The organism is Candidatus Roizmanbacteria bacterium CG_4_9_14_0_2_um_filter_38_17 (genome assembly GCA_002788855.1).
In the GTDB taxonomy this organism is placed as follows: Bacteria; Patescibacteriota; Microgenomatia.
In genome coordinates this window covers 1-101,864 of sequence record PFSB01000017.1, presented here as the reverse complement: position 1 = coordinate 101,864, position 101,864 = coordinate 1, and the positions used below count along the sequence as shown (strand labels likewise).

The 101,864-nt window shown below is 38.9% G+C and carries 118 protein-coding genes, 5 tRNA genes, 1 other RNA gene, 1 pseudogene and 1 riboswitch; of the genes and pseudogenes, 73 read left to right on the top strand and 52 right to left on the bottom strand.

Features of this window, described 5'->3' with window-relative positions:
* From CO050_04360 to CO050_04345, 4 genes are all read right to left on the bottom strand, one after another.
* A partial coding sequence (locus CO050_04360) for a hypothetical protein (GenBank protein PJC31239.1) occupies nucleotides 1-184 on the bottom strand: 184 nt, incomplete at its 3' end.
* 26 nt (nucleotides 185-210) lie between these two features.
* Nucleotides 211-525 carry a hypothetical protein gene (locus tag CO050_04355; GenBank protein PJC31238.1) on the bottom strand — a complete coding sequence of 105 codons (315 nt, stop codon included), beginning with the start codon at nucleotides 523-525 and terminating at the stop codon, nucleotides 211-213.
* The gene (locus tag CO050_04350) at nucleotides 522-935 is read right to left on the bottom strand and encodes a hypothetical protein (protein PJC31237.1); all 414 of its coding nucleotides are present in this window, start codon (nucleotides 933-935) and stop codon (nucleotides 522-524) included. Before CO050_04350 ends, CO050_04355 begins: the two co-directional genes overlap by 4 nt.
* Nucleotides 936-938: 3 nt before the next feature.
* Complete coding sequence (locus CO050_04345) at nucleotides 939-1,244, bottom strand: hypothetical protein (GenBank protein PJC31236.1); 306 nt, start codon at nucleotides 1,242-1,244, stop codon at nucleotides 939-941.
* Nucleotides 1,245-1,286: 42 nt separating this feature from the next.
* On the opposite strand from CO050_04345, the gene CO050_04340 reads away from it, so the two are divergent.
* The 9 genes from CO050_04340 to mvaD all read left to right on the top strand — a co-directional run bounded on the left by CO050_04340 (nucleotide 1,287) and on the right by mvaD (nucleotide 9,240).
* Nucleotides 1,287-1,928 (top strand): hypothetical protein, encoded by a 642-nt coding sequence (locus tag CO050_04340; protein PJC31235.1) that lies wholly within the window; start codon nucleotides 1,287-1,289, stop codon nucleotides 1,926-1,928.
* Between the two features lie 125 nt (nucleotides 1,929-2,053).
* Nucleotides 2,054-2,704, top strand: a complete 651-nt coding sequence (locus CO050_04335; protein PJC31234.1) for a hypothetical protein — start codon at nucleotides 2,054-2,056, stop codon at nucleotides 2,702-2,704.
* Between the two features lie 3 nt (nucleotides 2,705-2,707).
* A complete protein-coding gene (locus CO050_04330; GenBank protein PJC31233.1) occupies nucleotides 2,708-3,817 on the top strand; it encodes a 3-hydroxy-3-methylglutaryl-CoA reductase in 1,110 nt (369 codons plus the stop codon).
* Nucleotides 3,814-4,899 (top strand): hydroxymethylglutaryl-CoA synthase, encoded by a 1,086-nt coding sequence (locus tag CO050_04325; protein ID PJC31232.1) that lies wholly within the window; start codon nucleotides 3,814-3,816, stop codon nucleotides 4,897-4,899. The genes CO050_04330 and CO050_04325 overlap by 4 nt, the downstream gene beginning before the upstream one ends.
* Entirely contained in the window at nucleotides 4,896-6,053 is a 1,158-nt protein-coding gene (locus CO050_04320) for an acetyl-CoA acetyltransferase (protein PJC31231.1), read from the top strand. Before CO050_04325 ends, CO050_04320 begins: the two co-directional genes overlap by 4 nt.
* Nucleotides 6,054-6,072: 19 nt before the next feature.
* Entirely contained in the window at nucleotides 6,073-6,372 is a 300-nt protein-coding gene (locus tag CO050_04315; GenBank protein PJC31230.1) for a transcriptional regulator, read from the top strand.
* Nucleotides 6,369-7,301: a hypothetical protein gene (locus CO050_04310; GenBank protein PJC31229.1), complete on the top strand. Its 933-nt coding sequence runs from the start codon at nucleotides 6,369-6,371 to the stop codon at nucleotides 7,299-7,301. The genes CO050_04315 and CO050_04310 overlap by 4 nt, the downstream gene beginning before the upstream one ends.
* Nucleotides 7,298-8,266 (top strand): mevalonate kinase, encoded by a 969-nt coding sequence (mvk, locus tag CO050_04305; protein PJC31228.1) that lies wholly within the window; start codon nucleotides 7,298-7,300, stop codon nucleotides 8,264-8,266. The genes CO050_04310 and mvk overlap by 4 nt, the downstream gene beginning before the upstream one ends.
* Nucleotides 8,263-9,240, top strand: coding sequence for a diphosphomevalonate decarboxylase (gene mvaD / locus CO050_04300; protein ID PJC31227.1), 978 nt, complete (start codon nucleotides 8,263-8,265; stop codon nucleotides 9,238-9,240). Before mvk ends, mvaD begins: the two co-directional genes overlap by 4 nt.
* Here mvaD and CO050_04295 read toward each other — a convergent pair.
* From CO050_04295 to CO050_04280, 4 genes are all read right to left on the bottom strand, one after another.
* Nucleotides 9,237-9,593, bottom strand: a complete 357-nt coding sequence (locus CO050_04295; protein ID PJC31226.1) for a hypothetical protein — start codon at nucleotides 9,591-9,593, stop codon at nucleotides 9,237-9,239. The two genes, mvaD and CO050_04295, sit on opposite strands and share 4 nt — an antisense overlap.
* 358 nt (nucleotides 9,594-9,951) lie before the next feature.
* A complete protein-coding gene (locus CO050_04290; protein ID PJC31225.1) occupies nucleotides 9,952-11,268 on the bottom strand; it encodes a hypothetical protein in 1,317 nt (438 codons plus the stop codon).
* Between the two features lie 198 nt (nucleotides 11,269-11,466).
* Nucleotides 11,467-11,748, bottom strand: a complete 282-nt coding sequence (locus CO050_04285; protein PJC31224.1) for a hypothetical protein — start codon at nucleotides 11,746-11,748, stop codon at nucleotides 11,467-11,469.
* A 55-nt stretch (nucleotides 11,749-11,803) separates the two neighbouring features.
* Nucleotides 11,804-12,331: a hypothetical protein gene (locus CO050_04280; GenBank protein ID PJC31223.1), complete on the bottom strand. Its 528-nt coding sequence runs from the start codon at nucleotides 12,329-12,331 to the stop codon at nucleotides 11,804-11,806.
* A gap of 88 nt (nucleotides 12,332-12,419) precedes the next feature.
* Between CO050_04280 and CO050_04275 the strand changes: the two genes are divergently transcribed.
* The 6 genes from CO050_04275 to CO050_04250 are packed head-to-tail and all read left to right on the top strand — an operon-like array spanning nucleotide 12,420 to nucleotide 18,241.
* Nucleotides 12,420-13,058 carry a hypothetical protein gene (locus tag CO050_04275; GenBank protein ID PJC31222.1) on the top strand — a complete coding sequence of 213 codons (639 nt, stop codon included), beginning with the start codon at nucleotides 12,420-12,422 and terminating at the stop codon, nucleotides 13,056-13,058.
* Complete coding sequence (locus CO050_04270; protein PJC31221.1) at nucleotides 13,045-13,893, top strand: hypothetical protein; 849 nt, start codon at nucleotides 13,045-13,047, stop codon at nucleotides 13,891-13,893. Before CO050_04275 ends, CO050_04270 begins: the two co-directional genes overlap by 14 nt.
* Nucleotides 13,890-15,650, top strand: coding sequence for a hypothetical protein (locus CO050_04265; protein ID PJC31220.1), 1,761 nt, complete (start codon nucleotides 13,890-13,892; stop codon nucleotides 15,648-15,650). Before CO050_04270 ends, CO050_04265 begins: the two co-directional genes overlap by 4 nt.
* A complete protein-coding gene (locus tag CO050_04260) occupies nucleotides 15,647-16,237 on the top strand; it encodes a hypothetical protein (GenBank protein PJC31219.1) in 591 nt (196 codons plus the stop codon). The genes CO050_04265 and CO050_04260 overlap by 4 nt, the downstream gene beginning before the upstream one ends.
* Nucleotides 16,224-16,466: a hypothetical protein gene (locus tag CO050_04255; protein PJC31218.1), complete on the top strand. Its 243-nt coding sequence runs from the start codon at nucleotides 16,224-16,226 to the stop codon at nucleotides 16,464-16,466. Before CO050_04260 ends, CO050_04255 begins: the two co-directional genes overlap by 14 nt.
* Complete coding sequence (locus CO050_04250; protein PJC31217.1) at nucleotides 16,463-18,241, top strand: hypothetical protein; 1,779 nt, start codon at nucleotides 16,463-16,465, stop codon at nucleotides 18,239-18,241. The genes CO050_04255 and CO050_04250 overlap by 4 nt, the downstream gene beginning before the upstream one ends.
* A gap of 26 nt (nucleotides 18,242-18,267) precedes the next feature.
* Here the strand turns inward: CO050_04250 and CO050_04245 are convergent, their stop codons facing one another.
* From CO050_04245 to CO050_04230, 4 genes are all read right to left on the bottom strand, one after another.
* Nucleotides 18,268-19,005, bottom strand: a complete 738-nt coding sequence (locus tag CO050_04245; protein ID PJC31243.1) for a hypothetical protein — start codon at nucleotides 19,003-19,005, stop codon at nucleotides 18,268-18,270.
* 6 nt (nucleotides 19,006-19,011) lie between these two features.
* Nucleotides 19,012-19,443: a transfer-messenger RNA gene (gene ssrA, locus CO050_04240) on the bottom strand.
* Between the two features lies 1 nt (nucleotide 19,444).
* A complete protein-coding gene (locus tag CO050_04235) occupies nucleotides 19,445-19,879 on the bottom strand; it encodes an SsrA-binding protein (GenBank protein PJC31216.1) in 435 nt (144 codons plus the stop codon).
* A gap of 7 nt (nucleotides 19,880-19,886) precedes the next feature.
* Nucleotides 19,887-20,543: a peptidoglycan editing factor PgeF gene (locus CO050_04230; protein PJC31215.1), complete on the bottom strand. Its 657-nt coding sequence runs from the start codon at nucleotides 20,541-20,543 to the stop codon at nucleotides 19,887-19,889.
* Between the two features lie 120 nt (nucleotides 20,544-20,663).
* Here CO050_04230 and CO050_04225 point away from each other — a divergent pair.
* Both CO050_04225 and CO050_04220 read left to right on the top strand, forming a co-directional pair.
* Nucleotides 20,664-20,750: transfer RNA gene (locus CO050_04225), tRNA-Ser, on the top strand.
* A gap of 155 nt (nucleotides 20,751-20,905) precedes the next feature.
* Entirely contained in the window at nucleotides 20,906-21,247 is a 342-nt protein-coding gene (locus CO050_04220; GenBank protein PJC31214.1) for a hypothetical protein, read from the top strand.
* Between the two features lie 27 nt (nucleotides 21,248-21,274).
* On the opposite strand, the gene CO050_04215 is transcribed toward CO050_04220, so the two are convergent.
* From CO050_04215 to CO050_04190, 6 genes are all read right to left on the bottom strand, one after another.
* The gene (locus CO050_04215; GenBank protein ID PJC31213.1) at nucleotides 21,275-21,475 is read right to left on the bottom strand and encodes a hypothetical protein; all 201 of its coding nucleotides are present in this window, start codon (nucleotides 21,473-21,475) and stop codon (nucleotides 21,275-21,277) included.
* Nucleotides 21,476-21,477: 2 nt separating this feature from the next.
* The gene (locus CO050_04210) at nucleotides 21,478-22,956 is read right to left on the bottom strand and encodes an NADP-dependent glyceraldehyde-3-phosphate dehydrogenase (protein ID PJC31212.1); all 1,479 of its coding nucleotides are present in this window, start codon (nucleotides 22,954-22,956) and stop codon (nucleotides 21,478-21,480) included.
* Between the two features lie 64 nt (nucleotides 22,957-23,020).
* Nucleotides 23,021-23,602, bottom strand: coding sequence for a D-tyrosyl-tRNA(Tyr) deacylase (locus CO050_04205; GenBank protein PJC31211.1), 582 nt, complete (start codon nucleotides 23,600-23,602; stop codon nucleotides 23,021-23,023).
* A 34-nt stretch (nucleotides 23,603-23,636) separates the two neighbouring features.
* A complete protein-coding gene (gene groL, locus CO050_04200) occupies nucleotides 23,637-25,289 on the bottom strand; it encodes a chaperonin GroEL (protein ID PJC31210.1) in 1,653 nt (550 codons plus the stop codon).
* A gap of 6 nt (nucleotides 25,290-25,295) precedes the next feature.
* Complete coding sequence (locus CO050_04195) at nucleotides 25,296-25,604, bottom strand: co-chaperone GroES (GenBank protein ID PJC31209.1); 309 nt, start codon at nucleotides 25,602-25,604, stop codon at nucleotides 25,296-25,298.
* A 72-nt stretch (nucleotides 25,605-25,676) separates the two neighbouring features.
* Entirely contained in the window at nucleotides 25,677-26,609 is a 933-nt protein-coding gene (locus tag CO050_04190; GenBank protein PJC31208.1) for a hypothetical protein, read from the bottom strand.
* A 68-nt stretch (nucleotides 26,610-26,677) separates the two neighbouring features.
* Here CO050_04190 and CO050_04185 point away from each other — a divergent pair, with 68 nt between their 5' ends.
* Nucleotides 26,678-27,289 carry a superoxide dismutase gene (locus CO050_04185; protein PJC31207.1) on the top strand — a complete coding sequence of 204 codons (612 nt, stop codon included), beginning with the start codon at nucleotides 26,678-26,680 and terminating at the stop codon, nucleotides 27,287-27,289.
* A gap of 105 nt (nucleotides 27,290-27,394) precedes the next feature.
* Nucleotides 27,395-28,327 carry a hypothetical protein gene (locus tag CO050_04180; protein ID PJC31206.1) on the top strand — a complete coding sequence of 311 codons (933 nt, stop codon included), beginning with the start codon at nucleotides 27,395-27,397 and terminating at the stop codon, nucleotides 28,325-28,327.
* A 51-nt stretch (nucleotides 28,328-28,378) separates the two neighbouring features.
* Here the strand turns inward: CO050_04180 and CO050_04175 are convergent, their stop codons facing one another.
* Nucleotides 28,379-29,887, bottom strand: coding sequence for a hypothetical protein (locus CO050_04175; protein ID PJC31205.1), 1,509 nt, complete (start codon nucleotides 29,885-29,887; stop codon nucleotides 28,379-28,381).
* Between the two features lie 137 nt (nucleotides 29,888-30,024).
* Between CO050_04175 and CO050_04170 the strand changes: the two genes are divergently transcribed.
* On the top strand, nucleotides 30,025-31,626 hold the full coding sequence (locus tag CO050_04170) for a hypothetical protein (GenBank protein ID PJC31204.1): 1,602 nt from the start codon (nucleotides 30,025-30,027) through the stop codon (nucleotides 31,624-31,626).
* A 3-nt stretch (nucleotides 31,627-31,629) separates the two neighbouring features.
* Nucleotides 31,630-32,088, top strand: coding sequence for a glycerol-3-phosphate cytidylyltransferase (locus tag CO050_04165; protein PJC31203.1), 459 nt, complete (start codon nucleotides 31,630-31,632; stop codon nucleotides 32,086-32,088).
* 68 nt (nucleotides 32,089-32,156) lie between these two features.
* Here CO050_04165 and CO050_04160 read toward each other — a convergent pair whose 3' ends face one another.
* Nucleotides 32,157-33,680 carry a glutamine-hydrolyzing GMP synthase gene (locus CO050_04160; GenBank protein PJC31202.1) on the bottom strand — a complete coding sequence of 508 codons (1,524 nt, stop codon included), beginning with the start codon at nucleotides 33,678-33,680 and terminating at the stop codon, nucleotides 32,157-32,159.
* Nucleotides 33,677-34,825 carry a guanosine monophosphate reductase gene (locus CO050_04155; protein PJC31242.1) on the bottom strand — a complete coding sequence of 383 codons (1,149 nt, stop codon included), beginning with the start codon at nucleotides 34,823-34,825 and terminating at the stop codon, nucleotides 33,677-33,679. The genes CO050_04160 and CO050_04155 overlap by 4 nt, the downstream gene beginning before the upstream one ends.
* Before the next feature lie 53 nt (nucleotides 34,826-34,878).
* Between CO050_04155 and CO050_04150 the strand changes: the two genes are divergently transcribed.
* From CO050_04150 to CO050_04100, 11 genes and pseudogenes are all read left to right on the top strand, one after another.
* Nucleotides 34,879-35,442 (top strand): hypothetical protein, encoded by a 564-nt coding sequence (locus CO050_04150; protein ID PJC31201.1) that lies wholly within the window; start codon nucleotides 34,879-34,881, stop codon nucleotides 35,440-35,442.
* Between the two features lie 59 nt (nucleotides 35,443-35,501).
* Nucleotides 35,502-35,726: a hypothetical protein gene (locus CO050_04145; protein PJC31200.1), complete on the top strand. Its 225-nt coding sequence runs from the start codon at nucleotides 35,502-35,504 to the stop codon at nucleotides 35,724-35,726.
* A 54-nt stretch (nucleotides 35,727-35,780) separates the two neighbouring features.
* The gene (locus CO050_04140; GenBank protein ID PJC31199.1) at nucleotides 35,781-36,440 is read left to right on the top strand and encodes a hypothetical protein; all 660 of its coding nucleotides are present in this window, start codon (nucleotides 35,781-35,783) and stop codon (nucleotides 36,438-36,440) included.
* A 237-nt stretch (nucleotides 36,441-36,677) separates the two neighbouring features.
* Nucleotides 36,678-37,124, top strand: a complete 447-nt coding sequence (locus tag CO050_04135) for a transcriptional regulator NrdR (protein ID PJC31198.1) — start codon at nucleotides 36,678-36,680, stop codon at nucleotides 37,122-37,124.
* Nucleotides 37,121-40,633: a ribonucleoside reductase gene (locus tag CO050_04130; GenBank protein PJC31197.1), complete on the top strand. Its 3,513-nt coding sequence runs from the start codon at nucleotides 37,121-37,123 to the stop codon at nucleotides 40,631-40,633. The genes CO050_04135 and CO050_04130 overlap by 4 nt, the downstream gene beginning before the upstream one ends.
* A pseudogene (locus CO050_04125) lies at nucleotides 40,630-41,127 on the top strand (ATP:cob(I)alamin adenosyltransferase). The gene CO050_04130 and the pseudogene CO050_04125 overlap by 4 nt, the downstream one beginning before the upstream one ends.
* A riboswitch (cobalamin riboswitch) is annotated at nucleotides 41,113-41,235 on the top strand. It overlaps the preceding pseudogene by 15 nt.
* Before the next feature lie 9 nt (nucleotides 41,236-41,244).
* On the top strand, nucleotides 41,245-42,666 hold the full coding sequence (locus tag CO050_04120) for a hypothetical protein (GenBank protein ID PJC31196.1): 1,422 nt from the start codon (nucleotides 41,245-41,247) through the stop codon (nucleotides 42,664-42,666).
* 102 nt (nucleotides 42,667-42,768) lie between these two features.
* Nucleotides 42,769-43,044: a hypothetical protein gene (locus CO050_04115; protein ID PJC31195.1), complete on the top strand. Its 276-nt coding sequence runs from the start codon at nucleotides 42,769-42,771 to the stop codon at nucleotides 43,042-43,044.
* Entirely contained in the window at nucleotides 43,041-43,445 is a 405-nt protein-coding gene (locus CO050_04110; GenBank protein PJC31194.1) for a hypothetical protein, read from the top strand. Before CO050_04115 ends, CO050_04110 begins: the two co-directional genes overlap by 4 nt.
* 25 nt (nucleotides 43,446-43,470) lie before the next feature.
* Nucleotides 43,471-43,893 carry a hypothetical protein gene (locus tag CO050_04105; protein ID PJC31193.1) on the top strand — a complete coding sequence of 141 codons (423 nt, stop codon included), beginning with the start codon at nucleotides 43,471-43,473 and terminating at the stop codon, nucleotides 43,891-43,893.
* On the top strand, nucleotides 43,893-46,256 hold the full coding sequence (locus tag CO050_04100) for a hypothetical protein (GenBank protein PJC31192.1): 2,364 nt from the start codon (nucleotides 43,893-43,895) through the stop codon (nucleotides 46,254-46,256). Before CO050_04105 ends, CO050_04100 begins: the two co-directional genes overlap by 1 nt.
* A 2-nt stretch (nucleotides 46,257-46,258) precedes the next feature.
* Here CO050_04100 and CO050_04095 read toward each other — a convergent pair.
* The 3 genes from CO050_04095 to CO050_04085 all read right to left on the bottom strand — a co-directional run bounded on the left by CO050_04095 (nucleotide 46,259) and on the right by CO050_04085 (nucleotide 47,326).
* Nucleotides 46,259-46,334, bottom strand: a tRNA-Ala gene (locus tag CO050_04095).
* A tRNA-Ile gene (locus CO050_04090) sits at nucleotides 46,335-46,409 on the bottom strand.
* Between the two features lie 53 nt (nucleotides 46,410-46,462).
* The gene (locus tag CO050_04085) at nucleotides 46,463-47,326 is read right to left on the bottom strand and encodes a hypothetical protein (protein ID PJC31191.1); all 864 of its coding nucleotides are present in this window, start codon (nucleotides 47,324-47,326) and stop codon (nucleotides 46,463-46,465) included.
* A 109-nt stretch (nucleotides 47,327-47,435) separates the two neighbouring features.
* On the opposite strand from CO050_04085, the gene CO050_04080 reads away from it, so the two are divergent.
* Together CO050_04080 and uppS are read left to right on the top strand one after the other, a co-directional pair.
* A complete protein-coding gene (locus CO050_04080) occupies nucleotides 47,436-47,780 on the top strand; it encodes a hypothetical protein (GenBank protein PJC31190.1) in 345 nt (114 codons plus the stop codon).
* Nucleotides 47,781-47,849: 69 nt separating this feature from the next.
* Nucleotides 47,850-48,527 (top strand): di-trans,poly-cis-decaprenylcistransferase, encoded by a 678-nt coding sequence (uppS, locus tag CO050_04075; GenBank protein PJC31189.1) that lies wholly within the window; start codon nucleotides 47,850-47,852, stop codon nucleotides 48,525-48,527.
* On the opposite strand, the gene CO050_04070 is transcribed toward uppS, so the two are convergent.
* From CO050_04070 to CO050_04045, 6 genes are all read right to left on the bottom strand, one after another.
* Nucleotides 48,525-48,600 (bottom strand) — tRNA-Met (locus CO050_04070). The genes uppS and CO050_04070 overlap by 3 nt on opposite strands.
* Before the next feature lie 84 nt (nucleotides 48,601-48,684).
* Nucleotides 48,685-48,757 (bottom strand) — tRNA-Met (locus CO050_04065).
* A 122-nt stretch (nucleotides 48,758-48,879) separates the two neighbouring features.
* The gene (gene trpS, locus CO050_04060) at nucleotides 48,880-49,902 is read right to left on the bottom strand and encodes a tryptophan--tRNA ligase (protein ID PJC31188.1); all 1,023 of its coding nucleotides are present in this window, start codon (nucleotides 49,900-49,902) and stop codon (nucleotides 48,880-48,882) included.
* Between the two features lie 170 nt (nucleotides 49,903-50,072).
* Nucleotides 50,073-50,324 (bottom strand): transcriptional regulator, encoded by a 252-nt coding sequence (locus CO050_04055; protein ID PJC31187.1) that lies wholly within the window; start codon nucleotides 50,322-50,324, stop codon nucleotides 50,073-50,075.
* A gap of 62 nt (nucleotides 50,325-50,386) precedes the next feature.
* Nucleotides 50,387-50,611 carry a hypothetical protein gene (locus CO050_04050; protein PJC31186.1) on the bottom strand — a complete coding sequence of 75 codons (225 nt, stop codon included), beginning with the start codon at nucleotides 50,609-50,611 and terminating at the stop codon, nucleotides 50,387-50,389.
* A complete protein-coding gene (locus CO050_04045; protein ID PJC31185.1) occupies nucleotides 50,611-50,880 on the bottom strand; it encodes a HicB family protein in 270 nt (89 codons plus the stop codon). Before CO050_04045 ends, CO050_04050 begins: the two co-directional genes overlap by 1 nt.
* A gap of 105 nt (nucleotides 50,881-50,985) precedes the next feature.
* On the opposite strand from CO050_04045, the gene CO050_04040 reads away from it, so the two are divergent.
* The 6 genes from CO050_04040 (at nucleotide 50,986) to CO050_04015 (ending at nucleotide 57,956) form a co-directional block, all read left to right on the top strand.
* Nucleotides 50,986-52,818: a cell division protein FtsH gene (locus CO050_04040; protein PJC31241.1), complete on the top strand. Its 1,833-nt coding sequence runs from the start codon at nucleotides 50,986-50,988 to the stop codon at nucleotides 52,816-52,818.
* 3 nt (nucleotides 52,819-52,821) lie between these two features.
* The gene (locus CO050_04035) at nucleotides 52,822-53,751 is read left to right on the top strand and encodes a hypothetical protein (GenBank protein PJC31184.1); all 930 of its coding nucleotides are present in this window, start codon (nucleotides 52,822-52,824) and stop codon (nucleotides 53,749-53,751) included.
* A 22-nt stretch (nucleotides 53,752-53,773) separates the two neighbouring features.
* On the top strand, nucleotides 53,774-54,220 hold the full coding sequence (locus tag CO050_04030) for a hypothetical protein (protein PJC31183.1): 447 nt from the start codon (nucleotides 53,774-53,776) through the stop codon (nucleotides 54,218-54,220).
* Entirely contained in the window at nucleotides 54,217-55,326 is a 1,110-nt protein-coding gene (locus CO050_04025; GenBank protein PJC31182.1) for a glycosyltransferase family 4 protein, read from the top strand. The genes CO050_04030 and CO050_04025 overlap by 4 nt, the downstream gene beginning before the upstream one ends.
* 200 nt (nucleotides 55,327-55,526) lie before the next feature.
* Nucleotides 55,527-56,837: a UMP kinase gene (locus tag CO050_04020; GenBank protein ID PJC31181.1), complete on the top strand. Its 1,311-nt coding sequence runs from the start codon at nucleotides 55,527-55,529 to the stop codon at nucleotides 56,835-56,837.
* Between the two features lie 36 nt (nucleotides 56,838-56,873).
* Entirely contained in the window at nucleotides 56,874-57,956 is a 1,083-nt protein-coding gene (locus CO050_04015; protein ID PJC31180.1) for a hypothetical protein, read from the top strand.
* Here CO050_04015 and CO050_04010 read toward each other — a convergent pair.
* Nucleotides 57,934-58,638: a tRNA (guanosine(37)-N1)-methyltransferase TrmD gene (locus tag CO050_04010; GenBank protein PJC31179.1), complete on the bottom strand. Its 705-nt coding sequence runs from the start codon at nucleotides 58,636-58,638 to the stop codon at nucleotides 57,934-57,936. The genes CO050_04015 and CO050_04010 overlap by 23 nt on opposite strands.
* Between CO050_04010 and CO050_04005 the strand changes: the two genes are divergently transcribed.
* On the top strand, nucleotides 58,625-59,149 hold the full coding sequence (locus CO050_04005) for a 5-formyltetrahydrofolate cyclo-ligase (GenBank protein PJC31178.1): 525 nt from the start codon (nucleotides 58,625-58,627) through the stop codon (nucleotides 59,147-59,149). The genes CO050_04010 and CO050_04005 overlap by 14 nt on opposite strands.
* A 33-nt stretch (nucleotides 59,150-59,182) precedes the next feature.
* On the opposite strand, the gene CO050_04000 is transcribed toward CO050_04005, so the two are convergent.
* The 3 genes from CO050_04000 to CO050_03990 all read right to left on the bottom strand — a co-directional run bounded on the left by CO050_04000 (nucleotide 59,183) and on the right by CO050_03990 (nucleotide 60,477).
* Nucleotides 59,183-59,848, bottom strand: a complete 666-nt coding sequence (locus CO050_04000; protein PJC31177.1) for a hypothetical protein — start codon at nucleotides 59,846-59,848, stop codon at nucleotides 59,183-59,185.
* Between the two features lie 148 nt (nucleotides 59,849-59,996).
* Nucleotides 59,997-60,206 (bottom strand): toxin HicA, encoded by a 210-nt coding sequence (locus CO050_03995; protein PJC31240.1) that lies wholly within the window; start codon nucleotides 60,204-60,206, stop codon nucleotides 59,997-59,999.
* A gap of 1 nt (nucleotide 60,207) precedes the next feature.
* Nucleotides 60,208-60,477, bottom strand: a complete 270-nt coding sequence (locus CO050_03990; protein ID PJC31176.1) for a hypothetical protein — start codon at nucleotides 60,475-60,477, stop codon at nucleotides 60,208-60,210.
* Nucleotides 60,478-60,691: 214 nt separating this feature from the next.
* On the opposite strand from CO050_03990, the gene CO050_03985 reads away from it, so the two are divergent.
* From CO050_03985 to CO050_03960, 6 genes are all read left to right on the top strand, one after another.
* A complete protein-coding gene (locus tag CO050_03985; GenBank protein PJC31175.1) occupies nucleotides 60,692-61,357 on the top strand; it encodes a hypothetical protein in 666 nt (221 codons plus the stop codon).
* Nucleotides 61,358-61,453: 96 nt separating this feature from the next.
* Nucleotides 61,454-62,791: a glycosyl transferase family 2 gene (locus tag CO050_03980; GenBank protein PJC31174.1), complete on the top strand. Its 1,338-nt coding sequence runs from the start codon at nucleotides 61,454-61,456 to the stop codon at nucleotides 62,789-62,791.
* Nucleotides 62,788-64,383: a hypothetical protein gene (locus CO050_03975; protein PJC31173.1), complete on the top strand. Its 1,596-nt coding sequence runs from the start codon at nucleotides 62,788-62,790 to the stop codon at nucleotides 64,381-64,383. Before CO050_03980 ends, CO050_03975 begins: the two co-directional genes overlap by 4 nt.
* The gene (locus tag CO050_03970; protein ID PJC31172.1) at nucleotides 64,383-65,939 is read left to right on the top strand and encodes a hypothetical protein; all 1,557 of its coding nucleotides are present in this window, start codon (nucleotides 64,383-64,385) and stop codon (nucleotides 65,937-65,939) included. The genes CO050_03975 and CO050_03970 overlap by 1 nt, the downstream gene beginning before the upstream one ends.
* The gene (locus tag CO050_03965) at nucleotides 65,936-67,546 is read left to right on the top strand and encodes a hypothetical protein (protein ID PJC31171.1); all 1,611 of its coding nucleotides are present in this window, start codon (nucleotides 65,936-65,938) and stop codon (nucleotides 67,544-67,546) included. The genes CO050_03970 and CO050_03965 overlap by 4 nt, the downstream gene beginning before the upstream one ends.
* Nucleotides 67,494-68,363, top strand: a complete 870-nt coding sequence (locus tag CO050_03960) for an NAD(P)H-hydrate dehydratase (GenBank protein ID PJC31170.1) — start codon at nucleotides 67,494-67,496, stop codon at nucleotides 68,361-68,363. Before CO050_03965 ends, CO050_03960 begins: the two co-directional genes overlap by 53 nt.
* 21 nt (nucleotides 68,364-68,384) lie before the next feature.
* Here CO050_03960 and CO050_03955 read toward each other — a convergent pair whose 3' ends face one another.
* Both CO050_03955 and CO050_03950 read right to left on the bottom strand, forming a co-directional pair.
* Complete coding sequence (locus CO050_03955; GenBank protein PJC31169.1) at nucleotides 68,385-68,654, bottom strand: hypothetical protein; 270 nt, start codon at nucleotides 68,652-68,654, stop codon at nucleotides 68,385-68,387.
* Between the two features lie 235 nt (nucleotides 68,655-68,889).
* Entirely contained in the window at nucleotides 68,890-69,540 is a 651-nt protein-coding gene (locus CO050_03950) for an aspartate kinase (GenBank protein PJC31168.1), read from the bottom strand.
* Between the two features lie 104 nt (nucleotides 69,541-69,644).
* On the opposite strand from CO050_03950, the gene CO050_03945 reads away from it, so the two are divergent.
* The 7 genes from CO050_03945 to CO050_03915 all read left to right on the top strand — a co-directional run bounded on the left by CO050_03945 (nucleotide 69,645) and on the right by CO050_03915 (nucleotide 76,161).
* A complete protein-coding gene (locus CO050_03945; protein PJC31167.1) occupies nucleotides 69,645-70,496 on the top strand; it encodes a hypothetical protein in 852 nt (283 codons plus the stop codon).
* 11 nt (nucleotides 70,497-70,507) lie between these two features.
* The gene (locus CO050_03940; GenBank protein ID PJC31166.1) at nucleotides 70,508-71,341 is read left to right on the top strand and encodes a hypothetical protein; all 834 of its coding nucleotides are present in this window, start codon (nucleotides 70,508-70,510) and stop codon (nucleotides 71,339-71,341) included.
* Between the two features lie 7 nt (nucleotides 71,342-71,348).
* On the top strand, nucleotides 71,349-72,356 hold the full coding sequence (locus CO050_03935; GenBank protein ID PJC31165.1) for a thioredoxin reductase: 1,008 nt from the start codon (nucleotides 71,349-71,351) through the stop codon (nucleotides 72,354-72,356).
* A gap of 74 nt (nucleotides 72,357-72,430) precedes the next feature.
* Entirely contained in the window at nucleotides 72,431-73,114 is a 684-nt protein-coding gene (locus CO050_03930; protein ID PJC31164.1) for a multidrug ABC transporter ATP-binding protein, read from the top strand.
* Nucleotides 73,111-73,821 (top strand): hypothetical protein, encoded by a 711-nt coding sequence (locus tag CO050_03925; protein ID PJC31163.1) that lies wholly within the window; start codon nucleotides 73,111-73,113, stop codon nucleotides 73,819-73,821. Before CO050_03930 ends, CO050_03925 begins: the two co-directional genes overlap by 4 nt.
* A 4-nt stretch (nucleotides 73,822-73,825) precedes the next feature.
* The gene (locus CO050_03920) at nucleotides 73,826-75,307 is read left to right on the top strand and encodes a hypothetical protein (GenBank protein ID PJC31162.1); all 1,482 of its coding nucleotides are present in this window, start codon (nucleotides 73,826-73,828) and stop codon (nucleotides 75,305-75,307) included.
* A gap of 5 nt (nucleotides 75,308-75,312) precedes the next feature.
* Nucleotides 75,313-76,161: a hypothetical protein gene (locus CO050_03915; protein PJC31161.1), complete on the top strand. Its 849-nt coding sequence runs from the start codon at nucleotides 75,313-75,315 to the stop codon at nucleotides 76,159-76,161.
* 118 nt (nucleotides 76,162-76,279) lie between these two features.
* Here CO050_03915 and CO050_03910 read toward each other — a convergent pair whose 3' ends face one another.
* From CO050_03910 to CO050_03895, 4 genes are all read right to left on the bottom strand, one after another.
* Nucleotides 76,280-76,459 (bottom strand): hypothetical protein, encoded by a 180-nt coding sequence (locus tag CO050_03910; protein ID PJC31160.1) that lies wholly within the window; start codon nucleotides 76,457-76,459, stop codon nucleotides 76,280-76,282.
* 7 nt (nucleotides 76,460-76,466) lie between these two features.
* Complete coding sequence (locus CO050_03905) at nucleotides 76,467-77,495, bottom strand: hypothetical protein (GenBank protein ID PJC31159.1); 1,029 nt, start codon at nucleotides 77,493-77,495, stop codon at nucleotides 76,467-76,469.
* A 67-nt stretch (nucleotides 77,496-77,562) separates the two neighbouring features.
* Nucleotides 77,563-78,015 (bottom strand): hypothetical protein, encoded by a 453-nt coding sequence (locus tag CO050_03900; GenBank protein ID PJC31158.1) that lies wholly within the window; start codon nucleotides 78,013-78,015, stop codon nucleotides 77,563-77,565.
* Nucleotides 78,006-78,260, bottom strand: a complete 255-nt coding sequence (locus CO050_03895) for a hypothetical protein (GenBank protein ID PJC31157.1) — start codon at nucleotides 78,258-78,260, stop codon at nucleotides 78,006-78,008. Before CO050_03895 ends, CO050_03900 begins: the two co-directional genes overlap by 10 nt.
* 168 nt (nucleotides 78,261-78,428) lie before the next feature.
* Here CO050_03895 and CO050_03890 point away from each other — a divergent pair, with 168 nt between their 5' ends.
* The 4 genes from CO050_03890 to CO050_03875 are packed head-to-tail and all read left to right on the top strand — an operon-like array spanning nucleotide 78,429 to nucleotide 81,042.
* The gene (locus CO050_03890; protein ID PJC31156.1) at nucleotides 78,429-80,141 is read left to right on the top strand and encodes a DNA ligase; all 1,713 of its coding nucleotides are present in this window, start codon (nucleotides 78,429-78,431) and stop codon (nucleotides 80,139-80,141) included.
* The gene (locus CO050_03885) at nucleotides 80,138-80,560 is read left to right on the top strand and encodes a hypothetical protein (protein ID PJC31155.1); all 423 of its coding nucleotides are present in this window, start codon (nucleotides 80,138-80,140) and stop codon (nucleotides 80,558-80,560) included. Before CO050_03890 ends, CO050_03885 begins: the two co-directional genes overlap by 4 nt.
* Nucleotides 80,561-80,579: 19 nt before the next feature.
* The gene (locus tag CO050_03880) at nucleotides 80,580-80,894 is read left to right on the top strand and encodes a hypothetical protein (GenBank protein ID PJC31154.1); all 315 of its coding nucleotides are present in this window, start codon (nucleotides 80,580-80,582) and stop codon (nucleotides 80,892-80,894) included.
* Nucleotides 80,839-81,042, top strand: coding sequence for a hypothetical protein (locus CO050_03875; protein PJC31153.1), 204 nt, complete (start codon nucleotides 80,839-80,841; stop codon nucleotides 81,040-81,042). Before CO050_03880 ends, CO050_03875 begins: the two co-directional genes overlap by 56 nt.
* Nucleotides 81,043-81,070: 28 nt before the next feature.
* Here the strand turns inward: CO050_03875 and CO050_03870 are convergent, their stop codons facing one another.
* The 3 genes from CO050_03870 to CO050_03860 are packed head-to-tail and all read right to left on the bottom strand — an operon-like array spanning nucleotide 81,071 to nucleotide 82,244.
* Nucleotides 81,071-81,334 carry a type II toxin-antitoxin system RelE/ParE family toxin gene (locus CO050_03870; protein PJC31152.1) on the bottom strand — a complete coding sequence of 88 codons (264 nt, stop codon included), beginning with the start codon at nucleotides 81,332-81,334 and terminating at the stop codon, nucleotides 81,071-81,073.
* Nucleotides 81,335-81,341: 7 nt separating this feature from the next.
* Nucleotides 81,342-81,608, bottom strand: a complete 267-nt coding sequence (locus tag CO050_03865; GenBank protein PJC31151.1) for a hypothetical protein — start codon at nucleotides 81,606-81,608, stop codon at nucleotides 81,342-81,344.
* Nucleotides 81,609-81,659: 51 nt separating this feature from the next.
* Nucleotides 81,660-82,244, bottom strand: coding sequence for a hypothetical protein (locus CO050_03860; GenBank protein ID PJC31150.1), 585 nt, complete (start codon nucleotides 82,242-82,244; stop codon nucleotides 81,660-81,662).
* 48 nt (nucleotides 82,245-82,292) lie between these two features.
* Here CO050_03860 and CO050_03855 point away from each other — a divergent pair, with 48 nt between their 5' ends.
* The 4 genes from CO050_03855 to CO050_03840 all read left to right on the top strand — a co-directional run bounded on the left by CO050_03855 (nucleotide 82,293) and on the right by CO050_03840 (nucleotide 87,859).
* Entirely contained in the window at nucleotides 82,293-84,743 is a 2,451-nt protein-coding gene (locus tag CO050_03855; protein PJC31149.1) for a hypothetical protein, read from the top strand.
* A complete protein-coding gene (locus CO050_03850) occupies nucleotides 84,740-85,696 on the top strand; it encodes a hypothetical protein (GenBank protein ID PJC31148.1) in 957 nt (318 codons plus the stop codon). Before CO050_03855 ends, CO050_03850 begins: the two co-directional genes overlap by 4 nt.
* Before the next feature lie 62 nt (nucleotides 85,697-85,758).
* Nucleotides 85,759-87,024: a hypothetical protein gene (locus CO050_03845; GenBank protein PJC31147.1), complete on the top strand. Its 1,266-nt coding sequence runs from the start codon at nucleotides 85,759-85,761 to the stop codon at nucleotides 87,022-87,024.
* Nucleotides 87,017-87,859, top strand: a complete 843-nt coding sequence (locus CO050_03840) for a hypothetical protein (protein PJC31146.1) — start codon at nucleotides 87,017-87,019, stop codon at nucleotides 87,857-87,859. Before CO050_03845 ends, CO050_03840 begins: the two co-directional genes overlap by 8 nt.
* Here the strand turns inward: CO050_03840 and CO050_03835 are convergent.
* On the bottom strand, nucleotides 87,825-88,232 hold the full coding sequence (locus tag CO050_03835; GenBank protein ID PJC31145.1) for a hypothetical protein: 408 nt from the start codon (nucleotides 88,230-88,232) through the stop codon (nucleotides 87,825-87,827). The two genes, CO050_03840 and CO050_03835, sit on opposite strands and share 35 nt — an antisense overlap.
* A gap of 29 nt (nucleotides 88,233-88,261) precedes the next feature.
* Between CO050_03835 and CO050_03830 the strand changes: the two genes are divergently transcribed.
* Nucleotides 88,262-88,777 carry an aminoacyl-tRNA hydrolase gene (locus CO050_03830; protein PJC31144.1) on the top strand — a complete coding sequence of 172 codons (516 nt, stop codon included), beginning with the start codon at nucleotides 88,262-88,264 and terminating at the stop codon, nucleotides 88,775-88,777.
* A 4-nt stretch (nucleotides 88,778-88,781) separates the two neighbouring features.
* Here the strand turns inward: CO050_03830 and CO050_03825 are convergent, their stop codons facing one another.
* Together CO050_03825 and CO050_03820 are read right to left on the bottom strand one after the other, a co-directional pair.
* A complete protein-coding gene (locus CO050_03825; protein ID PJC31143.1) occupies nucleotides 88,782-89,204 on the bottom strand; it encodes a VapC toxin family PIN domain ribonuclease in 423 nt (140 codons plus the stop codon).
* Nucleotides 89,201-89,461 (bottom strand): hypothetical protein, encoded by a 261-nt coding sequence (locus CO050_03820; GenBank protein PJC31142.1) that lies wholly within the window; start codon nucleotides 89,459-89,461, stop codon nucleotides 89,201-89,203. The genes CO050_03825 and CO050_03820 overlap by 4 nt, the downstream gene beginning before the upstream one ends.
* A gap of 94 nt (nucleotides 89,462-89,555) precedes the next feature.
* Here CO050_03820 and CO050_03815 point away from each other — a divergent pair, with 94 nt between their 5' ends.
* The 3 genes from CO050_03815 to CO050_03805 are packed head-to-tail and all read left to right on the top strand — an operon-like array spanning nucleotide 89,556 to nucleotide 93,541.
* Nucleotides 89,556-89,870 (top strand): hypothetical protein, encoded by a 315-nt coding sequence (locus CO050_03815; GenBank protein PJC31141.1) that lies wholly within the window; start codon nucleotides 89,556-89,558, stop codon nucleotides 89,868-89,870.
* A 24-nt stretch (nucleotides 89,871-89,894) separates the two neighbouring features.
* A complete protein-coding gene (locus CO050_03810) occupies nucleotides 89,895-92,252 on the top strand; it encodes a hypothetical protein (GenBank protein PJC31140.1) in 2,358 nt (785 codons plus the stop codon).
* Nucleotides 92,249-93,541, top strand: coding sequence for a phosphoribosylamine--glycine ligase (locus CO050_03805; protein PJC31139.1), 1,293 nt, complete (start codon nucleotides 92,249-92,251; stop codon nucleotides 93,539-93,541). The genes CO050_03810 and CO050_03805 overlap by 4 nt, the downstream gene beginning before the upstream one ends.
* Here the strand turns inward: CO050_03805 and CO050_03800 are convergent.
* Nucleotides 93,529-93,912, bottom strand: coding sequence for a hypothetical protein (locus CO050_03800; protein ID PJC31138.1), 384 nt, complete (start codon nucleotides 93,910-93,912; stop codon nucleotides 93,529-93,531). The genes CO050_03805 and CO050_03800 overlap by 13 nt on opposite strands.
* A gap of 264 nt (nucleotides 93,913-94,176) precedes the next feature.
* Nucleotides 94,177-94,563, bottom strand: a complete 387-nt coding sequence (locus CO050_03795; protein ID PJC31137.1) for a hypothetical protein — start codon at nucleotides 94,561-94,563, stop codon at nucleotides 94,177-94,179.
* 283 nt (nucleotides 94,564-94,846) lie between these two features.
* Here CO050_03795 and CO050_03790 point away from each other — a divergent pair, with 283 nt between their 5' ends.
* From CO050_03790 to CO050_03780, 3 genes are all read left to right on the top strand, one after another.
* A complete protein-coding gene (locus CO050_03790; GenBank protein ID PJC31136.1) occupies nucleotides 94,847-95,206 on the top strand; it encodes an aspartyl protease in 360 nt (119 codons plus the stop codon).
* Between the two features lie 145 nt (nucleotides 95,207-95,351).
* The gene (locus CO050_03785; GenBank protein PJC31135.1) at nucleotides 95,352-95,636 is read left to right on the top strand and encodes a hypothetical protein; all 285 of its coding nucleotides are present in this window, start codon (nucleotides 95,352-95,354) and stop codon (nucleotides 95,634-95,636) included.
* A gap of 18 nt (nucleotides 95,637-95,654) precedes the next feature.
* Nucleotides 95,655-96,587, top strand: coding sequence for a hypothetical protein (locus CO050_03780; protein ID PJC31134.1), 933 nt, complete (start codon nucleotides 95,655-95,657; stop codon nucleotides 96,585-96,587).
* 4 nt (nucleotides 96,588-96,591) lie between these two features.
* Here the strand turns inward: CO050_03780 and CO050_03775 are convergent, their stop codons facing one another.
* Entirely contained in the window at nucleotides 96,592-97,398 is an 807-nt protein-coding gene (locus CO050_03775; GenBank protein PJC31133.1) for a hypothetical protein, read from the bottom strand.
* Nucleotides 97,399-97,473: 75 nt separating this feature from the next.
* Here CO050_03775 and CO050_03770 point away from each other — a divergent pair, with 75 nt between their 5' ends.
* Nucleotides 97,474-98,145, top strand: a complete 672-nt coding sequence (locus CO050_03770) for a hypothetical protein (protein ID PJC31132.1) — start codon at nucleotides 97,474-97,476, stop codon at nucleotides 98,143-98,145.
* A gap of 16 nt (nucleotides 98,146-98,161) precedes the next feature.
* Here the strand turns inward: CO050_03770 and CO050_03765 are convergent, their stop codons facing one another.
* Both CO050_03765 and CO050_03760 read right to left on the bottom strand, forming a co-directional pair.
* Nucleotides 98,162-98,536, bottom strand: a complete 375-nt coding sequence (locus CO050_03765) for a transposase (GenBank protein ID PJC31131.1) — start codon at nucleotides 98,534-98,536, stop codon at nucleotides 98,162-98,164.
* Nucleotides 98,537-98,538: 2 nt separating this feature from the next.
* Entirely contained in the window at nucleotides 98,539-98,778 is a 240-nt protein-coding gene (locus CO050_03760) for a type II toxin-antitoxin system prevent-host-death family antitoxin (GenBank protein ID PJC31130.1), read from the bottom strand.
* 236 nt (nucleotides 98,779-99,014) lie between these two features.
* Between CO050_03760 and CO050_03755 the strand changes: the two genes are divergently transcribed.
* Complete coding sequence (locus CO050_03755) at nucleotides 99,015-99,272, top strand: hypothetical protein (GenBank protein PJC31129.1); 258 nt, start codon at nucleotides 99,015-99,017, stop codon at nucleotides 99,270-99,272.
* Entirely contained in the window at nucleotides 99,256-99,645 is a 390-nt protein-coding gene (locus tag CO050_03750; protein PJC31128.1) for a hypothetical protein, read from the top strand. The genes CO050_03755 and CO050_03750 overlap by 17 nt, the downstream gene beginning before the upstream one ends.
* A 233-nt stretch (nucleotides 99,646-99,878) precedes the next feature.
* Here the strand turns inward: CO050_03750 and CO050_03745 are convergent, their stop codons facing one another.
* Nucleotides 99,879-100,550 (bottom strand): hypothetical protein, encoded by a 672-nt coding sequence (locus CO050_03745; protein ID PJC31127.1) that lies wholly within the window; start codon nucleotides 100,548-100,550, stop codon nucleotides 99,879-99,881.
* 36 nt (nucleotides 100,551-100,586) lie between these two features.
* On the opposite strand from CO050_03745, the gene CO050_03740 reads away from it, so the two are divergent.
* Nucleotides 100,587-101,684, top strand: a complete 1,098-nt coding sequence (locus CO050_03740) for a hypothetical protein (protein PJC31126.1) — start codon at nucleotides 100,587-100,589, stop codon at nucleotides 101,682-101,684.
* Nucleotides 101,685-101,864 lie beyond the last annotated feature (180 nt).

Sequence of the window (101,864 nt, the reverse complement as noted above, 5' to 3'; positions counted from 1 at the left end):
CATCTCCACCCGAAGTAATCCAGCCCAAAGCTCCTTGTAGTAGAAAGAAGAAAGCGGTAATAAAAGAGATAATAATAAAGAAACTTATCAAAGACGTTATAAGGACGCCTGCTTCAATGTCTTTAATAAATCCACCATCACCTGCTCCAATCACCAAATTTTCTGCAAAAACTTTTTCTATCATATGTAACTATAATTGCATATCCAAAATTAGTTGTCAAGTAGTGAAGGGATGGGTAAGTTTGTGGGGTCCAATCCCACAAAGTCTCCTACGAAGGTAAAAATCACCCAAACTGAAACTAAAAGCACCAATCCAATAATAGCCTGAGTAATCCTGTTGCGAGCTGCCTCAAGCTTGCCCTCATCTCCACCAGAGCTGATCCACGCCAATGCACCCCGAAGTAATAAGAAGAAAGTTAAGATAAAGCCAATTAATATGGCAAAAGACAAGACATCAGCAATTAAATCACCCAAGCTAAAGGGACTGACAACTGGATTTGTAATGGCTGCGTATGCTTTGGTCATGGTGTTTGGGCAGGTGTTACATCTGGATCAAGAAAAGACCCAGAAAAACTCTCTAAGTCTAAGAAATTTATTCCAAAGAATGACTGTACAAGACCCATTATCGCCATCACCCCCACCACTAAGACTAATCCTAAACCAGCGTTAGTTATCCTATTTCTGGCCTCTACCAGCTTGCCCTCATCTCCACCAGAGTTTAGCCAAGCGAAGGCCCCTGAGACAAACTGTAACAAGAACCATAAAAACGCCACAATTGTCACCACTCCCAGTAAACGACTAATAATATTGGAAATTTTACCCAGAACAGCTGCGCCTTGCTCAGGTCCACCAGTAATAGTAGCAGCCTCTTCACAAAAGTTCCCAAAAGGCCCTAGTCCCTTAATACATTCTGCCGCTAGAGCTTTAGTTATCATAAGTTATAGTATCTTAATGGCAAATATACCCTCAATGTATTGTATAAAGAAATAACTACCAAAAATTACTACCAACCCAATAATAGCATAGGTAATTGCGTGTTTCCCTTTTTCTAGTTTAGAGCTATCACTGCTGTTGGCCCCGGCGATCATTGTAAGTCCACCACCCACAAACAAACCAAAAGCAATAATACCCGCAATCAGATACACAAATCTCAGCAAGATATTAATAAAACTGCCAGGGTCGCTTATTACCGCTGCCGGTGGAAAAATTGACGGGTCCACTAAATTTACTGCATATACTTCCATATTTTAATAGTCTTTGACCTACTGGTATAATAGCAATTCAAAATGCAAAAGGCAAAAAAAGCGGATATTAAGCTAGTATCTCAGATACTAAATGGAGAAAGAGCAACTCTCTGGGAATACTATAAATCTTACACCCCCATCTTAAAGGGATTTATTAATCAAAAAATAAAAGACGAGAGAGACGTTGATGAGATCCTCCAAAACACATTAATTGCTTCTCTGGATGCATTTCGTGACTACGCTGGAGAATCCAGCCTTAAAACTTATGTTACTGCTATCGCCAAGTATAAAATTGCCGATTTTTATCGCAAGCGACGTATTAAAACCTTATTATTCTCCAGATTTCCAGCAATTGAACATCTTCTTCATGTCTTGACTACATCTGAGGATGAACTGGATAAGCTAATTACGAAAGAGAGAGTGCATGAAATATTGCATTCGTTACGACCAAAGTATAGTCAGGCATTACAACTGCATTACTTAAGAGAGCTGCCTGTGGCAAAAGTTGCCTTAAAACTCGGGGTGAGCGCAAAGAGTGCCGAGAGTATATTATTTCGTGCTAGACGTGAATTTGCCTTTAGATATGTCAAACAAGGATACGCTGTACCAACAATTAGTAAAAAAGCAGGACGAAGTTTCAGAACTTCCAATGCAAGATCTTGGGCTTCTAACAAAGAGCTATAAACAAACCACTGGTCTTATTAAGTCCTGGCCAATAAAAGCAATTCTTCCATCTGCCTTAATCTTAGCTCTTATTATCTATTTATTATTTCAGCTTAGAATTATTAGTTTAACTTCAGTATTGCAACATGGTTTTTGACAAATATATTAAAGGCAAGGCCTTTAATATGACAGAACTTATTAAAGGATTTATCTTGTTTATACAAAACTCTTATGGAGTTTTTGCCAAGCCATATGAAACCTATCGAGAGATTGTTAAAAGTGTTCACCCTGTGCAAATCTTTCCACTGTTTGTTTTTATCGGGTTATATTTTTTCTTCGCTGGCGTTGTAAGACACGGACTTCACCCATACATTGTAGCCAAAAGCGGGATAACTATTTCCATGGTAACACTTACCACTTACGCACTGGTGGTGTTAAGCATATATTCTGTGGGGAGGCTGCTTAAGGGTGAGGGAAAATTGTCTGGCGTGGCAATCGCCTGGGGTTATAGTCTCTGGCCAACGTTAATCTGGTTTTACATGACTTCCACTCTCTATTTTCTTATTCCACCACCTCGTACCTCTTCATTAGCTGGTCAGCTTTTTAGTTATGCATTTGTTGTAGCTAGTTTAATATTATTTCTATGGAAAGGCATTTTATATTACCTAACTCTCCGTTTCGCTCTCAAGCTTGACTTACAACGCATAATTATAGCTTCCATAATTATATTTCCCGCTGGTATTGGTTATGCATTGTTAATGTACAAGTTAAATATTTTCCGCATTCCGTTTATCTAAAATATGACAAAGTTACGCAACCTAAAATCAGCAAAAGAACGCAGAGAGTATCTAGAGACAAAGCTCAATGTTAATCTAGAGCAAATGGGTAAACATACAATTGGCGAACAGAACAAAAATTGTGAAAACGTTATTGGCTCGACACAAATTCCAATGGGTATTGCCGGCCCGCTTTTGGTTAACGGCAGAGAATATTTTTTACCTCTTTCCACAACTGAGGCAGCACTTGTAGCTTCTGTAAATCGTGGTTGCAAAGCGATCGCAAGATCCAAGGGAGCTGTTTCGATTGCATCAAGAGTGGGAGTAACTCGTGGGCCAGTTTTTAAAATTAAATCACTTAGAGAAGCGGGTTCTCTTGTAAAGTGGGTGGAGAGAAATTTAAAAAATTTAGACAAAATTGCCAAAACAATGTCGTCTCACATCGAGCTAACAAAAATAGATACAAGCTCTGTTGGTAATTACGTATTTTTACGTCTGTACTTTAATACCCAAGATGCGATGGGCATGAACATGGCAACAATTGCTACGGACAAAATAGCCAAAACAATTGAAGCCAAAACCAAATCCAGTTGCATCTCTATTGCCGGTAACTATGACATAGATAAGAAGCCGGCGTGGCTTAACTTCATAAATGGTCGCGGGTTTAAAGCCTGGGCTGAAGTTATTATCCCCGCCAATGTTGTAAGTGAAACACTAAAAACCACAGCTCCAAAGATCCAGGAAGTTTGGCTTGCAAAATGCATACTGGGATCCGCGTTAAGTGGAAGCATGGGTTTTAACGCACACTACGCCAACATTGTTGCTGCCATATTTATTGCTACCGGACAAGATCCTGCTCATGTTGTGGAAGGAAGCATGGGAATCACCGTTGCAAGAGGACTTGCTAACGGCGATCTACACTTTAGTGTTTACTTGCCAGCTTTGTTAGTGGGAATAGTTGGTGGAGGGACTAAACTTGCCACACAAAAAGAAGCACTTCAAATACTAAAAGTAGGTAGCTCGCAGGAATTAGCTGAAGTTCTTGCCGGAGCAGTTCTTGCTGGTGAATTATCTTTATTAGCCAGTCAATCAGTAGGGTCACTAGCAGTGGCGCACCAAAAATTAGCAAGATGAAACAAGCAGGAATTATTAGTTATGGATCATACATTCCACGCTACCGAATAAAGGTAGAGGAAATCTGTAGTGTCTGGGGTAAAAATCCCAATGATGTGATCACTTCACTGGGAATAAACGAAAAGGCAGTAGCGGGTATCGACGAAGACTCGGTAACTCTGGCAGTAGAAGCAGCCCAGCTTGCAATTGCAAGACTTAACCCTTTACGAAGTGAAAGGTTAAGTCTTAAGCAAGTTGGAAGTATTGACATAGTTTTTGTTGGATCAGAATCTCATCCATACGCAGTAAATCCCACATCTACAATTGTGGGAGACACCCTTGGCTTATCAAATAATTATCTTGCGGCAGATCTGGAATTCGCCTGCAAAGCAGCTACAGCAGGTATGCAGGCCAGCCTCGGACTTATTGAGTCAGGAAGATATCATCAGGCATTAGTTATCGGATCGGATAAAGCACAGAGCAGACCGCACGATGCGCTAGAGTATACAGCCGGTTCGGCTGCAGTAGCCTATATTCTAGGAAGCGAAAAAGTAATTGCCAAGCTTATCTGTATGACTTCTTATTCTTCCGATACCCCAGACTTCTGGCGCAGAGATGGAATTAAATATCCTTCTCATGGCGGTAGATTTACCGGCAAGCCTGCGTATCTAAGACACGTCAAAGAGGCAGCAACTCAACTATTAAAGATAAGCAAAACAGAACCAACAGACTATAAATACTGTGTTTTTCATATGCCAAATGGCAAGTTTCCAAGACAAGTAGCAAAAGAACTAGGATTTTCAAGCTCACAACTTGAGCCAAGTTTAATTATTAATCAAATAGGCAATCCATATTCTGCCTCAACCCTTATAGGATTTGCAGCAGTGTTGGACGTAGCAAAGCCAGGAGAACGAATTTTTGTTGTTTCATACGGCTCAGGAGCGGGGTCTGATGCTTTTAGTTTTGAAGTAACAAAGGAGATAGTAGAATACCGAAAACTACTGTTTCATAGTTTACCTAAAAATAATTCTGTATCCACACAGATTAAAGACAAAGAGTACATAAACTATATCCAGTATTTAAAAATGACAGGCATAATATGACAATAGGCATTGCAGGAGTATATACAACAAAATTTGGAGAACTCTGGAGTCAGGGATTTGCTTCTTTAATGAAAGAAGCTATTTATGGCGCACTTGAGGACGCTAACCTTGAAATAAAGAACCTCGATGCTATTTATGTTGGAAACATGCTTTCTGGTAATTTTGGTGATCAAGAACAGCTAGGAGCCGCCATCTCTGGAGAACTTGGTTTAAACATTCCAGCGATTAAAGTTGAAGCAGCCTGTGCTTCCGGTGGTATTGCCGTACACCAAGCTTGTCAGGCGGTAAAAAGCGGTTCATATCAAACCGTACTAGCTTTAGGTATCGAAAAAATGACTGACTATGCACCCGAAGAAGTCGCCGCGGGCTTAATGCAGGCAGCTAGTGAAGACGAGCGTATTGCTGGATTAACATTTCCAGCTCTTTATGCGTTAATGGCAAGAGCGCATATGCAAAAGTATGGCACAACAGAAAGCCAACTTGCGCTAGTTGCAGTTAAAAATCACTTTCACGCCAGCTTAAACTGCAAAGCCCAATATCCATTTACACTAACTAAACAAGATGTGCTAAACAGCACATGTATTGCCGACCCACTTAAACTATACGATTGCTCGCCGATCACAGATGGAGCGAGTGCTGTAATTCTTACAGCAAAAAATCAACAAGTAAAAATCCTTGCTTCACAAGTTGCCACAGATAGCACCGGGTTAGCAGGAAGAGAGTCTATTACTGAAATCAAAGCAACAAAACTTGCTTCTCAAAAAGCATTTGCCAGTGCAAATATTGATCCACAAGAAATAAACGTTGCCGAGCTTCACGACTGCTTCACGATAGCTGAAATATTAGCTCTTGAAGATATTGGATTTGTTAAAAAAGGAGAAGCGGGTCCAAGGCTGGAAAAAGGACAATTTAAGCTAGGAAGTAAGGGGCTAATAGTAAACACATCGGGAGGATTAAAAGCCGCTGGCCACCCAGTTGGAGCAACTGGCGTAAAGCAGGTTGTGGAAATAGTTGAGCAACTTAGGGGCTCGGCCGGTAAAAGGCAGGTCAAAGGAGAGGCTAAATTAGGATTAACTCACAATATTGGAGGATCAGGAGGAACTGCAGTAATTCACATCTTAACTAATAAAGGCAAGGCCTTTAATAAAAATTAAAGGCCTTGCCTTAAATAATATGATAAGTCCAATAAAACTCTGGCGCAGGCAAAAATACATTCCAGAACTCCTATTACAGGAAGGACAAGTGCTGTCTTGGACTATCGTGCGCACGCCACCTACCGGATTTAAGCAATTTGCTCCATACATTGTTGCATTAATAGAGCTTAAATCTGGAGTAAAAATGGCCGGTCAGCTAGTTGACTGTAATATTCTAAAGCTAAAATCCGGAGTAAAAGTAAAAGCCGTTTTACGCAAAGTCAGAGAAAGTAGCAAAGAAGGCATCATTCCTTATGGAATTAAATTTAAAATAAAGTGAAAGTAGTAATCAGTGTACCGGGGAAAATAATAATAACAGGGGAGCATGCGGTTGTTTATGGTAAGCCAGCTCTTGCAGCCGCAGTGGACAAGCGTCTAACTGTAACCCTAACCACATATCCTGAACTTCGAGAAGCGGGTTCTCGATATGCCATGACTAAGGGGAAGCTAGTAAAAAAGGCTGTTGAGATAATGCAAAACTATCTTGGCGCAAAGTTTCCCACGAATTTCAATCTTGAAATCATAAGTGATATCCCACGTGGTGCCTGCATGGGGTCATCCGCTGCTCTTGGTGTAGGAATTGTAACTGCATTTTTAGTAGCCACTTCCGGAAATTCTAAACTTGACCACAGATTAATAAACGAGCTAGCCTACAAGGTAGACAAGTTCCAGCACGGCAACCCCTCGGGAGTTGACACATCAACAGTTACATTTGGGGGATTTGTCTGGTACAGGAAAGAATTTGAATTCTTAAAATCCCTCTTTAAGTTTCAGTTTAAAGTAGCCAATTCGCTCCAGCATTTTTATCTTATCAATACTGGTAAGCCCAAAGAATCAACTAAAGAAATGGTTGAAAAATTCAAACCAAATTCGGTGGATGATTTTGAAATAGTTACTAAACAGATAACCCAAGCCATTCACGACGAGGACGAGCTGTCACTAATGAAGGGAATAAAAGAAAACGGAAGACTTCTGGAAAAAGCCGGTATGGTCAGCAACTCTACCGCTTCGATTATTCGCAGTATAGAAAAAAGCGGAGGAGTAGCAAAGATTAGCGGAGGGGGAGGATTTAAGGATAAATCAGGGGTATTACCTGTATATCATAAAAATCTTAACAAGCTTAAACAGAGTATTAAAAAATATGGCCTTGAAATTATGAAAGCCAATCTAGGAACAGAAGGAGTACGCATTGAAAAAATAGTTGTATGACGATTAAAGTTTCAGCTCCGGGGAAATTAATGCTATTAGGTGAACACGCAGTTGTATATAACCGCCCATGCCTTGTTACAGCCATAAACCACCGATTACAAGCTCAAATATCAAAGCTCAGAACCCAAAAAATAATTCTAAATGCTAAGGATGTAGAGTTAGAAAACTACGAAAAAAAGCTGGAAGAGCTTGGAAAAGGAGAGATTCCTAAACCTGCTCAGTTTGTCGAGATTGCAGTAAGAAATTTTCACAAAGTATACCCACTAAAACACGGTGTCAGCATAACTACCAAATCCCAATTCAAAGCAAAATTTGGATTTGGCTCCTCATCCGGCGCTGCAGTCTGCACGATAAAAGGATTAGCTGAATTAACTGGTATAAATCTATCTAAGCGTGAAATATTTGATCTTAGCTACCAGACAGTGTTAGACGTTCAAGGAGTTGGCTCGGGTTTTGATGTTGCAGCAGCTGTTTTTGGCGGCACACTTTACTTTGTAACTGGTGGAAAAGAGATTGAACCAACTACTAAAGCAAAAATATCACTGGTTGTGGGTTATTCAGGAATCAAGGAAGATACAGCTACAATTGTTAAAGACCTTGCAAAGCGTAAAGAAAAAAATCCAGCGATGTTTGATGACATTTTTAATACAATAGCAGAGCTAGTAAGCCAAGGAAAAATTTGTCTTGAAAATCAGGATTGGCAAAGCTTAGGCAATCTCATGCGCATCAATCATGGACTCCTGGTTCAATTAGGAGTTTCTACCGAAAAATTGGATGATTTGTGCGTAGCCGCGCTAAGTGCGGGAGCTTATGGGGCAAAACTCTCCGGCGCTGGTGGAGGAGATTGTATGATTGCACTGGTATCAGACAAAACTAAGCAACCAGTTGAGCAAGCGATCGTTGCTGCAGGTGGGGAATTAATTAATATTCAAACAGGAGCTCCTGGTGTACAATTGGAATTATGAAAGCAACAGCAATAGCCCCATCCAACATCGCCTTTATTAAGTATTGGGGAAGGAAGGACGAAAACTTACGCCTACCGGAAAACGGTAGTATTGCTATGAATCTAAGCAATTTAACCACAACAACAACGATTGAATTTTCACAAAAATATACCAAAGACGAAATAATTATTAATGGTAAAACGATCAAAGACGAATCTGCTCGTGCAATTACGCAGCTGGACCGCGTACGTACTTTAGCTCAAATTAATACACATGCAAAAGTCATATCAATAAATAATTTTTCCAGCTCAACAGGTCTCTCGTCTTCTGCCTCAGGATTTGCTGCCTTAACAGTTGCATCAGCAAAATCGGCAGGACTTAATCTAAGTGAAAAGGAGCTCTCTATTCTTGCCCGCCAAGGATCTGGATCCGCCTGCCGCTCAATTCCGGATGGCTTTGTTCAGTGGATGAATGGTGATACGAGCGAAACGTCTTTTGCCAAAACAATTTTTAATGCCAATCACTGGAACATTGTTGACGTTGTAGCACTTGTAAGTTCCAGTAAAAAAGACATCTCTACCAGTGAGGGCCAAACAATTTCAGGCTCAAGCCTCTTTATGGATACACGATTAAAAAATATAGATAATAAAATAAAAAAAGCCATCCAGTATATTAAAACAAAAGATTTTACGGCTTTTGGAAAATTGTTAGAGGTGGAAGCATTAGAATTGCACGCAATAATGTTAACCTCTTGGCCATCGCTGATTTACTGGCAGAATGGAACTCTTATCGTAATGAAAGCGGTTAAGAGTTGGCGAAACAAGGGACTGGAAACTTATTTCACAATTAATACCGGACAGGATGTTCACATTATTTGTCAGGAAAAGAATACAAAAATACTTGTCAACAAACTCAAGCAACTACCTGAAGTAAAAAGAGTTATCATCAACAAACCAGCAAAGGGAGCACGCTTAACCCAAAACCACCTTTTTTAACCAAACAGGTCGTTGATTCCAAAAACACTCGCCATCCATTGGGCTACAAAGTATGCCACAAATACAATAGCTATCCCCAGAATTGCATTGGTAATCGTGCCTTTTGCTTCTTCTATAGCTCCTTCATCTCCCATCGAGGTAAGCATCTTGTACCCTCCATAAATAAGATAAACAAATAACAAAATTCCGGCAAACCAAAACACCAAAGGCAGCAATGAGTTAATAATTGTCCCTATGTTAATCCCACCTTGCTGCAGCAAGCCATCCGGAGTTGGAGTCCCAGCCCCAACCGTAGGAACAGGAACATCTACATCAAACCCCCCCGGTAATGTTAATGCCAATTTATCATTCATAATGAAATTATATCAATATCTTTCATTGGATTTCCACCTATCCGGCCACTCGTCTCTTGTTTCTTTAAGCCATGTTTCAACGGCTTTTTTATCTTTATTGCTTTCATGCGTTTTTGTTTAGTATTTCTCATGATGTAATCATAATACACAATCAACTACCTGCCAAACCCTAGATTAGTAACTGTTCACAATTCAACAAGCGAGACAAGGCAAGACCCTACATGAAATGGAAGGTCTTGCCTTTAAGTTAAGCGGATAAGACAATCACTCGCTTAAGGCAAGGCTATCCACTAAAGTGAAAAGCCTCGCCTTGTCTCGTTTCTGTTATCTTTTGTCAACTTATTAACGGTTATAATCATTATCTACCAAATCCTGGTATATTTAATATTTCCACTCCAATTATCTCCAAAATTGCTACTGAAAGGATTATCACAACAAGTCCAGAGACTGCGGCAACTATCGTATCTCTTCCATCCGTAATTGACTCCGGATTTCCTTGTGAAAACATGATCTGATATCCACCCTTTAAGATCAACAAAAAGGCAATTCCTCCCGCAATCCCCATGAAAGGTCCCAATAACCACTTCACAAAGCCCGCTGTATCTGTTGGTATACACCCCAGCGCCGTCCAGGAACCAGGGGATTTAGAGCGTTCATTTGCATCAGAACCATAATTTTTTGGGTCAAAACACTTAAAACACGACGACTGATCATTACTATCTCCTAATTGCTCACAAATTGCCCTTGGATTAATCCCTGGCTGTCCTGGAGTAGGCTGAGGACACTGATGGCAACTAGAGTATTGCGACTGAGAACAAAAGCCACTAAGAAGTTCAGCTGCGGTCTTGCCAGAATTTTCAGACTTAGACAAGTAGTCATCGTAACCTTGGTTACAGACAGCTGTGAATTGAGGATCTGGTGTTGGAGTTGGTTCTAAATAACTATATAAATTAAATGAGCCAGTGCATAATTGATTACTATTTTTAATTAATTCAACTGAATATGTGCCAGGGTTAGAGAATTCTCCAAATTCATCCAAATGTCCTTTTATTTTACCATCATCATCCGCGATAATACCGGTAACATTGTATATAATTGTATTATCTTTATCTCTAAGTATAACTCCGTGAATTCCAGTAAATATATACCCATCTACGGGATAAATACGAAAGCCGGCGGTGCTCAGATCGAAATTAACATCGATATTGTCGTTATCAAATTCAACATTGCAGTAATTCTCTCTTGGCAAAACTTTGTAATTTTTTTGAGTTTTACCATTACTTCCCCATGTAAGAGTAACAGTGTGAACCTGGGAATCGTAGTTATTAGATTGAAAAGTACAATTCATTCCTTGCCCTGACTTGTAAATGTATAATTTAATAGATGTTGGGATCTCATCTAGCCAATAGGCCCTATCTAGACTCTTGGGCACAAAGCTATATTTGTAGTCAACTTGTGTACCTAAGCATTGGATATTTAATTTATACTCGACATCGGGATTTAGATTTGTGAGATCAATGCCAAACTCATCAACAGTTGTCCTAAATTCTTCTGGTTGAATTGAGATGTTTTGAGCATATGCTTTTGTTGGGCTAGCTAGATACAAGATGCACAGCAAAACCAAACTAAGTAATAAGGGACGGTTCTTAAATAAGCTCATTTTTGATAACTTCATATAATTAACTCCTTTATCCTATAAATCCAACAAATTCTAAATCCATCTTACCTATAATGTAGATTAATATCAATAATCTCTGCTTTGTTATCTCTTGTCACTATAAAAATAGCTCTCCATTTACGATCAATACGAAATGAGTAGATATTAAGATGTTTTGGCAACAGCTTTAAGCGGCAGAATTTGCATGAATTACGATTACTTATATACAGACGATTCCTTTAAGCCCTTTATCACACTATCCACAAAAACAGAATCATGACCTGCTTCTTTAAGTTCAGATTTAATATCTATTAGTGGTTTTTTTGTAAACGGAACTAATTCAACTGGATCCACTCTTTGCTCCAGCGTAAAAAATACTCTTAACGCTGTCCGTACCACTTCTGAGCGAGAAACAAACTCTTTTTGTGCTAACAAAACTTCAATTCGCTGAGCTAAATTTTCTGGTAGTGAAATATTTACTGTTCTCATATGTTTCATGGTTTACCCAATCTAAATTATAACACCAATTGCCAATATTTGCCAATATTTGCCATCATCCTCCAAATCCTGGTAACCCGAAGATCTCCAGGCCGATAAACTCTAATATAAATACCGCAAAGATCACTAGTAATACCCCCGCTACTGAAGATATAAGAATACTGCGTCCTGTCTCAACCCTTTCTGGTATCCCATTCGAGAAGAGAATTAGTCCTCCACCATAGAGAATTGCTAAGAAAGCAACGCCACCCACAATGGAGACAAATACACGCAATATTACCTGGGTAAATAACCCCGGAGACGTTGGCAAACAACCCAACGGCGTCCATTTATGCTCAGGTGGATGGCCAGCAGTATTTTTTGTTAAACACAAAACACATTGATCATAGTCTCCAGGTTCATCATTCACTTGCGTAGCTTGGTTATAGCAAGACCCACAAATATCACATCTTTGAGCCGCATCAGGTGTTGGTATAGCAATGGACACATGCGGAGCAGGAGCTATTTCGTGAGCATACACCAGAGAAACCTGAAAAAGCCACGGACTAATCAACAAAACAAAAAATATAAAAGCTTTCCTCATAGTTCAAGTGTAGCGCAAATTCGTAGGCGAAACAAGTTGAGCACGAATGCTTGACTTTCTCTAACATCTATTCCATAATTACTACACTATGATTAGCATATCTGGAATAAAAGATCAGGCTCAGCTTGAGCTGCTACCGTACTTCACTAAGTCAACGGCGGGGATGCTTATTGGAAAGGATGGTAAGAATCTTGATAAAAAAATTGAGCAGCTTGCTAATAAAGGTTATTTAATTAGTCTAAAAAAGGGCATGTACGTTACTGATCCGTATTATAGTTCTGTGTCTAATAAAGAACTCTACCTAGAATACGTAGCAAATATCCTGCGTTATCCTTCTTATCTTTCTCTTGAGTACATGCTTAGTAAATATAATTTAATTCCTGAAGCAACCTACCAAATCACAAGCATAACAAATAAATCAACCCGGCTGTTTCAAAACCAGCTAGGCAGTTTTGCTTATCGGAGTATTAAGAATAAATTATTTACAGGATATTCAATAGTAAGCGGAGATACATACACTATAGCAATCGCCACAAAAGCTAAAACACTATTTGATTTCTTATATCTAAAACGTAACTTAGGTAAAGACCTAGAAACAGAAATTAAAGCATCTTTACGAATTAACTGGAGTCAGCTACAGGATGAAGATATTAGAGAATTCAAGAGCTACGTGAAATTATCTAATTCTGCTAAGATGGAGAGGATAGCAAAATATGTTAATAAATAAACTTTCCAGCATAGTCCAGCTAAACAAAAAAAGCGCTAGTCCACCATATTTAAGGAATCTGCTAAAAGAAGCATTGCAGGGATATGTATTAAACTACGTCTACAGCTCTAGATATGGTAAAAGCTTTATTTTTAAAGGTGGAACAGCTCTGCGTTTCTGTTTTGGACTACCCAGATTATCAGAAGACCTGGATTTTGATGTAGCAAACTTTAATAATCTATCAATTTCTAGATTTGAGAGAGATTTAACAAACTACTTTGTTGGCAGTCTACAAGTGAAAGATTTTGAATTTAAGTTAGCAGGGAATAAGAGTCAGATGTACCTAAAGTTTCCCATGTTAGACCGGGTAGGTTTAAATATTACTCCTAGCGACAGCAATGTTCTTTTTGTGCGAATTGATCTGGGCCCACTGGATAGTAAGTATTATATGAAGGAAATTTCTATTAAGAACATCGGAGACTTTAATTTTATTATTAACAGATATTCTTTAGCCGATATGTGCTCTTCTAAAATTGCTGCTATACTTCAACGCACATTTCGCAAAGACAAAGGAGGTTTAATTACTTTTAAAGGAAGAGACTATTACGATCTTATCTGGTTTATGGAACAGAGAGTAGAGCCTAATCTAAAGCGATTGAAGGATATTACAAAAATTAGCAAAACAGCAGAAATACAAACATTGCTCGATAAAAACATTCAAGCCATAAAATCGAATTACTTAAAAGAAGATCTTCTGCCATTTTTCACCGATAGCTCATTTGTAGAAAATTTTGCTAATAACTTTCATAAACTATATCAGAATAATCGTCAACTTCTTGGTTTAATGAACAAATGAGAGCTATAAATAAAATTTTGCGACTAAAAAACATAGCAATTATAGCTATTCTTATTCTCTTTACTTTTCACTCTTTACTGTTTACGAACTTTGCTCAAGCTGGAGAACTGGAGGATATTGAAAAGGAGCTTGCTAATCTATCTAATAAGCTAGAACAAAGTCAATCTGCCACAGCTCCACTTGAAACAACCCTAAAGGGATTAGAACAGAACTTAGCTAATATTCAGGATGGTATTAAACGAGTTGAGGCCAGTTTTAAAGATAAAGAGCGCAAGATAGATGAGGGAGATAAGAATCTAACACAGAAACAAGTCTTACTTGAAAAGCGCATCCGCGAGTTCTTTATTAAAGATAAAAGGCTAGACAGTTTAACTATCCAGATGCTGTTCGGGACAAAAGCAAGCTTGGGTGAGACCATTCGTCTAGCTGGATATAACAAGCGAGTTCTCGAACAAGACCGTAACGAAATTGTGCAATTAGTATTGTTTATTAAAAACCTGGAAGAGAAGAAAGAAGAGCTTAAAAGTGAAAAAGTCCGACTTGCGATAGTAAAAGAAAAAACAGATGAACAAGCTGCTTTCTTTCGTAAAGAAGTAGCGGGAGCAAAAGCATACCAGTCGGATTTACAAGGCCAAATTGCCCAGCTTTCTGCCCGCCAACAAAGTATTTTGTCCGCAAGATTAGGAAACTTAAACTTACCAATAAGCTTAGGAGCAGGGGCACTATTTTGCACAGATGATAGAAAAATTGATCCTGGATTTTCTCCAGCACTTGCTTTTTATACTTACGGAATTCCGCACAGAGTGGGTATGAACCAATACGGGGCGTTGGGTAGGGCTCAAGCAGGACAAAATGCAGAAGCAATTTTAAATGCATACTACAGCTTTGATGGATCCCAACAAATAGAAACAACCATCAATGTTAACGATGGGAATGGATATGATGCTGGGAATGTTATCTGGAGTGGAAATCTAGAAGAATATATCAAAAGAATATACGAAGTCCCAGCAAGTTGGCCAAGTGAAGCTTTAAAGGCACAGGCAATTGCCGCTCGCTCATATGTTATAGCCCAAACAGATAGAGGACGAAAATCTATCTGTGCTAATCAATACTGTCAGGTATTTAAAACTGATCCAAAAGGTGGCGCATGGGAGCAAGCAGTAAATGATACTGCAGGTAAGGTTTTAACTAATGGAGGTGAGATTATAATAGCTTGGTATTCATCAACCGATGGAGGCTATACTTATAGTTCAGCAGATGTATGGGGATCAAACAAGAGTTGGACCAAAAGAACCCAAGATACAAACGGAAGCGCAAATAGTTTTGAAGATCTTAATAGTAAAGCATATGATAAAGATTCACCATGTTTCTATGCTGCTCAAGGTTCGCGCGGTGAATATGGTAAATCAGCATGGCTAAAACCAAATGAAGTTGCGGATATTGCCAATGTGATAATGCTGGCAAAGAAAGACAGTAATTTGGGCGATCATTTTTACCAAACTGACAAAGCACATCCTTATGGGGGTGAAGTCTGGAATGAAGACAAAGTGAAACAAGAACTAAGAAGTAGGGGAGGGTCGCCAATAGATAATGCTACTAGTGTTTCTGTCGGAGCAGATTTTGGGAACGGTAGAACAACGAGTGTGAATATTAATGGAATTAGTTTTAATGGAGATGAATTTAAAAGCTATTTCAATCTAAGGGCACCGGCAAATATTCAAATTGTAGGACCACTGTATAATATAGAAAGAAAATGATACTTGCAAGTTTTATACATAAACCACGGGGATTACGATTTGAGACACAAACAAGTGACGAAGATATTGTATTATTATTGCGTCGCCATCCCATTACTCAAATTTCCTGGATAGTCAGCGCAATTTTATTAGCGCTTACGCCTTTGCTCATCGTGCCACTAATACTTGAAATTGGTGTTCTGCCTACGTTTATAACTTTCAACCTAATTATCTATATTTTATTCATATGGTATATGAGTACATTTGGCTATGCATTTATGCGCTTCTTGCTTTGGTTTTATGACGTTGATCTGGTTACCAACCATAGGCTGGTGGATATTGAGTTTCCATCCTTACTATCGAAAGAAGAAACCGCGACGAGAATTACTCAACTGGAAGATATTACTTTCAGACGAACAGGTTTCGTCAGAACAACTTTTAACTTTGGAGATGTATTTATTCAGACAGCTGGCGCTAAACCAAATCTAGACTTTGAAGACGTTCCAGATCCGGCTGCTGTTGTCAGGAAAATTCTAGAAGTTTGGGAGCAAAACGAACCATCAAAAGCACAAGCATTTATAGCTAAACATAAAGATGAACTTGAATAGTAATTTATTTTTAGACTTATTGACAAGCATAACCCCAGGTGGTATTGCCAAATTTATGCTAATTACAATTGCTTTTATGTACATTTTTTTTGCATTCGCAGTCTGGAGGCAAGTTAACTTAATGATACAATCAATTAAGCTTGGGGCCTCTCCACTTTTTAACCTAATCAGTATTTTTCATCTTTTTCTAGCCATCGGTGTCTTTATTCTGGGCTTAATTATGCTATGAGCCTCAAGCTTCACTCTGCCTCATTAATATGTGGCCACCAGGTGTGGTCACAAGCGTATTTTCAGCATAACTATGGTGTTATTCTCAAACTCAAATCAGCTCCCAGCTCCGAAGGTCGGCACTTGTTAATAAATCAGATGTTTCATGGTTTATCCATTAACGGTTACTTGCAGTTTAATAATGGCACTCGCAAACAATTAATAGACAAACTATTAGCTTCATTTCAAGATCAGATCGAGACAATAGGCGCGCTACACGTATCTATTGACACTAATTCGGTAACTGTGCATACATCAAACGCCACAGTTCTTTTAATTCGCAATGGTCAAGCCATAGAGTTGCTGGATAAAAGTGGGCAGACACAAGGCAAGCTTCAAGATGGAGACAGACTGGCTCTCATTGATACCCCTGGACTCGAGTCTATGGGCAAAGCTAATTTTATTAGGCAGCTCGTAGATATTGATAGTATAGACGAACTTATTGACGAAATACAGCTAGTTCAGAATAAAAACAAAACTAAGCTTGAAGCTGTAGGGTTATTGCTACAGATCACAGGTATTGCAAAGGCAGACCAGCCAATAAAAATTAAACTACCAAGAATGAAGCTTGCAGCTGTTTTGCCAGGGATAACCAGAAATATTCATAGGATCACTAATTTCACACGTCAGTTGCGCCGCGCAAAGCGTTTAATTAGTCGTTATCCCATTAAAACCATGGCGTTTGTTATCATCGCTGCCACAATTTTTCTATTAGTCCGTTGGATAAGCACGCCAAGCGTTTCTCAAGATCAAGTTTCAACATCTATTGCAATGGCCGAGCATAAGTTAGAGGAGGGAACAGCTCTGATTGAATTAAATCGCATTCGCGCTCGCAGTGTTCTGGGCCAAGGAGAACAAGTGTTAACTGAGCTTCTACTTAAAATAGATAAAAATGATTCTGAATACAAGCAAGTTGAAGAGCTGCTTCAAAAATTAAAAGATGCCCAAGTAGCCGCAACCGCAACATACCAAGTAGAGCCCAAGCTTTTTTTTGAGCTCTCACTTTTGCGTGATAATCTCAGTGCTGATGAACTAGACCTAATAGGTTCAAATTTGTATTTATATAGCTCTAAGAACCAGCTTGTAGCAAAGTTGGATGCACAGACAAAGAAAAGCGAAGTTGTTGCCGGTGGGAGTTGGCTCATAAAAGCAAGCAACCTTACCGGAGCTAATTCTAGCTTATATATGCTCACAGACAAGGGTGTAAATATAGTTGGAATTAATGATCAAACTATTATTGAAAAGGATGAAGAGTGGGGAGAAGCTGTTGATCTAAAATACTTTGGTGGGAATATGTATCTATTAAGCAGCGATGGGTCTATCTGGAAATATCTTTCTGCTGGGGATACCTTTTCTTCTAAAAAATCATATTTATTGGGTGATTATAAAATATTGGAACCACAAACATTTGCTATTGATGGGGCGATTTGGGTTGTTTCGGGTTCACCTTCTGGCTCTCAGATTCTAAAATTTATTGGAGGTCGGCGTGATTCTTATTATATTCGAGGTTTAGAGCAAAAACTTGGGAGTAACATGAAATTGGTTAAAACTCCTGAACTAGACAATTTATATCTTTTAGATGGCAACAGAATAATAACACTAGGAGAAGACGGATTATATAAAGCGCAGTATAGCTGGAAAGAGCTAGATAATATACTAGATTTTACCGTCTCAGAATCAGCCAATACTGTGTATCTATTATCCAAAGACACAATCTACTCTTTTCAACTTGAATAACAACTTCGAGAAGCGGGTTCTCGAAGTTATGAGGCGAGAGCTATTCCCCAGACACGCTTTACACCCACGCGTTTTAAAGCAATTGCAGCTTCTTTCAAAGTAGAGCCAGTAGTAGTTACATCATCTACTAATAGAATATTACAAAGCGCTGGGTCAATTTTTCCTTGCTCCAGATAATCTGTATTTACAGAATATATATTTTTAGCATTTATTACCCTTTGTTTGCTTGTTAACTTTGTCTGACTCGATGATCTAAATTTGCGTCTTAGGACTCTTGGCATAACTGGGAGATCGTATTCGCTAGCGACTACTTCGCTTATAATCTCGGCCTGATTAAACCCTCTTTGTGCCAGTTTCCACCAATGCAGCGGTACGGGCACTACAATAGGACGCTTAGAAAAGATAAATTCCTCTAGATCATCTAGCGACTCAGCCTCGCCTTGTAGCAGTAAATTAGTTCCTATTAAATCTACAAGCTCGTCTTCAATATCTGTTAATTTTTGATACTTAAGCTTAGTTATTCCAGCTCTTATAGTTGTCTGGTATTTAAACAAGCAGAACAACCCATCAAGTCCATATCTTTTATTGCAGTCCCTATGAGTAGCTCCACCATGAGAAACTCTTTGGCACGCAATACATTTTTGATGAAAAACTGGCTTAATGCTTTTTAAGCAGTTAACACAAAAATATGCTCCAAATTTTCTACAACTCACGCACCGCTTGGGAGAAAGCAATTTTAAAAATACAAGTAGAGGATTAGCCATTTTACGTGGTGGAGATGGAGGGGGGTGACCCCTCGTCCAGAAAGCGAGCAAAACAACTTCATTCACAAGCTTAGTTAGTTTGATACTTAATGACATTAAACTAACAAATCGAAGATAGTTTACCTATCCTTATCATTAAGGATTGCCTTATTTCTCCGATAAAGATCAGGCTAGATTCTTTATCTGACGCCTCGACTTTGTTTGTGCCTATAAATCTTCATCGAGTGAAAGACCTATAAACAGCCTTTAAGCGTAAGCAAAAGCAGCGCGAGCTGCGAAGCGCTTTGCCATTAAGGCCTCTTCCATCCCGCGCAAACGGGACTTCAAAGCTGCAAGGGTTTTATCCTCTGCAATTAGATTTTTTGATAAGTTTAGCGAGTTAATCAGCTCGGCTTGCAAGTTGTTAAAGTACTCATCCTGTCAAATCAACACATCCCCGTTAGTAATTCTTCAATTCTCTTTCAATTTCTCGTTTGGAATCTCGCTTTTTTAGCTCGTCTCGTTTCTCATGCATTTTTTTGCCCCGAGCCAGTCCCAGCTTGATCTTTACCAAACCGCGAGAAGTATAGCATGAGAGGGGGATTAGGGTCAATCTCCCGCTCTGAATCTTGGACTGAAGAGAGATTATTTCAGACTTTTTAAGCAACAACTTTCTTGTTCGTTGCTGGTCGTAATCCTTTAGACTTGAATACTTATACTGAGGGATTATAGCTCCTACTAAAAACACCTCATTATTTCTAATTTTGGCGTAACTTCCATCCAGCTTCATTCTACCCGACTTTATTGACTTAGCCTCCGCTCCTGTCAGCACAATACCTGCAACATACTCATCGGTAATGCTATATTGTCTCGCTTTCCTATTCTTATACTCCATAAGAGGATTATAGCAACATAATCCCACAGGCAAAGCTGGACGCATCCCCCGTTGCTCTATAAGAGAAATATTTATCTAGATTGCACTTTGTGCAGATATTAGCCACTTCAATATTTTTCTTCTTAACACCACCCATTAATAACTGATCATAATTGGCCTTCCAGAGATCGATAGTTCCAGCTGTCTTATATTTATCCTCGAATTGACTGGCTACATCTTCTTTTACTTCAAAACAACAAGGGCCAATGGACGGTCCAATCCCAACTATAACATCACCCGGATTTACCATGTGCCTATTCTGCATATATTTAAGTGTATTAAAGGCAATCTGTTTTGCACTACCTCTCCATCCGGCATGGATAGCTCCAACAATCTTCTTTGTAGGGTCAAAAAGTAGCATAGGAACACAGTCTGCTACTCTCACAGCTAGGCATAGACCAGTTTTATTAGTTACTAAGGCATCTCCCTCTTGCAAATTCCCTATTTTAGCCTCAATAACTCCGTTTCCATGTACTTGTTGAATAACAACTACTTGCTTAGCCTCAATATTTTGCTCTTTTGCGAGCTTTTCTTGTCCGCCCTCAAGCGTAACTTCCCCAAACTCTCGATTTGTAACAAAATGAGCGATTTCTGGGTATTTACCTAAATTATCGAACTTAAACATATTCTTGCTATAATACTACAAGCTAACTGGAGGAGTCCGATAGTCTGGTCAATTCGGGGAGTTTGCTAAACTCCTGAGCTTTACAGCTCACATGGGTTCGAATCCCATCTCCTCCGCTAGGGAGAGGTGCCGGAGCGGCTTAACGGGCTGGTCTTGAAAACCATGCATGCTATGCATACGGGGGTTCGAATCCCTCCCTCTCCGCCAGTTGGGAAATGTCTTTGTTGGCTCATCGCCTCTCTCGAGGGCTCGCCAGCCGATTTTAAGCGCAAATTGGAATTTTTTATCTTTGCTCCGTATCTCGCGGGGCTGGTCAAAAGCGGGCTTCCCGAATTTTCATTTTTAATTTTTAAGGGGAAACTGTGAAATACTTTATCTACACCAGAAAATCAACGGACAGCGAAGAACGACAAATTTTAAGTATTGAATCTCAAATTTCCGAATTAAAAGAATTTGCCGCCAAAGAAAAACTTGTGGTTCGACAGGTCCTTCGGCCACGAGCTCAGGGCCGAGTGGCTCACCATCTCTTCGAGCCTGAGCCTCAGAGCCGAAGGCCTGAGCGAAGTCGAAGGAAAATCGTCCAATCCGAAAGGGTCGCTTCCGCGGGCGGGAGGAAGGGGGGTTTGGCCCGCTTCGTCGGAGCTAAAGCTACGACGAGCGACCTTGCTTTGCTTCGCTTGGGATTAAAAAGGGTTTGTGAGTAGGTTTAACTCCTTAAAATTAACACTATTTCATCGATAGTAAATATCATCAATATCAGTAGATAAAGTAACTTTTTTCTTACTCTTAACTCTAACTGCACCTACCAATTTATCAATTTCGGAGTAGTGACTTGGTGTGTGAGTTATAATAGAAGCTAGAAGATTACCAAGCCTGCTCGTAACAGTATCAACCGTTTTTTGAATAATTTTGGAATGCATAAAACTAGACATATTTAGTGGGGGCTGTTTAATACCACTGACTTTAACCTTGTCATAGCCTCTAGAGAATATCTTATTCCCTGCACTCCAATACCTGAGGATTTTACCCCCATAAATGGAAAGTGATCTGGCCCTCGCTGGGGATTCGAGTTTATCTGGACTGTTCCCGTATTAATCCTATCTGCTAAGGACAAACCAGTTCCTTCATCTTCGGTAAAGATAGAGGCCTGGAGACCATATTTTGAGTCATTTATCATCTCAATTGCATCATCAATATTATCAACTTCAATAAACGAAATAACTGGCCCAAAAGTCTCCATATGTGCTACTTCCATTTTTTCCGTTACATTACGAAGAATAGTTGGTTCTATATAGGGCCCATCAGCATTTCCTCCATATACAAGCTCTGCTCCTTGTTTTACTGCGTCATTAATACGACGCATGATAGTATGAGCTGCCTTCTCAGTTATAACTGGACCCATATTGATCCCCTTATTCATTGGATCTCCCAGCTTCATATTTGCCTTGGTATACTCCACGACCCTTGGAATAACTTTATCCAAAGTAGCACGCAGTCCATAGATTTTCTTTACCCCAGTACATCTTTGCCCGGAATATGAAAATGCCCCTTTTGAAATATGCTCGGTTGTAAGATCTAAATTGGCATCGGATAGTACTATTAACGGATTGTTACCTCCGCATTCAAATAAACAATCTGCCATGCCAGAATTATTACAGATAGTTTCACCAGCTTCAGAAGAACCCGTAAAAGCTACCATGGCAATATCTGGGTGACCAGTAGTTTTAGTTCCAATTTGGGAACCTGCTCCGGTTATAAGCTGAATAACTCCCTCTGGTAAACCGCTTTCAACAAAGATTTTGGTCAAATATGTTCCTGAAATTGATCCATAAGTTGGAGGCTTAAATACAACAGTATTACCTGTTAAAAGAGCTGGTGCTAATTTGGACACCGCTAGATTAATAGGATAGTTAAATGGAGCAATCGCTAATATTACTCCTCTTGGCACCCTTTTTACGATTGCTGTTTTCCCCAGCTCTACCCCAGGAAACTGGTCTGAAGGAATCTCTTCGCCCCGCAAACTTCTGACCTCACCAATAAACGCATCAATCATCTCCGCCGAGCGTACATATTCTTTAATTGCTTCATTAGCTGGTTTTCCAATCTCTACTGCTAATATTTTTCCAAGCTCCCCAGAATACTCTCGCAAGTAATCCGCTACTAGCATCATTGATGTAATTCTGGTGTTTAAGCTTGTATTACCCCAATTTTCTTGTGCTTTCTTTGCTGATTTAACAGCTCTATTAATTTCATCAGAAGTTGCAACATCAACTCTGCCCACAATCTTGCCATCAATCGGAGAAACAATATCATTTGTTCGATCACTAGAAGAAAACTGCCACTTACCTTCAATAAACATCTTGTAGGTAGGAATATCTTTATGATCAGAGATTTCCTTGAAGAAATTTTGCATATTAACATCATAGTGGGTAAAAGAAGGGGAGTCAAGCGCCTCTCAACATATAAAGGCGAAGCCTTTATATGTTGTCTAGGTCTACGCCAAGTTTGTCGAGCATGTCATCAAAATTTTCAGCATAATTATCATCCGTTTCTTCTATTTCTAATTCCCTTTCCATTTGGCCAATTAAGTCTGGCTCAAGAACTAAGGTTGCCGGCCCATCATTGGTGGCGGACACTTCCATAAACTCTCCAAACATACCTGTTTTAACAGTTACAGTCGTACCACACGTTTTCTTCAGCTGTTTTAAGAGCTGCTTATACAATTTTGCCGCCATCTCTTGCTCAGCAGCCTGTCCAAAGTATGGACGATTACCGTCATTGAGATCACCGTACAAAGTGTAGTTAGGTATTACTAGGATACTCCCTTTAATATCTATTATAGATTTTTGAAAGTCATGTGTTTCATGGTTTACCCGAACCTTATCTTTCTGTGGAAAGAATCGCAGTTTACCAAGTTTATCGACTAAGATAGTTACGTCATTCACAGTGTCTTCTTGGCCAACAGCAACATAGATTAGATAGCCACGATCGATTTTAATAGTAGCTTTATTTTGAACCTTAACAGAAGCGCGTTTAACTCTTTGCAAAACTAGTCTCATGAGGGTAATTATACAATGGGGGAGTAGTGAAAGATTACATCATGCCTGGCATACCCATTCCGCCCCCACCCATCCCACCAGGTCCGCCTGCTGGTTTGTCTTCTGGCTCTTCGGTTACCATTGCTTCAGTTGTTAACACCATTGCCCCAATTGAAGCTGCATTTTGTAGTGCTAGTCTGGTTACCTTAACAGGATCGATAACTCCGGCACTAATCATGGAACCAAACTTACCGGTTGTTGCGTTGTAACCATAATCTACTCCTTTATTATCTTCAACTTGGCGTACAACATATCCTGCGTCTTCTCCAGCATTTTTTGCAATCCAGTATAGAGGACGTGATAATGCTTTATAAAGAACATCTACTCCTGTCTTTTCATCAGCAAACTCCATTCTCTCTCTTACCTTTGCAAGTACCCTTCGGGCTCGCAAAATCGCCACTCCTCCACCAGGCACGATTCCTTCTTCAATAGCTGCACGAGTTGCTGAAACTGCATCGTTCACTCTCTCTTTTCGCTCTTTAAGCTCCACTTCTGTAGCTGCACCAACATGGATTTCTGCTACACCACCAGCCATTTTAGCTAGTCTCTCGTCAAGTTTTTCTTTATCAAAGTCTGAGTCACTTGCGTCTTTCTGTATTCTAATCTGCTCAATTCGTTTCTTAATTTCAGCTGCAATACCTTTTCCTCCAATTACACGAGTATTATCCTGATCAGCCCAGATTTTGTCTGCGCGCCCACAATCTTCAACAACTATTGTGTCTAAAGTGCGACCCATGTCTTCTGAAATAACAGTTGCGCCAGTTAATATAGCAATATCTTCCAAAATTTCCTTTCGACGATCGCCAAAGCCCGGAGCTTTAACTGCGAGAATATTAATGGTTCCTCTAAGCTTATTTATCACCATTGTTGCCATTGCTTCACCATCTATATCTTCAGCAATAATCACAAGGTTTTTAGAGATTTTCACGAAGCTTTCTAGGAATTTCAATATATCTTGAACAGAAGAGATTTTCTTATCTGTAATAAGAATATAGGGATCCTCAATTTCCGATACCATTTTTGCTGTATCTGTAGCAAAGTATGGAGAGACATAACCTTTGTCAAACTGCATACCTTCTTTGTGTTCAATCTCAATCTCAAGACCTTTACCTTCTTCTACTGTAACAACGCCATCTTTACCCACAGTTTTAAGCGCTTCTGCAATTTTTTGACCTATTTTTTCATCACCAGCTGAAATAGTTGCAACCTGAATAATACGCTCGTGATCTTTTACGTCTTTGCTCATTTTTTTCAACTCTGCTACAACCGCTTCAGCTGCCGCATCAAGTCCACGTTTTAAGGTCATCGCATTTGCTCCAGCTGCAATATTTCTCATTCCTTCTTTAACAATTGCCTGAGTTAATACCGTAGCAGTAGTAGTTCCATCTCCCGCGTCATCATTGGTTTTATCCGCCGCTTGCTTAATGAGCTGTGCACCCATGTTCTCAAATGGGTCTTTAAGATCAATTTCTTTTGCAACAGAAACACCATCATGGACAACTGTTGGAGCTCCCCATTTCTTGTCAAGTGCCACATTTCGTCCCTTAGGACCTAAGGTAGTTATTACTGCTTTGGCTAGCTTATCTATGCCAGCCTGCATAGCTAGTCGTGCATCGTCACCGAATTTAATTTGTTTTCCTGTTGCCATGATTAATTATTTTATAATAGCGAGAACATCCTTCTCTTCAACTAGTAATAGCTCAACACCTGCAATCTTAATTTCGTTTCCTCCCCATTTCTTGTAATACACCTTGTCTCCTACTTTTACAGACAGTTTAATAATTTTGCCGTTCTCGTCTAATTTTCCAGGTCCGACCGCTAAAACCTCACCAATAGTTGGTTTTTCTTTGGCATTTTCGGGTAAGTATATTCCACCAGGAGATTTTGTTTCTTCTTCTGCTGGCTCAATTAAGACGTTGTCTAAAAGAGGCTGTATTTTTGTGTTGTTTGTCATATGTTTCATGGTTTACCCATTTTTAGCACTCTTGCCTAGTAATTGCTTATTCTAAATAGAGAGTGACTATTTGTCAATAGCCTATAGCAAAATTGCCTTTTGAAGGATTTGCTCGAACCTACCAAACACAAATCGTCTGGCATCTGATGGGTGAAAACGCAAGTATCCATCTTCAAGAACCTCGTGAGTAACCCGCCCTTTCATATAAATTCGTTGAAAAAAACGAGCAACTTGTTCTGCAAATATTACAAGAGCGAGACTTGGTCGGACCCTATGCAAAGCAGAAGGTCCGAACTTAGTTGAATTGCTAGCATTAGGAAGATACGCGCTTACCCAACTATTTACCAGCAAAAACTTTTCATAAGTGTGTTCTTTGTTATAAACTGGTTTTAACTGAACTACCTCGTGAGCCGAAAACAAATCTCTTTCTGCTTTTGGTATCGCTAAGTGTGCTTCATCTATAAACATGTTTAAACATAGCTTGTTTTGTACGTCTGTAGCTTTTGGTCTTCTTCTTTGACCTAATCCTTCCGCCAGTAAAATACAAAGCATCCTTGTTAACCACGTGGTGCCTGAAGTTGTAACAATAAACAGATCAATATCGTCTTCTTTGTGTGCATTTTCCATGGCCAACGCGCCAGAGATGCCAATAAGTTTTATTGTGGGAATACACATTGCTAATGCTATGAAACGATTCAGCATCACTCTCTTATTAGCTGCAATTGGTTTTCTCTTTTCCCGCTGGGCTACGCTACTCTCAAACCCCGGCAAAAAATAATAACCATTCTTATGTTCGATAGAATTTGAATTTAATAATTGATTAAGTGAGTCACCAATTTCTAGTTCAGAAATTAAATACTGTTTAATCTCCTGGGCTGTAAGTGGATAATTAAAAACTGCAGAGTAAGCTATGGTTTGAATAACAGCTCTTTGGATCTTATTTGTAATTTGTAAACCTGTCCACCGATAGGCGCGGTTATAATTTGTAAATTGTGTTGAATATGGTACGAGCATAACTCAATATTATCACATGTTTCATGGTTTCCCCACTGGCATAAGCTTTTGTGGTATAAGTGTAGAACATGAGTTTTCAACTACCAAGTCTTCCATACGAATATAATGCGCTTGAGCCATACATTGATGAGGCTACAATGCATATTCACCACGAAAAACATCACGCTGGATACGTAGATAAACTTAACACAGCGCTTGAAGGACACACTGAGCTATCTTCTAAATCCATCGAGGACTTATTAAAAGACATAAACTCCGTACCGGAAGATATTCGCCAAGCAGTTATTAACAGCGGAGGAGGACATGCAAACCACATGCTTTTTTGGCAGATTATGTCTCCAAACACCACAAATGAGCCAACTGGAGAACTAGCAAAAGCAATTGGCGATTATGCCAAATTTAAAGAAAAATTTACTAACGCTGCCGCAACTCGCTTTGGATCTGGTTGGGCTTGGTTAGTAATAAAAGAGGACAAATCTACAGCCGTTTACAGCACGGCTAATCAAGATAGCCCTCTAATGCAAGGTGACACGCCAATCTTAGGGCTAGACGTCTGGGAACACGCTTATTATCTAAAATATCAAAATAAACGACCAGACTATATCTCCGCCTTCTTTAATATTATTAACTGGGAAAAAGTAGGAGAATTGTATCAAGCGTGTCAAACGTCCAGCGTTTGACACAGTCTACTCAATAACTTTTTCCTCATTTAAATTCTTGTAATTTGATTTTTTTGTTGTTAAGCTTGAAAGCAGATAGATTCTAAAATGAAATGAAGTAAAAATATGACACAAAAAGAATATTTTCAAGTTGTCTACGATGGCGATGCCCTACAGCACAATGAGATGGATGTGCGTGACCTTGCCCCTGCTTTACTTGCAATAAGTGACGTGTTGGATGAGACAAACAAGATAACCTACGGAGACAAAACAAAAGTTCAAGTTAATGTAAAAGGTACCTTTAAAAGTGGTTCTTTTGGTTTTGATTTATCCGTAGTTCAGGGTGGAATAGATGGTTTAACTTCGCTTTTTAACTCTGACCAAGCAAATGCTGCATCCAATCTTCTGCAAATTCTTGGATTTATTGGAGTACCTAGTGGCGGATTAATCGCTTTTCTTCTTTGGCTTAGAAACCGAAATATAAAAAATATAAAAAATATAAACAAAACAAAGACAATAATTGAAGTTGAGGATAAAGAAAAATATGAAACTAATCCAAGAGTAATTGCATTATTTTCAAATGTAAAAATTAGAACATCTATACAAAAAGTGATTACAGAGCCCTTATCACAAGAGGGAATAGATAGTTTTGCAATTAAAAAAAACAACCAAGAAATAGTAATTAAAAAAGAGGAAAAAGATTATTTCAAGCTATCTGAAATACCAGACGAGCTATTGCAAGACCAAGAACGAGAAGTGTTTTTAACAGTTACTACTATCTCGTTTATAGAAGGACATAAATGGAAATTCAGTGATGGGAATGTAGAATTTTATGCAACGATTAGCGATGAGGATTTTGTTAATAAGGTTCAGCAAAACAAAGACGGGTTTTTTAAAGATGATTTATTTAAAGTTATGCTACGTGAAAAACAATGGATTTCAGATACGGGAATAAAATCGGATTATGAAATAATTAAAGTTCTTGAACATAGGTCGGGAGCAAAACAAATAAGGCTTCCTTTTAGAGATGATGAAAAAAAGAAACAAAAACACAACTGATAATCTATTAAGAGATTAGAAGAGAGCACATTCTTGATCGAAGAATTAATATTACTCAATTACCACATTAAATCTCTCTAAGACCTGGGTGATTCCTTGTGCGGCAGTTTCCAAAGCTTCTTGGGGGCTATTACCAGAATCTAAACTATTAACTGCATTTTTATAGTACTGAATAATCCCATCATTAATTCCATTATCATACGTGCGCGATGCCATGTAAAAACTCTGGGCAAACTCACCCTGTTGAGCCAATGGCGCTAAGTAGTCATTTTGTCCTAGTGTTTCTACGAGGTCGCGTCTTGGATACGGCTCTCCAAATAAGACCCTGGTTTCCGCGGTTAGCTTATAGAATTTTTCCAGTGACTCTTTTTGTGCCATAAACTTTAGGAACTCCCAAGCTTGTTGTTGGTTGGGACTTTTTGCATTCACTCCCTCAGCCCAATAACTAGCCCAGGCAACTTGGCTTTCGGAGCCAGCAACCTGGGGTACAGGAGAAGTGGAGAAATTCAGATCTGGATTTATAGCAGCAATAGTGAAAGCTTCCCAAGAAGGCGCAAAAATCATGGCAACCTTCCCTCCTGCAAAAGCAAGAATATCATTATCAAATTCCAAACTCCAAACGTTATCTGGGGTCTGGGCGAATATACGATAAAACACCAGCCCACCCGCGCCAGCGTCGGTATTAGGACGAGCAGGATTGGCACCATTTTGCAACATTAATAGCCCGAGTATATCTGAAAAATGTTCAATATTGTCTGCTCGGCCAAGGGCAGCTCCCGCCGTCACAATCTTATTACCTTGTTTAACTGTCATGTTCTCTGCTTGTAGTAAAAACTCATTCCAGTCGCCAGAAGGAGCACTAAAACCAGCTGCCTGTAAAATATCTTTGTTATAAAAAACCACTAATCCATCGAACATTAATGGGAGGCCTACAGTTGTTTCTCCAACAGAGAGATCTTCTACTATTACAGGGTAATAAGCTTCTTTAAATTCAGCTCGTGTCATCACGCTATTTGGCATAGCTGATAGCTCGTCTTGGAGCATCGGAGTCCAGGTATTATGAAAGCGAAAGATGTCTGGTCCTTCCCCACGGGCAATATGTGTTTGTAGTCGCTCACGATATTGAATAACTGATTGTTTCTGCAATGTGACTGTAACTCCCAAATGCTGCTGCTGGTACTCCTCAATCAGAGGCTGGTAAACACTATCGTCTTCCCACAGCGTCCAATAGTTTAAGTCTGCTGGTCCACCCTTGCCATTACGTTCTAAAAAGTAGTTGTAGGCCAAATACCCCAGTAGGAGTAGAATAATTATTCCAATTAAGAAGGGAATTGCTTTTAAGATGCGCTGAAAAATTGAGGCAGGTGGTGGTGGGGGGAGTTCTGGCTCGATATACTCATCATCCATGATTGGGTCTCCATGAAATACATCGCTTTCATACGCACTCTCCAACGGATCTAGTGGATCAGTCTGCTTAGATTTCAATGGACCCTGTGGGTCTTTTTGTTCGTTATCAGCCATGCTTATGTTATCATAGCATAGGTGTTTCATGTGTCTCATAGTTTACCTAGTTTACCCAACCGTTTTTATAAGGTGTGAAACAAATAATAATCAGGTCATTAACAGTCATTTTTATCGGAATAATTCTAGGGTTTGGGGCGAGCTTCATTTACTTAAATGATCGTCTTTATCCTGGTATGAGTATTGCTGGAATCAGCATGAGCGCCTTAACCAGAGCAGAGGCTCAAGATAAACTTCGACTTTTAATTAATGAGAATACACCAGAAAGTATTGTATTAACACACCAAAACACCACTTGGGAATTATCCTTAAAGGAACTACAATATAATCCTCGCATCAGTAGCTCTATCGACGCTGCATTTAACCAACGCAGTATCGTAAAACTTTTAACCCAACAGTTTAACAATCAACCAGTGAGCTATGAAATTAATAATTTAGAACTTGAGGCATCGATTGCCACGATTTCTGCTCAACTCAGTTTTCCAGCACAGAAAACCGAAATACAGTTAGTAGAGGATACGCTAGAAACAATTCCAGGTCAAGATGGGCAAGAATTACCACAGCAAGAGGTTATTGACTTAATAAATAATCAACTTGCCATGCTAAATTTTAACCACATAAAGCTACCAGTAAAACTGGTTGAAGTAGCCATATCTAGCTCCCAACTGGAAAGTACACTAGCTCGTGGACAGAAATTCTTATCTAAAACATTATCTATTCACATTGCAGATAACATGGAAGAGTTGGACGGGGAACGGATCATTAGCTTATTGAATTTTAAGGGAGGCTATGACACAGAAAAAATAGCAGTACTTATAGATACTTATGCACAAAGTCATGATCATCCTCCTCAAAATGCTCTCTTGAAGTTAGAAAATGGGAAAGTGACGGCATTTAAACCAGCCGATGCTGGTCAAGAACTTAAAAAAGAACAAGCATCCGTAGAACTAACCAATGCCCTAATACTGTTAGAGAATCTCGACTCACAGACTCATGAAGTGGAGCTAAGTGTAGTCATTACTCAACCGGAAATTGTGAATCAAGACGCAAATAGCTTAGGAATTAATGATCTTTTAAGTCAAGGTGTTTCATACTTTACTGGTTCTGCAGTAGGCAGGATACATAATTTATCGCTGGCAGCAAGTCGTATTAATGGAACACTTATTCCTCCAGGTGAGGAATTTTCGTTTAACGATACAGTTGGAGATATTTCTTATTCAAGTGGTTATCAGGCTGCTTATGTTATCAAAGATGGGCGCACAGTTCTTGGTGATGGGGGAGGAGTTTGCCAAGATTCCACCACTTTATTTCGCGCTGTATTGGACGCGGGGCTTCCTATCACAGAACGAAAGGCTCATTCTTACCGTGTGGTGTACTATGAAAAAGGCAATTTTAAGCCAGGGCTTGACGCAACAGTCTATGCACCATCAACGGACTTTCGCTTTAAAAATGACACCACCGCATACATACTAATTCAAACAAAAGTTGACAGCGCCCAAGCTAAATTGACTTATGAAATTTATGGTACTTCTGATGGGAGAGAAACTACTATCTCAAATCACCGTGTCTGGGATCAGCAATCGCCTCCAGAACCACTTTATCAGGACGATCCATCACTCCCTGTTGGATCTGTTAAACAGGTAGACTTTGCCGCTTGGGGATCGAAAGTTGCCTTTGATTACACAGTTACCAGAAATGGTGAAACTCTTACCAGTAGAACATTTTTCTCTAATTTCAGACCTTGGCAAGCGGTGTATTTGCGGGGGACTGGAGCTTAAAGTATGAATAAAATTATTAAGCTTGATCAAATACCCAGTAATAAGAAGCTAGTTTTAGCTGGAGGTGTATTTGACCTTCTCCACTATGGGCACATAAAGTTTCTAAAAGAAGCCAAAAAATATGGTGACATATTAATTGTAGCGCTGGAAAGTGACACTACTGTGCAAAGACTTAAAGGAAAGAGTCGGCCAATTTTCAATCAACAAATTCGAGCTGAAATTCTTAGTGAACTTATATGTGTAGATTACGTAATTCTCCTAAACGAGATGAATTCAGATAAAGACTATTTTGATCTGGTTAAGGCGATTAAACCAGACGTGATAGCTGTTACAAAAAACGACCCGCAACTAGATAATAAGCGCAAGCAGGCCGCAGGTATTGGTGGTGAATTAAAAATAGTAACAGATCAAATCAATACTCCCTCCACCTCCAAGCTCGCCCAAATCCTCAAGGTAGAATAATCCCAAGTAAGGCTTAGCCTTACAATAAGCCCCAGTTTACGGGCTATTATAGGGGTCGACTCTATAATTTATTCCCATTCCATGGTAGCTGGGGGTTTGGTGGTGATGTCATACACAACGCGCGAGATCTCCGGTACTTCATTAACAATACGTGTAGATAATCTTGCGAGTACTTTATGCGGAATTCTTGACCAATCAGCTGTCATCCGATCTTTACTATCTACTATTCTCAATGCCACAACTTCCCCATAAAATCTCTCATCACCTTTTACACCAGTGCTATTTGTTCCAGTCATCACAGACCAACACTGAAACACTTTATCGTACCAGCCAGATTTTTTAAGTTCATCAACAACGATAGCATCGGCCATAATTTGTTGATCTAGTCTACTCTCTGTTACTTCTCCAACTATTCGCACAGCATGACCAGGTCCTGGAAAAGGTTGTTGAAAAACAATATCTTTAGGTAGCTTAAGCAATAATCCAATTTTCCTGACCTGATCGGTATAGTAGTATCGCAGTGGTTCAAGTAGCTTTAATTTCATGTTTTTGGGCAAGCCACCAACATTATGATGGCTTTTTATGTGTGCAGATTTTTCTTTTCCTTGTCCTTTTGCCTGTATAAAGTCTGCATAGGTTGTTCCTTGGAGCAAAAATGCAACGTTTTTGTATTTTTTTATCTCTCGCTCAAATAATTCAATATACAAGTTTCCAATAGTTTTCCGTTTTTTCTCTGGATCGGTGACGCTTTTTAAACGTTTTAGAAATTCTTTGCGGGTATTAATTACCTGTACTTTTATTCCCAAGACTTTTGGAAAATCACTCTTAATTCTCTCCAAAGTTCCCTCTCGCATTAGGCCACTATCAATGTAGATGGGTATAAACTGTTTCCCGATAGCCTTAGCCACCAAAGCCCCTGCAATTGCCGAATCTGTTCCTCCTGAAAATGCACCAATAACCTGTTTATCTCCTACTTTTTCTCTAATTTCTTGGATTATTGAATTAGTATTAATGCGAACTGGATGAACACCAATATTACATATTATTGTGATGAAGTTTTTTAAGATTTGTCTGCCTTGTTTCGTGTGGTGCATTTCGGGATGAAACTGGACTCCATAAATTTTGCGCTTATCTTCTCTTACGGCTGCATTCTCAACGCTTCCGGTCTTCGCAATAACCTTAAAACCCTTTGGCATTTTATACACTGTGTCTCCATGTGATTCAAAAACTCTTGTTTCACGTGGTAGTCCATAAAATAGATCAGAATAATCATCAATTTTTAATGTGGTTGGGCCGTATTCTTTTTTTCCGCTTTTAACTTCACCATTAAGCAGGTGTGCTGTAAGTTGCCAGCCATAACAAATGCCAAGAATTGGTATCCCCAGATCAAATACCTTCTTATCTATGGTTGGGGCGCTTCGTGCGTACACACTTGCTGGTCCACCTGACAAAATAATCCCTTTGGGCCGAAGGTCCTGAGCTTGTCGAAGGGCTCTTTCTGGTTCAATAATTGTTACATCAACTCCAAAATCACGAATACGTCTGCCGATTAAATGTGTGGTTTGACTGCCAAAGTCTACAATAACTATCATTGGTAATTACTCCCAGCGTTTGTAACTAAAATATCATGTGGATGGCCTTCAGTTAGCGATGCTTGGGTTATCTGAATGAATTTAGCTTTCTTTTGCAATTCGGAAATACTCTTTGCCCCAACATAATAAAGCCCCGATTTCATTCCTCCAACAGCTTGGTCAACAAGGTCTTTAACAGTTCCTTTGACAGGCACCAAGCCCTCAACTCCTTCTGCGACCATTACTCGATCCTTATAACTCTTACCATGGTACTCGTCTTCTGACTTAATCTTAGTACCTTTTTTCATCGCTCCTACCGACCCCATTCCCCGATACTCCTTAAACTTATATATTTTTATGCCATCTTTTAAGATACTCTTAAACCTAGCTGGTACTTGCAGAGCCTCAAGATCAACTACTTTTCCAGGTGACTCTTCCGCAGAGGCAAAGTAGCTGCCCATCATTACGCTTGCCGCTCCCGCCGCCAATGCCTTAACAATATCTCCTGAGTGGGCAATTCCTCCATCAGCAATTACTGGTACACTGTACTTGTCTGCTACTTCAACACAGTCTGATACTGCACTAATCTGCGGGACTCCCATTCCTGAAATAACCCGAGTGGTGCAGATTGCGCCAGGTCCCATGCCTACTCTAAGGCCATCTGCTCCTGCTTTGATTAAAGCCTCTGCGCCATCTTTTGTCGCAATATTCCCTCCAATTACTTGAAGCTTGGGATATTTGTTCTTTACCCACTTTATTGTGTCAATTACATTCTTTGCGTATCCATGTGCAGAATCAACCACTATCACATCTACTCCTGTTTTAACTAAAACTTCCACCCTATCCTCATACCCGGAGCTTGCTCCGATCGCGGCTCCAACTAAAAAGTTTTTTTGCTTAACTGCTTTGACTTCCATTGCTTGATCAGCCACAGTTAGATTTCGGTGAATAAAAGCAATCCCACCAAGTTTTGCTAGAGCTATTGCCAACTTGCTTTCAGCCACCGTATCCATGGGAGCTGCAACTAAGGGAAGATCAAGCCCGATTTTTTTGGTTAACTGTGTCCTTAGGTTAATATCTCCTCGGCTAAAATCCGTATATTCAGGTAAAAGGAGAACGTCGTCGTATGTGAGGTAACATTGTTGATTCTTGACGACCCTTACCATAACCTCTTTTATCATCCTTGTAATAATATGTCAACCAGAATATAATTCTTAACATGGCTGGCAAGAATTACAAATATAGCAATATCACTGTGTCTGGCAGAATTGCCACTGGAACCTCTACTTTAGCTAAGAATCTTGAGCGTGCCCTTGGCTGGAAAAGAATTAACGTTGGCGACCTGCAACGAGAATTTGACCGCAAGCGTGGTAAAAGTGAGCATTTCTCAGGTTCTGATACAAGAGCCGACCAATGGGAAAAGGACATTGAAGCGATGACAAAAGAGAAGCTTACCAATGAAGACAAACTCATCTACGAAGCCTGGCTATCTGGATTTGTAGCAAAGGATATTAAAGGAGTTTTACGAGTTCTTCTAACGTGTGACGACGCTTTGCGTATAGATAGATTAGTCAACAGAGATAATATGTCAGTAGATGAAGCCAAAAAGCAGATAGAGTCCCGTGAAAAGGGGAATATTAAAAAGTGGCAGGCACTCTACGGTAAATATGATTTCTGGGACCCCAAGTATTACAACTTAGTATTAGACACCTATACAACCGGTCCCAACGAGACCATGGGGATAGTCTTAGACAAGTTAGGCTTTGATGGAAACTCCCATTAGATTTTCTTTCGATAGGCCAGGTTGATATTCACCGGTAAGGATGTTATAACGGTTATAACATGAGGCAAAAAATAATCAGGGTTGGTAATTCTGCAGCGGTAACCATTCCTAAAGAACATCTAAAAGAACTTGGTTGGAAAATAGGGGATAGAGTTATTTCAACATTTGAAACAAAAAATAAACTACTTATAGTTACAAAAGTTAACGAAAAATTAGAACAATGGTTAAAAAAGATCGTAAAAAAGAACAGAAAAATGTTAACTGAATTGGCTAAATATGACTGACTGAATGAATAAATCAGTTGACAAACCAACTCAATTGAGGTAAAAACGAACTTAATGAAGCAGTCAGTAATTGGTTTTATTCTCATTCTGGCATTATTTAGCCCCCTGTTTTTTAATAACAGCGTTAGCACGACTACTGCAGAGGAGCTTCCTAATTCCATGTTGGCAACGACGGAGGCGGACAGGTTAGATGTTTTACAAGCCTCAATGCAGGCCCAACCAATAGACAATCCAGGTATAATGGTCATGGAGGAAATACAGGACAAAACGGTTTATAATTTACCATATCCAGGCATCCTTCCTGACCATGCACTATATCCACTCAAACTTTTTAGAGACAAGTTGTTAAATCTTTTTATTCAGGACCCTCAGAGGAAAATAGAGTTTAATCTACTAATGGCTGATAAGCGGCTAAACATGGGCGTATTTTTGATTGAAAAAGGGAAATATGAGCTTGCAGCTAAAACCGTAGCAGAAGCTCAGGGGTTCTTTAATAATGGGATCGATATTATTAATGATTTACAAAAGGAAGATAAAGATTCTGTTTCCAATAACACTATTGATACATACAAAAAATCTGCGAACAAACACCAGGAAGTGTTAATTATTATGAAAAATAATGCCCCAGAGAATTTACAAAAGGGGTATGAAGAGAGTGTTCAAAGAGCAGAAGAAGTAAACCAAAGAATACTAGAAATAGAAAGCCGACAATAGTCTATACCTAGGCCCTATATAGGGTATATAGACTAAATTAGTTATTCAAGACAACTGACCATATTTTACTGCCACATATTAGAATGTTCATTTAAGCCTATAGTTATATTACTGACATAGCCTTAGGTTCAAAAGTGATTATTGAGCTTTTCTGATATAGTTTGTTTCATTGACACTGTCTAAATAATGTCTTACGCTTATGGCTGGCACTACCCATAGTGCTTTTATAGAAAAAAAATGATTTGTCCATTTTGCTCTTTTGATCAAAGCAAGGTGATGGAAACGCGCGATTCGCAAGAATTAGCTATAACTAGGCGCAGAAGAGAATGTCTAGAGTGTGAAAAAAGATATACAACATATGAAAGGATCGAAACAGAGCCATTAATTGTTAAGAAAAAAGACGGGAAGCGAGAACAGTTTGATCGAAATAAGGTTAAAAATGGAGTATTAAAAGCGTCTGAAAGAACTAAAGTGTCGCACGATCAGATTGACGAAATAATTAATAAAGTTGAGCAGCAATTACGTAACGGTGACGCAGTTGAAATTGAGAGCGGAGAAATTGGCAACTTAATAGCTGACCACTTAAAAGTAATAGATAAAGTAGCATATATTAGATTTGCTTCGGTTTTTAAAAGATTTGTAGAAGTTGAAGAATTTCAAAAAGAATTAAAAAAAATATTATGAAACTAGAAGGAGTAAGCGAAAAAGTATTCAAAGATAGGTACGCCCTAAAAAATAAGGCAGGAGATCCTATCGAAAAAGATCCTAAACAGATGTGGGCTCGCGTAGCTCGCGGCATAGCTAAAGAGGAAAAACCTAGCAATCGTAAGCATTGGGAGGACGAGTTCAATCGAGTAATGCAGGACTTTAGGTATGTGCCAGGTGGCAGAGTTTTAGCAGGCGCAGGAACCGGCTACGATGTGACTTACTACAATTGTTACGTTATTCCCAATCCACCAGATTCCCGAAACGGTATCTTAGAAAACCTAGGACACATGGTTGAGATTATGGCGCACGGTGGCGGGGTAGGGGTAAATCTTTCTAGTCTCAGGCCTCGTGGTGCACGTGTGAGCAAGGTCAATGGCTACTCTTCAGGACCAGTAAACTGGGCTGAGCTTTATTCAGTTGCTACTCATGACATTATTCAACAAGGTGGAACCAGAAGAGGCGCTTTGATGATTATGCTTTGGGATTGGCACCCTGACGTACAGGAATTTATCAATGTAAAGAGAGATCTAACGCGTATTCGGGGAGCAAATCTTTCAGTTTGTGTCTCTGACAAGTTTATGGAAGCTGTGAAAAATGACGATGACTGGAATTTTATTTATCCAGACATCGACGACCCCAAATATGACAAAGAATGGGATGGATATATGCAGGATTGGTTAGATATAGGAGGAAAAGTCAATGTCCATAGTACAGTTCGCGCTCGTGATTTATGGGATCAAATCTGTGAAGCCGCTTGGAACTCTGCTGAGCCCGGAGTAGTATTTATGGAAAGATATAACAAGTGGCACAATAATTATTACTTCAACCGCATTAACTGTGTTAATCCTTGTGTCACAGCAGATACCAAAGTTACAACTTCAGACGGAATTAAAACCGTTGGCGAGCTTTATCTATCTGGAGAACCAGTCAAAGCAGTAGTTGATGGTGAAAGCTATCGTGCAACTAGTTTCTTTAAGACCGGCACAAAATCTGTTTATCGACTAAAAACTAAAGAAGGATACGAACTACGGCTAACAAAAGATCATAAGGTGTTTACTACCACGGGCAAGGTAGAAGCAGGCAAGCTACAGCAAGGAGATAAGATTAAACTTTCAAGCTACGGAGCATTTGGCACACAAGGATCACTAGAACAAGGACGAGTTTTGGGCTGGTTAGTGGGGGACGGTTCACTCAAGAAAAATGGTAACGCTACCTTATATTTTTACGGTAGCGAAAAACAAGAATTAGCCCCACAGTTTGCTATTTATGTTCACAAAATGGTTGATGGTGAACAAGTGGTTGCTCGTTCATATCCCATTGCTCCGCAATACATAGACAGTGAAGACAAAGCAGTTGTCGAGTCAACCAGGCTATGGAGACTAGCTGGTCGGTATGGACTAACTCCGGAGAACAAATACAAGGTCCCAGTAGCTGTATTGAGCGGGTCTAAAGCCATGCAAAAAGGCTTTATTCAAGCTCTCTTTTCTGCCGATGGACATGTGGCAGGCACATCTAAAAAAGGAATAAGCGTTAGGCTAACATCTATAAGTTACGAATTATTGCAAGACACACAACTTTTGCTACTTAATTTTGGTATTGCAAGCAAAATCTATGCTAACCGGCGAAAAGCTGGGGAAAGAGCTCTCCCAGACGATCATGGTGGATACAAACAATTGTTTCATAGTTTACCTAATCAATGTCAAGCATATCACGATCTAGTTATCAGCAAAGACAATCTAACTCGCTTTGCTAAAGAGATAAATTTCTTACACAAATACAAACAAGATAAGCTAGAGACGCTTCTAGAAAGTTACGGCAAACGAGGTCCATATACAGAAACTTTCATCGCTACGTTTACTGAGCTTGTCTCAGATGGCCAAGAAGACGTCTTTGATATCACCGTAGATAAGATTCATAGATTTTCTGCCAATGGCATGATCATCTCAAACTGTGGTGAGGAAGGATTACCACCTTGGGGGGTTTGTAATTTAGGGTCGCTAAACCTAGCTACTTTTGTAAACGATAGTGGTAATTTTGATTACGATCTTTTAGCAGACCACGTAAAAGTAGCGGTGCGTTTTCAAGACAATGTTATTGATGGGGATGTCTACATATTTGAAGGTATCAGAAAGACTCAACTTGAAGGTGAACGCCGAATTGGAATAGGCACCATGGGCTTGGCAGATGCATTAATAAAAATGAAGATACGCTATGGATCAGAAAAAGGATTAGAGGTAATTGATAAAATTTATAAACTGATTCGTGACGCTGCATACGATCAGTCAGCCGAGCTAGCAAAAGAAAAAGGTGCTTTCCCTAAATTTCAACGCAACAAATATCTCAATGCATATTTTATTAAGCAACTTCCTGAGCGAATTCGAAAAAAGATTAGCAAGCACGGAGTACGAAACTCAGTTATCCTTATGCAAGCACCAACCGGATCTACTTCGCTAATGGCCGGGGTATCTTCTGGAATTGAACCAGTATTTGAGTTCTCCTTCACTCGTCGTGACAGACTAGGAGAACACAAGATTTTTCACCCACTGTATGACGCCTGGAGAAAAGATCATCCTGATGATGAGCGACCAGATTACTTTGTCTCTGCGGCAGATTTAACCCCACAGAATCATGTACGAGTTCAAGCTGCAATTCAGAAATATGTTGACGCCTCCATATCCAAAACAGTCAATGCCCCAGCAGACTTTACGGTTGAAGACGTCAAAGAACTCTATACTATGGCTTATGACCTTGGTTGTAAAGGTGTAACCTTTATGAGAGAAGGGTCACGCCCAGGTGTGTTAGAGCGAGAAACTGACCACGTAAAGTCGCCATCTGGCGAAAACGTGGCAGGCCAGCAAACAAATGGAGAGCTACCAAAAGATATGCCAACCATTACCAGGAGACCACTTGTATTGCAAGGGGCAACATATAAAATGCAGACCCCCGTTGGTAAAAGTTTTATTACTGTCAATACAGATCCAGGAGGGGAACCATCAGAAGTCTTTATAAATATTGGCAAAGGAGGGACAGACATTTCCGCAATGGCAGAAGCAATGGGAAGACTTATTTCACTCGTGTTCAGAATAAATGCACCAGTTAGCGGGGAAGAACGCGTTCGCAGCGTGTTGTATCAACTTGGTGGTATCGGTGGAAGATCTAGTACAGGTTTTGGCAAAGAGAAGGTTTTAAGCCTGCCAGATGCTTTAGCCAAAGTACTCGGAGCACATTTTAATGTAACAGCTACAAACGGCACATATAAAATAATGAATCACACGAATTCAACGACCAACGGACACGCAAAATTAAACGGAAATAGCTTTAATACAGATAAAGAAGTAAAAGAGGAAAAGATAGTCACATTACCTGCTCAACTAATGATGCAACCTACCACACATCTAGATATCTGCCCCGACTGTGGGGATGCATCTCTTGCTCACGAGGAAGGCTGTAAAAAGTGCTACAGCTGTGGCTACTCTGAATGCTGAAGTTTTACACAAAGACAGGGGATAAAGGTGAAACCTCCTTGCGTATAGGAACTAGAATCTCCAAAGACGATCCACTAGTTGAAGCCTACGGCACGATTGATGAATTAAACAGCGCAATCGGCTTTATTAAAGGCAAGGCCTTTAATAATATTCAATCAGACTTAATGCATATTTGTGCGCTACTAGCTGGAGAGAAAAAGTATCAAGAAGCTAGAAATAAGATGCTTGAAAAAAGAGTAAGTGAGATTGAAAAGGAAATAGATATGATTCAAAAAAAACTACCACAGCAAACTCAGTTTTATATACCAGGTGGATCAGTTAAATCTGCACAGCTAGATTTTGCCAGAACAATTTGCCGTCGAGCTGAGCGGAGACTTGTTACTGCTAATATTTTACAAAAAAATCTGTTACAATACATGAACCGTCTGTCCGACTATCTCTATGCCCTTGCCCGCTTAGTTAATAAAGAAGCTGGAGTAGAAGAGAGAATCTGGAATAGTAAAATTTAATAAACTGCATTAAGAATAAGAGGAATGCTGTGAAAGTCAGCAACTGTGCCGCAACTGTAAAGTCAGGAACTCACTTATGCATAATCCCGAGCAGGAGAAAATATGTTAAAAGAATTACAAGTACAATCTGGAATAATACCTAACTATCCACACGAGGTAATAATACCATTTCAACTTAATCAAGAACCACAAACTCATAACGACCTAGATTACCGAGTCATTGGACCTGTAATTGATAAATCAAAACAAGAATTAGAATTAGCAATTGAGCGTGGGGATTGGTGGTTACTGCCGGGAACGGGATTTAACGTTGCAGGGCAAACCGAGCAATTACTAAGCATGCTGGAAAAGGGTGCGCTTATGGGGAATTCCAGAGAAGAAGTAGTTAACCTATGGTTAGCTGTAACTAAAGAAGATATTGCTGCATTCAGATTGGAGTACTTATCCGAGAGACTGGTATATCCAATCAAAATCCAAGCAAAACATGAGAATGGTAAAGTTGGGTTAATTTGTCCAGACTATGGTGACGCTCACTACGAAGATATCACTGATCAGAAAGAGAGAGGGGGAGCTGCTCACGCCTCCGTAAAAGAACTTTCAGAGCGATTAATAAAAGCTCAACCAAGAACAGTTTTTTTTATTTCCAGTCCACCGGGTTGGTCTGATCTTAAGGAACAAGCATCAGGAAAAAATATTACATATCTTGACACTCAAACATACGTATATCAAGTTGGTGACAATGGTGAAATAAAAGCTGCAACAGTACAAACAGATATGACGTTAGACCAAAATAGGCAGCTATTAGAGCAATTTGAATGCGATCTGCCAGGGTTCAATGGGTTAGATCAGCGCGATCAAATAAAACTGATAGTAGGTTCTGTAATCGAGATTCCACCAAAAGAGGGAGTTAATGGAATGCATCAGGTGGTTGATAGAATTCAAAGCTTAATGGGTGGTACTCTTGCTGGAAAGAAAGCTAGTTTTGCTTCAATTCACCATGATTTGGACCGACTGGCTCAATTATTAGATCTTGAGATAATTGAGCGTGCAACCGTGGATAATTTCATCGCGGAAGCAAGGACCCGACTCATAAATGGATTATCAATTATGGATGTTGCACGTAAACTAGGTCACACTGTATTAAGTCTTTCAGAGTTCAACTTAAACAGCGTATACAGAAGTAGTGTTGAGTCTCAAGTACATACAGCAGTCCCAATGCTTGACCCAAGACTCGACTATTTACCATTATTACTGTTGCCTGATCCAGGCTATGGCGCATTAGAAAGACTACAGCAAATGCCAGGATGCAATGGAGGCGGAAGTACATTAGTTAAATCTATAGGAGGGAACAGACTTGGTTTAACTGGAGAAAATGAAGATAGCTCAACTTGTCACTGCGGAAGAAGCAAGGAAGACGATCATTACCATTGTCCTAAACCTGATTGTGACAAATACTATCCTAGTGAAAAAGGTAACAGTAATTTTACCAAAGAATGCACATGCGGATTTAAGTTTGGTTGTTAAAGTCAATCTTAAGTAAGGCTCAATTTAGACCTTGTTTGCCCGCCTTGAAAGGCTTCGCCTTTGTAACTTGACAATATGTACATATTGTAATATAAGTAAGGTATGAAAAGAAGCGTATCAATATCTGAATTTAGAGAAAATCTATCTATGTATCTACGACTGGCAAGGTACGGTGGTGAATCAGTAACAATTGTAGATGAAAAAATCGATGAAACTGTCGGTGTGTTAGTTCCACCAAAAAAGGAGACAGACTGGGATGAATACATGAAATTTGTTGAAAGCATGCATGGAGCTTGGAAGGATTTACCCGCAGACAAAAATAGGGAAGCTCTAAGAAAAACAGACATTAAAACAATCAATAGCAGGCTAAAAAAATGAAATCTATAGTATTAGACACTGATATATTTATAGACCATCTTAAAAAGAGCAATAGTAATTTTAAACTTCTACTAAGAGCAAGTACAGAAAAAAACTATAAATTATATATTCCAACTGTAGTTTTAGTTGAGTTATTTGTAGGTTATGAGTTCTTAGAAAGCTTTGTGCTAAAAAAAGCCGAGGATTTACTTAAACCGTTTGAGAGAATCGTTCTAACAGAAGATATTGCAAAACTTGCTGGGGAGATAGGTAGAAATAATAGAATTGGATTTCTAGGAACAGTCGATCTTGTAATAGGCGCAACAGCTCTATCTCTTAACGCAGAAGTTGCAACCAGAAATGTTAAACATTTCAAACAAATTCCAGGTTTAAAACTATTCAACTTCAAACAGATCTCGTAAGCGCTGTCTCTGCTATAATAATTTCATGGATGACTCCAACAAAAAACCACAGGATGATCAAGACGTAACAAGCGCATCTACTCACACTAGTATTGAGCACGAACCAATGGCCGTAAGTTCAGACACTGGATTACAAGAAGCTGTACATGAATACAGTGAAGTTAAAAAATCCAAAGAAGTTGCTGAGCACGTCAAAGAGATTTCTCAACGTCCAGAAATACCCAAAGACGTAGAAAAAGCAGGCTTACAACACACCGGGCCCACCACCCCAGTCAACCAAACAACCGGAACGACAGTTAAATTACCATTAACTGATGATGAAATTGTAAAAGGATTACATGCACATGTCTGGGAATCAGTTCGCTGGATGTCTATTTGGTGTGTACGCCAGCTTAAAAAAGCTCATATAGCAATTAAAGAAGTACATGGAAGATTAATAAAAAGTTAATGCTAAACAATACAATCCAACCAGCAGACATAATATCTTCACTCGAGCTCTATATAATCATTGCCGCTATCTTTATATTTCTAGTTGCAGCAGCTGGTTTAGTAACATATGCATTAATTCTTTACCTGCGCTGGAGGAACCGCGAGGATCGCTCATTGGACATGGCTCTACTACACGTTGCGCTTCCTCGCGATAATGAAGTAAAGATCGATGCAGCCGAGCAATTCTTTGCATCATTGTCTACTATTAGTAGTGGAGGAGAAGGAATCTTTAAAATGCTGGAGATTCCAGACCACCTAACATTTGAAATCGTAGCAACTGCTGGTGATATACGATTTTATGTATCTACGCCTCGGGAGCTTAAAGACTTAGTCGAAAAACATATTCATGGAGCCTATCCTGGAGCAGAAGTTAAAGAAGTTAGCGAGTTTAATATTTTCTCTAAACAAGGCCACGTTGAATTTACCTCATTAAAACTAGCAAAGGAAGATCATAAGCCAATTAAAATATATAAAGATTTACCGACCGACCCGCTTTCTTCTTTAACGGCAGGTCTTGCCAAGATGGGAACCGGAGAAGGCGCAATGATCCAGTACATGATCTATCCAGCCAAGGACGACTGGGCTAAAACTGGCAGAGAGTACATCTCTAGTACAAAGAAAAAAGAATCTAATCCAGAAGAGGCCAAGTATAACGTGGAGGCTAAAACACTTGAAGCAATAGAAAATAAAGTGTCAAAATCTGGATTTGAGACAGAAATCCGTATTATTGTTTCATCTTCCAATAAATCACTGGCAAAGATGCACCTGGACAATATTAAGTCATCTTTTTCCCAATTTAACTCAACACACAATAAATTCACTACTAACAAAATCCGGTTTAAGGGAATGTTTATGTTGGATGTGATTTATCGTTATTTACCTATGTTGAGTATTAAGCGCTTTAAACGTAGCGGCGTCTTATCCACAGAAGAGCTGGCAACTATTATTCATTTTCCAAACAAAACGATTGAAACTCCAGGCATTTATTGGTTAAACGCCAAGCGTGCACCAGCACCAGCTAATATGGCCAAAACTGGAATGTATATTGGTAAGAGTGTCTATCGTGGCATGACCCGCCCTGTTTATCTTAATGATGAAGATCGTGCACGTCACATGTATATCATCGGAAAAACCGGCGTAGGCAAGTCTGAGCAACTAAAAAGCATGGCAATTCAAGACATTCGCGCTGGCAAGGGGATCTGCGTAATGGATCCACATGGAGATCTTATTGAGGATTTGCTGCCGATGATACCACCTGAGCGAGCTGAAGACGTTATTCATTTTGACCCATCAGATACAGACCGTCCCATGGGTATGAATCTCTTGGAAGCTAAAACCGAAGAGCAAAAGCATTTTATTGCTAACTCAATCATTGGGTTGATGTATAAACTTTATGATCCCATGAAGACGGGTATTATTGGACCACGCTTTGAACATGCAGTCAGGAATGCAATGTTGACAGTTATGAGTGATGAAGGGGCGACATTTGTGGAAATAGTTCGCGTCCTAACTGATGCTAAATATGTTCAACAATTGCTTCCAAAAGTTCAAGACCCAGTTGTTAGGCGCTACTGGACTGATCAAATTGCCCAGACTAGTGATTTTCATAAATCTGAAGTACTAGACTACATCGTATCTAAGTTTGGTCGTTTCGTCACTAATAAAACCATGCGTAATATTATTGGTCAATCTAAGTCAGCATTTGATTTTCGCAAAGTAATGGATGAAGGTAAAATTCTTCTTATCAACCTATCCAAAGGAGCATTGGGAGAGGAAAATTCTCAGTTTTTGGGTTTGGTGATTGTGCCAAAAATCCTAGTTGCGGCTATGAGTAGGGTAGATACGCCTCGTGAATTGCGAAAAGATTTTTATCTTTATGTTGATGAGTTCCAAAATTTTGCCACACCAGATTTCTCACAAATCTTATCAGAGGCTCGTAAATTTAAGTTAAATTTGTGTGTGGCTAATCAATTTATTGGTCAAATGGAAGAGGAAGTTAAAAATGCTGTCTTTGGTAACGTAGGAACACTTGTGGCTTTTCGTGTGGGAGTTACGGATGCTAATTACCTTCAACACGAATTCCAGCCAACTTTTAATGAATCAGACCTGATCAATATTGAGAGATTTCATGCATACATGAGAACTCAAGTTAACAACGAACCAGTCCCACCATTCTCTGTTGATTTAACTCGCGATCTGGAAGCAGAGAAAAGAATGTCTAATCTTAAAATTGCCGAAGCTATCAAGAAGCTCTCTCGCCTAAAATATGGGCGAGCCCATGAAGTTGTGGAAGCGGAAATAAACCAGCGTGCCCAGCTGTAACGTGGTGGACCTGATGAGGGTCGAACTCACAACCTCTTCAATGCCATTGAAGCGCTCTGCCAGTTGAGCTACAGGCCCGGGTGCGCCTGCTTGGATTCGAACCAAGAACCCCTGACTTATAAGATCAGTGCTCTGCCATTGAGCTACAGGCGCCCGAAAGCTAATTTTATCACGCCAAGCAGGAAAGATAATCAAAGAGACGAAGGTTAAAGTTCTTGAAGCTTCGGATCTTTAGATTTAGCATCCCCAAGATCAACCAGATCTAAATATTTTTCAGTCGTAGATACTCTTTTATGCCCAACGATCGCAGATACATACTCCAAAGGTGCATTATTTGCCAACTGATGAGCAATAAAAGTATTACGCAGGTCATTTACGGTGCATTCTTTAATCCCAGCCTCTTTGAAGTAGCGATCAATTGCTGTACGAATATTGCGAACGAGCAAGGGTCTGCCTGTTTTAGTAATAAATAAGCGCTCACTTTCAGACTGAGGACGCACACCCATGTATCTTTTAAGAGAGTCACTTGAAGACAAATTAACTGGAACCTTGCGATCTATTTTATCTCTAGCATTACGCACAACTAATTCATTACTGGTAACGTCTTCCAATCTAATCTGGGCAAGCTCACCAATTCTTACTCCAGTTTGTAAAAATAGCTCAATAATTGCTGAAATACGCTCATCTTCACGAGAAGCATCACGAAGAGCGCGGTATTCCATCTTAGATAATACACGAGGCTCTTTGTGCTCGATGTGTGGGTGCTTAATATTCGCTGCGACATTTTGCTGCAAAATACCCTCACCAACTAAAAACCTATAGAGCGTCTTGATCGAGTTAATTTTTCTGGATACGGATTTCTGAGTATAGCTATTATCCTGAAGCGTTTTTAAAAAAGCTTGCAGATCAGCTTCTGTCACCTCATTAATGTTCTTGCGCCCGCTTTTGATTAAATATTGGGTTAATTGATCAACATCCTTACCATATGCAAGGACAGTTGCCACAGCGCGACCCTTATCATCTAAGAACTGTATAAACTGATCTTTAATTGATGCTAAACTAGTATCCATAATAGTCAAACGTATTGGGGGCAAGACTAGCCTATAATAGCATGCTATTAAATGAACGTCAATGCTTTTTATGCTTGATTTTAGATAAATATAATAAACTAATCACCTAATGAATGCAAAAACAATAAGCTGGATAATTATTATTATCGGGATCGTTCTAATTGTTAACCTTTCCCGCTCAATCATAGATTTGTCTACGCGTAGTCAGTTGGTAAATAAGGCACAAGAAAGACTTCATGAGGTTCAAGAGGAAAATGCACTACTTCGTGAAGAATACCAGCACATTCAAAGTAGAGAATATATTGAAGAAATAGCTCGTGAAAAACTAGGACTAGGAAAAGCAGGGGAGACTGCTTATGTCATACCTCAGTCGAAGTCTGATCGTTCTCTGAATGAAAAAAACATGAAAGCTGAAATTCCTATCTGGAGAGAATGGCTCAATCTATTTTTGTAAGAGCAGATATCAGCCGAGCTTTACACTTTAGTGGATAGCTTGGCTTTTAATATCTGCTATACTAAACTTATGGAACACTTACCTAGTCACGTAGCTTTAATCATGGACGGTAATCGTCGCTGGGCAAAAGAAAAAAGGCTACCAAAATTTAAAGGACATTTAACTGGCGAGAGCAAAATTGAATCAATAATCGATCGTTCTATAGAGCTAGGAATCCAGAATTTGACCTTTTGGGCACTTGCAATAAAAAACTGGAACAGAAAACCAGAAGAAATTAAATTTTTATTAAACTTGTTTCGCACAAGTTTAAATAGGAAAGTAAATAAGTACTACCGCAAGAATATACGTATTAAAGTACTGGGAAATCTCTCTTTATTTCCCAAAGATATCCAAGATATGACCAATAGTTGGGTTGAACAAAGCAAAAACAACACTAAAATAACTGTCAACTTTGCAATGTCTTATGGCGGTAGAGATGAAATACTTAGAGCCATTAATAAATTACCCAAAGATCACAAAGAGATTACAGAGGAGGAGTTTGGGCAGTATTTAGATACAGCCGGACAACCCGATCCAGACTTATTAATTAGAACTGGTGGGCAGCAAAGATTATCGGACTTTTTACCCTGGCAGATTGCAGATACTGAACTCTACTTTACTCCAACTTTCTGGCCGGATTTTACTGTAGAAGAATTTAACAAATCCCTAGATTGGTACTCCCAGCAAAAGAGAAACTTTGGAAAATAGTGCCAGTGGCAGGACTCGAACCTGCGACCGAAGGTTTATGATTCCTTTGCTCTACCAACTGAGCTACACTGGCCTATGCTTCATTTTACAGTGAACTAACTCCCGGGGCAATTATTACCACAAAAAAACCATCTTGAAGGATGGCTTTAAATAAATCTGGTTGCGGGGCTAGGGGTCGAACCTAGTCTAGGAGATTATGAGCCTCCTGTGCAACCGTACACTACCCCGCATTATCAATGAACCCATTTATTATACAACGAGGACAACATAGATCATGCTTAAATCCCACAAGGTTTTAAATCCCACAAGGTTTGCTCTTGTAGAAAGAATTTAAGGACTAAATCCTTAGGTGTCAACCTAACCCACTCCAGGAGTGGGTTTCTAGCTGCTTAAGGCCCATTGCGGATTTAACTTCCTTGATGGTTGCGGATGCGATTATACGGGCTTTCTGAGCACCTTCATCCAAGATTTGCCTAACTCTCTTTGGATCACTCTCAAATTCTTTGCGTTTGGCTTGAATAGGTTTTAATTCCTCAAAAATAGCTTCTGCCAGTTCAGCTTTTAAATCTCCATAGCGAATTCCTGTCCCTGTATATTGTTTTTCATACTCTTTTTTTTTGTCTGTTCCTTGAAACAACTCAACAAAAGTTAACAAATTAGCTACCCCACCAACAGAAGGAACTTTATCTTCTTGACCCGAATCAGTTGGAGCTGAGGCTAGATGTTTTTTTATCGTATCTAAGTCATCTGTAAGATTAATAAAGCTACCCTCCACGCTTTTACTCATCTTTCCTTCTCCAGTTAAACTAGGAATATATTCACCCTTGGTAGCAAAACGAGTTGGTTCTGGAAAATCTAATCCATAAAGAGAATTCATTTTGCGTGCAATCTCACGTGCAATTTCTAGGTGAGGTTCTTGGTCAATCCCCACTGGAACTTTGGATGCTTTGTAAATCAAAATATCTGCCGCCATTAAAATAGGGTAGTTTAGTAAAGCCATGGTGACACCCTTAGGGTGTTGTTTAACTTTGTCTTTAAATGTTGGTAAATGCTGCATTCTGGCAATACTCACCGAGGTGGAGACATAAAACATTAGTTGCGTATGTAAATCAGCCAGATCTGACTGAACAAAGATTGCACTTATCTTTGGATCAAGTCCACTCGCTAAATAATCAAGTATAATTTCATTCGTGGCAGTTGAAAGAGTAGCTGGGTCATACGGCGTAGTCATGGTATGCAGGTCAACTACAAAGAACAAAGTCTCATATTCCTTATTATCTTGCAAAGCAAGCATTCCCTTTACTGCTCCTAGATAATTTCCCAAGTGGAGTCTGCCTGTGGCACGAATTCCAGATAACACTCTTTTTTTATTCATGTTATTTAATTAATTTTGCTCGTAATAACTCTTTACAATTTCTTTTGCCAATACTTCCATAGAGTTTATCATACGTGGTGCCACTGCTTCATAGTTAATTGCCAGCTCAAGCGTTGCTTGAGGACCAACGCCTCCTATAATTCCAATATGTTTACGTTTAGTTTGTTTCATTAGGTAATATTCTTAAATCTTCCTTTTTGAATCTCTTTTGAGCCTCTAGTTACTGTTGCCACCCCAGTTCCCAAGGTTTCTGCAATCCGATGCTGTGGAACTCCCTGTTTAAGCAGCTTAACTATCTCCAATCTCGATGGTAACTCCTGTAACTCTCGTGGAGTCAATATCCCTAGCAAAAAATCATACATCGCTTTGTCTGTTTTTATTGCTAAGAGAGAATTGATTAGGTATTTCAGTCTTTTATCCATAATGCGTACTATTGTACTAGTATACTGATATATTGTCAAGAGGTAAATTGAATTAAGATGGTTTATTTTGTTCGTAGATATGTTTTGGGAGAGACCAACCTGTCTTGAAGAATTTTTCGTAACAAACCTGGTCTAATATCTGCTACTGGATGAAATGGAACAACTGTAGTTCTTCCATCTGTATGAGAAAAAAACTTATGACTACCCTTTTGTCTTATTTCTTCAAAACCTAGTTTTTGCAAATATTTAATTAGTTTTCTGGATTTAACTGGGGAAAGCTTTGGCATTATTTAGAAAACTGGAATCTAACTGGAACATGGGCTATTCCTAGAAAGCGGCTTGGTGTAGTATCTTCTTCAAACTCAATTTTTGACTTATAGTCCGTATTTTCCTCAGCAACTTCGAGACATAGTTCAATAGCTTCTCTAACGTTGTCAATAGCTTCCTTATAAGATTCACCTTGACTATGGCAACCAGGAATAGAGGGCACATCAGCTACAAAATAGCCATTCTCGTCTTGCTCAATAACGACTTTAAAATTCTGTACTTTAACCATATAAACTTTATTATACAGTAAAGTGTGCCTAAGCTCTAGAACATGTGTTCATAGTATAATTGCTGCGTGAAACAGGCGCCTACCAATGTTAAGAAACAACCATCTTTGGGAATTAAAAAGATTCGTAAGGAGTTTAAATTAAATCTTAATATCAAAAATCTTTTTTTGTGGGGATTAATCTTATTCTTTGCGCTATCTTTTTTAGCCAGCTTAAATCAAGCATCTCAAGAATTAGAAAAAAAGCCTCTCTCCAGCGTGTTGACAGATATCAAGGCTGGCAAAATCAAAAAAGTAATGGTTGAGGAACGTAAAGTTACTGCTGAATATAATGGTGGAGACAAGTTTGAATCCTTTAAAGAACCCCAGGCTTCTTTTGTAGAGATCCTGCAAAATGCCCAGATAGATCCAAAAAGGCTTGAGATTGAAATCGAGGGAGATAGTTTTTTTAATGTACCTTTTATTGACCTGGTTATAAATATATTACCAATCTTGCTTATGGTTGGCTTCTTCTTTTTTATCTTCCGCCAGGCTAAAGGGGCACAAAGCTCAATTTTTTCTTTTGGTCAATCTACTGCCAAACTATTTGATCAGGAAAAACCCAAAATCACCTTTAAAGACATTGCGGGTATCCAAGAAGCCAAAAAAGAAATGGAAGAAATTGTAGACTTTCTAAAGCACCCGAAGAAATACGCAAGTGTTGGAGCACGTACTCCCAAAGGAGTATTGCTTGTTGGCCCATCGGGGACTGGTAAAACTCTACTTGCTAAAGCTGTAGCTGGAGAAGCCAAGGTGCCTTTTTTCTCCATGGCTGGCTCAGAATTTATGGAAATGTTAGTTGGAGTAGGGAGTGCCCGAATGCGGGACCTGTTTAAGACCGCTAAAAAACAGGCTCCTTCGATTATTTTTATTGATGAAGTTGATGCAATTGGCCGTACGCGCTCCGTCGGAGCGATGGGAGGTCATGATGAAAGGGAGCAGACACTCAACCAGATGTTGGTAGAAATGGACGGTTTTGAGCCCAATGAAAGCGTTATTGTAATTGCTGCAACCAACCGTGGAGACATGCTGGACTCAGCATTACTTCGACCTGGTCGTTTTGACCGACGCATCCAGCTGGATTTACCAGACATTGAAGGTAGACAAGAAATTGCCATGATACATGCAAAAGGCAAACCATTTGTAAAAAGTATTAACTGGAAAAAAGTGGCGCGCCGCACAGTAGGTTTTTCCGGAGCAGATATTGAAAACATGATGAATGAGGCAGCTATTCTTACGGCTCGCGAGAATAAGCTAAAGATAAACATGGAACACATTGAAGAAGCGGCTACTAAAGTTAAGTTGGGACCAGAAAAAAAGCGGTTACAATCGGATGAAGACCGCAAAATGACGGCTTACCATGAAGCTGGTCACGCAGTTATGTCATACGTACAGGAAGACACGGATCCAGTGCACCGAATTTCCATTGTGTCTCGTGGTCGCGCATTAGGTTTTAATTTAATTGTTCCCGAAACCGATAGAACCCACGAAACAAAAACCCGATTACTTGCTCAGATTAGAACATTGCTAGGCGGGCGTGCTGCAGAGGAGCTCATATTTTCAGAGATGACATCTGGCGCCTCTAGTGACATCGATGTATCCACCAGAATAGCCCGCGCAATGGTTCTGGATTTTGGTATGAGCAAGCTTGGTCCAATAGACTTTGGATCCCAGATGCAGGAAGTTGAGATAGGAAAAGGATATTTTGAGCAACCGCAGATAAGTCCGCAAATGCAGTCTTTAATTGACCAAGAGGTAAAGTTAATTATAGATAATGCATACACAGATGCAAAGCAATTATTAAAAAAGCATAAGCTTAAGCTTGACCGCTTGGCCAAAGAGTTGCTTATAAAAGAGACTTTGGACGGTGAAGAGTTAGATAGTCTAATGAAAAAAGACTAATATATGGAAAAACTGCTGCTAATCGACTCCAACGCGATACTATACCGTGCTTTTTATGCACTCCCCGAAACATTAACTCTAAAAGATAAGACATCCATAAATGCTATTTACGGATTTACCCAAATGTTACTCAGCTTTATAGAATTATTTAATCCCGCATATATAATCTGTGCCTTTGATTTGCCCTTGCCGACTTTTAGAGATAAGTTATATGAAAACTACCGAGTCCAGCGCAAACTCACACCAGACAATTTAATTTCCCAGATCAAGCCTACTAAAGAACTTCTACATACTCTTAGAATTCCTATTTATGAGCAAGCAGGTTATGAGGCAGATGACATTATTGGAACTTTGGCCAACCTCGCCCAGAGCAGAAATCTAGAAACAGTTATTATTACCGGAGATCGAGATTTATTACAGTTGGTCAGTCAAAAAACAAAAGTGTATATGCCCGTAAAAGGTATAGCTCAAGGAAAATTATTTGGTGAAACAGAGGTGGAGGAAAAATATAAAATTCACCCTCAACAAATGGTTGACTATAAAGCGCTTATGGGTGATCCTTCAGATAATTACCCAGGTGTTAAAGGGATCGGTCCAAAATCTGCAAGCGAGTTAATAACTAAATACAGTTCTTTAGAGGAAGTATATAATCATCTACAAGAGCTAAGCGGTAGACAGCAAAAATTATTATCCGATTCTAAAAAAGACGTCCTCATGGCTAAAAAATTAGCTCAAATTGTTATAGATATTGACATAGATCTTGATCTAAATACTGCTAAATTAAGCCGCCTTGACACAGTTGAAACCAAAGAACATTTTGACAAACTTGCCTTCCGCTCTCATTGGGCGCGCGTTAAAAAGTTATATCAACCAACAAAACCAGAACCAGAAATTGTTGAGAAAGAGGATAACCAGCAACTAGAAATGCTGTAAAATAAAACAAGTTAAGCGAACTATGAAGAATAAAATAGAAATTTCAGCAGGGGGGATAGTATGCAAGGAAAGTCCTTCGCAAGGCTCAGGATTTCGTGATCAACCACTTTTGTGGTTAATCACTCAACACTCTCAGTTTGGTCACTGGAGTTTTCCTAAGGGCTTAGTGGGTGATGAAATTGCCGATGAATCAATTGAACAAGCAGCACTTCGCGAAGTAGGGGAAGAGGGAGGGATTAAGGCTAAAATTATAAAAAAGCTCCCATTGGTAAAATATAAATATCAATGGGAAGATTGTTTAATAGATAAGACAGTGCACTACTATCTTATGGAATATGTTTCAGGTAATCCTGAAGATCACGACTGGGAAGTTTCCGAAGCAAAGTTCATATTTCCTGATGAGGTTCTAAGAATCCTAACCCATGACAATGACAAGCAAGCATTTACCAAAGCACTATTTCTAAAATGAAACTAGCACTAGTTCATGATTATCTACAGGTCTATGGTGGAGCAGAAAGAGTGCTTGAGGCAATGCATGAAATCTGGCCAAAAGCACCTATTTATACCGCTTTTGTAAACTGGGATGGATTGGGGCCACACGCTGAGAGAATTAAAACCTGGGATATTCGAACTTCCTGGGTGGAGCGAAATTGGTTTGTAAAAAAATTCCACTCACCCCTTAGATTTTTAACTCCCTGGGTCTGGAAATATTTCGATTTTTCTGACTACGACGTCGTAATCAGCTCTTCTGCTTGGTACATGCCTCGGGGAATTATTACCAATCCCAAAATCACTACACACATTTCATATCTACACACTCCACCTCGTTATCTCTATGGCTATGATACGGCACGAAACTGGAATAAGTACAAAGTTGTGCGCCTATACAGCTATATTGTTAATCATTTTTTACGTCTCTATGATTTCAATATAGCCCAAAGCGTTAATTACTTTATTGCTAACTCCAAAGAAACACAAAAGAGAATTACTAAATTTTACCGCCACAAATCAACAGTAATCTACCCACCAGTTAAGATTAATATAAACACACACTTAGAGTGTGTTGGCGATTATTACCTGGTTGTGTCTCGTTTGGCTCGAGCTAAACACATAGATTTGGCAATCGAAGCTTGTCAAAAACTCAATAAACAGTTAATTATCGTAGGTAAGGGACCTGATGAAGAATATTTGCGATCTAAAGTAAAAACGCCGTCTCTGGTCACTTTCTTAGGAGAGATAGCTGATAAAGACCTACCTTCTATTTATGCCAATGCGAAAGCTTTAATCTTTCCTGCTAAAGATGAAGAATTTGGAATTGTCCCAGTTGAGGCAATGGGCTATGGAATTCCGGTAGTAGCTCTAAGAAGCGGAGGAGTACCAGAAACAATTATAGAGGGCAAGACAGGAGTGTTATTTGATGAGTTAAATTTAGAAATAGTTGTTGCCGCAATGAAAAAACTAGATAAACTAAATATAAGAAAAGAAGACTGTATAAAACATGCCAACAATTTCTCAAAAGAAATCTTCCAGACTAAAATGAAGAACTTTGTCTCCACGAAGTTGCTTTATACATAAATTGTACGTATAATATTCTCTAATGTTGACAGGGAAAGGATTAATCTGCTATTCTGCCATTACATTACATAATATATACATAGGGAGTGGTAGTAGGTTTATGCAGAATCAAATTATCGTTTGTAATTTAAGCAATGTCCTCAATGGGACGTTATTAACACAAAACTAAGGGCCTCCGGGCTCTTTTTTAATGGGTAAAAATGGCATTTGAAGAAACAATTATTTTAAGCTTAGGTGGATCATTAATTGTTCCCAACGGAGGAATAGACACCAAGTTTCTCCAGGATTTTAACACCTTTATTCGCACTCAAATTACCCAATACAACAGACGATTTATTATTGTTGCTGGTGGTGGGGCAACTGCCAGAAGCTATCGCGATGCTGGAAATGAAGTAATTGGCGAGGTTACCCGCGATGACCTGGACTGGCTAGGTATTCATGCTACTAGAATCAATGCCCATCTTATCCGTACAATCTTTAAAGACATTGCCCACACTAAAATCATTGATCAGTATGATCGCATGGCACCAGGCGTAAAAGAACCCGTAGTAGTCGCTGCTGGCTGGAAACCCGGCTGGTCCACAGACTACTGCGCAGTGTTATTAGCTAAAATGCATAAGGCTAAAGTTCTTATAAACTTAAGTAACGTAGATATGGTCTATACTGCAGACCCTCGGATAGATAAAAATGCTCGCCCAATAGAACGCACAACCTGGAAATACTTCCGCCGGCTTATTGGAAGTGAATGGACACCAGGGATGAATGTGCCTTGGGATCCAATTGCCGCCAAAGAAGCACAAAAACTCGGACTTACTGTAATCGTGCTAAGAGGTACAAATATTGCCAATATGGAAAAGTTAATGACTGGCAAGAAGTTTCATGGAACAGTCATTTCTCCATTTTCTCTTGACGCATCTTTTTATAACCGCGAATACTATGAGGAAGGCGTTGGGTATCGTGGATACACAACTAAATTTACGGGCAAACTAAAAGTCAATTTAGCCAACATATACCGTGCTCTCATGATAAAAATATTTCTAAAGCCTAAATCAGTGCTTGATGTTGGCTGTGCTACTGGACATTTAGTGCACTACCTTAGGTTATTGGGAGTTGATGCAAAGGGGATTGAGATTTCTAAATATGCTTTATCTAGAGCAAATCCAAGAATCAAAAAACATCTCAAATACGGTGATATTCTTCATCTTCCATATGACAGCAATTCATTTGATGTTGTAGCTACGTTTAACGTACTTAGCCACATTGATGAGCATAATTTACCCCAAGCCTTGAGAGAATGTTGCCGAGTAAGCCGTAAACACTGTTTTCATAAAGTATTTACAACAGAAAACTGGTGGATGCAGAAATTTTATGGACACGACCTATCAAGGGTGTCTGTTTTCTCACGTACTTGGTGGAAAGATCTCTTCAAGAAGAACAATCTACATCTCACGGATGGTTTTTTCCCTTCACTCTCTTCTAAAATGGAAACTTTGTTTATTATTAACAAATAATACTCCAAGCTTTCGTATTAATGTTATTATCCTTTAATGTTCATACAAAATATTAAGCTTCATAATTTTCGCGTATACAACGATCATATGTTTAAGTTTTCACCTACATTAACCACAATTGTGGGGCCTAACACTGCAGGCAAGACAAATATCCTAGAGGCTATTTATCTACTAGCCACAGGCAAAAGTTTTCGAGCACTGGTAGAAAAAGCTGTAATTGCACATGAATCTGAACTAGCGAGAATTGAAGGATTCATAACTAATCAAAATGGAAAACAAGAGCTGACAATAATAACAACAAACGGAACAACAAACGGAACACGAACAGCAGGAAAAAGATATCTGGTAAATGGAGTAGGCAAGCAAAAAAGTAATTTCGTAGGAGAATTTAACGCTGTTGTTTTTAGTCCAGAGGATATTCAGCTAATAACTGGATCCCCGGCAAGGCGCAGAAACTTTTTAGACAGCGTGCTTATCCAAACAGACAGAAAATATGCCCACGCTTTGACGGAATATGAAAAAGCAATACGTAGAAGAAATAAACTACTATACAGAATGAGAGAGGAAAATACTCTTCGTGAAGATGAGTTAACTCACTGGGACAGCTTGGTAATTATGCACGGACAAATAATTACAAAGTTTCGCGAAGAATGTATTAGCTTTTTAAACAATCAACATACGCCTGAATTTAATTTTATTCTTAACTATGACCATAGCGCTATCAGTAAAGAGCGTCTATTAAAATACCAACAAGCTGAACTCTCCGCAGGATACACCTTAGTAGGCCCTCACCGCGACGATATTATTCTCTGCTTAAATAATGAAAAGTCTAAAATTAATCTTGATCAATTTGGGAGTAGAGGAGAACAACGCATGGGGGTGCTTTGGCTAAAATATGGCGAGCTTAAGTATCTGGAACACCAAACCCAAGAAAAACCAGTTCTTTTACTTGATGATATCTTTTCTGAACTAGATAAACAGCATCGCCAACTTATTCAAAATATTATTTCTGGATACCAAACAATTATTACAACAGCAGACGAACACTACCTTACGGATATTGCATCCACAGATATGCAAACAATTAGGCTAAATATTAAGCCAGATCTGAACGATTAACTTCAGTTCTCTTAATACTCTCTTCTTTTCTCCAGTTATCTATCTTTGCATGATCACCAGATAGTAATATTTCTGGGACCTTATGCCCTTGGTATATTTCAGGTCTGGTATATTGAGGATATTCCAATGTCATCTCATCAGAGAATGATTCAATGGTAGTTGCTTCTTCTTTTTCTAAAACCCCAGGTATTAGCCTAGTCACTGAGTCAGCTATAAGCATTGCAGGAATTTCTCCACCCGTTAGAACAAAATTTCCAATGGAGATTATTTCGTCAGCTAGATGTTCGTGTACACGATAATCTACTCCCTCATAATGGCCACAGATTAAAATAAGCTGATCCAACTTGCTGTATTCAGCTGCTTTTTTTTGATTATATAATTCTCCTCCCGCATCCAACAGCACAACCCTTGTATTTAAGGTCCGACCTTTTACGAAGTGACTGGTCGGACTTTTGGACTTAATATCTTTAACTACATCAAATATTGGTTCAGGCCGCAAGAGCATTCCCGTGCCTCCTCCATAAGGCTTGTCATCTACAGTTCCACGTTTATCCAAAGCCCAGTTACGCAGGTCGTAGATAGTTATCTGAACAAGTTTCTTATCCTGAGCTCTTTGTACTATTGATTCCTCGAATGGTCCAGAGAACATCTTGGGAAATAAAGTTATAATGTCTATATTCATATGTTTCATAGTTTACCTATATTCATTTTACCAAAAGATGCAAAACAAACAGTATTACCGAGATTTGATCAAAAAAGAATTTGACAAATTATCTACTGAGGATTTAACTAGCCACAGCACCTCTCTTATAGACAATTTTATCAAAGGCCAGTCCTTTGATAAATCTAATAAGATAATGGTTTATTTGCCACTTAGAGACGAAGTACAAATACAATCGCTATTTAAAATAAAAAAGGATTTTTATATTCCAAAAATAGAAGGGAACAGTCTTTCGTCAGTTAAGCTTTTTGAAAATACAGCTATTAACCCCAGTGATCTGGATTTAATTATTGTTCCGGGACGTGCCTTCACAAAAAGCGGTGTACGCATTGGTAGAGGAGCGGGATACTATGACCGCTTTCTGGAAAATCTTTCCGTTCCAACCATAGCTCTCGCTTTTTCTTTTCAGATCTTTTCAGAATTACCACAAGCAGAACACGATATTAGAATATCCCAGGTGATTACAGAGTAGCAAGGTTGACGATTAGTTGACGATTCAACCAACTTATTTAGCAAACTTGCGGAAAGCCAGACCTGCTCCAGATAGAAGTGAAGTGATCAATATCACACTGCCAGCTCCTGCTTCAGGTAAGTAGTCTGCAACTGGTCCACCCTTACCATAAGTGGTAACCGCAGTAGTTGTAATCACTCCATGCTCAATACAGAACTCTGCCTCATCAGCTACAAGTAAACCTCCAGAAACATCACCATGCATCTCCGCACGATTTTTAAGATCACAAATTAAGCTTTGATCACTAGGTAAGTCTTGATTACCCACAACTAACCCACGAACCATTAATGTTTTGGTGTCGCCAGGCGCAAGAGTTCCTATATTTATTTCCCACACGCCATCTTTATAGTCTCCTCCTGATGGAGCAGAGTGATAGTTAACATATTTTGAAAATATATCCTTAACGCGAATATTTACAATATCTACATCTCCGGTGTTACGAACAAAAATCTTGTAGGTGATTACCTCTCCTGGTTTAAACGCATCTGATCCGGTTAGATTATCATAATAATCACTAGTCCCAGATTTATTGATCTTCTTATCTATAAAAGCACTGGCCGACTTCCCATCCACATTGCTTTCAGAAAAACCAAACACACTCCCTAGAATAATTGCCAACGCAGTAATAGTAAAGAGTTTCTTTGTAAGAGTATTGCTCATAGTCGTGTATTATAGGTTGCCTTTATGAATGTGTCAAGTTAGAGTTAGTAGCTCGCTTACGAGACAAGGCAAGACCTTGCATGAAATGAAAGGTCTTGCCTTAAGCTAGTAACTACAAACCCATAGTCTTGACAATAAACAGTTTATTTTAGAGAGAGCTTTCAGGTAAGATATCAGCGTCTTTTAAAATCGCTCGGGTGATTCCACGTCCAAGGTCTTTTCCAGCATGAACGGGAACTGAAACAATGCGCTTGTTTCCTGGATGGAAAAATATCTGGTGACTACCTTCTGTTCTAGAATGAACAAAGCCATTTTTTCTTAAAAGTTTAATCAGTTTTCGAGCAGTTATAACAGGAATATTAGACATACGATTGAGAAGAGGGGTGATTTTCAAAAAGGCTACGCATGTCAAAGGACTCAACAGATTCATAGCTTTCGTCTGTGGGAATTATCAACCCTTGTTTTTTAAGTGTTTTAAGATAACCAGCTATTGCTTCTCTAAGGTATTTGCGGGTTTGTTCAATTGACTCTCCTTGAGTGTGGCATCCTGGCAAGGAAGGAACATGCCCATGGTACGAAGTGCCATCTTTCTCAATCACAGTCCGAAATGATAAAACAGATGTTTTCATAAATTAATTATAACATATGCGATTCAAAACCCTTATAGCCTTAACCTATAGGATATTACATTACATGTGTCAAGCTAGAGTTAGTAGCTCGCTTACGAGACAAGGCAAGACCTTGCATAAAATGAAAGGTCTTGCCTTAAGCTAGTAACTACAAACCCATAGTCTTGACAAAGATAAAATATCCAGTTATAATAACCTCTCGAGTTTAATAAATATGAATTTAAGAGAAACAGCATTAAGACTAACTTTGGCAGCTGGACTAACTGGCGGATGTGCTCCTTCAGTTCAGGAAGCTGCACTTAAGATAGTCAGTAATCAAGATAACGCATCACCAATTGCAACTATCATGGCTAACGAACCAGAAGCCATGGCTACATTGCAAGCTTCTTGGATTAATCCAAATGGGAACACACCAGCAGCTGTAGAAACAGCTACACCAGCAGCAGAAGCAGCTGAAACATTAACCCCTTATCCATTCTCCCTAACTATGCACGAACACGACGAGGTTAAAAACGGCAAAGTAGTGGGAACAGGCCAGACATACTCTTTAAACAGCGAACAAGTTGCACAAATGATCACAGAGGGAACAGCTCAAGTCCGCTCATATGCACGAGTGGAGCTTCCAGATGCATTCAAAAGCCATGCTAGTCTTATAAAATGGACAGCAGACGGTCAACCAGATGCACAAACATCAGCAGTTAGTTTACAGATGGATCGCTGGAGATATGGTGATGATCGAGCAAATGTTACTTTCTCCATGGGGTTAACTGATCGTGGAGGATCACAAAACATGCAAGAAGTAAGTCCATTTCAAGGTTGTGATGTAGAACCACATCCATTGAATGACGGAGTTACTTTTGTTAATGTGGAGCTCCAATAACTTCCTCATTGGTAATCAAACCCCTCTAGAGATTTCTTGGTAAATAAACTTGCATTTGAACTCAATGGAGGTATAATAATCACTACACTATAGGATATGAAAGCAGTACTTATTATTACAGTATTTTTACTAGGATTATTGGGCTTAACTCAGCTTTTAAGCTTAACTCTCATAAGCTCGCTGTTGTTTGTATTTACTACACTCCTTATCCTCCAAGGAGCTTTCTCTACTTATGGGCTACTATATTCATGGTTTATAGACAAAGACCTTACACATCTAAAACCAGATATGGAGACCTTATCTACAATTAAGAGTAAGTTTACCTTAATTATTCCAGCGAGATTCGAAGAAAAAGTAATTCAGGACACGCTGCGAGCAATGGCAAAGATTAATTATCCTAAGCAATTATTTGAGGTTATTGTTGTTATTCGCAATGACGATACAGGCACAATCAATAAGGTGCGCGAACTATTACCTGAATTAAATGGAACAGATATAAAACTAATTACCTACGCGGGTTATCCAGTCAACAAAGCAAGAGCTCTTAATGAGGGCTTGCTTCATGCAACTGGTGATTTTATTGGAGTATTTGACGCTGAAGACGAACCTCATATGGATATAGTAACTGCAGTTAATTCAACATTTAGCAAGCGAAAAGTAGATGTAGTTCAGTCAGCAGTGCAGTTAGTTACTGTTAACGCATCATGGTTTGCTCCATTAAATGTCTTAGAGTATTACTACTGGTTTAAATCGGTAATTCCCATGTTTAGCGATTTAGGCGCTACACCTCTTGGTGGAAATACGGTATTCTTTGCGCGTTCTGTTTTACAGAGCATAGGAGGTTGGGATGACACCAAGCTCACGGAAGATGCAGATATTGGAATGCGTTTATCAGCGGCAGGATACAAAATCACGGCAATTAACGATGTGCGTATTGCAACTCTCGAAGAAACACCAGCAAATCTTAATTCATTTATTAAACAGCGATCACGCTGGAATAGAGGATATTTTCAGATACTTTTTAGTGGCATCTGGACCAAGCTTCCTACCTTAAAACAGCAGTTACTTGCTCTATACGTTATTTTACAACCCGTGATCTATCATTTTAGTTTAATTGGATTTGTTATCTTACCAACTTTAGCTTTGAATTCTAGGGTTCCATTTATGCTAACTTTATACTCATTTATACCTCTCTATTTTCTGATTATCCATATTATTCTAATGCTCATCGGTTTATATGAATTCAAGTATAGCTATCAGATAGCAAGCTCTGCTATGATTTATATATTATTACTTATAGTTTATTTTCCTTATCAGCTAGTACTCGCATATTCCTCATTGAGAGGGGGAATTCAGATATTACTAGGAGATAATAACTGGGAAAAAACAGAACACTACAATACTCATAGATTACAACAATACTATATAGAATGAAACGAATAGTAAACAAATACACATTTCCATTTTTTGTTTTCTTTGGGACATTTGCCACCCATTTTATTAATTTCTGGCAATATCCTGAATTTTATGTTGACGAGGGTATCTACGCTGCGCAAGGATGGTGGTCAGTAAATGGTGGACAACTAAGCCCATATACCTACTTTTATGACCACCCTCCATTGGGGTGGATATTTATAGGGCTCTGGTTTTTACTTACAGGTGGTCCGTTTACTTTTGGAATATCTATTGTATCTGCAAGATTGCTGATGGTCATAGTAGCTAGCGTCGCAAATTTGTTTACATATTTACTATTAGAAAAAGTCACCAGCAAGAAAATAATCGCCTTAGCTGGAACAATTTTTCTAATATTTTCACCACTATCAATCTATTTTCATAGACAGGTTTTACTAGATAATATCCAAAATCTTTGGCTAGTAGTCTCATTATATTTACTTGTTTCAGGTGCCGGAAATCTGCAAAGGGTTATCATGTCAGCGCTGACGTTTGGAATCGCTGCTTTATCTAAAGAGTTTGCTTTATTCGTCTACCCAGCCTACTTGTATCTTGCTTGGAGCTTAAACAAAGGCGCATTGAAGCTGTATGCCATCGGCACTTGGCTCATCACCACATTATTTATTATTGGGCTATTTCCCTTAACTGCTTTACTTAGGAATGAGTTTTTATCCGATCAAATTACTGGTGGAAAGCATGTTAGTTTAATTGAAACAGTTCAATATCAGTTGGGGAGAGGTGGAGGGGAGTATCCTTGGGTCAAGAATAGTTACTTTGATCTCTCTCTTACGGAATGGCTAGGGTTAGACAGAGCATTCTTAGTAATTGGCGTTGCCTCAACATTGGCACTATTAATGTACAGCTTATATAAGCGCAATTCAATTATCATCACTTCTTTAATAGCAACAATTGGCTACAGCGCGTTTCTTCTGCGCGGACAACTAATTCAAGGTTTTTATATTATTCCCGTGCTGACATTTCTGACAATCAACATAAGCTTAGTGATCAATCTCGTCTATCATAAGATGTCCATCCTAGCACGCCAATTACTGCTCAAAAGTCTCATTGTAGTCCTACCAATTGTTACTATTTACTTGCTGCTGACTGGGGGGCAACTATATACTCAGAATCGTGTTAATGAGCAAGTTGCTTTACTTAAATATATCAGACAAAATCTCTCCCAAAAAGATGTGATTATAAGTGATGACTGGATGTTCTTAGATCTTAGGTTGCCATACGGAGCCAACTCAATTAGTTTTCCCCTATCTGAAATGGCCAAAAAAGTTGACAGGGATCCAGCTACAATTGAGAGGCTTAATAATACCTGGAAGTCTATAGATTATATCGTAGACCGGCAGAATCTTATCGATACATATTCAGTAGAAAATAACACGATCCTCTACAACGCATATATCAATAGTGATTTAGTTATAGACTTCACTAATTATACTGGAGGTAGTACAACGCTAGAGGCAGAAGAGATTATCCAGGGAATTAAGTCTGGAACAAAAGACCAACAGATTCGTTACATTTTGCGGAAAGTTAACAAAGTTAACAAAGTTAACAAAGAATAATGAAGAATAAAAATTTACTAAAAATAATCAAGTGTTTCATCCCGCTTAGCGGGATCATAGTTTACCTAAAATCCATATTTCCAATTATATTTATTATTCTGGTTAATATTTTCTTTATTAGTTCTATCTTTCCTGGTCTTAGGAGTTCTTTTATTAACGACACAGGAAGTGTTGTTAGGCAAATCTTGGGATTAAACAAAACTGCCACTTGGCTTAGTACAGATGAAAAAAATATCATTAACGAATCAGGAGAGCGAGTCCTATTGCGGGGCGTAAATATAGCCGGTGTTAACTGGGGAGGGGATACACAAAAGTGGAATCCAAAGGCTACGAGATATGTTATAAATAGTTGGGGAGCTAACATTATACGTACTCGCATCATTCAAGAGGATTATCTGCGTGATCCTGCAGGAACACTAGATGCTCTAGAGAAACAGGTTATACGCCCAGCGAGACAACAAGGTGCATATGTACTCATTCATCCATATGTCACAACATTCAATCAACTACCCGATGAAGGGACATATAAAATGTGGCTGGATATTGCTGATAAATACAGAGACGACCCAACTGTTTTATACGACTTAATGCTTGAGCCGCATGATGTTACCCATGAGGAAATATTTAATGCCTATAGTGCATTAATAGCTCAAGTACGTCAAGTTCATCCTCGCTCATTAATCTTTGTTACGGGTGAAGATTGGGGTCGCAAAATTAATCCATACCTAGCCAATCCTATGCCTTTTGACAATATAGTTTATAGAGCAAATGTCTACAATAGTGTAGAAGAGTTTGAAGAAATATTTGGATTAATAGCTCAAGATTTGCCTGTTTTTATTGGAGAATTTGGCGCAGACGCGTATCCACGTATGAGTCAAAAAGATGTTACATCGCTAATCCGCTATGCCAAGCAGCTAGATATTGGCTGGGCAGCGTGGAGTTTTCATGACATAGGTTGTCCATGTTTACTTGAAGACCACGTTAAATATATTCCATCTGATTACGGTAAATTAGTTTACGCAGCTCTTCAAGGTGATAATGTGGCTGAAGTTTACAGAGAGATTAATGAGCAAGCTCAAACAAATCTCAGCGCTTTACCTTCTCAATATATACTTTATGACGATGAATTCAAGGTAAATGTTGTCCAAGAAGGATGGGAAACTGACACTGATATCAAGAGCCTCGAGATGTCAGTTGAAGGTTTTAAATCAATATTAATTAAATTCAAGAAATCACAAGCAGGCGCCGTCTTTGTATTCCCAGAGTTAGTCTCTACTCAATCATACACAAATATTCAGTTCTATCTGTATAGAGAAGATGTGGAACAGGTTATAAGCCTATCTGTATCTGACGATCAAAACAAACAGAGCAATAAAGTTATGGTAAATGACTTTTTAATCGGAGGAGAAAAGGGCTGGGCTATTGTGAATATACCACTATCACTTTTAAATATTAATAGCGATAGTATTAATAAAATACTAATTGAGCAAGACGCTGGGGCTGCAGATAGTCGCATATTTATAGATAACATTATCTTAATGAGAGAACAGCGATGAAAAATAAACTATTTTTAACTTTAGCTGGCATAATTAGTATAGTCGGATTTTATCTGCGTTTTACTCAGATCAGTCAGATAGACAGCTTATATCCAGATGTTGCCATAAATGGATTAGAGGCTTTATATTCTCCTATTCAGCCTTTCTATTTTAGATTTGGTGAACACAATGAGGGTTTATATATAGTATTACTTAAGGGTTTCTTTGCTGTCTTTGGATCTGGAGTATGGCAAGTTTACGGACTATCAGCATTAATAGGTTCAGCAACTGTAACGTTGTTTATCTGGATAATTACTAAACTTAAGGATAAAACAACCGGTATAATTGCAGGAATAATCTTAGCTACTTCACCATGGCATATTGCTTTATCCAGGTCAGGTTTTCGTTCGATACTAGTTCCATTTATTCTGGGTTTAATCTATCTATTATTCCAGTCTTATTGGAGTAATAAAACAGTTTTAAAAGCGGCAGTCATTGGTGTACTTCTAGGGCTAGGTTTTTATACCTACCCAGCATACCGTGCCATCGCAATCTTTATGCCCTTTATACTTATGGCTTGGTGGTTATTTAGTAAGCAGAGAGCAAGCATCAGAATTAAGCATCTTAGTATCATGATTCTAGCTGGACTCATTACACTTATACCTACGATCTTAATGTTTATTGCCTTCCCAGAACCACTAGCATCACGCGTTAGCGAGGTCTCTGTCTTTACACATAAGACTATTATGGAAGGATTTATTCTTGCAGCTAAACAAGCGGGTAAAGTTATTACTGGCTACTTTTTTGTTGGTGACCAAAACTGGCGTGTGAATTACGGACAAGCTCCACTTATACAACCAATTGTTTCTCTTGGGTTTATTGCCGGATTGGGCTTAATAGCAAAAAACATTTCTTTTGCTACTCGCAGCCAAAAAATATTTAATACATTAGTATTGCTGAATTTGGCAATCTTCCTCATTCCTGCCGTTTTTACCTTTGAAGGAGGGCAATCAATGCCACACAATATGCGACTATCTGGACAACTATTAACTGTATTTGGCATAACGGCAGTTGGTATTAATTATCTATTCTCACTAATTAAGAAGTTAAACCAATCAATAACTAATTACGCTAATTTATTTCTAATTGTAGCTCTATTAGCATCCTTATTTATATATAGCCATAGTCTAGTTAGAGCCTCGTTGATAAAGGAAGAATATGCGAAAGCCATTAGGTCTGATCTTAGATATGTAGCCAATTATCTTATTCTTAGCGATTCTTCACATCAGAAAATAGCTCATGTATCTGAGTTTGAAAGGTTCACGCTTAACTACTTACTCAAAGACACAGAAAATATGGGAATAAAGCCAGGAATTAGAGCAGAATATCTTGAACAGAAAACACTATATGACGCTATTCATGCAGACTATCCGATTGTTGCAGACTATAACGTCGAGTATCTTGCTCTAAACACAGGAGATGAAGTAGTAGTTCCAGTTTATTCGGATCAACCAGATAGTTATGTAATTTCTTATCTTAAAAATAAATACCCAGCTCTTAAATCGTATCCATACTATGCTGACAATAGGTTCCCCAATAAGATTGCTTTCTGGATATATTCTCTTTAAAATACTCACTATGCAGGAATTTAATCCGGAGATACTTAAACAGCTTTATCAGCCAGAAGCTGACTCTCATAAGGGGCAGAATGGGAAGTTACTCATTATAGCGGGTTCAGCCCTATTTCATGCTCCCTTAATCTGGAGTGCCCAGATTGCAAGTCGCCTTGTAGACATGGTGTATATTGCTTCAACTCCCGAAAATAATGAGATTGTAAAATCACTCAAAACCAAGTTTCAAAACGGCATAGTTATTCCCAGATCAGATATTAATTCCTATATAAATGAAGCAGACTGCATTCTTATTGGCCCCGGCCTGCCTCGCAAAGAAGGGGAGCAATCTGGTGACGATGACACAAAAAAACTTACCGAATCAATACTATCTACCAAATCTCAACTGGTCTTGGATGGTGGAGCCTTGCAGACAATAGACAAATCCCAGATCTCAGTCGGGGCAATCTTAACTCCTCACGTCAGGGAATTTGAAATGCTCTTTGGTAATAATAAAAAAGTTCAAGATATGGCCAAACAGCATAGTTGCATTATCTTACTAAAGGGACAAGTAGATATTGTCTGTTCTCCAGATAAATGCGTAACTATCTCTGGAGGCAACCCTGGGATGACCAAAGGCGGAACCGGGGACGTTCTTGCAGGATTAGTAGCCGCCTTGGCGTGTAAAAACGATCCTTTCTTAGCTACAACCGCTGGTTCTTACTTAAATAAAAAGGCAGGAGAATTATTGGCAGAAACTGTAGGAAATAACTTTAATGCAACCGACTTACTGAATCAAATACCACAGACAATTAGTTTTAAAACCGGGTTTTAAAATATTTAAAATAAATTAGTGTCAAACACTGGACGTTTGACAAACATAATCGTGCAATTGCATTGCTGCCTCGCTTATCGTTGTTAACCCATCTTCACCTGGTTCAAAAAACTGGGCCACAATATCCAGGGCTTCGTTATCATATGAAAATAAAGCATCAGAAAAAGCTGTTACAGCCCCTAGTTCTTGTGGCGTAGGTATATGATTATTCTCATCATTACAAATAGCTCTAAACAAATCTACTTCAGCCAACAGCTCTGGTTCAATACCAAATTTCAAAGTTTCATTCATTGTAACTTCACCTCCTTCCAGATATAAATTATTTGTTTATATCTTAGATACAGTTTAACTATTATCTATAGTTTGTCAAATAAGATAATTTACAGAATAAGCTATCTGGCGTATGGTGTAAAATAGGAATATGCACAAAGATAATTTAGATGTAGTAATCATTGGAGCAGGACCTGCTGGATGCCACGGATTTGCTTCATCAGATACTCAAAACAATGTTACAAGTGAAGAATTATTAGTCAAAGAGTCCTTTGATTAACCCAAATGCTCGTTCAACATAATCCTTTTTAAGGATAATTGTAATTTCTGAGTAAGTTGAAACAACCTCAGTAATATCAATATTTTCCCAAGCGAGTATCTTGAGAATAGTGTAGTACACCCCTGAAGTATTGATTATATCTACGGGGAACTTTACAGTAATTGATGATAAATCTGCTATCTCAGATATAATTTTTTCGTCTTTATATAGTTTATAGATCATGTCTAATGTCTGCCGACTAGCAATAATTGTTGTTTCAAAAATACCATGAGTAATAGTAATAAATTGAGCATGACGTTTGCTCGCATAAAGTAGAAGATGTTTCTGCTTTTCTGCAAGTAATGATGAATTTGCTATTGTAATTTCTAACAGATTGGAGCGTAAAATTAGCTCTGGAGGTGTTTTAAAAATCATTTCAAGTTCTAAGCTTGTTCTAAGCTTAGGTTGAAGTCTCTTTAAAGCCATAATTACAGATCCTAGTTCAACCTTTTTCATAGTTAGTTTCTCTACTTCGGGACGGATATCTCGTGCTAATCCAGACAGATTAATAATGTCTCTAGATAATGCTTCCTCTAAATAAGGAGTTCGACTAATTATTTTGCGAACAATATCGGGTACGGTTATCATGTTAATATATTAACATATAATTAGTATTTTGTGTAAATCAGTTAAAAAATTGATATCTTCATTTTTCCCAATATAATATGAGCATTAATTATTATAGGATAAAAATGAACGAGTCAGTTGCACATATAGAGCATACACTTTCGGATCGTGGCATCTCCACGGATGGGGTAGTGGATTGTCTACGGGAACGTGGTCTAAATCTAAGAACGCCAGGATCGCATTTAGAAAAAGTATACGTATTAGGAGATCAACTACCTATGAATGTAACCCTCTGTCCATTATATGTCCAAGGCTATGATTCCGCATTGATCGACCCTAGCTGTGTTGGTAATCCAATTGAGGCAAGTCGAGTTGGTGGCAAATGGACAGCTATGGTGGAAACTGTTCTGGCAGTTCAGAAATATTTGAATAAAGCCCAGTCTGGAGTTATTCCCTCTGTAAATCTTACTTTTGCTGATGCTGGCGTGCTCACAAAGAATCCTACTTCCGAGGATATTGATGTGCTCATGAGGAATGAAGACGCCTACCGACAGGCTGCGGGTATATTTACAGAAAAAGGGATCCCTTGGTCATTATCTAGATATAGTAATATGCCCATCGAGTTTCCGCGCTTTGTTCCAGCAATGCAACCAGATGAGGAAATTCGACTTAGTGCTGCCAAAGTGCATGATTTGGTTGCAAAACTTATCAGTGACGGAATAATATTTGATGAATCGGTTATCAATCCAGAAACAGGATCACTTAGAAAAAATCCAAAACAAATTGTATCCAGCATGATCAAATCATACGGACAAGATGCGACAGAATGGCTGATTAGGCAGTATTGGCTATTTGATGGACATGAAAGTAGAAAAAATAGACTCAACCTATATTTTGAGCGAGGTGAATTATTGTTAAGACTTGGGAATTTATTCACACATGGTGTACACTATCCTCGAATCGATATTATTGTCTAATATAAACAGCAATGTATAATTTTGAATTGTTACGTATCAAAAAAATAGCAGGAATTTTATATAGCAATGTAAGTGAGCAAAGCTTAAACAATGACACAGTTGTGATCTACGGGCCGGGAGCTCCGATCCCACCAGATAATGGAAACTTACCAGACGCCAAACATATTCTTAGCTATCAGACTGATTTATTTGTACCTGACTATATTGGCTACGGTAGAAGCGATGGAATATGTACTCCACAGGGCTGTATACAAACTTTTTTGGACTTGTACCATGAATTCATGGCAGGCACAACCGCAATTAACCACTATTCACGAAAAAAACGAATACTAAAATACAAAAGAATCATATTTATGGGAAGAAGTTTTGGAGGTAGTTATATTCCACTCTTACCTAGATTTGAAAAGAAAATTAGTGAATTATGTCTAATATATCCAGCAGTCAACAATAAAGCCTGTGGGAGCATACAAGGAGAAGAGAGTAATGAGGATTTTATGCGAGGAATGAAGAAAGATGGGTATCACTATTTATATAGAGGAATAACATCGCCCATATGGCGAAAACACCTTAATAATGAAGATGGTTTGGCTCCAGTAGACAACGTTAAATATTTAGACAACACAAAAATATTTATAGGTCATGGGATAAATGATCAATGCATTGATTATTCACAGTCAGCAAGTTTCCATAAACAGCTAATCACAACACATCCACAAAGCAAATCAAATTTTAAATTAGTCTTATATAAAGAGGCAGGTCATGATTATCGTACTTCAAACCAGGCCGCATACGATTCTCTACAATGGTTTAACCTTGCAAAGGTTAAAACAACAAAAGAAGTATAATTGACACATGAATACTGAACCATTAGATGTAATCATAATAGGAGCGGGTCCAGCTGGATTAACGGCTTCTATCTACTGTTCTTGTTTTCATCTTTCTCATATTATTATTGGCAAAACCGTTGGCGGTCAACTCCAGCTAGCTCCAGATATCCTAAACTATCCTGGCTTTGAAGATATTACTGGAAAAGAGTTAACGGAGCGCATGGTCAAGCAAGCGGCAAAGCGCGCAAAAGAAGTGGACGCTGATGTAAACGGAGAGCTCATCGAAGATGAAGTCATTAGAATAGAGCAAATTAAGGATCATAAGTTCAAAATCCAAACATATAAAGGCGAAGCCTTTACATGTAAGTCTATTATTCTTGCAACAGGGATGGAAAGAAGAAAGCTGAATATTCCTGGCGAAGTAGAGTACACTGGCAAAGGCGTGCTGTATTGTGCAACGTGTGAAAAGCAGGACTACAAGGGACAGATCTGTGCCGTTGTAGGGGGAGCTAACTCGGCTGTTCAGGCGGCTGTGCAGGTTGCCCAGGTTGCCTCCAAGGTTTATCTTATCTACCGAGGTAGTGAGCTTCGAGGAGATCCTGTGTGGCTTGATCAGGTAGAAAAGAGCAAGAATATAACTGTTATATGTAATGCGCTAGTTGAGAAAATATCAGGCTCAGACAAAGAATTAACAGGAGTAAATATATTTATCAAGGGAAATAGTGATAGTAAGAAACAGGAAATTAAACTGAACAAACTTTTTATTGAAATAGGCGGTGTTCCGGGATCTGCACTCATGATCCCCATTGGTGTCAAGATGGACAAGGGGGGATATGTACATGTAAATCAGACTTTAGAGACCAATGTCCCCGGCGTTTTTGCAGCTGGCGACCTGATTCACTACGGCTTTTCTATCGAACAGATAGCCTCAGCTGTGGGCTTAGGCGCGCGCGCGGCTGCCACGGCTTTTACATATCTTAAAGAAGATAAGAGCGCTCCTTCCGTTTGGGGCAAATCACAGATAAAGCGCTAATCAAATTATTAAAGGCAAGGCCTTTAATAAAATTAAAGACCTTGCCTTTAAAATGAGTGCTATAATAAGTGACCATGATCAAACTTAAGAATGTGTCTAAACAATTTGGTCAAGTTACCGCTGTAGACAATGTATCTTTCAGTATAGGTAAAGGAGAGGTGGTCGGGTTCTTGGGTCCCAATGGCGCAGGTAAAACAACCACTATGCGCATGCTCACCGGATTTGCCCGCCCTTCCTCAGGAGAGGTGTCTGTGGGCACTGTAAATCCAGATAAAGACCGCGTTAAAGCTGCCAAGCTCATTGGCTACCTGCCAGAAAATAACCCTCTGTATAGCGAAATGACTGTGGAGGAATATCTTAGATTTATAGCATCAACAAAAACCAGTTCCCCAAATACCAAAAACATAATAAAAGTTTGCGGTGTAGAAGAAAAACTTAAACATAAGATAGAAAATCTTTCCCGAGGATATAAACAAAGAGTAGGACTGGCCGCTTCCATCATAGGAAATCCAGAGATATTAATTCTTGATGAACCCACTTCTGGTCTTGACCCTAATCAGGTGGTAGAAATAAGGGGATTAATCAAAGAGTTGGGTAAGAAAAAGACCGTTATTCTCTCCACGCATATCTTACAAGAGGTTGAGGCGATGTGTTCAAGAGTGATTATTATAAATAAAGGCTCTATTGTTTATGACGATAAAGTTCCAAAAAGAAAAGGTAAACTTGAAAAAATATTCCACGACGTGACAATGAAATGAAAAATATTAAAACTATTGCCAAAAAAGAATTATCCTTTTATTTCAACACACCTACGGGTTTTATTATATTAGGGATATTTGGTGCCCTTGTAAACTTTCTGGCAATCCGCGATATTCTGATCCGTGATCAAGCAGATTTGATCCCAATTTTCTCGATCCTGCCTTGGTTGCTTTTAGTGATGGTTGCGGTAATCTCAGCTCGTAGTTTTGCCGAAGAGAAAAAATCTGGAACATTTGAAGTACTTATGACGCTACCTCTCAAACTGCAAGAAATTGTACTAGGTAAGTTTGTGGGGTTAAAAATACTCTCAGGCTTAACTGTGCTTAGCTTGCTTCCTACAATCATTGCTGTGTTTATGTTAGGTAGACCAGACCCTGGTGTCATTGTGGCAAGTTTACTGGCAGCTTTTCTTTTTGCCCAAACACTTGTTGCGATTGGGATGTTTATCTCTACTACTTCCAAAAATACTTTATCGGCTGTATTTGTAAGTATTATTGTCTTTTTCTTGGTGATGATTATTGGTAGTCCACTCATAACGGACCAATTTCCTCGCTTTTTACGCAGCATATTTTTCTTCATAAGCCCTATGGCTCGTTATCAGAATATGGCTCAAGGGGTCATTGATCTAAAAGACGTCACATATTTTATATCGGTAATCGTAGCATTCTTATACTTAAGCATTGAGCAGCTCAAGCGTAATCGCTAGTAATATGAAAAAAATTAAAGCATTCATGAGTACTCTTAGTAACAAAGGCTTAGTTATAGCAACCTTAGGAATTCTTATACTTTTAAACTACATTGTCTCTTTCTTCCCATTGCGCCTTGATCTCACCCAAGATCAGCGCTTTTCACTGGCTCCTGTAACTAAAGATATCTTAAATAATACTGATGACATTGTAACTATTAAGTTATATATTTCGACCCAACTTCCTAATCAGGTGTTGCCAATTAAACAAGAATTGGACAGTGTATTGGCGGAGTTTGAACGCGTTAGCTCTGGCAAAATCCAGGTTCAAACAGTTGTTCCTGATGCACCAGATAAAGAGCAAGAGGCGGCGAGTCTGGGCATCCCTAAGCTACAGTTTTCTGGCTTTGAAAGAGAAAAACTCCAGGTTCAACAAGGATATTTTGGCGGAGTTATTGAATACGGAGGTAAATCTGAAACAATCCCCGTATTTGAAGAGGGAGCAAACTATGAGTATCTCTTAATCTCCTCAATTAAACGCTTAACCAGCAACAATATTCCCACAGTTGCCTTCACAACAGGACACGGTGAAGTAGAGCAGATAGCTATAGCCAACCAGTTATTATCCCGTGACTTTAATGTAACCACTCAGGTTTTGGTAGCCACAGAAGGAGAAAACATAGCTATCTCAGATAACGTTAGTACTCTCGTAGTAGTCGGTAGTACCCAAGTTTGGCAAGAGCAGGAAAAACAAATCTTACGAGACTTTGTTAACAGTGGAAAATCTGTGCTTCTAGCTGTTGAGGGGGTTGAGGTTACCGAAAATTTACAGGCCTTTCCTGTAGATCATAATCTTAACGATACTTTTAGCGCGCTGGGTCTAAGCTTAAATAGCGATCTAGTTGTATCTGCTTCCAATGAGATAGCAAATTTCCGTACGGCAACTAATATTTTTCTAACACCCTATCCTTTCTGGATCAGAATTCAGCCAGCAGGGGTGAATAAGGATATTCCTGCTTTATCCCAGCTTGAAACAGCAATGTTCCCTTGGGCAAGCAGCATTTCTATTCAAGGACCGTCCTTAAATAAATCTAAAGAACAGCCCTTTATCTTAATGCAAACTGTGCCGCAAAGCTACACAATGAACGAGAATTTCAACCTCGACCCCAGTCAGGATTTTAGTCTGGACATAGAGACAAAGGGTAAGGTAGTTGCCGCGGCAACCCAAACATCTACAGGGGGCAAAGTAGCGTTAGTTGGAGATAGCGATTTTATCTCTGATGCAGGGTTCCAGCGAGAGCAAGCTAACGCTGTCTTTTTTGTTAACCTAGTGGATTGGTTAAGTTCCGATGCCGCCCTCTCATCCATTCGTGCTCGAGGAATAAGTTATCGTCCACTAACGGTATTATCTGACTCCATGCGCGACACAGTTAAATATGGACTCATAGCTGTAGTTCCCGTCCTAGCGCTCATACTTGGCTTCATCCGGATTAATAAGCGAAAATAAAAATAATGAACTTAAAAGGTTTAACCCTGTTGGTCTTTGTTTTATTACTCACAACTGCTATTTTCCTTCGCAATCCTAACTTTTTTAGTTTTTTAAGTAAATCTCAATTGATCGATACGGCGGGAGTAACTGAAATAACCATTTCTCAAATCCACTTAGCTAAAATAAAAGATATTTGGGTTGTAGCATCGTCTGACAACTTCCCAGCTGATCAAAATAAAATAGAAGAGCTCTTAACTAATCTAGCTTCTCTTACAACGGATAATCTTGTCTCTACCAATCCAGATAACCACGATCAATACGGGGTGGGGGAAAACGGCGTGGTTCTTAAAATTGGTGAGCAAACTATCATAATTGGCAACTCAGGGCTTGGGTTTGCTGCAAGTAACTACTTTCGTCTGGCGGATTCCGACCAGGTGTATCTGTCAGATACCAGTTTTGAGCCAACTGCTAAAGACTCTGAATGGAGAGATTTAGCTCTTAACTTTCCAACTTCCATTAACCAGATTACCATTCAGAACAATAGCGGTGAGTTTGTATTTGAACAAAAAGATGATAGCTGGATTCTTATGCAGCCCCAGCTTGAGAAAGTAATTGAAACACGTGTAGCTGATCTTGCCCACCGCCTCCAATTTATGAGAGCTGAAGATGCCACAACTTCTGGGGAGCTAGGCATACCAGCTGTAACAATAACTGTTAAAGGCGTAGAAGGTGAAGACGCTCTAGTAATTGGCCAAGAAGAGGGTAATGAGCGCCTGGTAAAACTAAATAGCTCTCCCTATCTTTATTACCTGCCCCCTTCGGAGTTTGGTGTATTTCTGGATCTGGATAAGGAATATTTCCAAGCTGATTAATTTGTCATTTTGACGAAGATGCAACCATTGCTGGTGAATTTGCAGATAAACTCGAAGGCATTGTTCAAAGATCTGAATTAATAGAAGAGTAAAATATCTGCATATAAAGATCGGATCTTTACTGAAACATAAAGTAGCTGGTGATGGTTACAAGCAAGAAAATAATTCCCATTATCATCGGCACCCAACCAGATTGCTTTTCCATAAACTTGTGAACTCCCTCAAATATCATAGACAAAGAGAAGAGCGCTGGTAAGACCAGTGTAATATACAACATAGATGGATCAGCTGTTGACATCGTATTTTTAGGCAAGCACGTACCTTGCCGCTTTTGTCCTCCCTTTTTTTTTAATTATCCCTTTCTTACTTAAATCTTTCAATTCACGAAGCACCGTATCATCTGAAATATCCGGGAAAATAGCCTTAAAAGCAGAGTTTTGCATAAATCCATGTTCTTGAATATATTCAATAACCTTAATCTGACGATTACCCAAATATACCTGCCCGCCGATAACATGTTGAAACTTTAGATCGCGGGATATCTTCATAACTTTCTGCTTTATACGCATAAACTCGATGGCCAACCCCTCACAGAAGTACTCTAACCAAGGAGTTAGATCTCTCTCGGTTACAGATTGAAGAGCTTTGTAATAGCTTAAAGCATCCCTGTCATAGTGCTCTTCAAGAGAGAAAAAGCGCCTTGTATCGTAGTGTTCGTTATACAAAAGAGCTGCAGTAAATGCTCTTGCCACTCTCCCATTTCCATCAACAAACGGATGAATTCTAACTAGCTCATAATGAACAATCCCTGCCTTAATAATTGGGTGGGTCTTAAGCTCATCTCTTAACCAATTTAAGAATTCTCGTGTTAAATATGGGACCTCAACAGCCGGTGGGGGGCGGTAACTTACATCTCCCGTATGAAGATTGCGAACCACTACCTGCGAACCACGATAGACTCCAATCTGTGTTTCTTCTAGAATATTCTCCGCTGTTAATCTATGCAAAGTTTTTAAAAGTGTCTCATCTAGTTCTTTTCTGTCTTGTCCAATGTAATCAATAACATTACGGTAATTAATAATCTCCTGCACGTCTCTAGGTCTCCCAACAATCTTCTCCCCCTCAATAACCCGTCTTGCCTCTGAGATGTTTAACTCATTACCTTCAAGATGTGTTCCATGATGCACAGACCTAACTAAAGCATCATCCTGAAAGCGTTTCTCCCACGAAGGCAAAAGTGGAGAAGCGTCAATAATAGCCTTAGCTGCATCAATATTTCCAACTTCACGCAGCATGGAGTTTGTAATTGTATATACAGGTCTGTACATAAGCATATTATAACATTTATCGCAATTCTTGCGGGAAATAACCACTCAAGGACCAAGTCCTTGGTTTATCAACCTATAATAAAGAATTTAAAAGTAGAATTTTATTCGATTCTAATTTACTAAAATGCTTATCATTTGTTAAAAATAGAGGAGCACTATGAACCTGTGCGGTGGCAAACTGGATCGCATCTGGCGTACGTAGTCCATGCTTACGTCTTAAGCTAGAAGATAACTCAACCGTTTCCCAACTTATATCTGCAACTGTAAGATTATTCATTTGCTTAAAAAATTCCAGATAAAGCTTAATCTGAGAGGGCTTGTCCGTCAGCCCAGGAGTAGAAAGAATCTCAATTGGAGTTATTACAGATGTAACCAGCTGTATTTTTCCTTGTTCTGTCAGATCAAAAAGAGTTTTTACCCACGAATAGTAACGAGGGTTTTGTTCAAACAGATAGATAAATATCATTGAATCCACACCACAGACCTTTGCCTGAACCAATCGATTTTTAAATTGATTTAATCCCATTGCTCTCGTTGCTGTTCTATGTAATTATCTGCATTGGACCATAAACCTTTGCCTGAACCAGTAACAAGATTAGTCCAACTATCGGGCTTAGGGGATAGGACAAGAGTTTTACCACCATGCAGTAATTCACCTATCCAGGCAATTACCTGTGTACCTTGGTTAAGACTAAGCAGTTTACGCCAAGCCTTTGGAATTGTTATCTGCCCTTGTGGGCTGACTGTTAGATTAATTGTTTGTGTTTCCATATTTTTATTATACACAAAATCTAAAATTTAGTCAAGCATTCTAAAAGAAAGTGCAACATATAAAGGCGAAGCCTTTTAAGGCAGGTAAACAAACCCTTAATCAACTATAACCCCTACTATTATTTGTGTAATATATACTAACAAGACGTATCTTGTATAATAAATATCATGAAGATCTCTAAACTTTCCTCGTATTGGGAACAGATCGAGGCTGTTAGCTCGCGTCTCTCCATGACAGATATTTTGGCTGAACTACTGAAGGAAGCAGACATTGAGGAGGTAGACAAGGTCTGCTATCTATCTTTAGGAAGGCTGGGACCACTTTTTGCAAATACAGAGTTTAATTTGGCAGAAAAGATGATGGTCAAAGCCGTGGCTCAGGCTTATGATATAAGTCAGGAAATAGCTAACGAGAAATTTAAATCGGCAGGAGATATAGGCACAGTTGTAGCTCTCTTAGGTGACAAGATCATAGATAAAGATTTATCTGTAGGTCAAGTACATAGTCAACTATTAAGCATAGCTACAGATTCAGGAACTGGTTCACAAGAGCGAAAATTACAGGGCGTGGCAAAGCTCTTGCAAACTGTTGACGCTAACACCGCCAAATATCTTGTACGAATTCCCATCTCCAAAATGCGCTTAGGTTTTTCGGATAAAACAGTTCTTGATGCATTGTCAGTGATGACTAATGGAGATAAGTCTGGCAAGATAGAGCTTGAATCAGCATATAATGTTCGCCCCGACGTGGGCAGACTTGCCAAGTTGGTAAAAAAAGAGGGGATAGAGGCGGTAAAAAAACTACAGGAGCCAGAGCTTGGTGTGCCGATCTTAATGGCCAAAGCCCAGCGAGCAAGCTCGGGAGAAGAGATATTGCTTAGGATTGGAGATTGCGGGGTAGAACCTAAAATAGACGGCTTCAGACTCCAGATCCATAAACAGGGAAACGACGTTAAGCTGTTTACGCGTGGACTGGAAGACGTTACTTTTATGTATCCAGATATAGTAGAAGCTTCACAGAAACAAATTAAAGCAGATAATGCAATCGTAGAGGGTGAAGCAATCGCATATGACCCTGAAACTGGAAAAAATTTACCTTTTCAAGAAACAGTCCAGAGAAAACGCAAGCACGGCATTGATGAGTTAGCAAAATCTGTTCCTTTAAAGCTCATTGCTTTTGAGCTGCTTTATCTTGATGGAGATAGCTACCTAGACCAGCCATTTATAAAGCGCCGCAAAGAGCTTGAGGATATTATTACCCATGGTAAACGCATAGTCTTATCCGAAAAGACTCATGTCCAGCTTGGAGAAGCAGAGCTCCTTGAAAAGATTTTTGAAAAAGCGTTAGCAGATAATTTTGAGGGGATTATGGCCAAGCGTCTAGATGCCAAATACGTTGCTGGAGCGCGTAACTTTAACTGGATTAAGTATAAAAAAAGCTACTCCTCAAGTCTTTCAGATACTGTTGACGCCGTGGTGTTAGGATATGACCTGGGCAAAGGTAAACGCACGCAGTTTGGCATTGGAGGATTTTTAGTTGGCGTATATGATGAGGAAACCAAGACTTATAAGACAGTGTCTAAAGTAGGCACTGGTTTGTCTGATGATCAATGGAGAGAGCTAAAGAAAGAAAGTGAAGAGTTAAGAGTAAAGAGTAAACCTAATGAATACGAAGTATATGATGTTGTTGATGTTGATGTCTGGCTTGATCCAAAGATTGTTGTAGAACTTGAAGCAGACGAACTTACCCTAAGCACCATGCATTCGGCAGGATTGGCTCTGCGTTTTCCTAGATTGAAACGCTTTCGCGATGATAAACAGCCTACCCAAGCAACTAATCTTACAGAAATTAATCAACTATATAATAACCAAATAAAGTGAGAATTAACACGCAAGCTATCAAGGGTTATTTCCAGGAAAACATGCCCATAGTGGTGATTCCGTACAAATATATTGTTCTACCATTATTAGTGCTTTTATTCTTGTTTATAGGGGCATCTTTCATTCGTCCCCCGGGAAATCTAGCGCCATCGCCAGATTCTACAATTTCCAGTAACCCAGTTTTCCGTTTTGAAATAAGCAAGAATTTTATGTATAGAAACTATAGCGTCAAAGTCAAAACTACAAGGGGAAAACATAAAATTAGGGTTCGCGAAACTGGAAACAATATAACAGTAACACCCATTAGCCCATTATTGTCTAACGATAATATTGATCTAGAAATAATCATCAGCAAGGGATTTAGCTTTCTAACTCTCTGGAGCAAAACTTATAATTATTCTTACTCTGTCACCCGCTAGGATGTGATAAAATTTATAAATGCAGGACAAGTCTAAATTCTTAAAAACAGCTATCGAGGCTTCTAATATAGCAGGCAAAATAACTACAAATTATTTTAACAAAGGCTTCTCAGTTCAAGTAAAAAAAGACAACTCTCCAGTTACGATTGCAGATAAGGAAGCGGAAACTGCCATTCGTGAGCACATGCATAAAGCATTTCCTAATCACGGATTCTTGGGTGAGGAACAAGGAAGGAATACAACAGATTCAGAATATACCTGGATAATCGACCCCATTGATGGCACTAAAAACTTCACTCACAAGTTACCTTTTTGGGCCAGAGGGATATGTTAATCTGTGGGATATTGCAGCTGTGTCAATTATTGTGGAAGAAGCGGGTGGTAAAGTTACGGATTTAGATGGCAAGCCAATTGGTCGACAAACAAAGACCTTGCTTTCAACCAATCGCGCCCTCCACTCCCAGATCCTTAAATATTTTTAGGTTCAAGTAAGGTTAAGCCTTACTTGAATTAATAAATATTCCCGCGGTAGTCTATATTCCAGACATAGATTTTTCGCTTACCCTTATTCATTTCATAATTAACTCGAAGATTACCCATTCTTAATCTATAACTTTGACCAGTATTTATAAGCTTCTTAACATTTAAGCTAATTGAAGTTGGTTCTTTTGCTAATATCTCCAGTTTCTTTATGATTTTCTTTTGATCAGTGGGATGAATTCGTCTTAGATTTTTTACTGCACGTGGGTGATAGAGCAGAGTAAAGGAGTCCATATTATATTTAAGCCAACTCTTTTATAAGCTTGTCGTGTGATATCCAAGGAACTCTAGCTTTATTCTCCTTTTCAAATTCCTGAGCAGACTGCGCGTCAATCGAGTCTTCAGCCAAATCACGAAGCTTGCTATAAGCGTCAATTCCCAATAATACTGCTTGGGGTTTAGAGTGATGCAGGATATACATAGGTTCGACAGCTTTTTGCGCTTGCTTAAGCATCATCATGGTTTTCTCTCTAAGATCAGTAACAGTCTTCAAATTCATAGTAAACATATTATACGAGAAAAACCTTATAAATTCAAGAGAAATATCTAAGGCTCAAAGTTAGTTCCAGTTCTGATCTGCGTGGTGATAGCCCTCCGGAGGACTGCAGAAATATGTAGGAACGTTGAGGTTAATATCGTCAGCATCATATACCCATCCAGCTGCGGCAAACTTATTTTCTCCAGCCGAGTGAATATTATCTGTACAACAAGACTCACCATCTCCATTAACATCAGGACAACTTGGACCCCCGCTTTCACCTTCATTTTCATTGACCATATAAGGATTTCCCCAAGGATCCAAAAAAGGGGACTCAAGAGTCATTAACCCATTTGCAGCAACATTCAAGGTCGATAAAACATTAAGGTAATTATTAAGACAACTAGCACTTGTAATATTATCTGCACCACGACAAACACACTCTGAACAACCATTTCCAGTTATCTCTTTTAATGTTAACCCACTCTCTCCCCGGGCAAGATCCATCAGTTCAGCTAGCTGCCTCATTTCATTTTTAGCCCTATTATATTGAGTTCGCTTAGTAATTCCTCTATATGAGGCCAATCCAGAAGCAGCAAGTAACCCAATTATAGAGATTACAACCAATAGTTCAATTAGTGTAAAGCCTTTAGCGCAGCGGTTCATAATATTATTATACTTAATAATTTGATGAAACGTGTTAAGATTTGATGTATGCAAAATAAAAGAGGGCTAACAGAGAAAGAAGCTAAAAAAAGACTTAAAAATCATGGAGAAAACAAGCTCCCTTCAAAACCTCCAACACCAGATATCAGAATTTTTCTACGCCAGCTTACCTCACCTCTAATATATATTCTGCTTATAGCCTCAGGAATCACTTTTTTCCTTAGGGATTTTACAGATACAGCAGTTATTATGATAGCTGTCATAATAAACACGACACTAGGTTACTACCAAGAGCAAAAAGCAGAACATGCTTTAGAATCACTTCGTAAATTCCTACACCCAACCGCGACCGTAGTAAGGTCAAATGTTAGGCTAGAGATTCCAATTGAAGATATAGTCCCTGGTGACATAGTCATACTTGCCGCGGGAGAAAGAGTACCCGCCGATGGGCAGCTTCTTGAAGTCCATAGTTTAACAATTAATGAAGCCATACTCACTGGAGAATCTGTACCGGTTCAAAAAGTTATAACAGGACGAGAGGTATCTGCAAATCTTGTTTTCATGGGTACGACAGTTTTGTCAGGCCGGGGGCTAATGAAAGTTCAAGAGACAGGCAAAGCAACACAGATTGGTAAAATAGCAGTTCAACTACGAGATGAAAAAGAAGCACAAACCCCGTTGCAGCTCAAGTTAGCTAAATTAGCAAAATTCTTAGCCGTTGCTGTAGTAATAATTGCGGTGCTAATATTTATAATTGGAGTATTAACAGGTAAGGATCCTTTAGAAATGTTTACAATTGGTGTGGCTGTGGCAGTTGCGGCAATTCCGGAAGGATTAATGGTGTCCTTAACAGTTATTTTAGCAATTGGGATGCAGCGCATTTTCAAGCGCAAAGCCTTGGTCAGAAAACTTGTTGCCGCAGAAACTCTAGGCTCGGTTACTATAGTTACCTCAGATAAAACAGGAACACTCACTGAGGGCAAAATGAGCGTAAGTAGAACAGATTTTACAGATACAAAGGCTGCGATGCAGGCCATGCATTACGCTAATAACCAAGAAGATCCACTCGAGCTAGCCATTAATGAGTATCTTCTCCATATTAAAGGCAAGGCCTTTAATATGGAGAAGATTGATGAACTGCCATTTGATCCTGATTTAAAATACCAGAGCGCGTTGGTAAAAGAAGAAAATCAAAACACTCTCTATCTATCCGGAGCACCTGAAATAGTGCTGGAACTATGTAATATCGATAATAAGGAAAAAGACAACTGGCTTAAAAAAATTGAAGAGTGGGGAGAGCAGGGTCTTAGAATTGTAGGATTAGCCTGCAAAACCCATTCCAGGAATGTGAATCACATTCCTGGAATGGGTATAGAGTCATGCCAATGGTTGGGATTAGTTGGCATCGAAGATCCGGTGCGCATTGGTGTTGTTGAAACAATTGAGGCTATGGGAAGGTCAGGTGTGAGATTAAAGATTATCACTGGCGACTACTTACCCACTGCCCGGGCTATCTGGAGCAATATCAAATCAGAGTCAAGCTATCTAAAAGAAAATTATAAACTAGACCTGGCTGTAACTGGAAGTGAGATAGAAAGATGGGGTCAACAAGACTGGATAGAAAAATTAGCAAAAACAACCATCTTTGCTCGCGTATCGCCTCGCCAGAAACTCAAGATTGTGGAAAAACTACAAGAACAAGGGGAGGTTGTGGCAATTTTTGGAGACGGGGTTAATGACGCGCTTGCCATCAAGCGTGCAGATATTGGCGTGGTGGTTAACGAGGCGGCAGATACTGCAAAGGAGACTGCAGACATGGTTCTTCTGGACTCTAATTTCAAAACAGTTATATCTGCAATTGAGGAGGGACGAGGTATTTATGACAATATTCGAAAAGTTGCTCTTTATTTACTTTCAGATAGTTTTTCCGAGATAATTCTTATCATTCTCTCACTTCTCATTGGAGTGCCGCTTCCTTTGACAGCGGCGCAGATTCTCTGGATTAATCTCTTAACAGACGGCTTTCCCAACCTTGCTTTAACAGTTGAGCCCAAAGAAAAAGATGTTTTGAAACGAAAACCTGAGGATCCCCATCAAGGATTGTTTAATAGGCAGATGTGGATATTAACTGCAACCATCTCAGGCGTAACTGGAGTTGCGTCTTTTGGCATTTTCTGGTGGATTTGGAAAAGTACAGGGGACATTACGCTAGCCCGCTCTGTGACCTTTGCTACCTTGGGAGTAGATAGCCTGCTCTACGTTTACTCTGTGCGAAACTTGCATCAATCAATATTATCAACCTCAATTCTTAGCAATAAATTTTTATTAGTTGCTGTAATTGGGGGATTCCTACTCCAGCTCATCTCGTTATATGTGCCATTCTTTAACAATCTACTCCATACAGTGCCACTGGGATTTTCTAGCTGGATAATTGTCCTTGGGGCCAGCGGTCTGGTAATTCTGTTGATTGAAATGATAAAGTGGGTATATAGAAGATGACACTACTCTATTTTGCCTTACTAGTAATACTCTCACTGCTTTTAATTCAGATTACCTCCAAATTAATCGTATATTTAAGCCGACTAAATAACGATCTAAAAATAGGTGGCTTTGCCCTGGCAGGATTTCTCTTGGCCTTGGCTACCAGTTTACCGGAGCTCTTCGTAGGAATCGCCTCTGCGCTAGAAGGCACCCCAGCCATTTCACTCGGAAACGTAATAGGGTCCAACATCGCAAACTTAACAATTGTTGCTGGTTTAGCAGCATTATTTGGAGGAACACTCGTAATTAAAAACGGTACCACGAAACAAGATCTACTACACACTTTCATCGCCGGAGCCTCTCCCTTAGTGCTGTTATTAGATAAAGAGCTTACACGTGTTGACGCCATTATTTTAATAGCTCTCTACGGAATCTATAACTACACACTCTTAACTAAGCGTCAGATGGGTTATGAGGGAAGGGAGAGTGGAATAGCGCTACTTTTCAGGCGCCTTCAGCCCAAGCGAACCAAGCAAACTTTAAGAATGGTTTTTTTAGCTGTAGCTGGTATTTTTATAACCTCAGATTTAATTGTCCGACTAGCTCAAGCTATTGCCGGAACATTTCATATACCCGTATTTCTAATTGGCTTATTTGTTGTAGCACTTGGAACCAGTCTACCCGAGCTGGCATTTGAGTATCAAGCAATTAAAAAGCGCAAAGGGGCGATGTTTTTAGGTAATCTAATGGGGTCAGTCGTTGCCAATGGAACTTTAATCATTGGAATCACCGCCTTAATTCATCCAATTAAGATAGTTGCTCTAAGTGAATATCTAGTCGCCAGCATCTTTTTTGTCGGAGCTTTCTTTATCTTCTACATTATGACCCGCACTAAACACAGGCTCGACCGCTGGGAGGGGGGAGTGTTAGTATTGTTATACTTCTTATTTATTCTCTTAGAGATGATATAAACAATTAAAGGCGAAGCCTTTACATGTGAGGTAATTGATGCTTTGGGTATATAATAGGCTATATGCGCATAGCTTATTTTACTGATATGTACCCACCTCAGGTAAACGGAGTTGCAACTTCTGTAGCGAATCTTGCGTTTGAAATTGCCAACAAAGGACACGATGTGATGATTTTTACTCCAGTCATGTCAGGTATAAAAAGAAGCAGACCTGAACATAAAAGAGTTGAAATCGTTTCATTGATATCTATTCCCACCGGTTTCTATCCGGAATTTAAGTTATCTCTTTTTGACTTTTCAAAAGTGATTAAACACCTACGAAGATTTAAACCTGACATTATTCATTTCCATACTCCATTCACGGTTGGACTTGATGCAGTTGTTGCATCCAGGTTCTTAAACGTACCACTAGTAGGCACACATCATGCCTATTTGAATGCGCCAATGTTTTCATTTATTAAATCAGACATTATGCAATCTTTAGCATCTACTATTTCAGTTAAATACTGCCGTTTTTTCTATAGTTACTGTGATCTGCAGTTGTCACCGTCAAGAAAATTAATAAAATATCTTAAGAAATCCAAGTTTAAGGACAATCTACAACATTTACCAAATCCTGTTTCGCTTGACAATATCCAGCCACGCGATGAAGCCAAAGTTGCCCGAACTGTAAAAAAGCTTGGATTGACAGATAATGTAGTAATTCATTATGGCAGACTATCGCTAGAGAAAAGAGTTGACTATGTAATTAGAGCTTTTGCTAAAGCTGTAAAAATAAACCCTAAATTATCATTACTAATTATTGGCGATGGCCCAGCAACGAAAGATCTGGTATCTCTGTCTAAAGAACTAGAAATTGGTGATAAATGCCATTTTACAGGTTATATAGAAAATCACAAGCTAATATCATCAGGAATGCTTTATGTTGCTAATGTATTTATTACAGCAAGCCCAATGGAGAATCAGCCAATGGTGGTGCTCGAAGCAATGGCGCACGGATTACCGATTATTGGTGTCGATCAAGCTGGAATGACCGAATTGATGGATAAAAACGGAATATTAGTTAAAAAAGCGGATGTCAATGCATTAGCTAAGGCAATTTTAGAGATAACAGGCAACCGTACTCTACAGCGAAAAATGTCAGCAACATCCACTAAACTATCTCAGCAATTTGCAGCTCCGCAAGTAGCTGAGCAAGCGCTAAATTATTATAATCAAACAATTTCTAAATACAAACAGAAGCCTCATTCAAATCCTTGGAAGCTAAGTAGGCTTAAGGAATTAACCGAACAATTAAGACATGAATTAAGTAGGCACTTGCGTGACTAATAAAAAGTACAAACCACTATTATTTGCTCATAAGGCTATTGAATGGTTATCCGGGGGAAAAGATAAGCTAAAGGGATTTGACTATGTGGAGCTTGATATTCGAAAGACAAAAGATGAAGTTCTGGTCGTTTCCCACGATAGGAGCGTTAAAAACCGCATCCACCGAATATTAGTTGATAAATTTACCCATAAAGAACTTAAACAAAAAACAGGAAAATACCTTCCAAAACTTAATGATATTTTAAAGGAGCTCAATGGGAATGTCATGTTTAACCTGGACTTAAAACAAGAAGGAATGATAGATGATATTGTAAAAATAATAAACAAATATAAGCTAGAGAGTCGCGTTATGATCGACTCGTTTAACCACGAAGAACTGTATATTTTGTCACAGGTATTGCCCAAAGCAAAGTTAACTTACTCTTTTAATTATGCAGACCGCAAGGGTTTATTAAGTCATAGAACTATTCGACTAATAGGCTACCTAGGTTTTTTTGTATTACGCCCACTATGGCCGCGACTGGTAAAAGTTATGGCTAAACGTAAACCATTTGTTCCAGCGGCGTCGATTTATTGGAGAGCACTAAACCCGGGGGTAATAGATTTTTTTCATAAGCGGAAAATCCCTGTCTACACATTTCCTGTAAATAGTCAAGAAGTATTTAATAAAATGCTAGAGCTTAAGGTCGATGGTATCAAAACCTCCAACCCAGAATTAATACAAGGCAAGGCCCTGTATGTCCGCCAGCATGCGGAGGAAGATCTTGCCTTAAGTTGTGCAAAAGTTTTAAAACCGGGTTTTAAAATAACAGATTCTGGAGTTGTTTGCGGGTGAGAGCACCGAAGAAAGGAAGTTCATATTCTTCACCAGAATAAGCTTTAAAAACTACAACAAACCACACAATCACTCCAACCATACTAAAGAACTGAGAAAGCAGGAAAGTAAACCCACCCAGAGGCAGATAACCAATTGCTATATTTGCTAATATTAAAAATCCAAATGTAATGGTTGATTGCAAGGCGTGAAAACGAACATAAGCATCTGACTTTTCAATCAATAACATAGCTACCCCTGTTACAGGTCCACCTAGATAGGAGAAGGCAGCTATTAAGTTGCGATTATTACCTCCACCACCAGAAACAGCTGAACCAGAGCTTTTTGATTCCATAACCGAATTGTCTGATGGTAAATCTGTATGAGTAGGCATAATGTTATGATACCATATTAAAGCAAATCATGAAATTAGTAGTAGGACTAGGAAATCCAGGTGCAGAATACAAGAATACCCGACACAATGCTGGTTTTATGGTGATTGACAAACTCAATGAGCTTAATTTTCATGCAGCTGAGAAAGTAATTTTCTTAAAACCCCAGACATTCATGAATAATAGTGGGAGAGAAGTGAGAAATTATATTAAAGGCCTTGCCTTTAATAATTTAATAGTTGTGCATGATGAGCTGGATTTACCAATAGGTCAGATCAAGGTTCAACTTGGTGGAGGCTCGGCAGGTCACAATGGAGTACAATCGGTGATCGACCACTTAGGATCACAGGATTTTATAAGAGTAAGAATTGGTGTTCAAGCTCTAAACTGCGATATTAAAACCGGTGCTAAAGCCAAGGATTACCTGTTATCCAATTTCACCAAAGAGGACCGCGAAATAATCGACCCAGTAATCGAAAAAGCCGCCCAGGAAATAAGGGAGATATTAAATAATGGAGTGGATTCCGCCATGAATAAATATAACTAGCCACTCATTCTCTTATATTTATAACTTTAAGCTTGTTTTCTTTTTTGGATACTTTTATAATTTCTGGATCGCCTGTAACAAGAAACGCATTTTTGCTTAAGCCTAACCAGATTGCAAAGGCATCAGCATATGCTAGGGAATACTTACCTTTAATTGTTGCCACACCGGATATAAAATTAAGCGAAGCGTCTTCAATAACCAAAATCGGTAACTTTCTGATCGTATCAGCAACCTTTTGTGCGGCAGTAACTCCTTTTTCTCTGTAAGCAGTATAATAAATTTCACCCCAATTAACCGAATGTAAAAACAAAATGAGATCCCCGTTTTGCGCTTCTGTAATAAGGTCAGCCACTGTGTTTGCACCTTTCTCATTCTGAAAAAAAGCTATAAGCGAGTAAGAATCAAGAACGTAGTTTAATTTTATCATTCTTTTGCTATATCCACTTTTTTATCTTTCAGATAAAGTTTTAGAGAAGGAAGCTCATCTTTAAGCGAACCTTTGTACTTGTACCCAAGATTAGGGACAGCCGGTTTAATTGAAAACACAACTTCAGTAGGATGGGCTGATTTAACAAAGGCTTTCATTCCAGATTCCCAGCCGAATTTTTTTCGTATCAAGGACGGGATAACAATTTGCCCTTTTGCAGAAATTTTGTGAAAGGTTAATTGTTGTTGAACAGTCATGTCTTAAGTTTAACAGATGTTGACATAAGTGTCAAACACACAACTTGCTTCTGTTTTTTTGTCTTAGTTGGAGCTATAATCTGGGGGTATCTGTATGCCATCAAAAAATAATATCAGCACTATCGGTGAAATATTAAAGCTTTTTAATCCCGTGGAGGATAAGTACATCTCACGCGAATTTCAAAACTATGGTATCTACCTTACTGAGCAGCTAGACGACCAGATGCATAAAGCACTTTATATTAAATTAGCTAAAAAACATCCTCGGGCCATCCTTGAAAAAGCTCTCTCGTTCGTCAAAATCCAAGACCAGGGAAAAATTAAAAACAAAGGCAGACTCTTCATGTGGAAAATAAAAGACCTCGGGGGATTTGAGAAGAAGCAAATTATTGACAAGGCTAAAATTTAGGTAATAATAGATGTATACACATACATGAAGACAGATTCTAAGGTCGAACCCCCCTCTGCTAAAAACCTCCTTGTAGTTAACACTGGCTATTACAAAAAGAAGTTTATTTTTGCCAGACTTAAAGAGCTTGGATATAGAATCTATTGTCTTAATTCCGAGGTTAACTGGGCAAAAGATTATGTTACAGACTGGGTCATTTCAGATAACTACAATCATGTCCAGGCAGTTTCAGATACTGTTTCTTTTATCCGCAAAAAACTGATTAAGTTAGATGGTGTAATAACTTTCTGGGAAGATGATGTTTTACTTACCGCGAAGCTCGTTGATGCTTTAGGCCTAAAAGGAAGCTCTTTTACTATAGCAAGCAGAGCCAGAAATAAGCTTTTTTTCCGAGAATTTTGTAAAGCAAATAATCTACCAACTCCAGCTCATTTACAGATTAGCTCCAAAGAAGATCTTCTAAAAATTAAGGAAAATTTAGAGTTTCCCATAGTTCTAAAACCTGCCTATGGAACCTTAACAGCCTTAGTAATTAAAGTAGAGTGCCTAAGTGAGCTAGAAATGCTTTACAGCTACATGGTTAAAAACCTCTCAACTCAAACCGAAACAGCTCTACACGACGGACTTGATATTTTTGCCGAAGAATATATTGACGGAGACGAAGTGGATATTGATCTGGTTTTGCAAAATGGCAAGGTAAAAGTTGCTATTGTTTCGGATAATTATGACAAGAGTCGTGGCAAATTTTTCTTAGATAAGGGACAGGCAACCCCCTCAAATCTACCTCCAACCCATCAGAAAGAACTGATAGAAATGGCCGAGCAGGTCCTAGAAAAGATGGGAATAACTGATGGCTGTATTCATTTTGAAGCCAAATACTCAAAGTCCGGCCCGGTACCTCTGGAAATAAACCTTAGAATGGGGGGAGATTATATCTATTCGTATATTCTAGCTGTTTGGGGAATTGACCTGATTAAGCTGGCGGCTAGCGTTGCCTGTGGAGAGTATATAGATTCAACGCGTGAACTTAAACCCAAGAAATATATTATTGGTTGGGATTTCTCGACCGAACAGTCGGGAATCTTAAATGAAGTTAGTATCCATCCTAAATTGAAGAAGAAACCATATTTTGAAGACATGCTACTATACAAAGAGCTCGGAGACGCGGTCTTAGTTCCTCCAGAGGGAGTCGAGACGATCGGCTGGATTACAGTTTCAGGTGAAAACCCTTTGGATGTAAATGACAACTTGCAAGAGGCATTAGAGCAAGTTCAATTAAAGGTTACAAAGTTTGACTACCAGTCATTTGCTGGAAAGGCACAGAAAAACAATTTCCTGTCATCTGCGCGTATTGCTAAAAAATATCTATTACAGAAAGAAAAAGTTAATTATGTTTCTTCAACTGAGCTTAAAAAATTAGATATTGCCCTAGTTACTAACATCGATCAGTATCAGGAGAGCGACTATAATAATTACTATGTAAAAGTCAAAGATGGATTAATTAAAAAAGGGTTTAAAATTGAAGAAATCCTTAGCGAAAGTAGCTATGTTATCTTAACTAAGCTGAGACAATTCGACTATGACTACATCATAAATCTCATCAATATTGAACTTGGTAATTCTAAGCCTAGCTTCCATAATTTACAAGCTATTGAGATCTCCGGAATACCTTTTACTGGCGCAACTAGCTTCATTGCACGCCAGTTATTGGACAAAATACAGATAAGAAAACTACTAGACTTTCACGATGTTCCTCTGCCAGATTGGGACTATCTTTTTGAGCTAGAAGATGAAATAAAAGAAGAGCTCATCTATCCCTTAATAGTTAAACCAGCGACGCACGATTTTAAGATTGGCATAAACAATGAATCACTTATAACAAAGCCTGAAAAGTTACGTCCACAAATTCAAAAGATGATGCATTATTATAACTGTCCCGTTGTAGTGGAAGAATTTTTAGAAGGGGACGAATACGAGGTAATTGTGATTGGAAATGATGATAATGACCTTGAGGCATTGCCGTTAAATAAGCTGGTATTTCAGAAAAATAAGTCAAAGCTAAGCTTAGGTGGCATTGGAACAATAGCAGATTATATTAAAAGTAGCTACCCGGCAAAGGACATTAATCCAAAACTTGAAAAATTATTGATCGAACTGTCATTCGATATCTTTACCATTCTAGATTGCAGGGACTATGCGCGTTTTGACTTTCGGCTGGACGAAGATGGAAATCCAAGTCTCATAGACGTTAATGTAAGTCCTTTTATACAGTACACGACACCTAAGTTTGATTACGCTAAATTATATGAACAAATTTTACAAAAATCTGTTAATAATTATAGAAAGCAGGCCGTAACCATGGGTAAACCACGAAACGAATGAACAAAAAAAAATTTCTATTTGTATCAATTGGTGCGTACATAGGCGATCTAGCTTGGCAAGTATCCAAAGAGGGACATGAGGTTAAGTATTTTATAAAAGACAAGGACCAGCAAAATCTTGCCGATGGGTTTGTAACAAAAGTTACCGACTGGAAGGAGCATATAGACTGGGCAGATATTATAGTTTTTGACGATACCTGCGGATTTGGTTTTTTTGCACAAGCGCTACGAAAAAAAGGCAAGCTGGTTGTTGGCGGAACAACCTATACAGATCGCCTTGAGGATGACAGGGAATTTGGTCAGCTAGAATTAAAGAAGCACGGCGTGAAAATCTTGCCATTTCACGAATTTAGTTCATGTGAGTCTGCAATAGAATATATTAATAGTCACCCGGCAAAATATGTTGTGAAGCCATCGGGACGCTTGTCTAATATTTCAATAAAAAGAATGCTGTACGTTGGCCAGATGGAGGATGGAAGTGATGTGATTAGAATATTAAATTCTTATAGCAAGAGAAAGAAGAACAAGTTGACAGACTTACAATTGCAGCAAAAAATCTCAGGAGTTGAATATGCTATCGGTGGATTTTTCAATGGTAATAAATTTATCCCGCCTTTCCATCACTCTTTTGAACACAAGAAGCTGTTTCCAGGTGATCTTGGCGTAACTACGGGAGAAATGGGAACCAGCATGTTCTGGAAAGAATCAAATTCGCTCTCACAAGCAACAATTGAGCGCTTTACTGGAAAACTAAGAGAAGAAAAATTTGTCGGCTATTTTGACATTAACTGTATTGTCACGCTTAAAAATATTTATCCCTTAGAGTTTACCTGCCGATTTGGGTATCCCACCATTATGATCCAGCAAGACACGTTTAAAACTCCAACCGGCGAATTCTTATATAAATTGGCAAAGGGAGAGAATTTTAAACTAAAAACTAAAAAAGGCTTTCATGTTGGAGTAAGAGTAGTGGTTCCTCCGTATCCGTATCAGGACAAAATGGCATTTGAAACCTTATCTAAAGGCAATCTAGTTATCTTCAAGAACCAGTTAAGTGCCGGTGTTCACATAGAAGATGTCAGGAAAGATGGCGACGATTGGGTAGTATCCGGAACCCAAGGCACGGTTCTTGTGGTTGTTGGATCAGGTAGCTCTATGAAGCTGGCACAAAAGCAAGCTTATAGCCGAGTCAAAAACATCATAATTCCTCACATGTACTACAGAAATGACATCGGTAATCGTTGGGAGTCTGACTTTTCCCTACTTAAGAAATGGGGTTATTTAGATTGAGCTAAGTATTCCTTTACTTTTTCGGCTACTTCTGTTGCTGTAATATTGTATTTTAAGAGAACGTCGATTGCCCCGAGCTTATAGGCTTTTTCAATATTTTCACTCTGACCAAAATTAGTTGTTACAATAACCTTTGTTAATATTTCCGGGTCTTTATTGATCTGTTCAAGGATACTAAAGCCAGTCTGATCGGGGAGTACCAAATCTAGAAGCACCACATCGTACTTACCTTTCTTCAGTTCAACTAAACCTTCTTCTACTTGTGAAACTACAACAGGAGTAAAACCAGCCTTTGTTAATGCCTGTTTATAGAGATCAGAAATTAATTTATCATCCTCAACTATAAGTACAGCTGACATCTTATTCCTCATGAGTATACTCTTATGAAAATAGTCTTGCAAGTTGGATAAGAATTTGGTATACAATAACCATATGAACTTTTATGGATTTATTGCACTTCTAATTAGCATCGCACTCTGGGTTTTTATTATTGGAGCCGTGGTCTACGCAGTCTGGACAGATATTAAAGAGGAAAAGGAAGAAGAGCAGAAAGCTACAAAAAAGAAACCTTCAAAATCTAAGTAATTACCAACTCCTGGCACCAGGAGAGTAAATAACATAAGTGCAAGGAACTTTTATTTAGTAAACGATTTTGCCAGCTGGCGAGACTGTCTTTTGAAAAAACGTTGGAGCTGGGGAAGTGTGAGCGGAACCAGCATCTTGGGTAATACTGTAAAATTCTCAATTTTCATGTAAACCTCTCCAATAAGCACAGGATCAATTTCGCGCAAGTTAAATTTCAGTTTATGTTTAGATGCTATTTTAGATACAAACTGCTGAACCAATTCTTTTGGTAAATACTGCTCGGTAAAGAAATCTAAATCTTCTGACTCACGGTGACCGAAATAATAGACACTGAGCGCTGTTCCTCTCGTAAAATAAAAATTGTTCCGTAGATAGGAATTTAGTTTAAATTTATCAACAACAATCTGCTGCGGTTTAGTAAACTTTACTTTCTCCATATCAAATATTCCATCAATCTCCGACGATGAACAGAGTGGATATCCAATTTGTCCCAGTTTTTTTTACCTCGGCAAGATCAATCTTTTCTCCCGGCTCGGTCGGACCGTAATTGATCAGTCGCTCCAGGATTTTCAATCTCCCAAGAGGTGTTTTTTCAGCTCATCTACATCATAATCCCAAATTAACGCCATTTGCTTAATTATAACTTAAACCTGCTTATGTTGTCTAAATTTATTTTAAAACCGGGTTTTAAAATAAAGTATTGTGCTACAATAAGTTCATATGGGGTTAACAACAGTTCATGCCACAATTTCAACACTTGAGTTGCCCAGGCGCAAGGCGGAAGATACTTTTTTAGTTGATACAGGAGCGGGATACACGGTTATTCCTTACAAAATGGTTAAACAGCTAAAGTTAGAACCAATTAAGAAACAGAAGTTTTCTCTTGCTGACGGCAGTATGGTCACCCGCTCCATTGGCCATGCAATGATTGAATTTGATGGGAACAAAGCCCCTTCTACAGTAGTTCTAGGACAAAGAGGGGACGAAGCTCTTTTAGGAGCTGTAACTTTGGAGAACATGGAAATAATGGTTGATCCTTTTAATCGCAAGCTCAAGCCCATGAAATTAATGCTCGGATAATAAGCCTCCCGCAACCCCGAGGTTATTGCTGACATAAATGGTGGCTGACCCCATTTACCAAAATTTGACTTGGTGCAATTTGTATGTAAAATACAATCATGTTTGAAAGTCTGCTGATTAAAATACAAACAGGAGGTGAACAGTCTTGAATATCAAAGAAATACTTAAGTCACTATATGCATCAGAGATAGAGTTAGAACTCAATAGTGATTTCTATGAGCAAGTCTCTGCCTATATAGAACGAAAACTTGAGGGAGTGGATGGTGATACTTTGGCAGATGAGTTTCCAAGTATGGGTATCCATTTAATGGATACAGAGTTAGCAGGGTTTGCCAGTGAGTTTGAAGCATTATTGAGGGCTGAACAACTAGGAACACTAGAGGAACCAGCGAACCTGCCATCATTAGATTTTGATTATTTAAATAATTAGTAGTAGTAAACGATAATCATGTTTGAAGCTATAAAAGCATTTTTTGTGTCCGTACTGCTCTTAGTTGGTGCACCTGTGGGTATCCCGGCTCAAGATGCTATTCCAGTGCAGATGCCAAATGAGATTGTGAATGAGGTTACTATAACACCTCCATCTGACATATACGATCCCAATTCAACAAACAAACCTCTTCCAACTGCCACAGTTAATAAGAGCGTAAATAAAGTAGATCCAAATCCCCGTAGTGTGAATGAAGATAAAATCCAGTTTATAACCCCAGAAGCTAATAAAGCCTACACGGCAGACAAAACTATTAAAGTCGAGGTAAAAGTAGTAGGGGAGGTACAAAAGCTAGAGATTTATGCTGCATCAGGCGTACTAGCTGGAACTCTTTATGCCAGACCATTCGTACTAGACCTACAGCTCTCAAAGTACGTATCTGGCATCAATGACAATTACCGGCTTCCGCTGGAGGCTAAAGCTTACCGAAAAGACGGGTCTGTATTTAGAGCAGGTATGACAGTTAACGTTGCCCCCATTGGTCACGACACCAGTTTTGGAGCCCCAGAAATGGAGACAAATGTTTCATATAAAGATATAACATTTGTGAAAGATAGTAATTCAAGCCGTTCTGGTGCAGGGGCGAAGGGTAACTTTGTGATAGAGCAGTATGATCCATTTGCCAACACCACCTCTGTTAAGACAAAGGGATCTGCTTGGGGACTGGAACCAAATAGTAAGTATGATGTCTTTGTAATTACCAAACAAAGATCTATAAGCATAGGATCTCTTAACACAGACGGCAATGGATCTGGAGAGTTCTTCACCGGCTTATTCACTGATCAAAACTACTGTGATATCTACACAATGGGTATTAAGAAGCTGGGAGTAGAGGATAATCAATCTGATCTATGGGCCAACCAGCTCGTGGATAGTTGTCCTAAAGGGTAATTACTTATTCCTCTATAGGTGGAAGCGTAATTTCTACAAATTGTGGTTTGAAAGTTGGAATGGTAGCTTCAAATACAGATGGCGCAAGAGGCATTTCTCTTATTTCAACTTGAGGGCGGTTATGCCTGAAATTCCAAAAAACAAGTGTCTGTAGTAATATGCCAATTATAAATACATGAATACAGGCAGATGACAGTAGAGTATAGATGTACATCTTAATGCCCGGCTTGAGCTTAAGTTTCTTCTCAAACTTATTTAAACTCCAAATTGCAACAAGCGGACCAGCAAATAGGAGCGTGAAAACAAAAAACATCTGCATTAGATAGTTAAGAAGTACGCCCAAATCAAGTAAACGATAAATACTTGGCGCATTCAATATCTCCAGAGCAGACAATGACCCATGTTCAAGCCTGACCTGCCCCTCCAATGGGTTAATAGCTAAGTAAGGAAATATGCTTGTTGAAAGATAGATTAAGCTAATAAGTAGAAATATCATAACTGCCATTATCCAGACGTGCACTAAAAGTCTGCGTCTCTTCAAGATGACTATTAAATAAATCTGAGCTAAGTATTGCAGTATAAATATACCTAAGAGCAGAACAGGAAAATTGAGAGTTAAAGTATTAAGTTCACAACCTAAAAACCCAGAGCGCTCTTTTCCATAGACAGACAGCGCTCCTCCCCAGTCTCCAGCTTGAGCTTGTGCACAGTATTTATTAAATGAATTAGTTCCAAGAACAAGGCTTAGTACCAACACAATTCCAAAACTAATCAGGCAGAACATTAGCAACCGCAAAATATAGTTTTTCACAGAATAATTATAACAGCTAAACAACTAATTAAGAGGCGAACTCTTAATTTGATGTTATAATCTTATTATAAAGATATGAACATACGAGTACTATTGCCTATAGTACTACTAAGTGGAGTGGCTGTTGGTATTATTTCCACAATTATGTTTATTAATTCCAAACGAGAAGAATCTGACAGTGGTTTAATTACAAATCCTGCGAATACGAATCCAACGGAATATATTATTCCAACTGCCAGTTATTCTCCTATACCACCTATCCAGCCTACAGTGCCTTTTATAACACCAACTTTAACCCCCGCTAGTCCAACTCCAAATGCAAATGAACAAATATCTAGCGTAATCAAAAACTTTGAAACTGCAATTATAAATAGACAGGTTAGTGAGCTACTATCAATGTTTACCGCGCCCTCGCTCCCCAGTGAAATAGATAGCTACAATAGCATGATGGGGCTTGATGCTACAGGACCCAGATTATTTAACACAGCAGGATCAAACTTTAGAATTAATACCTGGGAAATTATCAATATCGACTATGGCAACTCTGCCGATTTTGAGATCAGAGTCATTGTTGATGAACAGCGCAAGGGATGGAGTCCAGCTGTAGGAGAATATGGTGAACTGGTCGAGTCAAGAATGATTATCGAGCTGGCTAGAATAAATGGTGAGCTTAAGATTACAAATTACTATTACTATTGGGGCGACGCTGGTGGTGGCAGTGCAAAGTATAGAGGCTTAGGATTTTAAATCCTAGCATAAGCTCTCAAATAAGCGCTTTTCGATAATGTTTCTGGATTAGTTTATCTGCTGTTATTAAGTAAGATCTATTTAGCTGCGCATCAGCAGTAATTATTCTGTCAAACGGGTCACGAGTCCAAGAGTTCTTGATGGAATGCTGGATAACTGAATTAAAAGCTGAAGTAGATAGTTGCAGATTTATTGTTTCTTCTAACTCTGCTATTAATGTAAAAGGGCGAGATTTTATTTTTTTTACTTCAAACAAATACTGCAACTCAAGTTCAACTATCGGACTATAAATAATAGAATTATTCTCCAGGAGCCCGATGCTTCTCTTAGATAAGAAATTTGGTTTCTTATCAAATAACCATAATAATACGTGCGTATCTATAAATACCATTTTTACTTGATGTTTTCCGGTTCATTCCACTCCCACACCTTAAAATTAACAAGATCTTCCGGATTGCCTACAATGACATTGTGCTTCCTTAAGTTTGCAAGCTTATCCGGTTTTTTTTCCACGCTTAGCTTTAACACATGATTATCCTTGGTAAATTTAACTGAAACGCCGGTTTTAATTACCCTATCTGCTACCGGGAATAGCTGTTTTCGCAAAGCTGTAATGGTTAGTAATTGTGGCATAATGGCTAAATTATAGTGTACGCAACATTTATTGTCAAGCGTACACTTAAGAAACGTCCCCTTATCTCTTAATGGTTGATCCTTTTAATCGCAAGTTCAAGCCCATGAAGTTAATGCTCGGATGATAAGCCTCCCGCAACCCCGAGGTTATTGCTGACATAAATGGTGGCTGACCCCATTTATCCAAGCATATAGAGCTTGACTCTCGGTATATGTGTATGCTAATATGTATATATATGTTAACTAAACGCACAAATATATTGTTTGATCAGGATACTTGGGATTATTTGGTTGGACTTGCACAAAATAATGATTCTTCAGTAGGTGAGCTTATCAGAACAGCAGTTTATAAGATATACTTAGACAAAGAGGACCATATTAATCAACAGAAATCCGAGGGGGTGAACCAAATTAATCAAATTCGCGCTTCAATCAAGCACAAATTTAGCACAAAGGAACTTAGCGTCTCTATTGACTATGGCAGAAAATACTAAAACTTTTGTTATTGACGCATCGTATGTTTTATCCTTTCTTTTACCAAGCGAAAATACACCAGAAGCACAGAAGTTGTTCAGTTTATATCAACAGCAGAAAATTAGCTTAATTGCGCCAATACTACTTAGTTACGAAATAGCAAACGCTCTAAAAACTAATGTTATGCGCAAAAAAATAAGTCAGAAACAAGCATATAATTTGCTTTCTGCCTTCAAGCTTCTAAATATTAAACAGGCACCGATAGGCTTTAAAGATGTTCTAAAAACAGCCATAGACCACAACGTATCCGCTTACGATGCTTCATATTTAGTTCTTGCAAAGAAAAAGGGTGCTAAGTTATTAACTTTAGATAAAAAGTTATCCCGCATTTAGGAGGGAGTATATAAAGGCTTCGCCTTCCAAAGCTCTCACTTTGGATCTACCGGTAGCTCAGTCATATAGTTTGGAGCCAAATCAGGTATCCAGCCCAAAGGATCAGATAATGTTGTAAGTAAAGCCTAATTCTGAAAGTGGTTAAGGTAATATTAAAGGCCTTGCCTTTAATATTATAATAAAATATACGAATAATAAGCTCATTTAAGAAACGTCCCCTTTTACTTTTATAATTATCTTATCAAATACGCTGCGTAGTCTTGGGCGGTGGGGTTTTCAATAGACAACATTTCTTCAATTGACAGCTTTTCAAAATGCATCCTTATCAAGCGCATCGTATTGTTTGTGCATGAGACCGCAATATTTATCTTTTCTTCTCTAATTCTATCTTCAATATCCTCGCAGAATTTCTTTACTCGCCCTTCCCAGACCATTTTTAGTGATTCACCATTTGGAGGAGGAAAGTCCCAGGATCTGCGATACTTCTGGGTTAATTCGGGGTTTTTATTATTAAGCTCAGCTTTGGAAGTATTAGTTAAATCTCCATAATCACGCTCCAAAAGTGTATCTGACGCTTCTTGAGGGGTACCTGGGTGGTACTCAAAAACTAAATCCAGGGTATCTTTAGCTCGGGATAGGTTGGAGTATATACCCAAATCAATCTTTTTATCTTTCATTCTCAAAGCCAACTCCATTCCCTGTTTAATTCCTTCTTCCGTCAGCTTAGAATCATGTCTACCGCAGAATATCTTGTTAATATTGTGATGGGTCTGCCCGTGGCGGAAGACAAATAATGTATTTCCATCAGCGGGGGGATTTTGGGCTTCGGTCTTTGGAAGAGGTTCACTTGCAATCCCTGGATTATCTAAAGATTCCTCATGCCCTTTTGTAATATTGTCTAGCATGGTTAATATTTTAGCATAGGGTGTTATACTTTAATCGTGCAAGCAGACTTATCTCAGTTTAAGCTTTCCAAAGCTCAACTTCTTGAAGTTAGAAAGCGCTTTATAGAAGGAGCTGGCTTGGGCAACTATCCTTCTTGTATTTATTTTAACAACAAACCAAAGCCTGGAGAATACATAGTCATTGAGCTAGGCGGATCCAATCTTAGGGCAGGGCGAGTTACTCTCTCCAGCTCTAATCCAGTGATTGGTAAAATTATTTCTGGAAACGTTCCTTGTACAAAAGATATATGTTCACCAAAAGAGTTCTATAACCAGATCATTGATCAGATAGAACCAGTCCTAGACAATATCCCCATTGGCTTCACTTTCTCTTTTGTAACGCTTATTAATGAAGCGGCGGACGGCAAATTACTTTACTGGACCAAAGGTATCAAAGTCCCAAAATTAGTTGGGAAATATATTGGAGCAGAATTTATCAAAATTTTGCATTCTCGAGGTTACAGCGTGCCGCGCATAGTTCTGCTTAATGATACGGTGGCCACATTTCTATCTGGTATCAACCATGACCCGGTTGCCAGTCTTGTAGTGGGAACGGGCATGAACCTGGCGGTAGTTGGAGAAGATCAACAAGTAATAAACTGCGAGGCGGGAAATCTTAAGGTTAAGGATTTATCGGTCTGGACGGAAATTGACGAGGAGCTAGACAAAATAAGTCCGGAACCTGGTATTAATAGTTTTGAGAAATTGGTTTCGGGAAAATATTTACCTTTAATATATAACAAAATAACAAATGAAAAAATAGCCAACAGCAAGCAACTAGCCATGAAAATGTTAAAAGGAGATAAGCTGGCTAAGCTTTTATTTACCCGATCAGCCCAGCTAATCGGAGCTATCCTCTCAACTACTCTAGAAATGAACCCACAGGGTCAAACCCTGCAAGTTCAAAATAAGATTATAACCGAAGGAGCTATTTTTTGGGAAGTTCCTGGATATAAAGATATTGTGTCTTCGACAGTATTAAATTTATCTGGACAATCTATGAATTTTATTAAAATAGATAATCCAGGATTAGTTGGAGCTGCAATAGCTGTGGGCCTTACTGATAGTCCAAACACCGTATTGACTCATGAGTAATTCCTACCGAAAACGATTCATTGACTCACGACAACATTATGGTAGGATTTTCAATGAGTCAATTCGAATTACGTTATGCATTACGAGAGAATCCGAACAAACGGCCATTCATTGCATCAAGTAACATCCAATCCAAATTGCTAACCTTTTGCTAATTTTCTTCCTAATTTATTAATCTCT

Excerpts from the sequence above, each read along its gene's own strand:
- CO050_04355 (PJC31238.1), bottom strand. The coding sequence starts at position 525 with ATGACCAAAGCATACGCAGCCATTACAAATCCAGTTGTCAGTCCCTTT.
- CO050_04350 (PJC31237.1), bottom strand. The coding sequence starts at position 935 with ATGATAACTAAAGCTCTAGCGGCAGAATGTATTAAGGGACTAGGGCCT.
- CO050_04345 (PJC31236.1), bottom strand. The coding sequence starts at position 1,244 with ATGGAAGTATATGCAGTAAATTTAGTGGACCCGTCAATTTTTCCACCG.
- CO050_04340 (PJC31235.1), top strand. The coding sequence starts at position 1,287 with ATGCAAAAGGCAAAAAAAGCGGATATTAAGCTAGTATCTCAGATACTA.
- CO050_04335 (PJC31234.1), top strand. The coding sequence starts at position 2,054 with ATGGTTTTTGACAAATATATTAAAGGCAAGGCCTTTAATATGACAGAA.
- CO050_04330 (PJC31233.1), top strand. The coding sequence starts at position 2,708 with ATGACAAAGTTACGCAACCTAAAATCAGCAAAAGAACGCAGAGAGTAT.
- CO050_04325 (PJC31232.1), top strand. The coding sequence starts at position 3,814 with ATGAAACAAGCAGGAATTATTAGTTATGGATCATACATTCCACGCTAC.
- CO050_04320 (PJC31231.1), top strand. The coding sequence starts at position 4,896 with ATGACAATAGGCATTGCAGGAGTATATACAACAAAATTTGGAGAACTC.
- CO050_04315 (PJC31230.1), top strand. The coding sequence starts at position 6,073 with ATGATAAGTCCAATAAAACTCTGGCGCAGGCAAAAATACATTCCAGAA.
- mvk (PJC31228.1), top strand. The coding sequence starts at position 7,298 with ATGACGATTAAAGTTTCAGCTCCGGGGAAATTAATGCTATTAGGTGAA.
- mvaD (PJC31227.1), top strand. The coding sequence starts at position 8,263 with ATGAAAGCAACAGCAATAGCCCCATCCAACATCGCCTTTATTAAGTAT.
- CO050_04295 (PJC31226.1), bottom strand. The coding sequence starts at position 9,593 with ATGAATGATAAATTGGCATTAACATTACCGGGGGGGTTTGATGTAGAT.
- CO050_04290 (PJC31225.1), bottom strand. The coding sequence starts at position 11,268 with ATGAAGTTATCAAAAATGAGCTTATTTAAGAACCGTCCCTTATTACTT.
- CO050_04285 (PJC31224.1), bottom strand. The coding sequence starts at position 11,748 with ATGAAACATATGAGAACAGTAAATATTTCACTACCAGAAAATTTAGCT.
- CO050_04280 (PJC31223.1), bottom strand. The coding sequence starts at position 12,331 with ATGAGGAAAGCTTTTATATTTTTTGTTTTGTTGATTAGTCCGTGGCTT.
- CO050_04275 (PJC31222.1), top strand. The coding sequence starts at position 12,420 with ATGATTAGCATATCTGGAATAAAAGATCAGGCTCAGCTTGAGCTGCTA.
- CO050_04270 (PJC31221.1), top strand. The coding sequence starts at position 13,045 with ATGTTAATAAATAAACTTTCCAGCATAGTCCAGCTAAACAAAAAAAGC.
- CO050_04265 (PJC31220.1), top strand. The coding sequence starts at position 13,890 with ATGAGAGCTATAAATAAAATTTTGCGACTAAAAAACATAGCAATTATA.
- CO050_04260 (PJC31219.1), top strand. The coding sequence starts at position 15,647 with ATGATACTTGCAAGTTTTATACATAAACCACGGGGATTACGATTTGAG.
- CO050_04255 (PJC31218.1), top strand. The coding sequence starts at position 16,224 with ATGAACTTGAATAGTAATTTATTTTTAGACTTATTGACAAGCATAACC.
- CO050_04250 (PJC31217.1), top strand. The coding sequence starts at position 16,463 with ATGAGCCTCAAGCTTCACTCTGCCTCATTAATATGTGGCCACCAGGTG.
- CO050_04245 (PJC31243.1), bottom strand. The coding sequence starts at position 19,005 with ATGGCTAATCCTCTACTTGTATTTTTAAAATTGCTTTCTCCCAAGCGG.
- CO050_04235 (PJC31216.1), bottom strand. The coding sequence starts at position 19,879 with ATGGAGTATAAGAATAGGAAAGCGAGACAATATAGCATTACCGATGAG.
- CO050_04230 (PJC31215.1), bottom strand. The coding sequence starts at position 20,543 with ATGTTTAAGTTCGATAATTTAGGTAAATACCCAGAAATCGCTCATTTT.
- CO050_04215 (PJC31213.1), bottom strand. The coding sequence starts at position 21,475 with ATGTCTAGTTTTATGCATTCCAAAATTATTCAAAAAACGGTTGATACT.
- CO050_04210 (PJC31212.1), bottom strand. The coding sequence starts at position 22,956 with ATGCAAAATTTCTTCAAGGAAATCTCTGATCATAAAGATATTCCTACC.
- CO050_04205 (PJC31211.1), bottom strand. The coding sequence starts at position 23,602 with ATGAGACTAGTTTTGCAAAGAGTTAAACGCGCTTCTGTTAAGGTTCAA.
- groL (PJC31210.1), bottom strand. The coding sequence starts at position 25,289 with ATGGCAACAGGAAAACAAATTAAATTCGGTGACGATGCACGACTAGCT.
- CO050_04195 (PJC31209.1), bottom strand. The coding sequence starts at position 25,604 with ATGAAACATATGACAAACAACACAAAAATACAGCCTCTTTTAGACAAC.
- CO050_04190 (PJC31208.1), bottom strand. The coding sequence starts at position 26,609 with ATGCTCGTACCATATTCAACACAATTTACAAATTATAACCGCGCCTAT.
- CO050_04185 (PJC31207.1), top strand. The coding sequence starts at position 26,678 with ATGAGTTTTCAACTACCAAGTCTTCCATACGAATATAATGCGCTTGAG.
- CO050_04180 (PJC31206.1), top strand. The coding sequence starts at position 27,395 with ATGACACAAAAAGAATATTTTCAAGTTGTCTACGATGGCGATGCCCTA.
- CO050_04175 (PJC31205.1), bottom strand. The coding sequence starts at position 29,887 with ATGAGACACATGAAACACCTATGCTATGATAACATAAGCATGGCTGAT.
- CO050_04170 (PJC31204.1), top strand. The coding sequence starts at position 30,025 with ATGAGTATTGCTGGAATCAGCATGAGCGCCTTAACCAGAGCAGAGGCT.
- CO050_04165 (PJC31203.1), top strand. The coding sequence starts at position 31,630 with ATGAATAAAATTATTAAGCTTGATCAAATACCCAGTAATAAGAAGCTA.
- CO050_04160 (PJC31202.1), bottom strand. The coding sequence starts at position 33,680 with ATGATAGTTATTGTAGACTTTGGCAGTCAAACCACACATTTAATCGGC.
- CO050_04155 (PJC31242.1), bottom strand. The coding sequence starts at position 34,825 with ATGGTAAGGGTCGTCAAGAATCAACAATGTTACCTCACATACGACGAC.
- CO050_04150 (PJC31201.1), top strand. The coding sequence starts at position 34,879 with ATGGCTGGCAAGAATTACAAATATAGCAATATCACTGTGTCTGGCAGA.
- CO050_04145 (PJC31200.1), top strand. The coding sequence starts at position 35,502 with ATGAGGCAAAAAATAATCAGGGTTGGTAATTCTGCAGCGGTAACCATT.
- CO050_04140 (PJC31199.1), top strand. The coding sequence starts at position 35,781 with ATGAAGCAGTCAGTAATTGGTTTTATTCTCATTCTGGCATTATTTAGC.
- CO050_04135 (PJC31198.1), top strand. The coding sequence starts at position 36,678 with ATGATTTGTCCATTTTGCTCTTTTGATCAAAGCAAGGTGATGGAAACG.
- CO050_04130 (PJC31197.1), top strand. The coding sequence starts at position 37,121 with ATGAAACTAGAAGGAGTAAGCGAAAAAGTATTCAAAGATAGGTACGCC.
- CO050_04120 (PJC31196.1), top strand. The coding sequence starts at position 41,245 with ATGTTAAAAGAATTACAAGTACAATCTGGAATAATACCTAACTATCCA.
- CO050_04115 (PJC31195.1), top strand. The coding sequence starts at position 42,769 with ATGAAAAGAAGCGTATCAATATCTGAATTTAGAGAAAATCTATCTATG.
- CO050_04110 (PJC31194.1), top strand. The coding sequence starts at position 43,041 with ATGAAATCTATAGTATTAGACACTGATATATTTATAGACCATCTTAAA.
- CO050_04105 (PJC31193.1), top strand. The coding sequence starts at position 43,471 with ATGGATGACTCCAACAAAAAACCACAGGATGATCAAGACGTAACAAGC.
- CO050_04100 (PJC31192.1), top strand. The coding sequence starts at position 43,893 with ATGCTAAACAATACAATCCAACCAGCAGACATAATATCTTCACTCGAG.
- CO050_04085 (PJC31191.1), bottom strand. The coding sequence starts at position 47,326 with ATGGATACTAGTTTAGCATCAATTAAAGATCAGTTTATACAGTTCTTA.
- CO050_04080 (PJC31190.1), top strand. The coding sequence starts at position 47,436 with ATGAATGCAAAAACAATAAGCTGGATAATTATTATTATCGGGATCGTT.
- uppS (PJC31189.1), top strand. The coding sequence starts at position 47,850 with ATGGAACACTTACCTAGTCACGTAGCTTTAATCATGGACGGTAATCGT.
- trpS (PJC31188.1), bottom strand. The coding sequence starts at position 49,902 with ATGAATAAAAAAAGAGTGTTATCTGGAATTCGTGCCACAGGCAGACTC.
- CO050_04055 (PJC31187.1), bottom strand. The coding sequence starts at position 50,324 with ATGGATAAAAGACTGAAATACCTAATCAATTCTCTCTTAGCAATAAAA.
- CO050_04050 (PJC31186.1), bottom strand. The coding sequence starts at position 50,611 with ATGCCAAAGCTTTCCCCAGTTAAATCCAGAAAACTAATTAAATATTTG.
- CO050_04045 (PJC31185.1), bottom strand. The coding sequence starts at position 50,880 with ATGGTTAAAGTACAGAATTTTAAAGTCGTTATTGAGCAAGACGAGAAT.
- CO050_04035 (PJC31184.1), top strand. The coding sequence starts at position 52,822 with ATGGAAAAACTGCTGCTAATCGACTCCAACGCGATACTATACCGTGCT.
- CO050_04030 (PJC31183.1), top strand. The coding sequence starts at position 53,774 with ATGAAGAATAAAATAGAAATTTCAGCAGGGGGGATAGTATGCAAGGAA.
- CO050_04025 (PJC31182.1), top strand. The coding sequence starts at position 54,217 with ATGAAACTAGCACTAGTTCATGATTATCTACAGGTCTATGGTGGAGCA.
- CO050_04020 (PJC31181.1), top strand. The coding sequence starts at position 55,527 with ATGGCATTTGAAGAAACAATTATTTTAAGCTTAGGTGGATCATTAATT.
- CO050_04015 (PJC31180.1), top strand. The coding sequence starts at position 56,874 with ATGTTCATACAAAATATTAAGCTTCATAATTTTCGCGTATACAACGAT.
- CO050_04005 (PJC31178.1), top strand. The coding sequence starts at position 58,625 with ATGTCTATATTCATATGTTTCATAGTTTACCTATATTCATTTTACCAA.
- CO050_04010 (PJC31179.1), bottom strand. The coding sequence starts at position 58,638 with ATGAATATAGACATTATAACTTTATTTCCCAAGATGTTCTCTGGACCA.
- CO050_04000 (PJC31177.1), bottom strand. The coding sequence starts at position 59,848 with ATGAGCAATACTCTTACAAAGAAACTCTTTACTATTACTGCGTTGGCA.
- CO050_03990 (PJC31176.1), bottom strand. The coding sequence starts at position 60,477 with ATGAAAACATCTGTTTTATCATTTCGGACTGTGATTGAGAAAGATGGC.
- CO050_03985 (PJC31175.1), top strand. The coding sequence starts at position 60,692 with ATGAATTTAAGAGAAACAGCATTAAGACTAACTTTGGCAGCTGGACTA.
- CO050_03980 (PJC31174.1), top strand. The coding sequence starts at position 61,454 with ATGAAAGCAGTACTTATTATTACAGTATTTTTACTAGGATTATTGGGC.
- CO050_03975 (PJC31173.1), top strand. The coding sequence starts at position 62,788 with ATGAAACGAATAGTAAACAAATACACATTTCCATTTTTTGTTTTCTTT.
- CO050_03970 (PJC31172.1), top strand. The coding sequence starts at position 64,383 with ATGAAGAATAAAAATTTACTAAAAATAATCAAGTGTTTCATCCCGCTT.
- CO050_03965 (PJC31171.1), top strand. The coding sequence starts at position 65,936 with ATGAAAAATAAACTATTTTTAACTTTAGCTGGCATAATTAGTATAGTC.
- CO050_03960 (PJC31170.1), top strand. The coding sequence starts at position 67,494 with ATGCTGACAATAGGTTCCCCAATAAGATTGCTTTCTGGATATATTCTC.
- CO050_03955 (PJC31169.1), bottom strand. The coding sequence starts at position 68,654 with ATGAATGAAACTTTGAAATTTGGTATTGAACCAGAGCTGTTGGCTGAA.
- CO050_03950 (PJC31168.1), bottom strand. The coding sequence starts at position 69,540 with ATGATAACCGTACCCGATATTGTTCGCAAAATAATTAGTCGAACTCCT.
- CO050_03945 (PJC31167.1), top strand. The coding sequence starts at position 69,645 with ATGAACGAGTCAGTTGCACATATAGAGCATACACTTTCGGATCGTGGC.
- CO050_03940 (PJC31166.1), top strand. The coding sequence starts at position 70,508 with ATGTATAATTTTGAATTGTTACGTATCAAAAAAATAGCAGGAATTTTA.
- CO050_03935 (PJC31165.1), top strand. The coding sequence starts at position 71,349 with ATGAATACTGAACCATTAGATGTAATCATAATAGGAGCGGGTCCAGCT.
- CO050_03930 (PJC31164.1), top strand. The coding sequence starts at position 72,431 with ATGATCAAACTTAAGAATGTGTCTAAACAATTTGGTCAAGTTACCGCT.
- CO050_03925 (PJC31163.1), top strand. The coding sequence starts at position 73,111 with ATGAAAAATATTAAAACTATTGCCAAAAAAGAATTATCCTTTTATTTC.
- CO050_03920 (PJC31162.1), top strand. The coding sequence starts at position 73,826 with ATGAAAAAAATTAAAGCATTCATGAGTACTCTTAGTAACAAAGGCTTA.
- CO050_03915 (PJC31161.1), top strand. The coding sequence starts at position 75,313 with ATGAACTTAAAAGGTTTAACCCTGTTGGTCTTTGTTTTATTACTCACA.
- CO050_03910 (PJC31160.1), bottom strand. The coding sequence starts at position 76,459 with ATGTCAACAGCTGATCCATCTATGTTGTATATTACACTGGTCTTACCA.
- CO050_03905 (PJC31159.1), bottom strand. The coding sequence starts at position 77,495 with ATGCTTATGTACAGACCTGTATATACAATTACAAACTCCATGCTGCGT.
- CO050_03900 (PJC31158.1), bottom strand. The coding sequence starts at position 78,015 with ATGGGATTAAATCAATTTAAAAATCGATTGGTTCAGGCAAAGGTCTGT.
- CO050_03895 (PJC31157.1), bottom strand. The coding sequence starts at position 78,260 with ATGGAAACACAAACAATTAATCTAACAGTCAGCCCACAAGGGCAGATA.
- CO050_03890 (PJC31156.1), top strand. The coding sequence starts at position 78,429 with ATGAAGATCTCTAAACTTTCCTCGTATTGGGAACAGATCGAGGCTGTT.
- CO050_03880 (PJC31154.1), top strand. The coding sequence starts at position 80,580 with ATGCAGGACAAGTCTAAATTCTTAAAAACAGCTATCGAGGCTTCTAAT.
- CO050_03875 (PJC31153.1), top strand. The coding sequence starts at position 80,839 with ATGGCACTAAAAACTTCACTCACAAGTTACCTTTTTGGGCCAGAGGGA.
- CO050_03870 (PJC31152.1), bottom strand. The coding sequence starts at position 81,334 with ATGGACTCCTTTACTCTGCTCTATCACCCACGTGCAGTAAAAAATCTA.
- CO050_03865 (PJC31151.1), bottom strand. The coding sequence starts at position 81,608 with ATGTTTACTATGAATTTGAAGACTGTTACTGATCTTAGAGAGAAAACC.
- CO050_03860 (PJC31150.1), bottom strand. The coding sequence starts at position 82,244 with ATGAACCGCTGCGCTAAAGGCTTTACACTAATTGAACTATTGGTTGTA.
- CO050_03855 (PJC31149.1), top strand. The coding sequence starts at position 82,293 with ATGCAAAATAAAAGAGGGCTAACAGAGAAAGAAGCTAAAAAAAGACTT.
- CO050_03850 (PJC31148.1), top strand. The coding sequence starts at position 84,740 with ATGACACTACTCTATTTTGCCTTACTAGTAATACTCTCACTGCTTTTA.
- CO050_03845 (PJC31147.1), top strand. The coding sequence starts at position 85,759 with ATGCGCATAGCTTATTTTACTGATATGTACCCACCTCAGGTAAACGGA.
- CO050_03835 (PJC31145.1), bottom strand. The coding sequence starts at position 88,232 with ATGCCTACTCATACAGATTTACCATCAGACAATTCGGTTATGGAATCA.
- CO050_03830 (PJC31144.1), top strand. The coding sequence starts at position 88,262 with ATGAAATTAGTAGTAGGACTAGGAAATCCAGGTGCAGAATACAAGAAT.
- CO050_03825 (PJC31143.1), bottom strand. The coding sequence starts at position 89,204 with ATGATAAAATTAAACTACGTTCTTGATTCTTACTCGCTTATAGCTTTT.
- CO050_03820 (PJC31142.1), bottom strand. The coding sequence starts at position 89,461 with ATGACTGTTCAACAACAATTAACCTTTCACAAAATTTCTGCAAAAGGG.
- CO050_03815 (PJC31141.1), top strand. The coding sequence starts at position 89,556 with ATGCCATCAAAAAATAATATCAGCACTATCGGTGAAATATTAAAGCTT.
- CO050_03810 (PJC31140.1), top strand. The coding sequence starts at position 89,895 with ATGAAGACAGATTCTAAGGTCGAACCCCCCTCTGCTAAAAACCTCCTT.
- CO050_03805 (PJC31139.1), top strand. The coding sequence starts at position 92,249 with ATGAACAAAAAAAAATTTCTATTTGTATCAATTGGTGCGTACATAGGC.
- CO050_03800 (PJC31138.1), bottom strand. The coding sequence starts at position 93,912 with ATGAGGAATAAGATGTCAGCTGTACTTATAGTTGAGGATGATAAATTA.
- CO050_03795 (PJC31137.1), bottom strand. The coding sequence starts at position 94,563 with ATGGAGAAAGTAAAGTTTACTAAACCGCAGCAGATTGTTGTTGATAAA.
- CO050_03790 (PJC31136.1), top strand. The coding sequence starts at position 94,847 with ATGGGGTTAACAACAGTTCATGCCACAATTTCAACACTTGAGTTGCCC.
- CO050_03780 (PJC31134.1), top strand. The coding sequence starts at position 95,655 with ATGTTTGAAGCTATAAAAGCATTTTTTGTGTCCGTACTGCTCTTAGTT.
- CO050_03770 (PJC31132.1), top strand. The coding sequence starts at position 97,474 with ATGAACATACGAGTACTATTGCCTATAGTACTACTAAGTGGAGTGGCT.
- CO050_03765 (PJC31131.1), bottom strand. The coding sequence starts at position 98,536 with ATGGTATTTATAGATACGCACGTATTATTATGGTTATTTGATAAGAAA.
- CO050_03760 (PJC31130.1), bottom strand. The coding sequence starts at position 98,778 with ATGCCACAATTACTAACCATTACAGCTTTGCGAAAACAGCTATTCCCG.
- CO050_03755 (PJC31129.1), top strand. The coding sequence starts at position 99,015 with ATGTTAACTAAACGCACAAATATATTGTTTGATCAGGATACTTGGGAT.
- CO050_03750 (PJC31128.1), top strand. The coding sequence starts at position 99,256 with ATGGCAGAAAATACTAAAACTTTTGTTATTGACGCATCGTATGTTTTA.
- CO050_03745 (PJC31127.1), bottom strand. The coding sequence starts at position 100,550 with ATGCTAGACAATATTACAAAAGGGCATGAGGAATCTTTAGATAATCCA.